The 112,377-nt window shown below is 59.6% G+C and carries 108 protein-coding genes, 4 tRNA genes and 1 pseudogene (2 of these 113 running past the window's edge); 41 read left to right on the forward strand and 72 right to left on the reverse strand.

The features are described from left to right. A protein-coding gene (locus EXW71_RS04325; protein WP_134657699.1) for a helix-turn-helix domain-containing protein crosses the window boundary here: on the reverse strand, window positions 1-221 show its start. The gene continues 343 nt to the left of window position 1, outside the view; only the first 221 of its 564 coding nucleotides appear in the window; it begins with the start codon at window positions 219-221; the stop codon falls past the left edge of the window. Between the two features lie 92 nt (window positions 222-313). Here EXW71_RS04325 and EXW71_RS04330 point away from each other — a divergent pair, with 92 nt between their 5' ends. From EXW71_RS04330 to EXW71_RS04360, 7 genes are all read left to right on the forward strand, one after another. Next, window positions 314-1,246: a DMT family transporter gene (locus EXW71_RS04330; protein ID WP_123717828.1), complete on the forward strand. Its 933-nt coding sequence runs from the start codon at window positions 314-316 to the stop codon at window positions 1,244-1,246. A gap of 187 nt (window positions 1,247-1,433) precedes the next feature. Then, window positions 1,434-4,355 carry a monovalent cation/H+ antiporter subunit A gene (locus EXW71_RS04335; protein WP_134657700.1) on the forward strand — a complete coding sequence of 974 codons (2,922 nt, stop codon included), beginning with the start codon at window positions 1,434-1,436 and terminating at the stop codon, window positions 4,353-4,355. Beyond that, window positions 4,355-4,699: a Na+/H+ antiporter subunit C gene (locus tag EXW71_RS04340; RefSeq protein WP_003192163.1), complete on the forward strand. Its 345-nt coding sequence runs from the start codon at window positions 4,355-4,357 to the stop codon at window positions 4,697-4,699. Before EXW71_RS04335 ends, EXW71_RS04340 begins: the two co-directional genes overlap by 1 nt. Further along, window positions 4,696-6,378: a monovalent cation/H+ antiporter subunit D gene (locus tag EXW71_RS04345; protein ID WP_123717830.1), complete on the forward strand. Its 1,683-nt coding sequence runs from the start codon at window positions 4,696-4,698 to the stop codon at window positions 6,376-6,378. Before EXW71_RS04340 ends, EXW71_RS04345 begins: the two co-directional genes overlap by 4 nt. Beyond that, a complete protein-coding gene (locus EXW71_RS04350) occupies window positions 6,375-6,863 on the forward strand; it encodes a Na+/H+ antiporter subunit E (RefSeq protein WP_123717831.1) in 489 nt (162 codons plus the stop codon). Before EXW71_RS04345 ends, EXW71_RS04350 begins: the two co-directional genes overlap by 4 nt. After that, the gene (locus EXW71_RS04355; RefSeq protein WP_123717832.1) at window positions 6,860-7,138 is read left to right on the forward strand and encodes a K+/H+ antiporter subunit F; all 279 of its coding nucleotides are present in this window, start codon (window positions 6,860-6,862) and stop codon (window positions 7,136-7,138) included. The genes EXW71_RS04350 and EXW71_RS04355 overlap by 4 nt, the downstream gene beginning before the upstream one ends. Beyond that, window positions 7,135-7,473: a Na+/H+ antiporter subunit G gene (locus EXW71_RS04360; RefSeq protein WP_134657701.1), complete on the forward strand. Its 339-nt coding sequence runs from the start codon at window positions 7,135-7,137 to the stop codon at window positions 7,471-7,473. Before EXW71_RS04355 ends, EXW71_RS04360 begins: the two co-directional genes overlap by 4 nt. Window positions 7,474-7,605: 132 nt before the next feature. Here EXW71_RS04360 and EXW71_RS04365 read toward each other — a convergent pair whose 3' ends face one another. Further along, window positions 7,606-8,064, reverse strand: coding sequence for an HIT family protein (locus EXW71_RS04365; RefSeq protein ID WP_123718725.1), 459 nt, complete (start codon window positions 8,062-8,064; stop codon window positions 7,606-7,608). Between EXW71_RS04365 and EXW71_RS28725 the strand changes: the two genes are divergently transcribed. Both EXW71_RS28725 and EXW71_RS04370 read left to right on the forward strand, forming a co-directional pair. Continuing rightward, on the forward strand, window positions 7,993-8,277 hold the full coding sequence (locus EXW71_RS28725; RefSeq protein WP_167659620.1) for a hypothetical protein: 285 nt from the start codon (window positions 7,993-7,995) through the stop codon (window positions 8,275-8,277). The genes EXW71_RS04365 and EXW71_RS28725 overlap by 72 nt on opposite strands. A 176-nt stretch (window positions 8,278-8,453) precedes the next feature. Continuing rightward, a complete protein-coding gene (locus EXW71_RS04370) occupies window positions 8,454-8,894 on the forward strand; it encodes a DUF6252 family protein (RefSeq protein ID WP_134657702.1) in 441 nt (146 codons plus the stop codon). 44 nt (window positions 8,895-8,938) lie between these two features. Here the strand turns inward: EXW71_RS04370 and EXW71_RS29350 are convergent. Beyond that, window positions 8,939-9,064, reverse strand: a pseudogene (locus EXW71_RS29350) (DALR domain-containing protein); the annotation flags it as partial. An 81-nt stretch (window positions 9,065-9,145) separates the two neighbouring features. Continuing rightward, window positions 9,146-9,814, reverse strand: coding sequence for a signal peptidase I (gene lepB, locus EXW71_RS04380; RefSeq protein ID WP_134657704.1), 669 nt, complete (start codon window positions 9,812-9,814; stop codon window positions 9,146-9,148). 136 nt (window positions 9,815-9,950) lie between these two features. On the opposite strand from lepB, the gene EXW71_RS04385 reads away from it, so the two are divergent. From EXW71_RS04385 to EXW71_RS04395, 3 genes are all read left to right on the forward strand, one after another. Beyond that, window positions 9,951-10,502: a dihydrofolate reductase family protein gene (locus tag EXW71_RS04385; RefSeq protein WP_134657705.1), complete on the forward strand. Its 552-nt coding sequence runs from the start codon at window positions 9,951-9,953 to the stop codon at window positions 10,500-10,502. A 299-nt stretch (window positions 10,503-10,801) separates the two neighbouring features. Beyond that, window positions 10,802-11,119: a DUF6124 family protein gene (locus tag EXW71_RS04390; protein ID WP_134657706.1), complete on the forward strand. Its 318-nt coding sequence runs from the start codon at window positions 10,802-10,804 to the stop codon at window positions 11,117-11,119. Window positions 11,120-11,446: 327 nt separating this feature from the next. Next, window positions 11,447-12,808, forward strand: coding sequence for a toxin-antitoxin system YwqK family antitoxin (locus EXW71_RS04395; protein WP_134657707.1), 1,362 nt, complete (start codon window positions 11,447-11,449; stop codon window positions 12,806-12,808). Window positions 12,809-12,913: 105 nt separating this feature from the next. Here the strand turns inward: EXW71_RS04395 and cysS are convergent, their stop codons facing one another. Together cysS and EXW71_RS04405 are read right to left on the reverse strand one after the other, a co-directional pair. Continuing rightward, entirely contained in the window at window positions 12,914-14,302 is a 1,389-nt protein-coding gene (gene cysS, locus EXW71_RS04400; RefSeq protein ID WP_134657708.1) for a cysteine--tRNA ligase, read from the reverse strand. 21 nt (window positions 14,303-14,323) lie between these two features. Continuing rightward, window positions 14,324-16,024 carry a glutamine--tRNA ligase/YqeY domain fusion protein gene (locus tag EXW71_RS04405; RefSeq protein WP_134657709.1) on the reverse strand — a complete coding sequence of 567 codons (1,701 nt, stop codon included), beginning with the start codon at window positions 16,022-16,024 and terminating at the stop codon, window positions 14,324-14,326. Window positions 16,025-16,284: 260 nt separating this feature from the next. On the opposite strand from EXW71_RS04405, the gene EXW71_RS04410 reads away from it, so the two are divergent. Both EXW71_RS04410 and lpxH read left to right on the forward strand, forming a co-directional pair. Beyond that, a complete protein-coding gene (locus EXW71_RS04410) occupies window positions 16,285-16,785 on the forward strand; it encodes a peptidylprolyl isomerase (RefSeq protein ID WP_123717841.1) in 501 nt (166 codons plus the stop codon). 2 nt (window positions 16,786-16,787) lie between these two features. After that, window positions 16,788-17,537, forward strand: a complete 750-nt coding sequence (lpxH, locus tag EXW71_RS04415; RefSeq protein ID WP_134657710.1) for a UDP-2,3-diacylglucosamine diphosphatase — start codon at window positions 16,788-16,790, stop codon at window positions 17,535-17,537. Window positions 17,538-17,691: 154 nt separating this feature from the next. On the opposite strand, the gene EXW71_RS04420 is transcribed toward lpxH, so the two are convergent. The 7 genes from EXW71_RS04420 to EXW71_RS04450 form a co-directional block, all read right to left on the reverse strand. Then, window positions 17,692-19,221, reverse strand: coding sequence for a DHA2 family efflux MFS transporter permease subunit (locus EXW71_RS04420; RefSeq protein WP_134657711.1), 1,530 nt, complete (start codon window positions 19,219-19,221; stop codon window positions 17,692-17,694). Further along, window positions 19,221-20,420 (reverse strand): efflux RND transporter periplasmic adaptor subunit, encoded by a 1,200-nt coding sequence (locus tag EXW71_RS04425; protein WP_134657712.1) that lies wholly within the window; start codon window positions 20,418-20,420, stop codon window positions 19,221-19,223. Before EXW71_RS04425 ends, EXW71_RS04420 begins: the two co-directional genes overlap by 1 nt. A 15-nt stretch (window positions 20,421-20,435) precedes the next feature. After that, window positions 20,436-21,887 carry an efflux transporter outer membrane subunit gene (locus EXW71_RS04430; protein WP_134657713.1) on the reverse strand — a complete coding sequence of 484 codons (1,452 nt, stop codon included), beginning with the start codon at window positions 21,885-21,887 and terminating at the stop codon, window positions 20,436-20,438. Next, entirely contained in the window at window positions 21,884-22,357 is a 474-nt protein-coding gene (locus tag EXW71_RS04435; protein ID WP_123717845.1) for a MarR family winged helix-turn-helix transcriptional regulator, read from the reverse strand. The genes EXW71_RS04430 and EXW71_RS04435 overlap by 4 nt, the downstream gene beginning before the upstream one ends. 344 nt (window positions 22,358-22,701) lie before the next feature. After that, a complete protein-coding gene (locus EXW71_RS04440; RefSeq protein WP_134657714.1) occupies window positions 22,702-26,373 on the reverse strand; it encodes a translocation/assembly module TamB domain-containing protein in 3,672 nt (1,223 codons plus the stop codon). Further along, a complete protein-coding gene (locus EXW71_RS04445) occupies window positions 26,373-28,100 on the reverse strand; it encodes an autotransporter assembly complex family protein (RefSeq protein ID WP_123717848.1) in 1,728 nt (575 codons plus the stop codon). The genes EXW71_RS04440 and EXW71_RS04445 overlap by 1 nt, the downstream gene beginning before the upstream one ends. A gap of 64 nt (window positions 28,101-28,164) precedes the next feature. Further along, complete coding sequence (locus tag EXW71_RS04450; protein WP_134657715.1) at window positions 28,165-28,806, reverse strand: N-acetyltransferase; 642 nt, start codon at window positions 28,804-28,806, stop codon at window positions 28,165-28,167. A gap of 167 nt (window positions 28,807-28,973) precedes the next feature. Here EXW71_RS04450 and xthA point away from each other — a divergent pair, with 167 nt between their 5' ends. Then, complete coding sequence (xthA, locus tag EXW71_RS04455; protein WP_134657716.1) at window positions 28,974-29,786, forward strand: exodeoxyribonuclease III; 813 nt, start codon at window positions 28,974-28,976, stop codon at window positions 29,784-29,786. A gap of 117 nt (window positions 29,787-29,903) precedes the next feature. Then, window positions 29,904-31,235 carry a substrate-binding domain-containing protein gene (locus EXW71_RS04460; protein WP_134657717.1) on the forward strand — a complete coding sequence of 444 codons (1,332 nt, stop codon included), beginning with the start codon at window positions 29,904-29,906 and terminating at the stop codon, window positions 31,233-31,235. 125 nt (window positions 31,236-31,360) lie between these two features. Here the strand turns inward: EXW71_RS04460 and EXW71_RS04465 are convergent, their stop codons facing one another. Then, window positions 31,361-32,590 (reverse strand): acyl-CoA dehydrogenase, encoded by a 1,230-nt coding sequence (locus EXW71_RS04465; protein WP_123717852.1) that lies wholly within the window; start codon window positions 32,588-32,590, stop codon window positions 31,361-31,363. 151 nt (window positions 32,591-32,741) lie between these two features. Here EXW71_RS04465 and EXW71_RS04470 point away from each other — a divergent pair, with 151 nt between their 5' ends. From EXW71_RS04470 to EXW71_RS04480, 3 genes are all read left to right on the forward strand, one after another. Next, window positions 32,742-33,677 (forward strand): LysR family transcriptional regulator, encoded by a 936-nt coding sequence (locus tag EXW71_RS04470; protein WP_134657718.1) that lies wholly within the window; start codon window positions 32,742-32,744, stop codon window positions 33,675-33,677. A gap of 120 nt (window positions 33,678-33,797) precedes the next feature. Next, entirely contained in the window at window positions 33,798-34,190 is a 393-nt protein-coding gene (locus EXW71_RS04475; RefSeq protein ID WP_060756723.1) for a MerR family DNA-binding transcriptional regulator, read from the forward strand. Window positions 34,191-34,206: 16 nt separating this feature from the next. Next, window positions 34,207-35,106 carry a hydroxymethylglutaryl-CoA lyase gene (locus EXW71_RS04480; RefSeq protein ID WP_134657719.1) on the forward strand — a complete coding sequence of 300 codons (900 nt, stop codon included), beginning with the start codon at window positions 34,207-34,209 and terminating at the stop codon, window positions 35,104-35,106. 544 nt (window positions 35,107-35,650) lie between these two features. Here the strand turns inward: EXW71_RS04480 and EXW71_RS04485 are convergent. After that, window positions 35,651-37,288: an AMP-binding protein gene (locus EXW71_RS04485; RefSeq protein ID WP_134657720.1), complete on the reverse strand. Its 1,638-nt coding sequence runs from the start codon at window positions 37,286-37,288 to the stop codon at window positions 35,651-35,653. 150 nt (window positions 37,289-37,438) lie between these two features. Between EXW71_RS04485 and EXW71_RS04490 the strand changes: the two genes are divergently transcribed. The 4 genes from EXW71_RS04490 to EXW71_RS04505 all read left to right on the forward strand — a co-directional run bounded on the left by EXW71_RS04490 (window position 37,439) and on the right by EXW71_RS04505 (window position 43,041). Next, on the forward strand, window positions 37,439-38,602 hold the full coding sequence (locus EXW71_RS04490; RefSeq protein WP_134657721.1) for an isovaleryl-CoA dehydrogenase: 1,164 nt from the start codon (window positions 37,439-37,441) through the stop codon (window positions 38,600-38,602). A gap of 90 nt (window positions 38,603-38,692) precedes the next feature. Further along, complete coding sequence (locus tag EXW71_RS04495) at window positions 38,693-40,297, forward strand: carboxyl transferase domain-containing protein (RefSeq protein ID WP_134657722.1); 1,605 nt, start codon at window positions 38,693-38,695, stop codon at window positions 40,295-40,297. 15 nt (window positions 40,298-40,312) lie between these two features. Then, window positions 40,313-41,119 (forward strand): gamma-carboxygeranoyl-CoA hydratase, encoded by an 807-nt coding sequence (locus tag EXW71_RS04500; RefSeq protein ID WP_134657723.1) that lies wholly within the window; start codon window positions 40,313-40,315, stop codon window positions 41,117-41,119. Next, window positions 41,116-43,041: an acetyl/propionyl/methylcrotonyl-CoA carboxylase subunit alpha gene (locus EXW71_RS04505; protein WP_134657724.1), complete on the forward strand. Its 1,926-nt coding sequence runs from the start codon at window positions 41,116-41,118 to the stop codon at window positions 43,039-43,041. Before EXW71_RS04500 ends, EXW71_RS04505 begins: the two co-directional genes overlap by 4 nt. On the opposite strand, the gene EXW71_RS04510 is transcribed toward EXW71_RS04505, so the two are convergent. Beyond that, window positions 43,038-43,676 carry a LexA family transcriptional regulator gene (locus EXW71_RS04510; protein WP_134657725.1) on the reverse strand — a complete coding sequence of 213 codons (639 nt, stop codon included), beginning with the start codon at window positions 43,674-43,676 and terminating at the stop codon, window positions 43,038-43,040. The two genes, EXW71_RS04505 and EXW71_RS04510, sit on opposite strands and share 4 nt — an antisense overlap. A gap of 131 nt (window positions 43,677-43,807) precedes the next feature. Here EXW71_RS04510 and EXW71_RS04515 point away from each other — a divergent pair, with 131 nt between their 5' ends. Both EXW71_RS04515 and EXW71_RS04520 read left to right on the forward strand, forming a co-directional pair. Then, window positions 43,808-44,158: a DUF6124 family protein gene (locus EXW71_RS04515; protein WP_134657726.1), complete on the forward strand. Its 351-nt coding sequence runs from the start codon at window positions 43,808-43,810 to the stop codon at window positions 44,156-44,158. Window positions 44,159-44,622: 464 nt separating this feature from the next. Then, on the forward strand, window positions 44,623-45,774 hold the full coding sequence (locus tag EXW71_RS04520) for a M14-type cytosolic carboxypeptidase (protein ID WP_134657727.1): 1,152 nt from the start codon (window positions 44,623-44,625) through the stop codon (window positions 45,772-45,774). 17 nt (window positions 45,775-45,791) lie between these two features. On the opposite strand, the gene EXW71_RS04525 is transcribed toward EXW71_RS04520, so the two are convergent. Further along, window positions 45,792-46,331, reverse strand: coding sequence for a cytochrome b (locus tag EXW71_RS04525; protein WP_134657728.1), 540 nt, complete (start codon window positions 46,329-46,331; stop codon window positions 45,792-45,794). Further along, window positions 46,328-47,410 carry a catalase family peroxidase gene (locus EXW71_RS04530; RefSeq protein WP_134657729.1) on the reverse strand — a complete coding sequence of 361 codons (1,083 nt, stop codon included), beginning with the start codon at window positions 47,408-47,410 and terminating at the stop codon, window positions 46,328-46,330. Before EXW71_RS04530 ends, EXW71_RS04525 begins: the two co-directional genes overlap by 4 nt. Window positions 47,411-47,577: 167 nt before the next feature. On the opposite strand from EXW71_RS04530, the gene EXW71_RS04535 reads away from it, so the two are divergent. Then, a complete protein-coding gene (locus tag EXW71_RS04535) occupies window positions 47,578-48,084 on the forward strand; it encodes an RNA polymerase sigma factor (protein ID WP_134657908.1) in 507 nt (168 codons plus the stop codon). Continuing rightward, window positions 48,081-48,818, forward strand: a complete 738-nt coding sequence (locus tag EXW71_RS04540) for an anti-sigma factor (protein WP_123717864.1) — start codon at window positions 48,081-48,083, stop codon at window positions 48,816-48,818. Before EXW71_RS04535 ends, EXW71_RS04540 begins: the two co-directional genes overlap by 4 nt. Here EXW71_RS04540 and EXW71_RS04545 read toward each other — a convergent pair. The 7 genes from EXW71_RS04545 to EXW71_RS04575 are packed head-to-tail and all read right to left on the reverse strand — an operon-like array spanning window position 48,815 to window position 55,146. Further along, entirely contained in the window at window positions 48,815-49,771 is a 957-nt protein-coding gene (locus EXW71_RS04545) for a spore coat U domain-containing protein (RefSeq protein WP_134657909.1), read from the reverse strand. The two genes, EXW71_RS04540 and EXW71_RS04545, sit on opposite strands and share 4 nt — an antisense overlap. Window positions 49,772-49,811: 40 nt before the next feature. Further along, window positions 49,812-52,208, reverse strand: coding sequence for a fimbria/pilus outer membrane usher protein (locus tag EXW71_RS04550; protein WP_134657730.1), 2,397 nt, complete (start codon window positions 52,206-52,208; stop codon window positions 49,812-49,814). A gap of 41 nt (window positions 52,209-52,249) precedes the next feature. Next, window positions 52,250-53,035: a molecular chaperone gene (locus EXW71_RS04555; RefSeq protein WP_134657731.1), complete on the reverse strand. Its 786-nt coding sequence runs from the start codon at window positions 53,033-53,035 to the stop codon at window positions 52,250-52,252. A gap of 26 nt (window positions 53,036-53,061) precedes the next feature. Then, the gene (locus EXW71_RS04560) at window positions 53,062-53,562 is read right to left on the reverse strand and encodes a spore coat U domain-containing protein (RefSeq protein WP_123717868.1); all 501 of its coding nucleotides are present in this window, start codon (window positions 53,560-53,562) and stop codon (window positions 53,062-53,064) included. A 4-nt stretch (window positions 53,563-53,566) separates the two neighbouring features. Beyond that, entirely contained in the window at window positions 53,567-54,100 is a 534-nt protein-coding gene (locus EXW71_RS04565; protein WP_123718727.1) for a spore coat U domain-containing protein, read from the reverse strand. 18 nt (window positions 54,101-54,118) lie between these two features. Further along, window positions 54,119-54,661 (reverse strand): spore coat protein U domain-containing protein, encoded by a 543-nt coding sequence (locus EXW71_RS04570; RefSeq protein WP_134657732.1) that lies wholly within the window; start codon window positions 54,659-54,661, stop codon window positions 54,119-54,121. Continuing rightward, complete coding sequence (locus tag EXW71_RS04575; RefSeq protein WP_177421577.1) at window positions 54,655-55,146, reverse strand: spore coat U domain-containing protein; 492 nt, start codon at window positions 55,144-55,146, stop codon at window positions 54,655-54,657. Before EXW71_RS04575 ends, EXW71_RS04570 begins: the two co-directional genes overlap by 7 nt. 224 nt (window positions 55,147-55,370) lie before the next feature. On the opposite strand from EXW71_RS04575, the gene zapE reads away from it, so the two are divergent. Further along, window positions 55,371-56,465 carry a cell division protein ZapE gene (gene zapE / locus EXW71_RS04580; RefSeq protein ID WP_134657733.1) on the forward strand — a complete coding sequence of 365 codons (1,095 nt, stop codon included), beginning with the start codon at window positions 55,371-55,373 and terminating at the stop codon, window positions 56,463-56,465. Between the two features lie 40 nt (window positions 56,466-56,505). Next, window positions 56,506-57,807, forward strand: coding sequence for a protein kinase (locus tag EXW71_RS04585; RefSeq protein WP_134657734.1), 1,302 nt, complete (start codon window positions 56,506-56,508; stop codon window positions 57,805-57,807). Window positions 57,808-57,855: 48 nt separating this feature from the next. Here EXW71_RS04585 and EXW71_RS04590 read toward each other — a convergent pair whose 3' ends face one another. Continuing rightward, entirely contained in the window at window positions 57,856-58,563 is a 708-nt protein-coding gene (locus tag EXW71_RS04590) for a YebC/PmpR family DNA-binding transcriptional regulator (protein WP_123717872.1), read from the reverse strand. A gap of 100 nt (window positions 58,564-58,663) precedes the next feature. Beyond that, window positions 58,664-59,521: a LysR substrate-binding domain-containing protein gene (locus EXW71_RS04595; RefSeq protein WP_134657735.1), complete on the reverse strand. Its 858-nt coding sequence runs from the start codon at window positions 59,519-59,521 to the stop codon at window positions 58,664-58,666. A gap of 111 nt (window positions 59,522-59,632) precedes the next feature. Between EXW71_RS04595 and EXW71_RS04600 the strand changes: the two genes are divergently transcribed. Continuing rightward, window positions 59,633-60,754: a 2-aminoethylphosphonate--pyruvate transaminase gene (locus EXW71_RS04600; RefSeq protein WP_134657736.1), complete on the forward strand. Its 1,122-nt coding sequence runs from the start codon at window positions 59,633-59,635 to the stop codon at window positions 60,752-60,754. Beyond that, complete coding sequence (gene phnX, locus EXW71_RS04605; protein WP_134657737.1) at window positions 60,751-61,578, forward strand: phosphonoacetaldehyde hydrolase; 828 nt, start codon at window positions 60,751-60,753, stop codon at window positions 61,576-61,578. The genes EXW71_RS04600 and phnX overlap by 4 nt, the downstream gene beginning before the upstream one ends. 67 nt (window positions 61,579-61,645) lie before the next feature. On the opposite strand, the gene EXW71_RS04610 is transcribed toward phnX, so the two are convergent. Both EXW71_RS04610 and EXW71_RS04615 read right to left on the reverse strand, forming a co-directional pair. After that, window positions 61,646-62,224 (reverse strand): hypothetical protein, encoded by a 579-nt coding sequence (locus EXW71_RS04610; RefSeq protein WP_134657738.1) that lies wholly within the window; start codon window positions 62,222-62,224, stop codon window positions 61,646-61,648. A 36-nt stretch (window positions 62,225-62,260) separates the two neighbouring features. Continuing rightward, complete coding sequence (locus EXW71_RS04615; protein ID WP_134657739.1) at window positions 62,261-62,575, reverse strand: hypothetical protein; 315 nt, start codon at window positions 62,573-62,575, stop codon at window positions 62,261-62,263. 385 nt (window positions 62,576-62,960) lie between these two features. Here EXW71_RS04615 and EXW71_RS04620 point away from each other — a divergent pair, with 385 nt between their 5' ends. Continuing rightward, entirely contained in the window at window positions 62,961-63,518 is a 558-nt protein-coding gene (locus EXW71_RS04620) for a cytochrome b (RefSeq protein ID WP_134657740.1), read from the forward strand. Here EXW71_RS04620 and EXW71_RS04625 read toward each other — a convergent pair. Further along, a complete protein-coding gene (locus EXW71_RS04625; RefSeq protein ID WP_134657741.1) occupies window positions 63,508-64,398 on the reverse strand; it encodes a 1-aminocyclopropane-1-carboxylate deaminase/D-cysteine desulfhydrase in 891 nt (296 codons plus the stop codon). The two genes, EXW71_RS04620 and EXW71_RS04625, sit on opposite strands and share 11 nt — an antisense overlap. A 55-nt stretch (window positions 64,399-64,453) precedes the next feature. Beyond that, window positions 64,454-66,493: an NADPH-dependent 2,4-dienoyl-CoA reductase gene (locus tag EXW71_RS04630; RefSeq protein WP_134657742.1), complete on the reverse strand. Its 2,040-nt coding sequence runs from the start codon at window positions 66,491-66,493 to the stop codon at window positions 64,454-64,456. A gap of 211 nt (window positions 66,494-66,704) precedes the next feature. Here EXW71_RS04630 and EXW71_RS04635 point away from each other — a divergent pair, with 211 nt between their 5' ends. Together EXW71_RS04635 and EXW71_RS04640 are read left to right on the forward strand one after the other, a co-directional pair. After that, a complete protein-coding gene (locus EXW71_RS04635; RefSeq protein WP_134657743.1) occupies window positions 66,705-67,835 on the forward strand; it encodes a carbon-nitrogen hydrolase family protein in 1,131 nt (376 codons plus the stop codon). A 4-nt stretch (window positions 67,836-67,839) separates the two neighbouring features. Continuing rightward, the gene (locus EXW71_RS04640; RefSeq protein ID WP_123717880.1) at window positions 67,840-68,868 is read left to right on the forward strand and encodes an AraC family transcriptional regulator; all 1,029 of its coding nucleotides are present in this window, start codon (window positions 67,840-67,842) and stop codon (window positions 68,866-68,868) included. 352 nt (window positions 68,869-69,220) lie between these two features. Here the strand turns inward: EXW71_RS04640 and EXW71_RS04645 are convergent, their stop codons facing one another. Together EXW71_RS04645 and EXW71_RS04650 are read right to left on the reverse strand one after the other, a co-directional pair. After that, the gene (locus EXW71_RS04645) at window positions 69,221-70,039 is read right to left on the reverse strand and encodes a DUF2242 domain-containing protein (RefSeq protein ID WP_134657744.1); all 819 of its coding nucleotides are present in this window, start codon (window positions 70,037-70,039) and stop codon (window positions 69,221-69,223) included. An 89-nt stretch (window positions 70,040-70,128) separates the two neighbouring features. After that, window positions 70,129-71,028, reverse strand: coding sequence for a LysR family transcriptional regulator (locus EXW71_RS04650; protein WP_123717882.1), 900 nt, complete (start codon window positions 71,026-71,028; stop codon window positions 70,129-70,131). A gap of 116 nt (window positions 71,029-71,144) precedes the next feature. Between EXW71_RS04650 and EXW71_RS04655 the strand changes: the two genes are divergently transcribed. After that, window positions 71,145-72,347 (forward strand): MFS transporter, encoded by a 1,203-nt coding sequence (locus tag EXW71_RS04655; protein WP_134657745.1) that lies wholly within the window; start codon window positions 71,145-71,147, stop codon window positions 72,345-72,347. A 199-nt stretch (window positions 72,348-72,546) separates the two neighbouring features. Here EXW71_RS04655 and EXW71_RS04660 read toward each other — a convergent pair whose 3' ends face one another. The 10 genes from EXW71_RS04660 to EXW71_RS04705 all read right to left on the reverse strand — a co-directional run bounded on the left by EXW71_RS04660 (window position 72,547) and on the right by EXW71_RS04705 (window position 81,966). Further along, a complete protein-coding gene (locus EXW71_RS04660) occupies window positions 72,547-74,421 on the reverse strand; it encodes a SurA N-terminal domain-containing protein (protein ID WP_134657746.1) in 1,875 nt (624 codons plus the stop codon). A gap of 230 nt (window positions 74,422-74,651) precedes the next feature. Further along, window positions 74,652-74,924, reverse strand: coding sequence for an HU family DNA-binding protein (locus EXW71_RS04665; protein ID WP_003174819.1), 273 nt, complete (start codon window positions 74,922-74,924; stop codon window positions 74,652-74,654). 148 nt (window positions 74,925-75,072) lie between these two features. Then, window positions 75,073-77,469: an endopeptidase La gene (lon, locus tag EXW71_RS04670; RefSeq protein WP_134657747.1), complete on the reverse strand. Its 2,397-nt coding sequence runs from the start codon at window positions 77,467-77,469 to the stop codon at window positions 75,073-75,075. A gap of 189 nt (window positions 77,470-77,658) precedes the next feature. After that, a complete protein-coding gene (gene clpX / locus EXW71_RS04675; protein WP_003238279.1) occupies window positions 77,659-78,942 on the reverse strand; it encodes an ATP-dependent Clp protease ATP-binding subunit ClpX in 1,284 nt (427 codons plus the stop codon). A gap of 112 nt (window positions 78,943-79,054) precedes the next feature. Next, window positions 79,055-79,690, reverse strand: coding sequence for an ATP-dependent Clp endopeptidase proteolytic subunit ClpP (gene clpP / locus EXW71_RS04680; RefSeq protein ID WP_016974096.1), 636 nt, complete (start codon window positions 79,688-79,690; stop codon window positions 79,055-79,057). A 91-nt stretch (window positions 79,691-79,781) separates the two neighbouring features. Further along, window positions 79,782-81,092, reverse strand: coding sequence for a trigger factor (gene tig / locus EXW71_RS04685; protein WP_134657748.1), 1,311 nt, complete (start codon window positions 81,090-81,092; stop codon window positions 79,782-79,784). A 392-nt stretch (window positions 81,093-81,484) separates the two neighbouring features. Beyond that, window positions 81,485-81,560: transfer RNA gene (locus EXW71_RS04690), tRNA-His, on the reverse strand. 79 nt (window positions 81,561-81,639) lie between these two features. Continuing rightward, a tRNA-Leu gene (locus EXW71_RS04695) sits at window positions 81,640-81,724 on the reverse strand. A gap of 57 nt (window positions 81,725-81,781) precedes the next feature. Continuing rightward, a tRNA-His gene (locus tag EXW71_RS04700) sits at window positions 81,782-81,857 on the reverse strand. Between the two features lie 32 nt (window positions 81,858-81,889). Next, window positions 81,890-81,966, reverse strand: a tRNA-Arg gene (locus EXW71_RS04705). Between the two features lie 275 nt (window positions 81,967-82,241). Here EXW71_RS04705 and folD point away from each other — a divergent pair. From folD to EXW71_RS04720, 3 genes are all read left to right on the forward strand, one after another. Continuing rightward, on the forward strand, window positions 82,242-83,096 hold the full coding sequence (gene folD, locus EXW71_RS04710) for a bifunctional methylenetetrahydrofolate dehydrogenase/methenyltetrahydrofolate cyclohydrolase FolD (RefSeq protein WP_123717885.1): 855 nt from the start codon (window positions 82,242-82,244) through the stop codon (window positions 83,094-83,096). Between the two features lie 352 nt (window positions 83,097-83,448). Beyond that, complete coding sequence (locus tag EXW71_RS04715) at window positions 83,449-83,658, forward strand: hypothetical protein (RefSeq protein ID WP_134657749.1); 210 nt, start codon at window positions 83,449-83,451, stop codon at window positions 83,656-83,658. 95 nt (window positions 83,659-83,753) lie between these two features. Beyond that, the gene (locus EXW71_RS04720; protein ID WP_134657750.1) at window positions 83,754-84,116 is read left to right on the forward strand and encodes a hypothetical protein; all 363 of its coding nucleotides are present in this window, start codon (window positions 83,754-83,756) and stop codon (window positions 84,114-84,116) included. 32 nt (window positions 84,117-84,148) lie between these two features. Here EXW71_RS04720 and umuC read toward each other — a convergent pair whose 3' ends face one another. The 3 genes from umuC to EXW71_RS04735 all read right to left on the reverse strand — a co-directional run bounded on the left by umuC (window position 84,149) and on the right by EXW71_RS04735 (window position 86,147). Then, window positions 84,149-85,423: a translesion error-prone DNA polymerase V subunit UmuC gene (gene umuC, locus EXW71_RS04725; protein ID WP_134657751.1), complete on the reverse strand. Its 1,275-nt coding sequence runs from the start codon at window positions 85,421-85,423 to the stop codon at window positions 84,149-84,151. Continuing rightward, on the reverse strand, window positions 85,416-85,841 hold the full coding sequence (locus EXW71_RS04730) for a LexA family transcriptional regulator (protein WP_134657752.1): 426 nt from the start codon (window positions 85,839-85,841) through the stop codon (window positions 85,416-85,418). Before EXW71_RS04730 ends, umuC begins: the two co-directional genes overlap by 8 nt. Before the next feature lie 96 nt (window positions 85,842-85,937). After that, window positions 85,938-86,147 (reverse strand): hypothetical protein, encoded by a 210-nt coding sequence (locus EXW71_RS04735; protein ID WP_134657753.1) that lies wholly within the window; start codon window positions 86,145-86,147, stop codon window positions 85,938-85,940. Window positions 86,148-86,230: 83 nt separating this feature from the next. Here EXW71_RS04735 and EXW71_RS04740 point away from each other — a divergent pair, with 83 nt between their 5' ends. Then, a complete protein-coding gene (locus EXW71_RS04740; protein ID WP_134657754.1) occupies window positions 86,231-86,917 on the forward strand; it encodes an SOS response-associated peptidase family protein in 687 nt (228 codons plus the stop codon). On the opposite strand, the gene EXW71_RS04745 is transcribed toward EXW71_RS04740, so the two are convergent. The 26 genes from EXW71_RS04745 to EXW71_RS04880 form a co-directional block, all read right to left on the reverse strand. Then, the gene (locus EXW71_RS04745) at window positions 86,904-87,419 is read right to left on the reverse strand and encodes a lysis system i-spanin subunit Rz (protein ID WP_134657755.1); all 516 of its coding nucleotides are present in this window, start codon (window positions 87,417-87,419) and stop codon (window positions 86,904-86,906) included. The genes EXW71_RS04740 and EXW71_RS04745 overlap by 14 nt on opposite strands. Then, the gene (locus EXW71_RS04750) at window positions 87,416-87,841 is read right to left on the reverse strand and encodes a structural protein (RefSeq protein WP_134657756.1); all 426 of its coding nucleotides are present in this window, start codon (window positions 87,839-87,841) and stop codon (window positions 87,416-87,418) included. Before EXW71_RS04750 ends, EXW71_RS04745 begins: the two co-directional genes overlap by 4 nt. Before the next feature lie 61 nt (window positions 87,842-87,902). Beyond that, complete coding sequence (locus EXW71_RS04755; protein ID WP_134657757.1) at window positions 87,903-88,139, reverse strand: hypothetical protein; 237 nt, start codon at window positions 88,137-88,139, stop codon at window positions 87,903-87,905. After that, window positions 88,136-88,468 (reverse strand): hypothetical protein, encoded by a 333-nt coding sequence (locus tag EXW71_RS04760; protein ID WP_256657076.1) that lies wholly within the window; start codon window positions 88,466-88,468, stop codon window positions 88,136-88,138. The genes EXW71_RS04755 and EXW71_RS04760 overlap by 4 nt, the downstream gene beginning before the upstream one ends. Before the next feature lie 1,471 nt (window positions 88,469-89,939). After that, a complete protein-coding gene (locus EXW71_RS04775; RefSeq protein ID WP_134657760.1) occupies window positions 89,940-93,665 on the reverse strand; it encodes a phage tail protein in 3,726 nt (1,241 codons plus the stop codon). A 415-nt stretch (window positions 93,666-94,080) separates the two neighbouring features. Next, window positions 94,081-94,674 carry a tail assembly protein gene (locus EXW71_RS04780; RefSeq protein ID WP_134657761.1) on the reverse strand — a complete coding sequence of 198 codons (594 nt, stop codon included), beginning with the start codon at window positions 94,672-94,674 and terminating at the stop codon, window positions 94,081-94,083. Between the two features lie 55 nt (window positions 94,675-94,729). Beyond that, window positions 94,730-95,152, reverse strand: coding sequence for a hypothetical protein (locus tag EXW71_RS04785; protein ID WP_134657762.1), 423 nt, complete (start codon window positions 95,150-95,152; stop codon window positions 94,730-94,732). Window positions 95,153-95,184: 32 nt separating this feature from the next. Further along, on the reverse strand, window positions 95,185-95,940 hold the full coding sequence (locus EXW71_RS04790; RefSeq protein WP_134657763.1) for a C40 family peptidase: 756 nt from the start codon (window positions 95,938-95,940) through the stop codon (window positions 95,185-95,187). 764 nt (window positions 95,941-96,704) lie between these two features. Next, complete coding sequence (locus EXW71_RS04795; RefSeq protein ID WP_134657764.1) at window positions 96,705-97,457, reverse strand: phage minor tail protein L; 753 nt, start codon at window positions 97,455-97,457, stop codon at window positions 96,705-96,707. 11 nt (window positions 97,458-97,468) lie between these two features. Further along, the gene (locus tag EXW71_RS04800) at window positions 97,469-97,807 is read right to left on the reverse strand and encodes a phage tail protein (protein WP_134657765.1); all 339 of its coding nucleotides are present in this window, start codon (window positions 97,805-97,807) and stop codon (window positions 97,469-97,471) included. Window positions 97,808-97,810: 3 nt separating this feature from the next. Continuing rightward, a complete protein-coding gene (locus EXW71_RS04805; protein WP_134657766.1) occupies window positions 97,811-100,846 on the reverse strand; it encodes a phage tail tape measure protein in 3,036 nt (1,011 codons plus the stop codon). A gap of 27 nt (window positions 100,847-100,873) precedes the next feature. Next, entirely contained in the window at window positions 100,874-101,179 is a 306-nt protein-coding gene (locus EXW71_RS04810) for a DUF1799 domain-containing protein (protein WP_134657767.1), read from the reverse strand. Between the two features lie 17 nt (window positions 101,180-101,196). Beyond that, a complete protein-coding gene (locus EXW71_RS04815) occupies window positions 101,197-101,577 on the reverse strand; it encodes a phage tail assembly chaperone (RefSeq protein WP_134657768.1) in 381 nt (126 codons plus the stop codon). Window positions 101,578-101,586: 9 nt separating this feature from the next. After that, the gene (locus EXW71_RS04820; RefSeq protein WP_134657769.1) at window positions 101,587-102,246 is read right to left on the reverse strand and encodes a phage tail protein; all 660 of its coding nucleotides are present in this window, start codon (window positions 102,244-102,246) and stop codon (window positions 101,587-101,589) included. 39 nt (window positions 102,247-102,285) lie between these two features. Next, window positions 102,286-102,714: a phage tail terminator-like protein gene (locus tag EXW71_RS04825; protein ID WP_134657770.1), complete on the reverse strand. Its 429-nt coding sequence runs from the start codon at window positions 102,712-102,714 to the stop codon at window positions 102,286-102,288. Then, entirely contained in the window at window positions 102,711-103,307 is a 597-nt protein-coding gene (locus tag EXW71_RS04830) for a hypothetical protein (protein WP_134657771.1), read from the reverse strand. Before EXW71_RS04830 ends, EXW71_RS04825 begins: the two co-directional genes overlap by 4 nt. Next, a complete protein-coding gene (locus EXW71_RS04835; protein ID WP_134657772.1) occupies window positions 103,304-103,675 on the reverse strand; it encodes a hypothetical protein in 372 nt (123 codons plus the stop codon). The genes EXW71_RS04830 and EXW71_RS04835 overlap by 4 nt, the downstream gene beginning before the upstream one ends. A gap of 17 nt (window positions 103,676-103,692) precedes the next feature. Further along, entirely contained in the window at window positions 103,693-104,196 is a 504-nt protein-coding gene (locus EXW71_RS04840) for a DnaT-like ssDNA-binding protein (protein WP_134657773.1), read from the reverse strand. Between the two features lie 59 nt (window positions 104,197-104,255). Next, window positions 104,256-104,846 carry a hypothetical protein gene (locus EXW71_RS04845; RefSeq protein ID WP_134657774.1) on the reverse strand — a complete coding sequence of 197 codons (591 nt, stop codon included), beginning with the start codon at window positions 104,844-104,846 and terminating at the stop codon, window positions 104,256-104,258. A gap of 46 nt (window positions 104,847-104,892) precedes the next feature. Continuing rightward, window positions 104,893-105,855 (reverse strand): major capsid protein, encoded by a 963-nt coding sequence (locus EXW71_RS04850; RefSeq protein ID WP_134657775.1) that lies wholly within the window; start codon window positions 105,853-105,855, stop codon window positions 104,893-104,895. A gap of 12 nt (window positions 105,856-105,867) precedes the next feature. Beyond that, complete coding sequence (locus tag EXW71_RS04855; protein WP_134657776.1) at window positions 105,868-106,596, reverse strand: hypothetical protein; 729 nt, start codon at window positions 106,594-106,596, stop codon at window positions 105,868-105,870. A gap of 82 nt (window positions 106,597-106,678) precedes the next feature. Next, a complete protein-coding gene (locus EXW71_RS04860; protein ID WP_134657777.1) occupies window positions 106,679-107,764 on the reverse strand; it encodes a minor capsid protein in 1,086 nt (361 codons plus the stop codon). Beyond that, window positions 107,739-109,157, reverse strand: coding sequence for a DUF4055 domain-containing protein (locus tag EXW71_RS04865; protein WP_134657778.1), 1,419 nt, complete (start codon window positions 109,155-109,157; stop codon window positions 107,739-107,741). Before EXW71_RS04865 ends, EXW71_RS04860 begins: the two co-directional genes overlap by 26 nt. Further along, window positions 109,154-110,476 (reverse strand): terminase, encoded by a 1,323-nt coding sequence (locus EXW71_RS04870; RefSeq protein WP_134657779.1) that lies wholly within the window; start codon window positions 110,474-110,476, stop codon window positions 109,154-109,156. The genes EXW71_RS04865 and EXW71_RS04870 overlap by 4 nt, the downstream gene beginning before the upstream one ends. Beyond that, window positions 110,451-110,927, reverse strand: a complete 477-nt coding sequence (locus EXW71_RS04875; protein ID WP_134657780.1) for a DUF2280 domain-containing protein — start codon at window positions 110,925-110,927, stop codon at window positions 110,451-110,453. Before EXW71_RS04875 ends, EXW71_RS04870 begins: the two co-directional genes overlap by 26 nt. A gap of 32 nt (window positions 110,928-110,959) precedes the next feature. Further along, window positions 110,960-111,583, reverse strand: coding sequence for a putative metallopeptidase (locus tag EXW71_RS04880; RefSeq protein WP_134657781.1), 624 nt, complete (start codon window positions 111,581-111,583; stop codon window positions 110,960-110,962). 104 nt (window positions 111,584-111,687) lie between these two features. On the opposite strand from EXW71_RS04880, the gene EXW71_RS28980 reads away from it, so the two are divergent. Then, the gene (locus EXW71_RS28980; RefSeq protein ID WP_134657782.1) at window positions 111,688-111,942 is read left to right on the forward strand and encodes a helix-hairpin-helix domain-containing protein; all 255 of its coding nucleotides are present in this window, start codon (window positions 111,688-111,690) and stop codon (window positions 111,940-111,942) included. 117 nt (window positions 111,943-112,059) lie between these two features. Beyond that, window positions 112,060-112,377, forward strand: partial view of a hypothetical protein gene (locus EXW71_RS04890; protein ID WP_134657783.1) — the 5' portion only. It continues 105 nt past the right edge of the window; 318 of the gene's 423 nt are visible here — the first part of the coding sequence; the start codon lies at window positions 112,060-112,062; the stop codon falls past the right edge of the window.

A 112,377-nucleotide genomic window follows, 5' to 3' on the forward strand; every position in this document is an offset into this window, starting at 1 on the left:
ATCAGGTCGCTGAACGCCACTTCCAGCGCTTCGGCCACGCGGTCCAGGGTCGACAGGCTGACGTTCTTCTCGCCCGCCTCGATGGCCACCAGCATGCGCCGGCTGACCCCGGACTTTTCCGAGAGCGCGGTTTGGCTCAGGTCGGCGGCGTGGCGCAGGCGACGGACGTTTTGGCTGACGTGCTGCAGGACCGAAGCCCTTTGCGGATTTTCTTTGTGCACTATATTGCTCATAGAGTGGGTGTGCGCAGTATACTGCCCAGCGTGCGGCGCATTGTGCGGTCCGTGCCTTTCCCTTGCAAGACCGAGCCGCCATGACCTCCTCGAACGTTTCCCCACGTTTCAACCGTTTCAGCAAAGCCGAATGCATCCTGGTGATGATCACCATGATCTGGGGCGGCACCTTCTTGCTGGTGCAACATGCGATGACGGTCAGCGGGCCGATGTTTTTCGTGGGTCTGCGATTTGCGGCGGCGGCGATCGTGGTAGGTTTTTTCTCATTACGTACGCTGCGCGACCTGACCCTGTTCGAATTGAGGGCCGGCGCCTTCATCGGCACGTCGATCATGTTCGGCTATGGCATGCAGACCATCGGCTTGCAGACGATCCCCAGCAGCCAGTCAGCATTCATCACGGCGTTGTATGTTCCGTGCGTGCCGCTGTTGCAGTGGCTGGTGCTCGGCCGTCGCCCAGGGCTGATGCCGAGCATTGGCATCATGCTGGCGTTTACCGGGTTGATGCTGCTCACAGGCCCGACCGGTGCCTCTCTGAACTTCAGCCCCGGCGAGATCGCCACGCTGATCTGCGCAATCGCGGTCGCGGCGGAGATCATCCTCATCGGCGCCTATGCCGGTCAGGTGGATGTGCGCCGCGTCACCGTGGTGCAACTCGCGACGGCGTCGCTGTTGTCGTTCCTGATGGTAGTGCCGATGGGTGAGGCGCTGCCCCAGTTCTCGTGGCTGCTGCTGTTCAGCGCAGTCGGCCTGGGCCTGACCAGTGCGATCATCCAGGTGGCGATGAACTGGGCGCAGCAGAGTGTTTCACCAACCCGCGCCACCTTGATCTATGCCGGTGAACCGGTATGGGCAGGCGTGATCGGGCGAATCGCCGGGGAGCGCTTCCCGCCGATTGCAATGCTGGGGGCGGCGTTGATTGTGGTGGCGGTGATCGTCAGTGAGATGAAGAGGAGCAGCTCGAAAGTTGGCGATGCTGAAGAAAGCACAGTTGAACCCGAAAACCTGGGTTGATGCTTTGAGCTACAGGCTACAGGCTACAAGCTACAAGAAGTACGCGTGCGGCTATTCTCTTGCACTTGCAGCTTGCCGCTTGTAGCTGTTTCCCACTGCTTCTGTAGGATCCTGCCACACCTTGCCGTTTGGTGATCGTGAAAGCGGCACGTATGATGCATCCCAAACTCCCGCAGATTAGAAGCCTATGTCCCTGATAGTTCTACTGCTTCTGCCATTCATTGGCAGCTGTCTGGCGGCCTTGCTGCCGCACAATGCACGTAATACCGAATCTCTGCTGGCCGGCCTCGTGGCCTTGGTCGGCACTGTTCAAGTGGCCCTGCTCTACCCCGCAATCGCCCATGGCGGCGTGATCCGTGAAGAATTCATGTGGTTGCCCAGCCTCGGGCTGAACTTTGTATTGCGCATGGACGGGTTTGCCTGGCTGTTCTCGATGCTGGTGCTGGGCATCGGCACGCTGGTGTCGCTGTATGCGCGCTACTACATGTCGCCGGATGACCCGGTGCCGCGCTTCTTCGCGTTTTTCCTGGCGTTCATGGGCGCCATGCTCGGGCTGGTGATCTCCGGCAACCTGATCCAGATCGTGTTTTTCTGGGAACTGACCAGCCTGTTCTCGTTTCTGTTGATCGGCTACTGGCACCACCGTGCAGACGCGCGTCGTGGTGCCTATATGGCGTTGATGGTCACCGGCGCGGGCGGCTTGTGCCTGTTGGCGGGCGTGATGTTGCTGGGGCATATCGTCGGCAGCTATGACCTGGACCAGGTGCTGGCGGCGGGCGATCAGATTCGCGCGCATTCGCTGTACCCGGTCATGCTGGTGCTGGTGCTGATCGGCGCGTTGAGCAAAAGCGCGCAATTCCCCTTCCATTTCTGGCTGCCCCACGCAATGGCAGCCCCCACGCCGGTATCGGCCTACCTGCACTCGGCGACGATGGTGAAGGCCGGCGTGTTCCTGCTGGCCCGCCTGTGGCCGTCGCTGTCCGGCAGCGAAGAATGGTTCTGGATCGTCGGCGGTGCCGGCGCGCTCACCCTCCTCCTAGGCGCGTACTGCGCCATGTTCCAGAATGACCTCAAGGGCCTGCTGGCCTATTCCACCATCAGCCACCTCGGGCTGATCACCTTGCTGCTGGGACTCAACAGCCCGTTGGCCGCCGTCGCCGCGGTGTTCCATATCCTCAACCATGCGACGTTCAAGGCTTCGCTGTTCATGGCGGCAGGGATCATTGACCACGAGAGCGGCACCCGTGACATTCGCAAGCTCAGTGGTTTGGTCCGCCTGATCCCGTTTACCGCAACCCTGGCGATGGTGGCCAGTGCCTCCATGGCCGGCGTGCCGTTGCTTAATGGCTTCCTGTCCAAAGAAATGTTCTTCGCCGAAACGGTATTTATCTCGGCGACCCAATGGGTGGAAATCGCCCTGCCCTTGATCGCGACCATTGCCGGCACCTTCAGCGTGGCCTACGCCCTGCGCTTTACCGTCGATGTGTTCTTCGGCCCGCCCGCCACAGACCTGCCTCACACGCCCCACGAGCCACCGCGCTGGATGCGTGCGCCGGTTGAACTGCTGGTGTTTACCTGCCTGCTGGTGGGGATTTTCCCGGCTCAGGTGGTAGGTTCGATCCTTGCCGCTGCCGCCTTGCCTGTTGTAGGCGGCGAGCTGCCGCAGTACAGCCTGGCGATCTGGCACGGCTGGAACACGCCGATGATCATGAGCCTGGTCGCCATGTCCGGCGGCGTGGTGCTGTACCTGCTGCTGCGCAAGCAGCTCAAGCGCGGCCGCTTCAAGTACCCGCCGATCATCAGCTACTTCAACGGCAAGCGCATGTTCGAACGCTGCCTGGTGGTGATGATGCGCAGCGTGCGCAAGATCGAGAAACGCATCAGCACCAAGCGTCTGCAGACCCAGTTGTTCCTGTTGGTGCTGGTGGCGGTGATCGGCGGCATGATCCCGATGCTCAACAGTGGCCTCAGTTGGGGCGACCGGCCGAAGATCCCCGGTTCCATCGTGTTCGTTACCCTGTGGCTGCTGGCGATCGCCTGCGCCCTGGGCGCCGCCTGGCAAGCCAAGTACCACCGGTTGGCGGCCCTGACGATGGTCAGCGTGTGCGGCATGGTGACGTGCATCACCTTCGTGTGGTTCTCGGCGCCGGACCTGGCGCTGACGCAACTGGTCGTCGAGGTGGTCACCACCGTGCTGATCCTGCTGGGCCTGCGCTGGCTGCCGCGGCGGATCGAAGAAGTCTCGCCCCTGCCCAGCTCGCTGCGCAAGGCACGCATCCGCCGCCTGCGGGACTTCCTGCTGTCCACCGTGGTCGGTGGCGGCATGGCACTGCTGTCCTACGCCATGTTGACCCGCCAGACGCCCAACGATATTTCCTCGTTCTACCTCAGTCGCGCACTGCCCGAAGGCGGCGGCAGCAATGTGGTGAACGTGATGCTCGTCGATTTCCGCGGCTTCGACACCCTCGGTGAAATCACCGTGCTCGGCGCCGTGGCATTGACGGTGTACGCCCTGCTGCGCCGTTTCCGGCCTTCGAAAGAAAGCATGGAGTTGCCACCGCAACAACGCCAACTGGCACCGGACGTGGCCACCGACCTGGTCAACCCACGCCAGGCCAGCGACACCGCCCTGGGCTTCATGATGGTGCCGGCGGTGCTGGTGCGCCTGCTGTTGCCGATTGCGCTGGTGGTGTCGTTCTACCTGTTCATGCGCGGTCACAACCAGCCGGGTGGTGGCTTTGTCGCCGGCCTGGTGATGTCGGTGGCGTTCATTCTGCAATACATGGTGGCCGGCACCCAGTGGGTCGAGGCGCAGATGAGCCTGCGGCCGATGCGCTGGATGGGCTTCGGCCTGCTCTCGGCGACACTGACCGGGCTCGGTGCCCTGTTTGCCGGTTACCCGTTCCTCACCACCCATACCTGGCATTTCAGCCTGCCGCTGCTGGGCGATATTCACGTGGCCAGCGCGTTGTTCTTCGACGTCGGCGTGTACGCCATGGTCGTCGGTTCCACGCTGCTGATGCTCACCGCCCTCGGCCACCAGTCGGTGCGCGCGCATAAACCGAGCAACCAGGCCAAAGTGGTTGCCGCAACTGAAGGAGCCGCCTGATGGAAGAAGTCATCGCAATTGCCATTGGGGTCCTGGCGGCCTCCGGTGTGTGGTTGATCCTGCGACCCCGGACGTTCCAGGTGGTGATGGGCCTGTGCCTGTTGTCCTACGGGGTGAACCTGTTCATTTTCAGCATGGGCAGCCTGTTTATCGGCAAGGAGCCGATCATCAAGGACGGCGTACCGCAAGACCTGCTCAACTACACCGATCCCCTGCCCCAGGCGCTGGTGCTGACGGCGATCGTGATCAGCTTCGCCATGACTGCGTTGTTCCTGGTGGTGCTGCTGGCTTCCCGGGGCCTGACCGGAACCGACCATGTGGACGGCCGGGAGCCCAAGGAATGATGTGGATGAACCAACTGATCATCGCACCGATCCTGCTGCCATTACTGACCGCCGCGCTGATGCTGATGCTCGGCGAAAAACGCCGTCCTCTCAAAGCCAGGATCAATCTGGTCTCCAGCATGGTCGGCCTGGGCATCGCGATCCTGCTGCTGTACTGGACACAAAAAGGCGGCCCCGGCTCGATTGGCGTATACCTGCCGGGCAACTGGCAGGTGCCGTTCGGTATCGTGCTGGTGGTGGATCAATTGTCGGCGTTGATGCTGGTGCTTACCGGAATCATCGGCGTCAGTGCACTGCTGTTCGCGATGGCCCGCTGGGACCGTGCGGGCACCAGTTTCCATGCGTTGTTCCAGATCCAGATGATGGGCCTCTATGGCGCCTTCCTGACCGCCGACCTGTTTAACCTGTTCGTGTTTTTCGAGGTGCTGCTGGCGGCTTCCTACGGCTTGATGCTGCACGGCTCGGGTCGTGCGCGGGTCTCGGCGGGGCTGCATTACATCTCTATCAACCTGTTGGCGTCGTCGCTGTTCCTGATCGGCGCGGCGATGATCTACGGCGTTACCGGCACCCTGAATTTTGCTGACCTGGCGCTGAAGATCCCGCTGGTGCCCGAGGCCGATCGCGGACTGTTGCATGCCGGCGCGGCGATCCTCGCCACGGCATTCCTGGCCAAGGCCGGCATGTGGCCGCTGAATTTCTGGCTGGCGCCCGCCTACTCCTCGGCCAGTGCGCCGGTGGCGGCAATGTTTGCGATCATGACCAAGGTCGGTGTGTACACCGTGCTACGCCTGTGGACACTGCTGTTTTCCGGCCAGGCCGGTGCCTCGGCGTTGTTTGGTGGAGACTGGCTGGTATATGGCGGCATGGCCACCATCCTCTGCGCGGCACTGGCGATGCTGGCCGCACAGCGGCTGGAGCGCATGGCGAGCTTGAGCATTCTGGTGTCGGCGGGGATTTTGCTGTCTGCGGTCGGTTTTGCTCAGCCGAGCCTGACCGCGGGTGCGCTGTTCTACCTGATCAGCTCGACGCTGGCGTTGAGCGCGCTGTTCCTGCTGGCTGAATTGATCGAGCGTTCACGCTCAGCCAACGATCTGCCGCTGGATGAAGAAATTGATGCGCTGCCCAAACCCATGGAGTCCCTGCACCCACGTCCCGGCGTAAACCTCGACGATGAACAACAGGCGGTGGTCGGCCAGGTGATCCCCTGGACCATGGCGTTCCTCGGCCTCAGCTTTATTGCCTGCGCCCTGTTGATCATCGGCATGCCGCCGCTGTCCGGGTTTATCGGTAAGCTCAGTTTGCTCAGTGCGCTGGTCAACCCGCTCGGATTGGGCGTCAGCGTAGACGAACCGATCCGCCCGGCGGCCTGGGGCCTCGTAGCGCTGCTGATCCTCTCCGGCCTGGCGTCGTTGATCGCCTTCGCACGCTTGGGCATCCAACGCTTCTGGACCCCGGAAGAGCGCCCCTCGCCGCTTCTGCGTCGCTACGAGTGCATACCGATCTTCCTGCTGCTCGGCTTGAGCATCCTGTTGACCTTCAAGGCCGAACCGTTGATGCGCTACACCCAGGACACTGCCGTCAGCCTGAACAACCCGGAGCACTACGTGATGGCGGTGATGGCGACGCGTCCGGTGCCGAGCCCTGAAGCCAAGGCTGCCGCCCTGGAGGTGCAACCATGAAGCGCCTGCTCCCTGCCCCGTGGTTGTCGCTGGCACTGTGGCTGTTGTGGCTGGTGCTGAACCTGTCGATCAGCCCCGGCAACCTGCTGCTGGGCGCTCTACTGGGCTTCCTTGCACCGTTGATGATGGCGCCCCTGCGCCCACTGCCGATCCGTATCCGCCGTCCCGGGGTGATCATTCGCCTGTTCTTCCTGGTAGGTCGCGATGTAATCATCTCCAACCTGCAAGTAGCCTGGGGCGTGCTGACCTGCGGCTCACGCCCACCGCGCTCACGCTTCATCAAGATCCCCCTGGACCTGCGCGACCCCAACGGCCTCGCCGCGCTGTCGATGATCACCACGGTGGTGCCCGGCACCATCTGGTCGGAGCTGGCACTGGACCGCAGCGTGCTGCTGTTGCATGTGTTCGACCTGGAGGATGAAGCGCCATTTATCGAGCACTTCAAGACCACCTACGAACGGCCTTTGATGGAGATCTTCGAATGAGCGCCCTGCTCTCCAATGCGATCCTGTGCAGCCTGTTCCTGTTCTCGCTGGCCATGGTGCTGACCCTGGTGCGCCTGTTCAAAGGCCCCTCGGCCCAGGACCGGGTGCTGGCGCTAGACTACCTGTATATCCTGGCGATGCTGATGATGCTGGTGCTGGGTATTCGTTATGCCAGTGATACTTACTTTGAAGCAGCGCTGCTGATCGCGCTGTTCGGCTTCGTCGGTTCGTTTGCCCTGGCGAAATTCCTGCTGCGTGGGGAGGTGATTGAATGATGCCGCTATGGACAGAAATCGTCGTCGCAGCGCTGCTGGTGCTCAGCAGTGTGTTTGCGCTGATTGGCGCGATCGGGTTGTTGCGGTTGAAGGACTTTTTCCAACGCATGCACCCACCGGCATTGGCTTCGACGCTGGGGGCATGGTGTGTGGCGCTGGCGTCGATTATCTATTTTTCGGTGCTCAAATCCGGGCCGGTGTTGCATGGCTGGTTGATCCCGATCCTGCTGTCGATCACCGTGCCGGTGACCACGCTGCTAATCGCCCGCACGGCCCTGTTCCGCAAGCGCATGGCCGGTGATGACGTACCGGCCGAAGTCAGCAGCCGTCGCTGAAAGCTGACTTTTTTGCAGGCGCGAGCTTGCTTGCGAAAAACTCATAGGCGCCGCGTTCATTCAGGAAGCCCGCGTTATCGTTGAGGTTTTTCGCGAGCAAGCTCGCTCCTACAGACGGCGATCTGGATGGGGCTAGGCGAAGGAGCGAATGTGTGCCGCCAACGCCGCCAACTCGGCGTCATCCGCCCGCACGTGATCATGGGACGAAATATAGCCTTCATAGGCGTCGAAGAACTTATCCACCTTGGAGCTGATCGGCTTGAAGGTACTGTCACCCCCCGTCCCATGCATGGGAAACAACTTCGCATGCAGATGATCCACCCCGTACCCTTCCAGCATCATCCCCGTACGCGCCACATCCGCAAACGCCCGGTCGATCTGCAGCGCGGTCCTTTTCGCCGCCACCGCAAGCGCCGCCAGCACCTCATCCGACTGCGCGAAGGCATAACTGCCGTAATGCTGCTTGGGGATCACCACACTGAAACCCGGCGTATTGGGGAAAATCGAAAGGAAGGCCATATGCTGATCGTCTTCCCACAGGATGTGCGCCGGAGAGGTCTTTTGAACAATGCTGCAGAAAATACAATCCATGTGAATCACCGCCGGTGTGGTCTTGGTTTGGGTGTATCGACCCTCCGAAGCTACGATGTGGGCGGCCTGAATACAAATGACAAATTTACGAAATACCCAGGCGTATGCGATGAGCAAGACCTGCACGTCCGCCATCGGCGCAGCGGATTTAGCGGCAGAGCCTGCCCAATTGCAACGTATGTGCTGTTCGCAAAACAGGGCGCGTGGGCCTGAGCTGGCGGATTGAAAGGGAGATGACTGCATAGAGGCTTTCGCGATGAACACGCCTCGCGATGCGCCATACCGTACTATTGGACTGTCAAATATGACAGTTACCAAAACCTGAGCCACTCCTTACTGTTGGCCGTACTGCCCAGCCTGGTGCAGCCAGCGAATAAGGAACTCGAGCCATGAATGATTCAGTCGCTACCTCCACAGTCGTGGTGGAGAACGAAGTCCACGCCGACCTCTCGGTGAACGGCGAACACTCCATCTTCGTTTCAAACTCAACGACCACCACCACCTCCGGGACGCGGCTGGTCGTGCGGGCCTACCAGCACATGTTCAACCCTTTCCGGATCGTGCAAATCAGCTTCGGCATCCCGCTCGGAACGTTGGCCGGCACTTATCGATTGGGCGACCCCAGCAACGGGATCGTCGCGCAACTGCTCCCGCCCAATACCGCGCCGCTCGACTCTTACAACGCCATCCAGGGCAGCATCACGTTTGTAAACGCGCCGACGCTGGAATACGTTCACGGGACTTTTCATTTCAAGGCGCGAAAATTCAATGAGGAGGAAACTGCAATTGCGGAAGTTACTCGCGGGACGCTGGCCATCGGCTCGAAATAGTCTGCCCTTGGTGCAGCTCCGCTCTCACTTTCCGATGACAGCCCTTCACCTGATTGAACAGAGAGGCCTGCCGCTGCGTCGAGATCACGCTCACGAAGGCGATTGATCTCACGCTCCCTCTCGAACCACGCAGCGCAGGCGCCTGGGGAGCCAAAGTCGCCTTTCATCACTCGCTTCGCCTCCGGCAAGACGCCACAGCAGGCAAGCCAGCGCCCACAGGTGTCTCGGGATGCCGATGGAGGCGCTCGTTGTTACAAAATCGGCGCGCCGAACCTGCGTAACCGAGGCATCCAATGATCGAGAATTTCAGCTGACGCCAGCACATGGTGCGCTCGCCCGATCAACAGCCGACGCGGTACGAAGCCGATATACCGGGAGTCGTCGCTGTTATCGCGGTTGTCCCCCAGCATGAAATAGCTGTCGGCCGGCACTACCACAGGCCCGAAATCGCGCAACGCCCGCACCGTCGGCATGAACTGCACCGTGCGCTGACGGTTGGCTGCCAGCTCGTTCAACTTGATCCCCGGCACTGTGTGACCTGGGACGATGGGCTCACTGATGTCCTGGGCATCACTGTAGGTGGCCGGCACGCCGTTGACCCACAGCACCTCATCTTTCATTTCCAGCGTGTCACCGGGAATACCGACGATCCGCTTGATCAAGCGCATGCCATCCTTGGGCGACGAAAACGTCACCACATCGCCGCGCTGGGGGTTATCGAGCTTAGCCAGGGTAATATCCGTGAGCGGCACCTTGAGGTCATACGCCACGCGATTGACCAGCACCACGTCCCCCTCCAGCAATGTCGGGCGCATGGAGCCGGACGGAATGGGGTTCCAATCGGCCAGGGACGTACGGAAAATGCCGAAGCACAGCCAGAAAATGATTGCATAACGGTAACGGCTCAACCAACGGCGCATACATCCTCGCACTGCAGAAAGGGGCGTTGGCACTCCGCCAGACACCCAGTTGTTTTGGCTACGCTCGGTTGTTACACGTAAAGATTAAATGACCATTAGCACTTTTACCCCGACCGCACAAAAGGAATGCAATGCCATGGAGATCAAATGTTCTGTCTTTATCGCCGCCAGCATCGACGGGTTTATCGCACGACCCGATGGCGATATCGAATGGCTTCTTCGGCCGGAATATGAATGCGCGGCCTTGAACGGTATGACGTTTGAAAGCTATATCGCCAGCGTTGATGCGCTGGTGATGGGCCGCAACACCCTGGAGAAAGTAGCGTCCTTCCCCAAATGGTTTTATGAGGGCACGCCGGTCATCGCGCTTTCGCATCGACCGTTTGAGCTGCCCGCCCACTTGGAGGGCAAGGTAGAGATCATGGCCGCCGATGCGCCCGCCGTGGTGGGCCAATTGGCCAAGCGCGGCATGAAACATCTGTATATCGACGGCGGCCAGACGATCCAGGCGTTTCTTGAGGCCGGCCTGATTGACGAGCTGATCATCACCCGTATCCCGGTTCTGCTGGGGCAAGGCATTCCACTGTTCAGCCAGGTTGGCCGTGAGCACGAACTTCACCACGTCAGCACGCATGTGTCGGACAATGGTTTTGTGCAGAGTCGGTATGAGGTGAGTAGCAAGCTCTGAGCTCAGCAGAAGTTTCCGACAGCTTTTTAGGGTTGTCGCTCGGAAGATGGCTGCCTAATCTTCGGCGGTCGCTGCAAATTCAGCGACCGGGTTTCGCAGCCCGGTTAAACTCTAGACGCACAGCGTCCACCACAAGATAGCGGGCGCTTTTTTATGCCTTATGTTATGGCGGCTGTGCGCGGGATACCTTCGGGTATGCCGGGTGCCTAGAGTCCCGGTCTGCGAACCCGCGCACAGCTGCCACCTGGGTATCGTTTCGCAGCGATGGGTGGTGGCTCCAATACTCTAGGAGCTTCGTCATGATCAAAGACAGTCCGAATCCACCGTCGGTTTCGACCTCGCTTCACACTGCCGCTCATCGAGCAATAAACCACTATCTAAACCCCTCTGAGAAACCAGAGCCATCTGCTGAGAACCATGGCCTGTTTACCATATGCGAAGGACTAGACATCGAGACGCTGCTGGTAAACGCGTCGGAGGATCTAGCCTCAGTTCATGCACTGGCAAGCCATTTGGCCTTTGAGATCGACGGCAATCCCCGCAGCGTGGCCTTGGGGATTTGTCGGATGCTAGAGGGGATTCAGTTGATGGTGGACAGAGCAGCAACCCTAAATTGAACGGTGTTCAAAGGTAGAAGTGATGAGGGGTGCCGCTATGTTGGTACAAGTAGACCCGCCCCCTTTTACCGTCAGCTATTGAACACCCGCCAGCACGAACAACGTAAAGCACCGTGGCATATTTTCCAAAGAAACATCCTACGTCCGCGCCAGAAACCCTCGCTTCTTTGTAGTCAACGATTGACCCATAGTCTTCTCTTTGGTGCCCGATACTCCATTGAGCGCTTCTAGCGGGCATACCTTCCACTCAAACGTAAATCGAAGTCACGCACAGCCGCCACCCAAAACTTTGCCCTCTCTATACAAGTCAATTAATGGACAATCAGGATGCAATTCGAATATAGGAAATTCTTAGTGACACTAGCACTCATCTCGAATGCAATATACGCTCAAGCCGAACAGACTCACCTATCGACAATCCTAAATATAAAAATGAATGCAACCTATCTCGACATAGATCCAGAAACCACGGACTCTTTCGGCGTAAAGTTCATGGCGGCAGTGCGTCTGACGCTTTCAACAGAACATAGTTGTGGCACTTCACAACTGCATATCACACCGGACTCCATCGGCGTTCCTGTCGAAAGTTTCCTAGCAGAAGTTAAGAAAATCAAAAAATACGCTGATGATGGAGTCGCACTATTTATCACACATCAGGATTGTGATCGAAAAATACCGATGGCAACCAAATTCGCTACCTGCTCGGGTGAAATATGCAGATCACTCACAGATGTAACAATTGATGGAAAAATGTACTTAGACAAAAACTACCGACCCGCTCCAGCTGCGCGCAGTCTTTTTTTCATAGAGCAACCCCAAACTTATGACCAAAAACTAAAAGCCTGGAAAGTCTATATCTACGATAAAAAAACCAAGAAGATTGCGGCCGATGGATTCATCGACAATGAAGACTATGCTGCGAGCAAATTCATCCATAAATTCCGCACCTTTCATAGTAACGGCATGGTTTCGAGTTCTATTGAAATGAGCGCGCAGGGGCAACGTGAAGGAAAAAGCATTGTTCGCCACAAAAACGGAAAAATTGAAAAATCCATAAACTACAATAACGGAATAATCACTGACGGCGAGTACATAACTTACGACCCGACAGGAAAAATCAAGATCCGTGAGCATTATGTAAATGGAGTGCTAAATGGCCCAAGAGTCAAACTGTACGCTAACGGAAATCCTGAATCCATGGAAAAATACATAGATGGCAGTCGCTCAGGAATATCAAATTATTACTATGAAGACGGCACACTAAAAAACATACAAGATTATGACCGCGGACAGTTGGATGGCTGGGACGTCAAATACTTCGCAAACGGCGAGACCGAATCACAAACACTATATACGAATCAGCGCATAAGAATGAGCCACGAATGGAACATTGACGGTATAAAAGTCAGTCAATGGGAACAAGACGAAAATCATAACCGCCAAGGCGACGACATAAAATGGTATGACAACGGACAAAAAAGAAAGCACTCAGTCTATAAAGATGGAAAACTACATGGAAAGATGCAAGGTTGGTCTGAGGATGGAACTCAACTTTATTCTATCGAATACGCACACGGCGAGAGAAACGGACAATCACGGCAGTGGGGCCGAGACGGGACGTTGATAGAAGACTGCCAATACCAAGCAGGAAAAATTTCAGAGCCGTGTTCCGTGAGACCTCCGCTCTGACTATGCAGGTCTTGGACACGAATAGAGGTTTGATTCGAAAAACTTAGCAATATGCAAAAAAACGCCCAGAACCAGTCGGGGCGTTTTTCATTCAGCGTTTAACGATCACGCCTGATCAGCCAACCGCCACGTCGTCCCACCTTTCCCGTCTTCCAACACCACCCCCATCGCGGTCAGTTGGTCACGGATACGGTCGGATTCCGCCCAGTCCTTGTTGGTACGCGCGGTCAGACGCGCCTGGATCAGCGCATCCACTTCAGCGGCGTCCACACGCCCTTCAGCGCCGGCTTGCAGGAACTCCTCAGGCTTCATTTGCAGAACCCCGAGCACACTCGCCAGCTCTTTCAAGCGCGCCGCCAGGCCCGCCGCTGCGTCCAGATCGCTCTCACGCAGGCGGTTGATCTCACGCACCATCTCGAACAATACGGCGCAAGCTTCCGGGGTGCCGAAGTCGTCGTTCATCACCTCGGTAAACCGTGCCACGAACGCTTCGCCGCCGGCAGGCGCCACGGCAGGCAAGCCTTTCAACGCGTGGTAGAACCGCTCCAGGGCGCCTTTGGCGTCCTTGAGGTTGTCTTCCGAGTAGTTGATCGCACTGCGATAGTGGCTGGACACCAGCAGGTAACGCACCACTTCCGGGTGGTACTTTGCCAGCACGTCGCGGATGGTGAAGAAGTTGTTCAAGGACTTGGACATCTTCTCGCCATTGATGCGGATCATGCCGCAGTGCATCCAGGCATTGGCGTAGGTCTTGCCGGTGGCGGCTTCGCTCTGGGCGATTTCGTTTTCGTGGTGCGGGAACTCGAGGTCACTGCCGCCGCCATGAATGTCGAAGGTCTCGCCCAGGCAGCAGGTGGACATCACCGAGCATTCAATGTGCCAGCCTGGTCGGCCTGGCCCCCAAGGCGACTCCCAGCTCGGCTCGCCCGGCTTGGTGCCTTTCCACAGCACGAAATCGAGCGGGTCTTGCTTGGCTTCGTCGACTTCGATACGCGCGCCGATGCGCAGGTCTTCGATTTTCTTGCGCGACAGCTTGCCGTAGCCCATGAACTTGGCGACGCGGTAGTACACGTCGCCGTTGCCTGGGGCATAGGCGTAGCCCTTGTCGATCAAGGTCTGGATCATCGCGTGCATGCCAGGGATATGGTCCGTGGCACGGGGCTCCATGTCCGGCTTGAGGATGTTGAGGCGCGCCTCGTCCTCATGCATGGCGGCAATCATGCGCTCGGTCAGCGCGTCGAACGACTCGCCGTTTTCGTTGGCGCGGTTGATGATCTTGTCGTCGATGTCGGTGATGTTGCGCACATAGGTCAGGTCATACCCGCTGAAACGCAGCCAGCGGGTGACCAGGTCGAAGGCAACCATGCTGCGGCCATGGCCAATGTGGCAGTAGTCGTACACGGTCATGCCGCACACGTACATGCGCACCTTGTTGCCATCCAGCGGCTTGAAGACTTCTTTGGTCTTGCTGAGTGTGTTGTAGATCGTTAGCACGATGAATCCCTTAAGACTTGATCACTGGCCCCACGAATCGCGCAAGGTCACGGTACGGTTGAATACCGGAGCACCTGGTTTCGAGTCCTTGATATCCGCGCAAAAGTAACCTTCGCGCTCGAACTGGAAACGGTCTTCCGGCTGTGCTTCGCCCAAAGAGGGTTCGGCACGACAACCAGTAAGTACTTGCAGGGAATCAGGGTTGATGTTGTCGAGGAAACTGGCGCTGTCTTCGGCCTTTTCAGGGTTCGGCGAGCGGAACAGGCGGTCGTACAGGCGCACTTCGCACTCGATGCTGGCCGCGGCCGGCACCCAGTGGATCACGCCCTTGACCTTGCGGCCTTCAGGGTTCTTGCCCAGGGTGTCCGGGTCATACGAGCAACGCAGCTCGACGATATTGCCCTCGGCGTCCTTGATCGCTTCGTCAGCACGGATCACATAGCTGCCGCGCAGGCGCACTTCGCCGTTCGGTTCCAGGCGCTTGTAGCCCTTCGGCGGCTCTTCCATGAAGTCATCGCGGTCGATGTAGATTTCACGGGCGAACGGCAGCTTGCGCACACCGAGTTCTTCTTTCTGCGGATGACGCGGCAGTTCAAGGTTATCGACCTTGTCTTGCGGGTAGTTGGTGATAACGACCTTCAGCGGACGCAACACGCACATGGCGCGCGGGGCGTTGGCGTCGAGGTCCTGGCGGATGCTGAATTCAAGCATGCCGTAGTCGACCACGCCGTCGGAACGGTTGGTGCCGACCATTTCGCAGAAGTTACGGATCGAAGCCGGCGTGTAGCCACGGCGACGGAAGCCCGACAGCGTCGACATACGCGGGTCGTCCCAGCCGTTGACGTGCTTTTCGTCCACCAGTTGCTTGAGCTTGCGCTTGCTGGTGATGGTGTAGTTCAGGTTCAGGCGGCTGAACTCGTACTGGCGCGGGTGCGCCGGTACCGGCAGGCTGTCGAGGAACCATTCGTACAGCGGGCGATGGCTTTCGAACTCCAGGGTGCAGATGGAGTGGGTGATGCCTTCGATGGCGTCCGACTGACCGTGGGTGAAGTCGTAGTTCGGGTAGATGCACCACTTGTCACCGGTCTGGTGGTGGTGGGCATGGCGGATGCGGTACATGATCGGGTCGCGCAGGTTCATGTTCGGCGAGGCCATGTCGATCTTGGCACGCAGTACACGGGCGCCGTCCGGGAATTCGCCGGCGCGCATACGGGCGAACCAGTCCAGGTTCTCTTCCACCGAACGGTCGCGGAACGGGCTGTTCTTGCCGGGCTCGGTCAGGCTGCCACGGTATTCCTTGGCCTGCTCGGGGGTCAGGTCGTCGACGTAGGCCTTGCCGGCCTTGATCAGCTCGACGGCCCAGTCGTGCAACTGGTCGAAGTATTGCGAGGCATAGCGCACTTCACCGGACCATTCGAAACCCAGCCACTTCACGTCGCTTTCGATGGCGTCGATGTATTCCTGGTCTTCCTTGGCCGGGTTGGTGTCGTCGAAACGCAGGTGCGTGACGCCACCGAACTCCTGGGCCAGGCCGAAGTTCACACAGATCGACTTGGCGTGACCGATGTGCAGGTAGCCGTTGGGCTCTGGCGGGAAGCGGGTGACGATCTGCGTGTGCTTGCCCGAATCCAGGTCCGCCTGGATGATCGGGCGCAGGAAATTGACCGGGACGGCAGGTCCGGCCTTGGAGTTCGAGGTAGGGTCGACAGTGGGCTTGCTCATAGGATCCTTGAACAGACAGGTACGTGGCCGGTTGGGGCCAGATAAAACAAAGCCGTTATCATAGCTGATGCTGTCAAGACACTGACAGGCTGGGACCAAAAACTGCTGTTTAATTACTCTTTTAATGACCAGGGCGATAAAAAACCACCTCGAAATTCCTGCCGGGCACGCTAAACTGCGCGCCTTGGCCGCAGTTTCGCCATACCGGTCGTGGTGCCCAGGCACCCAAACCCACGAATTCCCTGAAAAGAGTAGTGAACATGACTCAAGTCAAACTGACCACCAACCACGGTGACATCGTCATCGAGCTGAACGCCGAGAAAGCGCCGATCACCGTCGCCAACTTCATCGAGTACGTGAACGCCGGCCACTACGAAAACACCGTTTTCCACCGTGTCATCGGCAACTTCATGATCCAGGGCGGCGGTTTCGAGCCTGGCATGAAGGAAAAGAAAGACAAGCGCCCAAGCATCCAGAACGAAGCGGACAACGGCCTTTCCAACGACAAGTACACCGTCGCCATGGCCCGTACCATGGAGCCGCATTCGGCCTCCGCGCAGTTCTTCATCAACGTCGCCGACAACGCCTTCCTGAACCACAGCGGCAAGAACGTACAGGGCTGGGGCTACGCGGTATTCGGTAAAGTGACCGAAGGCCAGGACGTCGTCGACAAGATCAAAGGCGTGCAGACCACCGGTAAAGCCGGTCACCAGGACGTTCCGGTAGAAGACGTTATCGTCGAGAAAGCCGAGATCATCTAAGCGTGATAGTGCTTATTTCAGACTTGCATCTGGAAGAGGAACGCCCGGACATTACCCGGGCGTTTCTGGATCTGCTCCAAGGCCGCGCCCGTGGCGCCCAGGCGTTGTACATTCTGGGGGACTTCTTCGAAGCCTGGATTGGCGACGATGGCATGACCCCTTTCCAGCGTTCCATCTGCGAAGCTCTGCGCGAACTGAGCGACAGCGGCACCCCGATTTTCATCATGCACGGCAATCGCGATTTCCTGATCGGCAAGGCGTTCTGCAAAGCCGCAGGCGCCACCTTGCTCAAGGACCCGAGTGTCGTGCAGTTTTACGGCGAGCCGGTGCTCTTGATGCACGGCGACAGCCTCTGCACCCGCGATGTCGGCTACATGAAGCTGCGGCGCATCCTGCGTAACCCGATTGTGCTGTTTATCCTGCGCCACCTGCCCCTGAGCACCCGGCACAAGCTGGCGCGCAAGCTGCGCAGCGAAAGCCGTGCGCAAACGCGCATGAAGGCCAACGACATTGTCGATGTCACCCCCGAAGAAGTACCGCGGGTGATGCAGCATTTCGGTGTGCGCACCCTGGTCCATGGCCACACGCACCGTCCCGCCATTCACAAGCTGCAGATCGGCGATCAGGCGGCCAAGCGCATTGTGCTGGGGGACTGGGATAAACAAGGGTGGGCGTTGCAGGTCGATGAGCAAGGGTTTCAACTGGCGGCGTTTGACTTCGTCAATCCGCAATTGGCGTTGCCTGGGGCGTGAGCCTCGGACACCCCGAATCCCTTTTTGAACAAAGATCCAAATGTGCGAGCGGCTTGCTCGCGAAGACAGTGCGCCAGTCAGCTCGTTGATCGACTGAACCACCGCCTTCGCGAGCAAGCCCGCTCGCACTTTTTTTGACCGCAAACACCGGGTATCAGTGGCCGGAGGCCTCGGGCCCCGCCTTCGCCCCAAACGGCGGCTTGGCCAGCCACACCAGCAAAATCAGGCCCATGAACATCCACCCCAACAACGTGAAGTAATCCACGGTGGACATCATGTACGCCTGGCTGGTCAGGATCTGGTCCAACTGGGTGTAGGCCTTTTGCCCTGCCCCACCCAGCGCATTCAAGGCGTCGCGGGTGGCCGAGTCGTAGGTGGTCATGTTCTCGCTCATGTACGCGTGGTGCTGGTCCGCCCGGCGAATCCAGATCCAGGTGGTCAGCGATGCCGCGAAGCTGCCGCCCAGGGTACGCAGGAAAGTCGCCAGCCCCGCGCCGTCGGCAATCTGTTGCGGCGGCAGGTCGGACATCAGGATGCTCAAGGTCGGCATAAAGAACAGCGCCACACCGATGCCCATGAACAATTGCACCAGGGCGACGTGCTGGAAGTCCACTTGGTTGGTGAACCCTGCGCGCATGAAGCAACTCAAGCCAATCGCCAGGAATGCCAGGCCCGCCAGCAGGCGCAGGTCGAACTTGTGTGCGTACTTGCCTACGAATGGCGACATCAGCACCGGCAAAATACCGATCGGCGCCACCGCCAGCCCGGCCCAGGTTGCGGTGTAGCCCATCTGGGTCTGCAACCATTGCGGCAGGATGAGGTTGATGCCGAAGAAACCCGCGTATCCCAGGATCAACACGATGGTGCCGATCCGGAAGTTGCGGTAGGCGAACAGCCGCAGGTTGACCACCGGGTGCTTGTCAGTCATTTCCCAGATCACGAACACCGCCAGGGCAATGGCCGAGATGACGGCGCCTATGATGATGAAGTTGGATTCGAACCAGTCCAGGTCGTTGCCCTTGTCGAGGATGATCTGCAAGGCGCCGACCCCGACGATCAGGCTCAACAGCCCGACATAGTCCATCGGCTGATGGCTGGTGACCACCGGGCGTTTCTTCAGCTGCGAACGCACCACCATCACCGCAAAGATACCGATGGGCACGTTGATAAAGAAGATCCACGGCCAGCTGTAGCTGTCGGTGATCCAGCCGCCGAGGATAGGCCCGGCGATCGGCGCCACCACCGTGACCATCGCCAGCAGCGCCAGGGCCATACCCCGTTTTGCCGGCGGATACACCGCGATCAGCAACGTCTGGGTCATCGGGTACAACGGCCCCGCCACCAAGCCTTGCAGCACGCGAAAGCCGATCAACTCGGGCATCGAGGTGGACACACCGCACAGAAACGATGCCAGCACGAACAGGATCGTCGCCCATAAAAACAGCTTCACCTCGCCGAAGCGCCGGCTCAACCAGCCGGTGAGCGGCAACGCAATTGCGTTGCTCACCGCAAACGAGGTGATGACCCAGGTGCCCTGCTCCGAACTCACGCCCAGGTTGCCGGAAATGGTCGGCAACGCCACGTTGGCGATGGTGGTGTCGAGCACCTGCATAAAGGTCGCCAGCGACAGGCCAATAGTGGCCATCAACAGGCTGGGTGGCGTGAAGGAGGCGTTATTGCTCATCAGCGTTGCACAGCCTTGGGGGCGACGACGCTGTTGTCATGGATCAACTGGGTGATCATGGCGTCGGCTTCGGCCAATTGACGGTCATACACATTGGTGGTGAACGAGGCCTTTTGTGGTGCCTGTTGCGCCAGTACCGGGCCGCTTTGGTCGTGCAGGTCTACATTGACCAGGGTGCTCAGGCCCACCCGCAACGGGTTCTTGGCCAGTTCTTCGGCGTTGATGTGAATGCGCACCGGTACCCGCTGCACGATCTTGATCCAGTTACCGGTGGCGTTCTGCGCCGGCAGCAGGGCAAATGCGCTGCCGGTACCGGCGCCGAGGCTGTCGACAGTACCGCTGAATTTCACGTCGCTGCCGTAGATATCCGCTTCAATGTCCACCGGCTGGCCGATGCGCATATTGCGCAGCTGGGTTTCCTTGAAATTGGCGTCGATCCACAGCTGGTCCAGCGGGATCACGGCCATCAAGGCGGTGCCCGGCTGCACGCGTTGGCCCAGTTGCACGGTGCGCTTGGCCACATAACCGGTAACCGGCGCGATCAACGTGCTGCGGGCGTTGGTCAGGTAAGCCTGACGCAGTTGCGCGGCGGCGGCTTGTACGTCGGGATGAGAGCTGATCACGGTGTCGTCCACCAGCGCGTTGCTGGTCTTGAGTTGCTGCTCAAGGTTGGTCAGCGCGTTCTTCGCGGCGGTCAGGCTGTCACGGGCATGGGACAGTTCTTCCTGGGAAATCGCCCCGCCCTGGGCAAGGGTCTTACGACGGTTGTAGTTATCCTGGGCTGTCTGCACATCAGCTTTCTGGGCATTGACCTGGGCTTTCATACCGTCGACGTTGCTGTACAAACCGCGCACCTGGCGCACGGTGCGCGCGAGGTTGGCCTGGGCACTTTGCAAGCCGACGGCGGCATCATTCGGGTCGAAGTTGACCAGCACCTGGCCTTCGTGGACCAGGTCGCCATCGTCGGCGCCGATGCTGACCACGGTGCCGGTGACCAGCGGGGTGATTTCCACCACGTTGCCGTTCACATAAGCGTCGTCGGTGCTTTCGCTGAAGCGACCGTAAAACTCATACCAGCCCCACACGCCCACGGCACCGAGGATGACGATCAGCGCCAGGAGCAGCAGCATCACCTTGCGTTTGCGAGGGTTGCTGTCGTTGGTTTGTTCGTTTGCGTTGTTGCTGTCGGCAGTGGCCATGACAAATACCTCAAATTATTCCGTGCGTGTGGCTGGGGTGGTTGCGGCCACGTTATTGGCGTTGAACCCGCCACCCAGGGCCTGCATCAGTTGAATCGACAAATCGATCTGTGCCGCATTCAGGGTCGCCAGCTGACGCTGGGCCTGCAGCAATTGCTGCTCGATGCTGAGCACATCCAGGTAGCTACCGATCCCGGAGCTGTAGCGTTGCATACCGGTGTCAAAAGACTGCTTGGCAATGTCCGCGGCGTGCTGCTGGGCCTGAATCTGCCGTGCGGTGTCGCGCAGCTGGGAAAGGGTGGTACCGATATCGCCCAAGGCTTGAACCAGGGTTTTGTTGTACTGAGCGACCGCCAGGTCGTAATCGGCGTCGCGAGCATCGAGGTCGGCACGCAGGCGGCCACCATCGAAGATCGGCAAGGAAATCGTCGGCGCAATGCTGAAGAAACGGCTGGCCGACCCGAACATTGCATCCCCCAGCAACGACTCGGCACCGGCGCTCGCGCTCAGGTTGAGGTTGGGGTAAAAGCGGGTTTTGCTTGCGTCGATATTTTTGCTCGCCGCCTCTACACGCCAGCGCGCTGCAATCAGGTCCGGGCGCCGGCCCAGCAGCTCGGCCGGCAGCACCGACGGCACCGCCACGGCGCTGGCTTTCAACACACTCGGGCGGGCCAGTTCGTTGCCACGATCGGGGCCTTTACCGAGCAATACGGCGAGGGCGATCTTGGCGCTTTGCAGTTGTTTTTCCGCATCGATCAGTTGCGATTCGGAGCTGGCTTCCAGGCTTTCGGTCTGTTGGTACTGGTACTCGCTGTCGATACCCGAACTCAGGCGGCGCTTGCTCAGGTCGAGCATTTGGCGAGTGCGCTTGAGGTCATCATCGGCCAGGTCACGCACGATGTGCGCCTGGCCCAGGTCGCTGTAGGCCTTGGCCACGTTGGCGGCCAGGGTCAGGCGCGCGGCCTGCTGGTCGACTTCGGCGGCGCGGGCCTGGCCTAACGCGGCTTCCCAGGCGGCGCGCTGGCCACCCCAGAGGTCGAAGTTGTAATTGAAGCCGGCACTGATGTTACGCACGGTGGCGTAGGCATCGCCCTGCCCTCGCGGGTCCTGATCCTTGGCCAACCGCGAGCGGCTGACACCGGCGCTGGCATCCAGGGTTGGCAGGCGTGCGGCGTCGGCGGCAAAGGCAGCGGCTTCGGCCTGATGAGCGCGGGCACTGGCCACTTGCATATCGGGGCTGTTTTGCAGGGCCTCGCGGATCAGGCCGTCGAGTTGCGGGTCGCCCAGGCTTTTCCACCAATCGGCGGTGGGCCAGGCGGCCGTCGAGAGGGTCACGCCGCTGAGAGATTTGCCGGCTTGCAGTGTGTTCGCGTCGAGGCGTTTGCCTTGGGTGTCGAGGCCGCTGTAATTAGCGCAACCGGCTAGGGTCATCGCCACCAGCACCAGGCTGAGTGTGCGTGTGTTCATTGATCACCTACCCGCTGGATGACGATAGCGTCACCGGCAGCTACCAGAATTTTCTTGAGAATGCGTTCGAGGGTCTGCAACTCGCCGGGCTCCAGGGCACCGGCCAGTTCATTCATCGACTGGGCGCCGATATAAGGCAGCATGTCCGCCAGGCGCTGGCCGTCCTCCGTGAGCACCAGTTGCACCTGGCGCCGGTCCTGCTCGGAACGCTTGCGCGCCAGCAGGCCCTTCTGTTCCAGGCGGTCGAGCATGCGCGTCATGGAGCCGCTGTCCAGGGACAGGTTGCGACACAGCTCGGCCGGGGTGTCGACGTCGAATTGGGCAATGATGATCAACACCTTGAACTGCGCGGCAGTCACGCCGTGAGGTTCCATATGGGTGTCGATAATGCGGTCCTTGAGCAACGCGGCTCGGCCCAACAGGAGACCGAGGTGACAGTTGCGGAAACTGTCAGGGGTGAAGTGGGCCATCGGAAGTCACCTTATTACTGCCTAGGCAGTGAATGTATGACAAGATGTTACTGCTTAGGCAGCGAATGTCAAATGGAATTATTAGCTTGCTTGGTAATGTGAAAGGGGGGCTTGCTCCCGATAGCAATGAATCAGCCAGCTTATCTGTGACTGATGCACCGCTATCGGCAGCAAGCCCCCCCTGAAAAATGCCGTCTGTAGGCGCGAGCTTGCTCGCGAAAAACGTCAACGATAACGCGCGTTGCCTGAATCAACGCGGCGCCTGTGAGTTCTTCGCGAGCAAGCTCGTCCCTACAAAAAGCCTTGGCTGGCATCAGCCAGCCTATTTCTTGAGCGAGTAAGACTTAGAAATCCCTTTTGTAGAAAATATCCAACGAACTGGCCACACCACTGGCCACTTCCAGATACACCTTCTTGCTGAGCAGATAGCGCAGCGCGATGGTGTTGGCCGGTTCGAACACCCCTACCCCGTAACGCAGGCTGAGCTTCTCGGTGATCTTGCCGCTGGCCACCACGGCGGTGGTGTTGCCACTGCCCTGGGTGTCGAGTTCGAAGTCCTGAATACCCAGGTTCTTGGCGATGTCCGAGGTCACCCCGGCGCTGCCCATCAGACCCAGGCCCAATGCCGCTTGGGCGAGCACGTTGTTGTCTTCGCCAGTGGTACTCAGCGGACGCCCCAGCACCAGGTAGGACAGCGCCTGCTCCTGGCTCATGGCCGGCTCCGAGAAGATTTGCGTGGTGGGCTGCTCGGCGCTGCCGCTCAGACGGATACCGGCGGTGACGTCACCGGTCTTGCGAATGGCTTCGATGTCCAGGTAAGGCTGGTCGAGCGGCCCGGCAAACAATAGCCGAGCACGGCGCACATCGAGTTTCTGACCATAGGCACGGTAGCGACCGTCGTTGAGCCACAGCTCGCCTCGGGTGTCCATGTTGTCGCCGATATGCACCTGGCCCTGCACTTTGGCGGTAAGACCGAAGCCGGCGAAATTGAGCTGATCTTCGCCCACCACCACGTCGATATCCATGGCCATCGCCATCGGCGGTTTGCCTTCTTCGGTCTGGCTGCCGACGATGACCGTGTCATCCGAGACCTTGACGGTCGACGGCGGCAATTCACGTACGGTGATATCGCCGCGCGGGATGTGCACCTTGCCGGCGATGGCCAGCTTGTCGCCCTTGAGGCTGATCTTCAGGTCGGGCGCCACTTCCAGCACGGCGTATGGCTCCACCGTCACCGGCAGTTGCGCCCCCTGCAAATTGAGGTCCACCGCCAGGGCCTGGCCCCAACCGATATGGCCCTTGAGGCTACCCTGGCCAGCCTTGCCGCTGCGCCAAGCGCCGTTGAGCTGTACGTTCTCACCGGCGATCAGCGCCTGCACATTCAGGTTCTCCAGGCTCACCGGCAATTCAGGCCCGGAAATCTCGCCGCCCACCAGGTCCACGTTGCCGTTGACCTGCGGCGCGAGCAAGCCACCGGAGATGCGGCCGCTGCCATTGAGCTTGCCGTTGAGCTTTTCCACCATCGGCACAAAGGGTCGCGCCACCGCAAGGTCCAGACCGGTCAAGCTGAAATTGCCGGTGATCGGCTTGTTCTTCGGCAACGGGTTGATCTGCGCTTGTAACAGCAACTCGCCGAGCTTGCCGCCACGGAAGTTGAGCTGGGTGTCGATGCGCTTGGGGTTGAGGGTGGTTTCCAGTTTCAGGGTGTCGTAGGGGAAATCCAGCCACTGGTTCTTGTCCTTGACGCGCAACGTACCGCCACTGGCATCCACCGCGACCACGCCCTTAGGGCCGCTGGCGGGCAGGTCGAGCTGCACGTCGGCGTTGAGCTTGCCCTGCCAGGCAAAGTCTTTCGGCAAGAATGCCGCCAGGCTGTCAATCGGGAATTGCTTGAGGTGGTAACGCAACTTGGGTTCGGGCATCAGGCGTTGATCTTCACCGCACAGGCTGGCGGCGCCGGACACCCAGCAATGCGCCGCGAAGGTCAGTTTGCCGTCCGCCAGGCGTTCGATCTTTGCCGGGGCTTGCAGCTTCCAGTCCTGGCCACCGGCTTGCACATCGCCACTGGCCAGGCGCCCGCGCCAGTTGCCTTTGTCGAGATTGCCGTCCAGGGCCAGGGCCAGCTTGACCAACGGGCCGACCAGATCCAGTTGGACTTTCTGGTTCTTGATATCGCCTTGAGCGCTGGCGGTCAGGCTGCCGACCTGAGTTTCGCCGGCCTGGATGCCGCTGCCCTTGAGGTCGACTTTGGCGCGCTGGGCGCTGTCCAGCGTGGCATCGAGGTTCAGGCTTTGCAGGTGGTTGTCGGCGAATGCCAGTTGCTGGCCTTTGAGGTCGAGCTTACCTTGGGGCGACTTCAGGCTGCCGGCGACGTTGATCCGCCCATCGATCTGACCGCGCAATTGCGGCCACAACTGGGCCAGGCGCGCCAGCTTGATATCGATCTGCCCGGCCAGGCGTTGTTGCAGGCTGCCACTGCCGTTGATGCGGTTGTCGCCCAGGCGGATATCCAGGTTGGCCAGGGTCCATTGTTCGCCCACGCCTTCGGCCTTGGCCGCCAGCACGGCGGTTTGCCCACGCAGGCGGCCCTTGAGGTCCAGGTCGGCGTTCAGTTTGAGCTGTTCGTTTTTGAACTCGCCCTTGCTGCGCAGTGGGCCTGCCAGGGTCCCCGGCAATTCAGCGACCCAATACGCCGGGTTCAGCGCCGACAGGTCCAACGCCGTGTCCCAGGCGATGCCGTCGGCAAATTGCAGGTTCAGGTGGCCCTCGGCCTTGCCTTGGCCGGCGGTCAGTTTCAGCTCAGGCAGGAAGATTTGCTTGAGGTCACCGCTGAACGGCGTGACCACATTGAACGTACCGGCCGGGCCATCGAGGTCGGCCTTGAGGTTGCCGAGGTAGTTGCCGTCTTTGTAGGAGACTTCACCCTTGAAGGTACGCACTGCAACCTGCGGCTCTTCGATCACGGGGTAGAGGCGATGCCACGGGAAATCCAGCCAGTCGACCTTGGCGTCGGCGCTGAAGCCCTGTTGCCAGTCCAGATTGGCGCTGAGCTTGAGGCTTTGCTTGTCGCCGGCAGTCAGGTCCAGCCCGGCAATCTGCGCGCCCTTGGCGTCGACCTTGCCTTGCAGCAACAGGTCCACCGGAGCTTTTTCCGCCGGCAACACAGCCTTGCCCAGCAATTGGTAACCGTTGTGCAAATCACCCTTGGCGGTGAGGTCCAGTTGATTGAGTTGCAGGGTGTCGGGCAGGTCGGCGCTGGCTTTGAAGCTGTCGGCGGTGATATGCAATTGCGCGGGGAGGTTTTCCACCAGGGGTTGCAGTTCGCCGCTGAGCTTGGCGGGCAGGTAGCCGCTGCTGTCGGCGTCGAGCTTGAGAGTCTTGAGCAAGTCGCCATCGACCTTGAGCGCAACCTTCCACGGCGCGCCGCCCGGGGCGTACGGCAGGCTCAGGTTACCGGTGGCGGTCAAAGGCCAGTCGCCCACAGGTTGCAGCAGGCCATTGAGGTCCAGCACCAGACCGTCGCGCTGCAGGTGCACCGAATCGATCTGCAGGCCGGCCGCCGTCCAATGCGCCGCCAATTGCAGGCCCTTGAGTTCTTCGCTGCCATTAAATAACAGGCTACCGACGCGAACCTCGCCCAATTGGATGGCAAGCGGCAACTTCAACTCAGGCAATTGGATCGGCCCGCTGCTTTCTTGCGTACTGGGGGGAAATTGCAGGCTGACCTGCTCCACGTCCAGCTGATTGATACACACGGTCATGCGCAACAGGCAGGCCGGCGACCAATCGAATTTCGGCGCATTGAGCTCGACGCGGCTGGTGCCCTGTTGCCACAGCAGGTGATCGGCACTCCACTGGCCACCCAAATGGCCCTGGAAATTCTCGACGCTCAAACCCGGCACCTGGCCCAGCGCCCAACGACTGCCCGCCTGGGTGCCGAGCAGCGTCCACGACGCCAGTAACACTAAAGCGAGGACCGCCGCCACGGCCAGCCCCGCTATTTTCAAACCACGCATCACAGCTCAGGCCCCATGGAAAAGTGCAATCGAATGCCGCCCGGATCTTCGAGGGCATGGGCCAGGTCGAGGCGGATCGGCCCCACCGGCGAGACCCAGCGGATACCGACGCCGACACCGGTTTTCAGGCTGGGCATGTCCAGGGTGTTGAACGAGTTGCCCTGGTCGATAAAGGTCGCGATCCGCCATTTCTCGGCGATAGAATATTGATACTCAGCGCTCAGGGCCACCATGTAGCGGCCGCCGATACGGTCGCCAAGGTCGTTCTCTGGCGACAAGGTCTGGTACTCGTAGCCGCGCACGCTCTGATCACCACCGGCAAAGAAGCGCAGCGAGGGCGGCACGGATTTGTAGCCGTTGGTGGCACTGCCGCCGAACTGTGCACGGCCCAGGAAGCGATGGTTGTCCCATAGCGTGGTCAAGCCTTTGATGGTCGCCGTGCCGTAAAGCAGGTTGGTGTCGGAACCGAAGCCTTCCTTGGCGACTTTGGTATCGAACATCAAGCGGTAGCCGTTATGGGGGTCGATACGGTTGTCGCTGCGCAGGTAGGAATAACTGATGCCCGGCATCACCAGGTTACTCAAGCCGGAATCATTGCCCAGGCGATATTCTTCGCGCTGGTACTTGAGCGAGATGATACGGGTCCAGCCGCTGGGCAACTTGCTGTGCCATTCGGGACCGACGGTGAGCAATTTACTCAAGGTGTCGGTGCCGGCCAGTTCTTCGTTCTGGTAGCCGCCGGCAAAGCGCAACTTGTCGGTCAGCGGCGGGTCGAGCGGCACGTCGTACCACAGGCCGACGTTCTGGCGCGGCGCCGATAATTCAGCTTCCCAGCCGTAGCTATGGCCTTGGGGGTTGACCCAGTGACGGGTCCAGTTGGCCTTGCCGCGCGGGCCGACGTCGGTCGAGTAACCAAGGCCCAGGCCCATGGTGCGGGGCTTGCGGGTTTCCAGTTGCACGGCCACCGGGATCACGTCGTCGGTAGCGGCAGCAGGCGCGGCGTCGACGCGCACGCCTTCGAAGAACCCGCTTGCCTGCAGGTTCTGGTTGAGTTCGGCGATCAATTCGGAGTCGTAGGGAGTGCCGCTTTTGAACGGCACCATGCGTTGCAGCAGGTCGGCATCGAACGGCGTGTCGCCGGTGAAGTTGACCTTGCCCATGCTGTAGCGGTTGCCGCTGTCGTAAATGAGTTCGATATCGGCCACGCCCGCCTTGGGGTCCACCGACAGTTTCTGGCTGGTAAAGCGCCCGCTGAAAAAGCCGTAGCGTGAAGCCTGGTTCTGGATCAGACGCTTGGCGTCTTCGTAATGGCCATGGTTGAGCGCCGCGCCGGGCTTGAGGTCGTCGCCGGTCGGCACGCGAAACGCCTTGAGGCTCGCGGCCGGGCCGTCGACCCGAATGGTCACGTTGCGCAAATGCACCGGTTCGCCGGGGTCGATGGTGAGGATCAGGCGCGGATTCTTGCCGCCCTTCACATCGCTGGCGATCTGTGGCTGATAGAAACCCAAAGCCTGCGCCGCTTTGCGCGCCTGCTCCTCGGCGCCACGGCTGAACCGCAGCAACGCTTCTTCATCACGGTCGCCAACCCCGCCGATATAGCCTTCGATGTTGGCTTTCAACGCGTCGTTTGAGGGGTTGACCCGCACGTCCAATTCGCTTTGCGCCAACGCGCCGCAGCTTGTGAACAGCAGAACCAAGCCGCTGGTAAATCTTCCTGGAAACTTCATAGGCGCGGATGCTACACGAGCTGGGGAGACACTTTGAACTCGGAATTGTCTGAATAATTCTGTCTTAAGCCGTTGCAGCATGTAACGCCTGGGGATTGGGGTGAAAAAACACATGCTCCAGCACCGGTCCCACGGCGACTTCACCAATTTCCTCATAGCCCTGGCGTTTGTAGAACTCCAGGTAGCGGGAGTTGCCGGTGTCGAGCACCACGCCCGAAGAGTGCGGGTCTTCGGCGCACCAGTTGTGCACCGCCTCAAGCAGCTGCTCGCCGTAGTGTTTGCCCTGGAATTGCGGGTGAATACCCAACAGTGGCAACACGTGCACCGCATCCCCCGGCAGGCATGCCAGCACCGCGTGATGGTATTCCAGATAACGGCGCGTACCGCGCACGCCGGTGCTCAGCCACATGCGCAATTGCCAGGCCCAGCTTTCGGTGATCCCCAGGCGCCGTTGCGGTGGCGCGATCAGGGCGATGCCGATCAAGCGGTCGTTCACCAATAAGCCGATGGCGGGCAAGCTCTGGAAGAAATGCTGCTTGACCAGCTCGCGCACGGTGGCCCGCACACGTTGCTCGTAGCCCGGGCGCTCGGCTTCGAAGATGTAGGCAAAGGTCGGTTCATGGCGATAGGCCTGGTACAACAATGAACGGGCTTCGCGGGAATAACCGCTGTCGAGCAGATGAATCTGGGCCATGGTGTCAGGCATACGTTCAATCTCCCTGGGCGCCATTGAAAGATGGCGTTCTTATGGGTACGAACTTGTACGGCGCGAGTCGTTCCCAGACATTAGCAGTGCATCCACCCTGCCGCCACGCTGGCCCCCGTCCGACTTGTCGGCTAGCATCGCCGTTTTGCCAGACTGGACTGCCGACCATGAAAATCGTCTCCTTCAATATCAACGGGCTGCGCGCCCGCCCTCATCAGCTGGCGGCGTTGATCGAGAAACACCAACCCGACGTGATCGGCCTGCAGGAAACCAAAGTCCACGATGACCAGTTCCCCTTGGCCGAAGTACAAGCCTTGGGCTATCACGTTTACTACCACGGGCAAAAAGGCCATTACGGCGTGGCGCTGCTTTCCCGCAAGGAAGCCCTGAGCGTGCACAAAGGCTTTGCCACGGATGAAGAAGACGCCCAGCGCCGTTTTATCTGGGGCACCTTCGCCGATGAAAATGGCCAACCGGTCACCATCATGAACGGCTATTTCCCCCAGGGCGAAAGCCGCGACCACCCGACCAAGTTCCCGGCCAAGCAGCGCTTCTACGAAGACCTGCAACAGTTGCTGGAAAGCCAGTTCAGCAATGAACAAGCGCTGGTGGTAATGGGCGACGTGAACATTTCCCCGGAAGATTGCGATATTGGCATCGGTGCCGACAACGCCAAGCGCTGGCTGAAAACCGGCAAGTGCAGCTTCCTGCCGGAAGAACGCGAGTGGATGGCGCGCCTGAAGAACTGGGGCCTGGTGGACAGTTTCCGTCATCTGAACCCGGACGTGGCCGACCGTTTCAGTTGGTTCGATTATCGCAGCCGCGGTTTTGAAGACGAGCCCAAGCGTGGGTTGCGCATCGACGTGATCCTGGCGTCCAACGGCTTGCTATCGCGGGTCAAGGATGCGGGCGTGGATTACGAGCTGCGCGGTTTGGAAAAACCATCGGATCATGCGCCGATCTGGCTCGAATTGAGCTGATCAACCCTGTGGGAGGGGGCAACCCCCTCCACCTTTGCCCATCGCTTACCCGTCATATTTATGCAACCTGCCTGACTTAATCTCGCGGCACTCCCTTTGGCTTGAGAAGGTGCCGGCATGAGGCTGCGCGTTCTGTTCCTGTTGACCCTCTTCCCCTTCTTCGCTGTTGCCGCTGCCCTGCCCGTTCCTGACCAAGGCCCTGCGTTGCGCATTCAGGGTTCCAACACCATTGGTGCAGCACTGGGGCCGGCACTGGTCAAAGGCTTGATGGTGCAACAGGGCCTGCAGGGGGTACACAGCGAACCGGCTGAAGGCGCCAATGAACAGCGCATACTCGGCAGTACTCGCCAAGGTAAAACGGTGACTATCGAGGTGGCGGCACACGGCTCCAGCACCGGGTTTGCCGCGCTGAAAAGGGCCAATGCCGACGTGGCGGCGTCTTCGCGCCCAATCAAGGACAGCGAATTGGTCGACCTTGAGCCCCTGGGCGACCTGAAAAGCCCTGACGCCGAGCAAGTGATCGCCATCGATGGCCTGGCTATCATCCTCAACCCGCGCAACCCGCTCAATACCTTGAACACCGAGCAGTTGGCGCAGGTTTTCAACGGGGAAATCAGCACCTGGGAAGCACTGGGCGGGGTCGGTGGCACTATTCATTTGTATGCGCGGGATGATCAGTCCGGCACCTATGACACGTTCAAGGAGCTGGTATTGAGCCGGCGCGGCAAGCCCCTGGCTCCTAGCGCCCAGCGCTTCGAGTCCAGCGAAGCACTGTCGGATGCAGTGAGCCATGATCCCCAAGGCATCGGTTTTATCGGCCTGCCCTATGTGCGCCAGGCCAAGGCCGTGGCGATTGTCGACGGCGACTCCCAACCCATGTTGCCGCTGGCCAGCCTGATTGCTACCGAAGACTACCCATTGTCTCGCCGGCTGTTCTTTTACCTGCCGCCGTCCAACCGCAACCCGTGGGCCAAAGCCCTGGTGGACTTTACCCAGAGCGGCAAAGGCCAGGCGATGGTGGCGGCCAACGGGTTTATTGCCCAGCAGGTGCAGGCGATCGGAGTGGAGCCACGCCCATCGATGCCCGAGGACTATCAAGCCATCGCGCGGGACGCCCAGCGCCTGACCGTAAACTTCCGCTTCGAGGAAGGCAGCGCCAGCCTGGACAGCAAGGCGCGCCAGGATTTGCAGCGGGTGGTGGCGTACCTGAAAGGCCACGGCAAGCTCGACAAGAAGGTCATGCTGGTGGGGTTCGGCGATATGAAGAACGATCCGCAACGGGCAGCGCTGCTGTCGAAGCTGCGGGCGATGGCTGTGCGGCGGGAACTGGTCAAGAGCGGCGTGGTACTGCGCGATATCCGTGGCTTCGGCGCGCAGATGCCGGTGGCGACGAATTCCGCGGATGAAGGCAGGATCAAAAACCGGCGGGTGGAGGTGTGGGTGTACTGAACCCCTGGGACTGGCGCCGTTGATGCAGGCCTCATACCGGGCAAGCCCCTTCCCATCCACGTCTACAGAAGCAACGCAGGCCAATGGTGGGAGCGGGCTTGTTCCCGATTGCAGGCGACGCGGTTTTATTGCCCGCTGCGCATCAGCTCCCGAGGTACATACTTGCCGATCTCGAACTTGCCGATCGCCGCACGGTGCACTTCATCCGGGCCGTCGGCCAGGCGCAGGGTGCGTTGCATGGCGTACATATAGGCCAACGGGAAGTCGTTGGACACACCCGCGCCACCATGGATCTGGATCGCCCGATCAATGACCTTCAGCGCCACGTTCGGCGCCACCACCTTGATCTGGGCAATTTCGCTTTTCGCCACTTTATTGCCCACGGTGTCCATCATGTACGCCGCTTTCAAGGTCAGCAGGCGCGCCATGTCGATTTCCATGCGCGAGTCGGCGATCTTGTCGATATTGCCGCCCAAACGGGCCAGCGGTTTGCCGAATGCGGTACGGCTGACGGAGCGTTTGCACATCAATTCCAATGCGCGCTCGGCCATACCGATTGAGCGCATGCAGTGGTGAATACGGCCTGGACCCAGGCGCCCCTGGGCAATTTCAAAGCCGCGGCCTTCGCCGAGCAGCACGTTTTCGTAGGGCACCCGTACGTTATCGAACAGCACTTCGGCGTGGCCGTGGGGTGCATCGTCGTAGCCGAATACCGGCAGTGGGCGCAGGATTTTCACGCCGGGCGTATCCACCGGCACCAGGATCATCGAATGCTGCTGGTGGCGCGGCGCGTCCGGATTGCTCAGGCCCATGAAAATCAGGATCTTGCAGCGCGGATCGCACGCGCCGGAAGTCCACCACTTTTTACCGTTGATCACCCATTCGTCACCCTGGCGCTCGGCGCGGGCGGCCATGTTGGTGGCGTCTGAAGACGCCACGTCCGGTTCGGTCATGGCGAAGGCGGAGCGGATTTCGCCACGCAGCAACGGTTCGAGCCAGCGCTGCTTCTGCTCGCTGTTGGCGTAGCGCACCAGCACTTCCATATTCCCGGTATCGGGGGCCGAGCAGTTGAACGGCTCCGGGCCGAGCAAGGAGCGGCCCATGATTTCGGCCAGCGGCGCATATTCGAGGTTGGTCAAGCCGGCGCCCAGTTCGGATTCGGGCAGGAACAGGTTCCACAGCCCCTCGGCTTTGGCCTTGGCCTTCAACTCTTCCATGATGGCTGTTGGCTGCCAGCGATCGCCTTCGCTGACCTGGCGTTCAAATACCGGCTCGGCCGGGTAGACATAAGCGTCCATGAACGCGGTGACGCGTTCACGCAGTTCCTGAACCTTGGGCGAATAGGCGAAATCCATGGGCAGCTCCCTTCTTTGAGAGGTTGTTTAGGGCATGGAATTGATGCTAGAACAGCGCTGATAATTTACCTAGCCTATTCTCGGCGTGTATTAACATTCATCACCGATATATGATCGGCGCATGGACACCTAACAATAAGAGCGCAACGAAATGAATCTGAGCAAGGTCGATCTCAACCTGTTTATCGTCTTTGACGCGATCTACACCGAAGCCAACCTGACCCGCGCCGGGCAGATTGTCGGCATTACCCAGCCGGCGGTGTCCAACGCATTAGCGCGCCTGCGCGAAACCTTCAACGACCCGCTGTTCGTGCGCACCGCCCAAGGCATGGTGCCCACGCCCATGGCACAGAACATCATTGGCCCGGTGCGCAATGCGTTGTCGTTGCTGCGCGTGTCGGTGCAGGAAAGCCGGATTTTCAACCCGCAGCAGGCGGCCAAGACCTACCGCATCAGCATGACCGACCTCACCGAGGCGGTGATCCTGCCACTGCTGTTCCAACGCCTGCGCCGCCTGGCGCCCACAGTGGCGATCGAGAGCTTCCTGTCCAAACGTCGCGAGACCACTAAAGAGCTGGCGGCCGGGCGCCTGGACTTTGCCGTGGATGCGCCGCTGAACACCGACCCGCAGGTGCGCCATGTCAAGTTGATGGAGGACCGCTACGTGTGTGCGATGCGCAAGGGCCATCCGCTGGCGGGCAAGGACAAATTCAGCCTGGATGACTACCTGTCGCTGACCCATATTCATATCTCAAGCCGTCGTAACGGCCTGGGCCATGTCGACCTGGCCCTCGGCAAGATGGGCATCCAGCGCAAGATCGCCCTGCGCTCCCAGCATTACCTGATGGCCTCACAGGTGTTGCAGCAGACCGACATGGTGATGACCGTGCCCGAACGCTTCGCCCGCCGCCACGAACTGCACTGGTTCAACCTGCCGGTCAACGACGTGCCGCCGGTGGAAACCCATTTGTACTGGCATGAGAGCACCGACCAGGACCCGGCGAACCGCTGGATGCGTGAGCAAATGATTGAGTTGTGCCAACAGGTCATGGCCCAGGAAAAGAAACTCGACGGCAAACAGGCGTGACCGGTGATAGACGGGCCTGCCCGCGCCGGGCTGCGCAACAGGCCCGATAATCGACGCACCTTGACGTTAACGTCAAGCAACCATTAGCTTAGCGCCCATGACTTTTTCCTGGGTACTCCCATGAGCACGACCTACAGCATTTCCGATCTCGCCCGCGAGCTCGACATCACCACCCGCGCCATTCGCTTCTACGAAGAACAAGGCCTGCTGGCCCCTGAACGCCGGGGCCAGGAGCGCATCTACTCGGCGCGGGACAAGGTCAGCCTCAAGTTGATCCTGCGTGGCAAGCGCATCGGTTTCTCCCTGGCCGAGTGCCGCGAATTGATCGAACTCTACGACCCCACCAGCGGTAACCACGTCCAACTCAACAGCATGCTGGCCAAGATCGCCGAGCGCCGTGCGCAGCTTGAGCAACAGTTGCTGGATATCGAACAGATGAAGCTGGAACTGGACACCGCCGAAGAGCGCTGCACCCAGGCCCTGGCGCACACCATGAGCCAGGCTGGCCATTGATCAGAAGGTAACTGCCATGTCCCTCCCCTCCCATGTCCGCCTGGTCGAAGTCGGCCCACGCGATGGTTTGCAGAACGAAGCCCAGCCCATCAGCGTGGCCGATAAGGTCCAATTGGTGGACGCGCTCAGCGCTGCGGGCGTGAGTTATATCGAAGTCGGCAGCTTTGTCTCACCCAAGTGGGTGCCGCAGATGGCCGGGTCGGCTGAGGTTTTTGCGCAGATCCAACGCAAGCCCGGGGTGACCTACGCTGCACTGGCGCCGAACCTGCGCGGGTTTGAAGATGCGTTGGCCGCGGGCGTGAAGGAGGTGGCGGTATTTGCGGCGGCGTCGCAGGCGTTTTCCCAACGCAATATCAACTGCTCCATCAGCGAAAGCCTGGAGCGCTTCGCGCCGATCATGAGCGCCGCCAAGCAGCATGGCGTCAGCGTGCGCGGCTATGTGTCCTGTGTGCTGGGTTGCCCTTATGAAGGCGAAATCGCACCGCAACAAGTGGCGGCTGTCGCGCGGGAGTTGTATGCCATGGGCTGCTATGAGGTGTCCCTGGGCGACACCATCGGCACCGGCACCGCAGGCGCCACGCGGCGATTGTTCGAGGTGGTGGGAGCCCAGGTGCCCCGCGACAAGTTGGCAGGCCACTTTCACGACACCTATGGCCAGGCGATCGCCAATATCTACGCCAGCCTGCTGGAAGGGATCAGCGTGTTCGACAGCTCTATTGCGGGCCTCGGCGGCTGCCCCTATGCCAAGGGTGCCAGCGGTAACGTCGCCAGCGAAGACGTGCTGTACCTGCTCAACGGCCTGGGGATCGAGACCGGTATCGACCTGGACGCATTGATACGTGCGGGCCAACAGATCAGCACGGTGCTGGGTCGTCCCAGCGGTGCGCGTGTAGCCAAGGCGCGTAACGCCAAGTGAGTAGCGCGGCCGTGACAATGTGTTACCGCACAGCTACATATCGAGTAACACGGGAACATGTTTTGTCGTATTTGTCGTAGGCGGTTTCCGACAAAAAAATCAAACCATTGATTTTAAAGGCTTTTTAAAAGTTGGCACGGCTTCTGCTATCTCTATGGCATAACAAGAATAAAAAGCGCCAAACCTAATAAAAATAAGACGAAACGACTCTGACATAACAAAAACAACACGGCAGAGACGCAGCTAACAGATTTTTTTGGAGAAGATGTGCTTCGCAGGGTACGGCATGCCGAAACCCGCAACCGGCTAGAGAAAAATAAAACTACCTTCAGGTAGCTACCCACTGGTTGGATCGTAGACGAAGAAGCAGATCAGCGTTCAAAAAAATACGTTTGCTCTTGACCCCGGATGGGGGTTGCAAAAAAACAGCGGTAAAGGGTAACGGTTGCCAAAAACAACAATAGACCGCCCCTCAATAATAAAAAAAGAGCACGCAACGACAAATTAAAGGGGACCTTCGGGTCCCCTTTGTGCTTTCCAGCGTTTAATCCCGCCCTTTGCGCAACGCTTCGAGCGAAATCTCACGCATGCGGAATTTCTGGACTTTGCCCGTCACTGTCATCGGAAACTCATCCACGAACTTGAAATACCGGGGTGTCTTGAAGTGGGCGATACGGCCCTTGCACCAGGTTTGCAGTTCCAGCTCATTGACACCATGGCCGGGATGGAACTTGACCCAGGCGACGATCTCTTCACCGTAGCGCTCGTCCGGGATGCCGATGATCTGCACGTCCGCGATCGCCGGGTGGGTGAAGAAAAACTCCTCCAGCTCACGCGGGTACACATTCTCGCCACCGCGGATGATCATGTCCTTGTTGCGTCCGGCAATGCACACATACCCTTGCTCATCCATGCTCGCCAGGTCGCCGGTATGCATCCAGCCGGCATCGTCAATGGCCTCGCGGGTGGCCTGCGGGTTGTTCCAGTAGCCGAGCATCACGCTATAGCCACGGGTGCACAGTTCGCCAATCTCGCCCCGGGCGACGGTGTTACCGGCGGCGTCGATGATCTTGTTTTCCAGCTGCGGCTGGGTGCGGCCAACGGTGGTGACGCGGCGTTCCAGGTCATCATCCGGGCCAGTCTGCAACGACACCGGGCTGGTTTCGGTCATGCCGTAGGCGATCTGCACTTCCCCCATGTGCAGTTCGCCGATCACCCGGCGCATCACTTCGATGGGACATGTGGCGCCGGCCATGATGCCGGTGCGCAAGGTCGATAGATCGAATTCGCTGCGACGGGGGTGGTCCAGAACCGCGATAAACATGGTAGGCACACCGTACAGGCCGGTCGCACGCTCTTCGGCGACGGCGCTGAGGGTCAGCAGCGGATCGAAACCGTCATTTGGATAAATCATGGTGGTGCCGTGGGTGATGCAGCCCAGATTGCCCATGACCATGCCAAAACAGTGATACAGCGGCACCGGGATCACCAGCCGATCCTGCGCCGTCAGCCCCAGGCTCTCGCCGACCATGTAACCGTTATTGAGGATGTTGTGATGGCTGAGGGTGGCACCCTTGGGAAAGCCGGTAGTGCCTGAGGTGTACTGGATGTTGACGGCTTGATCGAAGTGCAGGCTGGCTTGACGGGTGTGCAGGTGCTCGGGCGGGACGCCTGCACCGAGCGCCGCCAGTTGCGCCCAGGGCAAGAACCCCGCAGGCGGGGCGGGGTCGAGGCTGATGATACCGCGCAGGTCGGGTTTCAATTCCAGGAGCATGGCGTGGTAATCGGAGGTCTTGAACGACCCGGCACACACCAGCCACTGGCAGCCGGCCTGCTTGAGCACATACTCCAACTCGCTGCTGCGATACGCCGGGTTGATGTTGACCAGAATCGCGCCGATCTTGGCGCTGGCGATCTGACTGATGCACCACTGGGCGCAGTTGGGCGCCCAGATCCCCAGGCGGTCGCCGGTTTGCATGCCCAGCGCCAGGAATGCACGGGCGTGCAGCTCCACCGCCTCGGACAACTGCCTCCAGGTGTAGCGACGTTGCTGGTGGCGCACCACCAGGGCTTCGCCATCCGGATGCTGCGCCACGGTGCGATCGAAAGCCTGGCCTATGGTCATGGCCAGCAAGGTCTTGTCCTGGGAGCCACGGCTGTAGCTCTGGTGCGATTGATCCATAACGACCCCTGTTGTCTTTTTTGTAGGTTGACGTAAACGTAAACTACGATTGACAGCGTCGCAAGGCAAGCTTACGTTAACGTAAAGGTCAGCGCCCTCCCCTGGCACTCGCCCCACACAAAAACAAAGCTCACATTAAGGTGCCTGTCCATGAGTTACCCGTCCCTGAACTTCGCCCTCGGCGAAACCATCGACATGCTGCGCGACCAAGTGCAGTCCTTCGTGGCCAAGGAACTGGCACCCCGTGCGGCACAGATCGACAGCGATAACCTGTTCCCCGTCGACATGTGGCGCAAGTTCGGTGACATGGGCCTGCTGGGCATCACCGTCGCGGAAGAATATGGCGGCGCCGGCCTGGGCTATCTGGCCCATGTGGTGGCCATTGAAGAAATCAGCCGCGGTTCGGCTTCGGTCGGCTTGTCCTACGGCGCCCACTCCAATCTCTGCGTCAACCAGATCAACCGCAACGGCAACCACGAACAGAAACTCAAGTACCTGCCCAAGTTGATCAGCGGCGAACACATCGGCGCCCTGGCCATGAGCGAACCGAATGCCGGCTCCGACGTGGTCTCGATGAAGCTGCGCGCCGATAAACGCGGCGATCACTACATCCTTAACGGCAGCAAGACCTGGATCACCAACGGCCCGGACGCCCACACCTACGTGATCTATGCCAAGACCGAGCTGGAAAAAGGCCCGCATGGCATCACCGCGTTTATTGTCGAACGCGACTGGAAAGGCTTCAGCCGCAGCACCAAGTTCGACAAATTGGGCATGCGCGGCTCCAACACCTGCGAGCTGTTCTTCGACGACGTCGCGGTGCCCGAAGAGAATATCCTCGGCACACTCAACGGCGGGGTCAAAGTGCTGATGAGCGGCCTGGACTACGAGCGAGTGGTACTGGCCGGCGGCCCCATCGGCATCATGCAAGCCTGCATGGACCTGATCGTGCCCTATATCCACGACCGCAAGCAGTTCGGCCAGAGCATCGGCGAGTTCCAGCTGATCCAGGGCAAGGTCGCCGACATGTACACCCAACTCAATGCCTGCCGCGCGTATCTGTATGCGGTCGCCCAGGCCTGCGAGCGTGGCGAGACCACGCGCAAGGATGCCGCCGGGGTGATCCTGTTCAGTTCCGAACGCGCTACACAGATGGCACTCGACGCCATCCAGATTCTCGGCGGCAACGGCTACATCAATGAGTTCCCCGCCGGGCGCCTGCTGCGTGACGCCAAGCTGTATGAAATCGGCGCCGGCACCAGCGAAATTCGCCGGATGCTGATTGGTCGTGAACTCTTCAATGAGACGAAATGAATTTCGCAGCGGCAAGGTTCAAGCTACAAGCAAGCGCAGCGTTGTCTTGCAGCTTATAGCTTGAAGCTTGCCGCGCTTAGGGAGTAAGCCATGCTTTTACACACTCAGCTCAACCCGCGCTCGGCGGAGTTCGTCGCCAACAGTGCGGCGATGCGCGAACAGGTCGACGCTCTGCACACCTTGCTGGCTCAAGTACAGCAAGGCGGTGGCGCCAAGGCCCAGGAGCGGCACACCTCACGCGGCAAACTGCTGCCCCGCGAGCGCATCAACCGCCTGCTTGACCCCGGCTCGCCGTTCCTCGAACTCAGCCAACTGGCCGCGCACCAGGTGTACGGCGAAGACGTGCCTGCCGCTGGGGTGATTGCAGGCATCGGTCGCGTAGAAGGCGTCGAGTGCATGATTGTCGCCAATGACGCCACGGTGAAAGGTGGCTCCTACTACCCGCTCACCGTAAAAAAACACCTGCGTGCCCAGACCATCGCCGAGCAGAACCGCCTGCCGTGCATCTACCTGGTGGACTCCGGTGGTGCCAACCTGCCGCGCCAGGATGAAGTGTTCCCTGACCGTGAGCATTTCGGGCGGATTTTCTTCAACCAGGCGAACATGAGCGCCCAGGGCATCCCGCAGATCGCCGTGGTCATGGGCTCCTGCACCGCCGGTGGTGCCTATGTGCCAGCCATGGCGGACGAAGCGATCATGGTGCGCCAGCAAGCCACCATTTTCCTCGCCGGCCCACCGCTGGTGAAAGCCGCTACCGGCGAAGTGGTCAGTGCCGAAGACCTGGGCGGCGCAGATGTGCACTGCAAAGTCTCCGGCGTGGCCGACCACTATGCCGACAGCGATGAACACGCCCTGGCACTGGCCCGCCGCAGTGTGGCCAACCTCAACTGGCGCAAACAGGGTGAGTTGCGGCAACGCCCGCCCGTGCCGCCGTTGTACAGCGGCGAAGAACTCTACGGTGTGATCCCGGCCGACCCCAAGCAGCCGTTCGATGTACGCGAAGTGATCGCGCGGCTGGTGGACGGCTCGGTGTTCGATGAGTTCAAAGCACTGTTCGGCACCACTCTGGTGTGCGGTTTTGCGCACCTGCATGGCTACCCGGTTGCGATCCTGGCCAACAACGGCATTTTGTTCGCCGAAGCCGCGCAAAAAGGCGCGCACTTTATCGAACTGGCCTGCCAGCGCGGGATTCCTCTGGTGTTCCTGCAGAACATCACCGGGTTCATGGTCGGCCAGAAGTATGAAGCCGGTGGTATCGCCAAACATGGCGCCAAGCTGGTTACAGCGGTGGCCTGCGCCAAGGTGCCGAAGTTCACGGTGATCATCGGCGGCAGTTTTGGCGCGGGTAACTACGGCATGTGCGGCCGTGCCTACGACCCACGCTTTTTGTGGATGTGGCCGAACGCGCGCATTGGCGTGATGGGTGCCGAACAGGCGGCCGGCGTGCTGGTGCAGGTCAAGCGCGAACAAGCCGAACGTGCGGGCAGCGGGTTCAGCGCCGAGGAAGAAGCGGCGATCAAGCAGCCGATCCTCGACCAGTACGAGACCCAGGGCCATCCCTATTATTCCAGCGCGCGCCTGTGGGACGACGGTGTCATCGACCCGTTGCAGACCCGTGACGTGCTGGCCCTGGCCTTGTCCGCCGCACTGAATGCCCCCATCGAGCCGAGCCGCTTCGGCGTGTTCCGCATGTAAATGGAGCTGAACCCCATGAGCGATTTCAACACCCTCGAACTGGTCACCGACCCACGTGGTTTTGCCACCCTGTGGCTCAGTCGTGAAACCAAGAACAACGCGTTCAATGCCGAGATGATCCGCGAACTGATCATCGCCCTCGACCAGGTACAAGGCGACCCTTCCCTGCGCTTTCTGGTATTGCGCGGGCGCGGCAAACACTTCAGCGCCGGTGCCGATCTGGCCTGGATGCAACAATCGGCCGAACTGGATTACCACACCAACCTGGACGATGCCCGCGAACTGGCCGAGTTGATGTACAACCTGGCCAAGCTGAAGATCCCGACCCTGGCGGTGGTACAGGGCGCGGCTTATGGCGGCGCATTGGGCCTGATCAGTTGCTGCGACATGGCAATTGGCGCCGATGACGCGCAGTTCTGCTTGTCGGAAGTGCGCATTGGCCTGGCCCCGGCCGTGATCAGCCCGTTTGTGGTGCAAGCCATCGGCGAACGTGCGACGCGGCGTTATGCCTTGACTGCCGAGCGTTTCGACGGCCGGCGCGCATGCGATATCGGCTTGTTGGCGGAAAGCTACCCCGCCGGCGAACTCGACCGACAGGTCGAACAGTGGGTCGCCAACCTGCTGCAAAACAGCCCGGCCGCGATGCGTGCCAGCAAGGACTTGCTTCGCGAAGTGGGCAACGGTGCTCTCACTCCGGCCCTGCGCCGCTATTGCGAAAATGCCATCGCGCGGATTCGCGTCAGCGCCGAGGGCCAGGAAGGCTTGCGATCTTTCCTGCAAAAACGCTCACCCAGCTGGCAGGCGCAGGAGTCACGTTCATGAGCAACCTGACCACCCTATTGGTCGCCAACCGTGGCGAAATCGCCTGTCGCGTGATGCGTACGGCCAAGGCCATGGGGTTGACCACCGTGGCCGTGCACAGCGCTATCGATCGCGATGCGCGCCATACGCGCGAGGCGGATATTCGCGTTGACCTGGGCGGCAGCAAAGCGACCGACAGCTACCTGCAAATCGACAAATTGATCGCCGCCGCCCAGGCCAGCGGCGCCCAGGCGATTCATCCGGGTTACGGCTTTCTCTCGGAAAACGCCGACTTCGCCCGTGCGATTGAAGCGGCCGGTTTGATCTTCCTCGGCCCCCCCGCCTCGGCCATCGACGCCATGGGCAGCAAATCGGCGGCCAAGGCACTGATGGAAACCGCTGGCGTACCGCTGGTGCCGGGTTATCACGGCGAAGCGCAGGACCTGGAAACCTTCCGCAGCGCCTGTGAACGCATCGGCTACCCGGTGCTGCTCAAGGCCACGGCCGGCGGCGGCGGCAAGGGCATGAAGGTGGTCGAGGACGTCAGCCAACTGGCCGAAGCCCTGGCCTCCGCCCAGCGCGAGGCGCTGTCGTCATTCGGCAATGGGCAAATGCTGGTGGAAAAATACCTGCTCAAGCCACGGCATGTGGAAATCCAGGTATTTGCCGATCAGCAGGGTCACTGCCTGTACCTTAATGAGCGCGACTGCTCGATTCAGCGTCGCCATCAAAAAGTCGTGGAAGAAGCGCCGGCACCCGGCTTGAGTGTGGAACAACGCAAAGCCATGGGCGAAGCCGCCGTGCGCGCAGCGCAGGCCATCGGTTATGTGGGTGCGGGCACAGTGGAATTCCTGCTGGACGCGCGCGGCGAGTTTTTTTTCATGGAGATGAACACACGGCTGCAGGTGGAACACCCGGTCACTGAGGCGATTACCGGCCTCGACCTGGTGGCCTGGCAGATCCGTGTCGCCCAAGGCGAGCCGCTGCCGATCACCCAGGAGCAGGTGCCGCTGATCGGGCATGCAATTGAAGTGCGCCTGTATGCCGAAGACCCAGCCAATGATTTTCTGCCGGCCACCGGGAATCTGGCGCTGTACCGCGAGTCCGCGCCTGGCCCCGGGCGCCGCGTCGACAGCGGCGTTGCCCAAGGGGACAGTGTCTCGCCATTCTACGACCCGATGCTGGGCAAGCTGATTGCCTGGGGCGAAGACCGCGAGCAGGCGCGGCTGCGGTTGTTGAGCATGCTCGATGAGTTCGCCGTTGGCGGGCTCAAGACCAACCTGGGCTTTTTGCGACGAATCATCGGGCATCCGGCGTTTGCGGCCGCCGAGTTGGATACCGGGTTTATTCCACGTTATCAGGATGAGCTGTTGCCGCCATCCGGAGACTTGAGCGACGCGTTCTGGCAGACGGCAGGCGTGGCCTTCATGCAGAGTTTGCCGACAGCCGATGGCCCTTGGGCGGACAGACGCGGGTTTCGCGTCGGGTTGCCAGCCGAAGTGTCCCTGCATTTGAGCAGTGGCGGCCAGGACCGGCTGGTGACGCTGGCAGACAACACGTCGCAATGGTGCGCTGAGCAGTTGCTCACCGAGCAACAGGGCGTGCGCCGCTCCCATCTGGCAGTGCGCAACGGGGCGGTGCTGTACCTGCGCTGGGACGGCGAAATGCAAGCGGTCAGCCTGTTCGACCCGATTGCGGCGGTCGAGGCCAACCAGTCACATCAAGGCGGCCTCACGGCGCCGATGAACGGCAGCATTGTTCGAGTGCTGGTGGAGGTTGGACAGGCCGTGGAAGCCGGCGCCCAGTTGGTGGTGCTGGAAGCGATGAAGATGGAGCACAGCATCCGCGCCCCTCAGGCCGGGGTGGTCAAGGCGTTGTTTTGCCAGGAAGGCGAAATGGTGGCCGAAGGCAGTGCCTTGGTAGAGCTGGAAACGGCGGACTAAAACTTCGCGGTGGCCTGCACCACGACGCCGAGGATTCGGCAGCCGTCGCTGAACACCTGTTTGGGGTAGGTCGGATTGAGCGGTACCAGGTAAAGCTGGCCGCTCTCTTCCTGCAGTTGGCGAAAGGTCGCCTGAGCGCTGTCGGCCCATTGGGCAAGCACCAGCTTGCCAGGTGCGGCGTCAATGGCCGGGTCCACCAGGATCATCATGCCGGCGCTGATGCTCAGACCGCTGGGCGCTGTCATGGCGTCCCCCATCACGGGTAGCCAGAATGCCTCGCCCTGGGCGTGATAGTCAGTCAGCTCGAAGCGCGCCGTCGCGTAAGTGCCGCGTTCTTCGCGCATTTCGCACACGCCTTTCCAATCGCTGACCGGGTAGCGAAAGTACGGGTTGTAGTGCTTCTCGTGGGGCACCGCCACCGCATCGATTCGCTCGCGAATCTCCAGCACGACTTCCAGATACCCCAGGCCGAGCTCCTCGAGCACCCGATTCATGTCCGCCAGGCTCGGCACACGGCGTTTATTCAGCCAATGGCCAACGCCTCCCTGGGACATGCCCAGGCGCTCCGCCAGCTGATCCTGCGTGATCTTGCGATCTTTCATGTTGGCTCTGACCAACGCTATCCAGTTATCCATGGTGCCTGACAATACGTTGCGTATTTTCCAGGGCAATAAACAGTTTGTAGTAATCCATAAAACGACATAAATACGATACGTACTATCATCGGACATAAGGTTTTCGACACCCACCCAGAGTAGCGCCCCTTATGATGACGAGCCCATCTTTACTGCCCGAAACGCTTGAATACGATGAACTGCATGGCATGCGCAGCAGCGGTGCCGCCCAGCGCGCGTTGGACTTCTACTTGAAAGAAGATATGTCTGCGTCGGTCCCGGAAGGGGCCTTATTCGCCATCAACCCGGGCCTCAGCCAGGAGGAAGCCCTGGTACACGCCTCGGACCTGTTGCGCAGTGCTGCGGCCACGGCCTACGAATCGGCGAGCAACCATCAGGGCAACCAGCGGGACCTGGCATTTTCAGTGGTGTATTTGATTGATATGGCGAAAGCGATGGTGGAGCGATCGTTGCAAGCGTCAGTGCCTCAGTCACAGGCATGACGGGCACAAGAGAAAAATATTTCTATCCCACGGATAAAAACATTTGACTTGCAAATGATAATGATTATTATTGGACTCAGCTGATCGCGAGATCAGTCGATAGACCAAGGGACCTTAGGTCGGACTCTTGGAATATCTCCTCATCAGGCTAATCACGGTTTTTGACCCGGCTCTTTGGCCGGGTCTTTTTTTTGCCAGTTACCCTGGCATGGCTTCAGGCTAATGAAGACTGTGTGTTGCTTGATGGCGCGCATGGTAGCAAAAGAGCATCAAGCAAAGAAAGTCGAACGAACGCTCTAGCCCTTATCTTTGAGAAATAGCGCTTGAGAATCAATCTCATAGATTCTAAGCTGCCAAAGCGTCAAGGATGACGCCCCCTCCCCCTTCAACAATTTTGCATCCAGATTTTTCCCTGCTCCTGTGTAAGATATCCGCCACAACACTCATAATCAGGCAGCCAGACTATGACCGTGGCCTTGACCTCCATCAAGATCAGCAGCAACTTCGACAGCGGCAACATCCAGGTCCTGGATGCAAGCGATGCTTATCAATTGTTGCTGGCGATCAAACCCGACACCCACAGCCCACATTTCCAATGGTTCCACTTCAAGGCCGAAGGCATGCACGTGGGCCACACCCACACCTTCCGCCTGAGCAACGCAGGGCGCTCTTCTTACAAACATGCCTGGAGCGGCTACAACGCCGTGGCTTCGTACGACCATATCAACTGGTTCCGCGTGCCCACGCGCTTTGATGGCGAAATCCTGCACATCAGTCTTGAAACACGGGAAAAACAGGCGTGGCTGGCCTACTTCGAACCCTACAGCCGTGAACGGCATGACTGGCTGATCGATCAGGCCCTGAATCGCGCCGGCACCGAACTGCTCGCCACCGGCAAGAGTGCCGAGGGCCGTGATATCCAATTGCTGCGTCGCGGCAAAGGCGGCGATGGTCGGCGCAAGGTCTGGATCATCGCCCAGCAACACCCCGGCGAGCACATGGCCGAATGGTTTATGGAAGGCATCATCGAGCGCCTGCAGCAAGACGGCGATACCGAACTGAAAAAACTCCTGTCCGTCGCCGACCTGTACCTGATACCGAACATGAACCCCGACGGCGCCTACCACGGTCATTTGCGCACCAACGCCATGGGCCAGGACCTCAACCGTGCCTGGCAGAGCGCCAACCCGGAAACCAGCCCTGAAGTGTTGTTCACCCAGCAGCAGATGGAAAAGTACGGCGTCGACCTGTTCATCGATGTACACGGCGACGAGGAAATCCCCTACGTCTTCACCGCAGCCTGCGAAGGCAACCCCGGTTACACCCCGCGCATCGAGAAACTCGAAAAACACTTCCGCCGCCACTTGAGTGGCCTGACCCGCGATTTCCAGACCACCCACGGCTACACCCGCGACCTGCCGGGCGAAGCCAATATGACGCTGGCCTGCAACGCCGTCGGAGAGAAATACGACTGTCTCTCGCTGACCCTGGAGATGCCCTTCAAGGACAACGACGACGCCCCCAACCCGAAAACCGGCTGGTCAGGTGAACGCTCCAAGCAACTGGGCAAGGACGTCTTGAGCACCGTGGCCGATATCGTCACGGCACTGCGCTAACCCCCCTGCCCCCGGCATCAGTCCTTGGTGCCGGTCATGCTCTGCAGTACGCCGTCACGCCGGATCAGCCCGTGGAACAATGCCGCGGCCAGGTGCAACAACACCGTCAGGAACAACAGGTAGGCGAGATAGCCGTGGGCTTTGCGCAACAGCGCAAACAACGGCGCGTTCGCCCCCACCAACGCCGGCAGTTGCACCGAACTGCTGAGCATCACCGGATCGCCGGCCGCCGAAATCATCGCCCACCCCAATAGCGGCAACACCAGCATCAACGCGTACAACACCAGATGGGACGCCTTGGCCGCCAACACTTGCCACAGTGGCAAATCGACAGGTAACGGCGGTTGCCGGGTGCAGAAGCGCACCACCAAGCGCACGATCACCAGCGCCAGAATCGCGATACCCAGTGGCTTATGCAGGTGAATCAGCCACTCATGACGCTCCGACACGGATGCCACCATCCCCGCACCGATAAACAACATGGCGATGATCATCAGTGCCATCAGCCAATGCAGCAGGCGCGCCAGCGGCGCGAAAAACCTGGGTTGAGCATTCATGGCTTCGACTCCTGTGGGGTGCTGTGCAGGGGGCTGACTTCACCCGCTCGGCGCAGGTATGAACTGGAATAAGCGGCCGAACGCGCGGCCAGCAATGGGTCACTGGAGGCTTCGATGCCACTGGGCAGAACCAACGGGTCGAAGTTGATATCGCGGCAATCACCGTCCGCTTGGGGCTGGCTGCTTTGCAGCACCAGGGTGCCGGCGTTGAGCACCTTGTGTTCACCGGTCCAGGGCTTGCTGGCGTCGTCCACTGGGTCACCGGGGTTGGCCAGGGTCATGTTCAACTGCCAACGCAGCGGCCCGGCAGCCAAGCGCTGCACCAGGTCTTTTTCCAGAAAGTCGCTGCCCGGCGGCGCGCTGTCACCCGTTGCGTCCTGGCCCTGCGGCACAACGCCCCAACGTACGGCCTGGCGCTTGCCATCATTGCCCACCAGGTAAAACGCATTGATGCCGTTATAGGTTTCGGTGGCATAGCTGGCCGACGGCTTGGCTGTCTTGACCCACGCCAGGAACGGTGCCGTCTCCGGGTGCGCGGCAAAAAAAGCCGGCATGTTCGCAGGGTTCGGCTTGCCGGTGACCGGGTCCGGCGCGCCAGCCTTGAGCATCTGGTAGAACGCCTCGGGCGTGCCCACCGGGAACACCGGCATGCTGTTCATCCCCGTGCGCCATTGCTGGCCATTGGCCTGGCTGAACTGCACGGCAAAACTGCGGATGGGCACACTGCTGTCCGGCGCATAAGGGTTACCACTGGGCAAGGCAAATCGGCCCACCACCGGGGTTTTCGCCGCACTGAATACCTGGGCGGTGGAGTATGCACGCGCCTCGGGGCTGCTCTCGAAATAACCGGCTACACACACGCCCTTGGCATGATTGCGCCGGAAGCCCGGGTGCAGGCCATTATTGGTTTCCAGTGCGTTGACAAGGGTCTTGGGGCGTAGACGCTGTGGGTCCAGGGTGCCATTAACGTAGGCAAAAGCACCGGCAACGACAGCAACCACGACGCCGATACCGGCGAGCCGTGCGATCAGGCTCGCCGTGCTCAACGGAGGACGGGGCGGTGATGAGTGATCTACCATGAAGTGACTCCAGGGCCAGAGGCCTAAGGGTGAAACATAAGGTCGGAGCATTAAGACGAACGCCGATACCCTCTATTCCCTCGCCTCGGATTTATTTCTCAGGACAGGGAATAACCTTCAACGCCGGACGTCTCTCTAGTCCCAGCGTAGTAACCAGCCAGATGCCCATGCATGAACTCGACGAACAGTTACGTGAACTCATCCCCAGGTTGCGGCGTTTTGCCGTGTCCCTGACGCGTAACACCAGCAGTGCCGACGACCTGGTGCAAACCACCCTGGAACGGGCAATCACCCGCTGGGGCGACAAACGCGCCGAAGGCGACCTGCGCGCATGGCTGTTTTCGATTCTCTACCGGCAGTTCCTCGACGCCCACCGCCGCAGCCGTCGGTACACACGCATGCTCGAATTCTTCACCGGCCGCGACGACACATACCCCTCGGTAGAACGTACGGTGATGGCCCAATCGACCCTGCAAGCCTTCGATCAGCTCAACACCGAACAACGCGCCCTGCTGCTCTGGGTCAGCGTCGAAGGCTTGAGTTACAAGGAAGTCGCCGAGATTCTCGACGTACCTGTCGGCACGGTGATGTCGCGCCTGTCCCGGGCACGCCAAGCGTTGCGTCAACTCAGTGATGGCGAAATTGCCAGCCCTTCCCTGCGGATACTCAAATGATCAGCCTGCCCCCCAGTGAACGCGATTTGCATGCCTACGTTGACCACCAGTTGTCGGAGAGCGACCGCCGCGTGCTCGAAACCTGGCTGGCCGCCCACCCCGACGTCACGGCTCAAGTGGAAGCATGGCAACGGGATGCGCAGTTGCTGCGCGCGTCCCTGAGCGGCGCCTTGCAATCCCCGGCCAACCCCGAACTGGACCCGGCGCTGATTCGCCGACGCCTCAAGCATCAAACGCGCCGCCACTTCGCCAGCGCCGCCGTGCTGTTGATCGCCGTCAGCCTCGGCGGCCTGGGCGGCTGGCATGCCCGCGAAGCCACGCAAACGCCTCTTTTACCGATGGCCGATGCGATGCAAGCGTTCCGCCTGTTCGCCCAGGACGGCATCATGCCGGCCGATTACCAAACCCAGGACGGCGCTGCGATGCAGGCTTGGTTGGACCGCTATTTCAACCGGGCCCATCGCCTGCCCGACCTGAGCCCGGCGGGCTTCAAACCGGTCAGCGGACGCCTGCTCACCACTGAGCAAGGCGCGGCCGCCATGGTGCTGTACGAAGATGCACAAGGTCACCGCCTCAGCTTCTACATCCGGCCACCCGGCCCGAACAACGGGTTCCTGCCCCGTGGCAGCCGCAGCGCCGACGGTTTAGAGGCGCAGTACTGGTCCGGCGGCGGGTACAACTACGCCATGGTCAGCCCGGCGGATCAGCCGGGCACACCGCTGCTGAAGTTCTAGAACCCCACATCCAGCACCACGTTATCGAGGTAGGTTCCGCCCGGTGGCGTGGTCTGATCCGTGTAGATCCTGGCGTTGTAGTTGAACACCTGGCTGCCGGTGCCCAGGCCGTTGCCGGGGTTGATTTCCGCCGAGGAACTGGCGCGGCGTGTTGCGCCCACGCTCCCCCAACGGGTGCTGCCGGCGCCTTGGAAGATGTCGTAGGCCAAAAAATAGCTGCCGGAGATCATCTGCCGCCGCCCGCCCACACTCACCGGGTTCTGCCCGTCGCCGAGGCCGACGGTATAAGCGCTGCCCTTGGTGCAGGCCACACTGGCCTGGCCGGTGACGGTAGTGAAGGCACTGACCACCGGCGCGCTGCCGAACGCGATTGCCGGCGTGGTGATCTGGCAGTCATTGGCCACGGTCATACTGACGTTCAGCGTCGTGGTGCCGCTGCCGGTATCCCGCCCCGCACAGATGCCGCCAATGCCAATGCCCGCGCAATAGTTCCAGTTCCATAAAATGCTCAATGTCTCGCTGTACAAGCCCGCCGCCACGTTACTGCCAACGGTGGTAGCGAAGTACAGTGGCAAGGTTTTTGTACCGGGGCCGAACACCAGTCCCAGGTTCGCGGCAATGCCGCCACTGCCGCCGAAGTCAAACGCCGTGCCCCGCGTTATCGGAAACGACGCGGTGTTGTTGGCGTAGAGCGTATAGCTGATGACATCACCTGTCGGCCCGACCATGCCGCCTTGCGCCGAACCGGTAATGGTTGCGTAGAAGTGATCACCGGAAGTCAGTACTGACAGCAACGCCGGGGTGCAGCTGATACCGCTATTGGTGGTCGAACTGGGTTGGGACGTGGTGCGTACCGTCATCGAGCTTACCGTCGTACCGAAGCTGGCCGGCACCGAGGCCACCGCCGAGCAGGCTGCCTGCACCTGCAACGACACGCCCACGCTCGCCATCATCCATAGCCATTGCTTGCCCCGCACTTGCACACTCCTTATGTCATTGGCACACCAGTGGCCCAATCAATGGCACTTGCTGCTCCTGCGTGATATCCAGCTCGAACGTGGCCTGGCACGTCTGGCCGTCACCCAGGGTGACTTGCAAAGTGTTATGGGCCGCCAGGTTTTCCAGGTAGACCAAGCCATCCCAGCCCACCACCGCCAAGGCACCGCTTTGCTCGTGGCGTACCTGGCTGCCCAGAGGCAGTTCCTCATGCCGGGCATCGACCAGCGTGACGCTCGCCGAGAGCACCCGACGCATCGGAAACTCCAGCAGATAGCCGCTGCCTCGGCGCACGGCCACGCGTTGCTCGACGTTGGGCACCTGCACGTTGGCCGGCAGGTTCAGCGGGTCAATTTCATATTTGGCGCGGTAATAGGCGCTGGTCCACGGCACCAGCAGGTGCCCGCTGCGGTCGGTCTCACCCACTACCTGGTTTTCGTAGCGCACTGGTACGCCGCTGAAGCCCTCGGTGCTCACCACCACAAACGCATCGTTGACGCGGTTGGCGGCGAACACTTGACTGTCCATCCACACCAGCGAACCGCTGGCGTCCGCCCAACGGGTTTCGGCGTCGCTGCTGCCATACACGCCCGCCTGCAACTGCACCGACTGCAAGCGCCAGGTCAGGTCGGCCTGGCGATACGCCGGCCCATCACCACTGGCGTAACCCAAGTCAAAGCCCACCCCACCTTCGGCCGGTACGGCGCGGCTGTAATTGACGCGCTGCAGGCTTTGCCCGGTTTTGCTGCGTTCGCTGCCGACGCTGAGGCTGCCGTAGACATCGAAAGGAATAACCACCTGCGCTTGCACTGCCCAATTGCTGTCGCCAACCTCACGGTTGGCCGACAGGTAAAAACTGCTGTTGCGCCACAGCGGTTTGCTCCAGGTCAGGTTCACCAGGCGCGTACGTGAATCATCGGCCGCCTGCACATCAAAATAACCGACGCCCAGGCTGCCGAAATCGTTGAGGTTCAGGCTCAAGGTCGCCTGCTGGCTTCGTTTGCTCAGGCTGGCATAAGGCGTGTCGATCAGGCTCAGGTCGGCGTATTGATCACGACGCTCTACCCGCTGGTACGACAGGCTGTAGAACGGGTTGCTGTATTGGTAACCCAGGCTGAATTGCTGGCCGGTCCGGCCGTCGTACCGGCTTTGGCTGATAGCCGTGTTGAGCACACCGAAGGTGCCCATTCGCAAGTTGCCACCGACGCCGCCCAGGTTCAGGTCGTTGGAGGCTTCGGCGTGACTTTCCAAAGTGAACGCATCCGACAGCCCATAGCGAAACGTACCGCTGACCAGCCCGGGGCCATAACCGAAATCACGCACGGTGTAATCACGACGCAGATTACCCGCCGCCACCGAAAAGTCCGACAAACCCTGTTGCAACAGCGTACTGGTGACATAGAACGGCACCGTGGTCGACACCTGCCGGCCCAGGGTATCGGTGGTCACCACCACCGCTTCCCCCGCACCGTTGATAAACGGGACGTTGGTCAGGGTGTAGGGACCAGGCTGCAGATCGGCACTGCTGGATTTATAGCCGTTGATAAACAGGTCCACCGACGACGGCACCGCAGCCTCGCCGGCGAACTGCGGCAATGGGTAGGTCACCAGGTCCGGGCGTACCGCGAAGTCCCGCGACACCTGCACCCCGCCCAGGCGCACCGAGGTGCTCCAGGGCAGCGCGCCGCTGATCACATCCCCCGCTTCGTAGGTCAGCAGGCGTTCGTCATCGGAAAACCGCCAGGTGCTGTCATACCGTCGGTAAGCATTGTCCAGGGTGCTGCCGGCAGTCTCGCGGCCAATGGTGGTGCGGTACTGCCCGGTGTTGGAGAAGGTTCCCCAGGTATCGAACAGCCGCACTTCGTTAAAGATGCCGAGGTAGGTGCCCGCGTCATCGGTGTTGTTCAGATAGGCATCGTAGTTGAGCATCGCGCCAAAGCTGGTCAACGCGGGAGTGCGCGGGTAGTTGTTGCGATTGCCGATAAACTGCTCCGGCAACCACGCGGGCGGCACCGTGAGCATCAGGCGCTGGGCCTGGCTGTCGTAGTCGCTGTGCAGGCCCGGCAGGTTATCCAGCGCGATTTCGCTGCCGACGTCCCCGGGCAGTTTCATACCCACCTCTTGTAGCACCGACGCCGGCAGGAACAATTGCCCGGCGCGCTGATTGACCGCGACCACACGGTCGGTGTCCCGCTGGTTGACCACCAATTCCAGGAACAACTGTGCATCGGCAACAGCCTCCATGCTGCTGGGCGGCGGCGGCAACGGTGCGGCCACGCCCAGCGGCGCAAGCACCAGGCCGGACAGGCCACTCACCACCCGCACCGTTCGCCATAGACATCGAGCCCGATCCGGGCTCACCAAGGCTTTGTGTCCATCAATGGACATCTCCATCCGTTAACACCTGGGGCTGTTCCATGCCCTACCGCATTGCTCTACCGCCCCGGCGCAAGGCTCTCCAATTGCGTCGCGCCATTGATGCGTACCTGTAGCGGTTGATCGGCGGGTAACCCATCCGGTGCCGGCCAGCGCATGGTCGCACCCGGCAACACGTAGCCCAACAACCCCTCCACAAGCGGCCTGGACTGGCCGCCCTGCTTGAACGCGGCATCGGTCAATCGCGCATGCACGGCGCCCTTGTTGCGCATTTCGACGTAGCTGCGCCCCCCCACCGTGACTTTCTTCCAACTCAAGTCAGGTTTGCCTGCGCTCTTCGGGTCGCGATCACGGGTACCGTCGTCCTTACTCCACAAGCCTGGGCCATAGGCGAACAAGGGCACCGAATAACGCATCTGGAAGCGGATCGCGGCAGCGGTCTTGCCATCGGCAGGCGTAACAATAGGCGTGGCCGATGGGATTTCATCGATGATGATGCGATACGCCAGTTCCTGGCCCGGCGGCACCGCCTTAGTACGGGTCAGACGCACCAGTTGCTTCTGCCCCGGCTCGATCTTCGCCACGGGCGGACTACCGATGACGTCGCGCTGATTCTGGTACTGCTCGTCAAAGCCACTCTGGGTCCAGCCAAACACACGGACCTGCAGGTTGGCCGTCTCGGTGCCACGGTTCTCCAGCCACAGCGCGCTGGCCTGTTGATCGGCCTCCAGCACCGGGTCGATCGGCCAGATCAATACCGAACTGGCGGCCTGCACATGCCCAACGCCCGCGATCATCAAGCCGATAACACCCGCGATCCATCCTCGCCGGGAAGCTGCATACATAAATCCCACTCCTTGTGCCGATCGCTTTACCACGACAGCTGCACCTGCAGCGTGTCGCTGTACGTCCCCCCAGGCTGATTACCCGGTAACTGCACTCGCCCATAAATCGGCAAGGTGATGCTGTTGGCGTTGCTATAGGTCACGCTGACACTCTGGCTGATCCCCAGGCTCTGGCTGAAGGCTGCGTCCCGAAACAACTGGTAAGCCACTTGGGCAGTGCCGCTATTGAGCTGCATCCGCCGACCGCTGTTGTTATGCAAACCGCCATCGACGCTCATGCTCAGCGCGACCCCCGGCGTGCATTGCAGGGTCACGCCGCCGGTGAGCGCGACGGATGCCGTGCTGGTCGCCAACGCTGAATAGGTGCCGAACGCCAGGCTGCCGTAATCCGTACCGCCGCCAACCACCAGGCACCCCGGGGTGATCGTCGCACTGACCTGGAACGACTGGCTGGTCACGGCCAACAGCGACACCGGCATGCCCCAGCCCAGGCAAACCGCCAACGCCGCCCACCCAACGCGGTTCATGCGTTTAGAAGGTCAGGGTCACGGCAACGGTGTCTGTATAGGTGCCGGCCGGCAGCCCCGCCTTGCCGCTAGCCTTACCGTAGATATTCACGGCCTGGGCGACCCCCGTGCTCGGCGCCAGGTTGATCACCCCACCGATGGCCAGCAGGTTCGAATGGCCACTGTCGGTGTAGAGGTCGTAAGGCACGTAATTGGCCACGCCGTCGTACAGAGCACGTCCACCACCGGCGGACTTGCCATCGTTGGCGCCTGCGGACACCGTCAACGAGGGTGAGGTACCCGCCGAACACAAGATCGACAACGCCCCGCCGCCACCACCCAGCACCTGGCCGGTAGCTTGGGTAAACAGGCTATTGGCGGTGCCGAAGTTCAACGTACCGAAACTCATCCCGCCGGTCGCCGCCGCACCGTTGACCAGGCAACTGCTGGTCAACACCAGGGTGGAAGTCACCGTGCCGGCCACCGTGGCCGCCTGCGCACCCGACACCCACGCCAGTGCCATCAAGGGAAAAACTGCTTTGGAGACAAGTGCATGCATGATATTCATCCTCATGGTTTACCAATCCAGAGTCACCGTCAGGGTGTCTGTGTAGATGCCGGCCGGTAAGGCCTTGGTATTCGCCACCACCGAGCCGAATAACAGGATCGGTACTCGTGTGCCCTCGGTCATGACGAAATGGTGTTGCTTACCGATGCTGTAGGAGATTCTCCCCAGCGGATCGGCCGACAACTGATACGGAATGCTCTGACGACCATTGCTCAGGCGCCGCGTAGTTCCGTCACCATTGGTGCCACCGTCGATGGTCACTTTAAAACTGCTCACCACCGAAGGGTTGCAGGACACCGACAGCGGTGCCTTGGTGACGTTAGTAACGACCGCGCCTACAGGGTTGGTCCAGGTTGGGCCCTTGCTGCCGAAATCGAGCATTGCGGTGCCGCCTGTCGAGCTGAGCGGCGTCGTCACGCCGCCTGTACTCACCTCGCAACTGGCAATGATCACCAGACGCGCCTGAACCTGCCCGCTGACCGCCGCTTCGGCGTCATCGGCCAGCAGCAACAAGCTGCCCATGGCCACAAGGGCCCAACCCCGGCTTACCATGTGACGGTGACCTTGAGCAGGTCGGAATAGCGGCCGACGGCGGGGATATCCTTCAACGGTTCGATACGGCCATACAGCGGCAGGTCGATGCTGCCGGACTCCGGCACGCGCCCGCTCAACGGCTCATTCACGGGCAAGGGGATACGTCGCGCGGCGTCAGCGTACAGGCGATAGGGAATGGGTCGGGACGAAGGTGCAGCCGTGGTGAGGTAACGCACTTCACCGATACCACCATGCAAGCCGCCATCCACGCGCACTTGGTAGGGTGTATCGGGGTTACATTCCAGGCGCGGTTGGCGCTGACTGATCAGGGCGGCGCTCAAGGGGCCGGCCGGGTCGTCCAGACGCGGGCCACTGCCGAAGTCCAGCACCCCCAGCTGTTCGATACCGGCACTGCGGGTGGCGCCCACCAACTGGCAGCCACGCTGCACGTTGATCTGCACCACCACCTGCAATTGCGCGCCGTAAACCGTACTGCCGAGCATGGCACCCATGACTGCCAATACTGTGTGTCCCTTCACAGCCCCAATTCCTTATACAGGGATACAAACTTTGTATGAGGTTAGACATTTAAAGAGAATCCGCCAGTTTGAGCGGCGCCACGCACGCGCCATGCCTTTTTGAGATAACGGTGGGCACCCTTCTCTATTGGTCAAATCGCGCCCGGCCGCCTAAAGTAGGCGACCACCGAAACACAGAGCGATTCGCATTGGCCGTGCCTTCCCTGATCCAACGCCTGCTGGGTAAAAAAACCGACGTCTCGGACACCTCGCCTATCACGACGTTTTTTCAACAAAAAGCCGCGCAACAGGGCTATACCCTCAGTGACGGCCAGACCCAGGCGATTGCCGCCCTGGCCCGTGAAACCGGGCACCTGCTCACCGGTCAACGCACACGCAGCCTGTACCTGCATGGCCCGGTGGGGCGTGGTAAAAGCTGGCTGCTCGATGGTTTTTTCCAGGCGCTGCCGATAGTCGAGAAGCAGCGCGTGCACTTCCACGATTTTTTCGCCCGCCTGCACCAGGGCATGTTCCAGCACCGCGAACACACCGACGCCCTGGCCGTCACCCTCGATGAGCTGCTGGCGGGCTGTCGCGTACTGTGTTTCGACGAGTTCCATGTGCACGACATCGGCGATGCCATGCTCATCAGCCGCTTGTTCAAGGCGCTGTTCCAGCGTGGCGTATGGGTGCTGGCGACCTCCAATTACCCACCCGATGGGTTGCTGCCCAACCCTCTTTACCACGAACGTTTCAAGCCGGTGATCGACCTGATCGCCACGCGCATGGACGTAATGGAGGTCAGTTCGCCGCAGGATTTCCGCAGCCTGCCCCAAGCCCACACCGAGCAACGTTTTACCGAAGGGCAATACGTGTGGCCCGGCACCGCGCAACAGCGCCAAGACCTCGGGTTGCCCGTCGCCGACTCCCCGCCCCACCGCTTGAGCGTCGGCACCCGACAGTTGACGTACCGCCAGCGGCAGGCGCGCACCATCGCCTTTACCTTCAACGACCTGTGCGAGCAACTCACGGCGGTGATGGATTACCTGCTGCTGTGCCAGGACTACGATCACTGGATCATCGACGGCCTGCCCCAACTGGCAGAGTGCCCAATTGCCGTGCAACAGCGTTTTATCAACCTGGTAGACGTGCTCTACGACCGCGATAAGCGCCTGACCCTGATCGGCCACCAAGCGCTGTCGCACGCCCTGGAAGGTCAGGCCATCGACCTTGCCCGCACGGCGAGCCGCCTGAGCCAATTACAGACGGTCTGCCCGCAACGGGCATCCGACCCGGTATCATGAGCGCCATTTACGCCTACCTTGCCGAGTGATCGCGTCGTTCATGAATACCCTCGCCCAACTCAAGGCCGGCCAATTGGCCGGCGCCCAACGCCTGGACCTGTCCTGCGGGCTGACCGAATTCCCGCCGGAAATCTTTGAACTGGCCGATTCCCTGGAGATCCTCAACCTCACCGGCAATGCCCTGAGCAGCCTGCCCGACGATCTTCACCGCCTGACCCACTTGCGCATCCTGTTCTGCTCGAACAATGCCTTTACCGAGTTGCCGGAATGCCTGGGCCAGTGCGCCGAGCTGAGCATGATCGGCTTCAAGTCCAACCAGATCAGCCACGTGCCCGCCGCCGCCCTGCCGCCGCTGTTGCGCTGGCTGATCCTCACCGACAACTGCATCCGCCAATTGCCCGACGAACTGGGTGAACGGCCGTTGCTGCAAAAGCTGATGCTGGCCGGTAATCAACTGGAGCACTTGCCGCAAAGCCTGACCCATTGCCACAACCTGGAGTTGATCCGCATCGCCTCCAACCGCTTCACGCAACTGCCCGAATGGCTGCTGAACCTGCCCAGCCTGACCTGGCTGGCCTATGCCGGCAACCCGGTGGAAACAGCGACGGTGGTGGCCGATGACCCCACCACAGCGAATATTCCCTGGCCCGAACTGGAACTGGCCGAAGTGCTCGGAGAAGGCGCTTCCGGAATCATCCGCAAAGCCCTGTGGAAGCCGTTGGCCAAACCTGTCGCCGTCAAACTGTACAAAGGCACCATCACCAGCGACGGCTCGCCCTTGCACGAAATGCAAGCCTGTATCGCCGCGGGCCTGCACCCGAACCTGATCAAAGTGGAAGGCCGCGTGGTCGGCCACCCCGACGACCAGGCCGCGCTGGTCATGGATCTGATCGACCCGAGTTACCGCAACCTGGCAGCCCTGCCCAGCCTGGACTCTTGCACCCGGGATATCTACGAAGCCGGTACTCGCTTCAGCCCTGAGGTGGCGTTACGCATGATCCGGGGCGTAGCGTCGGTGGCGGCGCACCTGCACCGCCAGGGCATCACCCATGGCGACCTGTACGCCCACAACATCTTGTGGAACGCCGTGGGCGATTGCCTGCTGGGAGATTTTGGCGCGGCCTCGTTCCATGCGACGACGGACACCCTGGAAACCAGGGCATTGCAACGTATTGAGGTGCGAGCGTTCGGGGTGCTGCTGGGGGAGTTGTTGGAGCGAATTGACGGTTCGATCGATGAAAGGCTGGTGGCGCTGCAGCAAATCTGCTGCCAGCCCGATGTGTCGAAGCGGCCAGGCTTCCAGGAGATCGAAGCGCTGCTGCAGTCTATTCAACAGCGCTGAACACATGTGGGAGGGGCTGGTCGAATCGTCGCCCGCCCCTCTCACACCTCAGCCGGCCAGACCGACGAACATATCCTGCACGTCATCATGGTTGTCCAGGCCTTCCAGAAAGGCTTCGACTTCGGCCATCTGCTCATCGGTCAAACCGCTGACCGGGTTCTTCGAGATATAGCCCAGTTTGGCTGACAGCACGGTGAACCCCTGCTCAGGCAGGGCTTTCTGCACAGCGTCGAGGTCGGTGGTTTCGGTGATGAACAGGGTGGTGCCTTCTTCCTCGCCCTCTTCGAAATCCTGGGCACCGGCTTCAATGGCGGCCATTTCCGGATCGGCGTCCGGCGTATCCGGCGACGCCTCAATCAGGCCGACGTGATTGAAGTCCCAGGCTACGGAGCCCGAGGCCCCCAGTTGGCCCTTGCGGAACGCCACGCGGATTTCCGCCACGGTGCGGTTGATGTTGTCGGTCACGCATTCGACGATCAACGGTACCTGGTGCGGGGCGAACCCTTCATAGGTCACGCGGTGGTACTGCACGGTTTCACCCAGCAGGCCGGCGCCTTTCTTGATGGCGCGGTCGAGGGTTTCCTTGGGCATCGAAGCCTTTTTGGCCTGCTCCACCACCAGACGCAGGTGGGCATTGGTCGCGGTGTCGGCACCGTTACGGGCGGCAATGGTGATTTCTTTCACCAGCTTGCCGAAGATCTTGCCCTTGGCATTGGCTGCCGCTTCTTTATGTTTGACTTTCCACTGTGCGCCCATGACTCACTCTCTTCTCGTCCATCGCACCGAAACGTCTACTGGCCGGCGCTTTGGGGGCAGAGTTTATAGGGCAAAAACGCTCCAATCCACCAAAAAACCGTCAAGAGGCCAACTCGAAAAACGCCTGGATCAGGCGTAATGAGCGACGCCGCTCCACGCAACCGAGCATGTGCCGGTTGACCAGCCCATCACCTCGCAAGGCAATCGCCTGCACTCGAGGGTCGGGGCTGACCTCCATTGACGACACAACGCCCACGCCCAATTCAGCGGCGACCGCTTCGGTTACCGCTTCGCGGCTATCCAGCTCCAGCAGCACTTTGGGCTGTACACCCCGCGCCTGGCAGGCGTCATCGAAGGTACGCCGGGTGATGGAACCGGGCTCACGCAGCACCATGATCACCTCATTGAGCTGCTCCAGGGCGATCCCCCCGGACTGCCTGGCCCAGGCATGGCCCGAAGGCACCAGCGCGCAGATTCGCGACTCACTCAAGGGGTGCAAATGCAGGCCATGGCGCGGTTCCACCTCGGTCAGCACCGCCACATCCGCATGTTCGGACAGCAACGCCGCCAGGGTTTCCTGAGCATTGCCCAGGCGCAGGTTGACGGTGATGCCCGGGTAACGCGCACGCAGGCTGGCAATCATCGGCATCACCAGGTGCGGGCCATCCGCCGCCACTTCCAAGCGCCCGCTCAGCAGTTGCCGGTTGGCTTCCAGCAGCGCCTGCGCTTCATCCACCAGGCCGAAGATCGCCCGGGTGATGGCGGCCAGGCGCGTCCCCTCCTCAGTCAGTTCCACCCGCCGTGCCGTACGACGCAGCAGCGGGATCTGGTAGTGCTCCTCCAGCGCCTTGATATGCCCGGTCACTGCCGGCTGGCTGATAAACAATCGTGCCGCCGCCCGGGTAAAGCTGCCCTCGCGGGCCACGGCATCGAATGCGCGCAGTTGGAATAAATTCATAGCTATCGGCCTCACTGATAGCTCGCATAACAACAAACAATTTGATTGATGACAACCCAAACTGCAATTTAGGGGCCGTAGATTGACTCGACCGCTTCATGAGGAGCTGCAATGACCCCGCCGATTCTGCTGACGCCCGGCCCGCTGACCACTTCCGCTCGCACCCGTCAGGCGATGAGGGAGGATTGGGGCTCATGGGATGAGCGTTTCAACCAACTTACCGCGGGTGTCTGCGAGCAGTTACTGGCGATCATCAACGGCGCCGCCAGCCATCATTGCGTACCGTTGCAAGGCAGCGGCACCTTTGCCGTCGAGGCCGCCATCGGTACCCTGGTACCACGCAACGGCAACGTGCTGGTGTTGATCAACGGCGCCTACGGCAAGCGCCTGGCGACGATCTGCGAAGTGCTCGGCCGTTCATTCACCGCCTTTGAAACCGCCGAAAACGAACCGATCACCGCCGCTGACGTGGACCGCCTGCTCCAGGCGGACGAAAGCATCACCCACGTCGCATTGATTCACTGCGAAACCAGCACTGGCATTCTCAACTCGCTGGCGTCGATCGCCCAGGTGGTGAAAAACCACGGTAAGCGCCTGATCATCGACGCCATGAGTTCGTTCGGCGCCATTGCGATCGATGCCTGCGAGGTGCCTTTCGATGCCCTGATCGCCGCCTCGGGCAAGTGCCTGGAAGGTGTGCCGGGCATGGGTTTCGTTTTCGCGGAAAAACACGCACTGGCCGCCTCTCAAGGCAATTGTCATTCCCTGGCGCTGGACCTGTTCGATCAACACAGCTACATGGCCAGGACCGGCCAATGGCGCTTCACTCCGCCGACCCATGTGGTCGCTGCCCTGCACGAAGCGCTGGTGCAATACGCCGAGGAAGGCGGGCAGCCGTCGCGCCATCAACGCTACGCCAACAATTGCCAGGCGCTGCTGGAGGGCATGGCCGAACTGGGCTTGCGCAGCTTTCTGCCGGCCGCAATCCAGGCGCCGATCATCGTCACGTTCCACGCTCCGCAAGACCCGCATTACCAATTCAAGGCGTTTTATGAACGGGTCAAGGCCAAGGGTTTCATCCTGTATCCCGGCAAATTGACCAAGGTGGAAACCTTCCGCATCGGCTGCATCGGTCATATCGACGCCACTGACATCCGCGCCGCCGTCACCGCCATCGCCGAAGCGCTGCACGCCATGCACATCAACCTTTCTTTGCCTGGATCACCCGTATGAACTATCAGAACCCTACTACCCTGCAGGCCGTGATCCTCGATTGGGCCGGCACCGTGGTCGATTTCGGCTCCTTCGCGCCCACGCAGATCTTTGTCGAAGCCTTCGCCGAATTCGGAGTGCAAGTCTCCATCGAAGAAGCCCGTGGCCCGATGGGCATGGGTAAATGGGAGCATATCCGCACCCTGTGCGATCAGCCGCAGGTGGCCGAACGTTATCGCAAGGTGTTCGGCCGCACGCCGACCGACGATGACGTCACCGCCATCTACCAGCGCTTCATGCCGCTACAGATCGAGAAGATCGGCGAGCACTCGGCGCTGATCCCCGGCGCCCTCGACACCATTGCCCGTCTGCGTGTGCAGGGCATCAAGATCGGCTCCTGCTCAGGCTACCCCAAGCAGGTGATGGACAAGGTGGTTGCCCTGGCTGCCACCAATGGCTACATCGCCGACCATGTGGTTGCCACCGACGAAGTGCCCAACGGCCGACCATGGCCGGCCCAGGCCCTGGCCAACGTGATCGCACTGGGCATCGACGATGTAGCGGCCTGCGTGAAGGTCGACGACACCGTGCCGGGCATCCTTGAAGGCCGCCGTGCCGGTATGTGGACCGTGGCCCTGACCTGTTCCGGCAATGCCCTTGGCCTGACCTACGAACAGTTCCGCGCCTTGGACGAACCGACCCTGGCCGGCGAACGCACGCGCATCGAAAAACTGTTCAACGCCTCGCGTCCGCATTACCTGATCGACACCATCAGCGACTTGCCCGCGGTGATTACCGCAATCAACCAGCGTATGGCTAACGGGGAGATGCCCCAAAGCAGTTGAACAGGTCGAGTACCGACCAGATGCAGCCCTCACCTCGGCATGCGTGGTGAGGGCCGACGCGAACTTTTCAGGTCAACTCGAGCGCATCGCAAGGATAGGGTTCCGTAGGCCCCCCCTTCGTACGGATAATCGTGATCCCAGAACGTCGACTGCAGCAGTCTACGTTGCCGTCATAGCCGAATTGAACGCCTCCCGGCGCAAATACCACACCTTTCCCCCCTGAGGCGCGCAGCTCCGGCCAAGTGGTACGCCGAACATAAGCCTCCAGGCCCAGTCGTTTAAAACCGTTGCCTACATCCTTGCCACTCTGCACAACGTCGAGGGCGTGATCGAAGCTGTCCAGGCCTGTTTCGAGTTGGACCCGCTTGATACTGGCGGCATGCATGAAGTTGACATCCATGGCCATATCGGGGTGCGAGGGCGACCATATGCCGGTCCTTTTTTGTGACTTTTCGATCTCTTGTGGAGATAGCGTAAGTTTAAAACCGTCACGCATTTCAATGTGATAACCATCATCATGATTTTCTATAGCGGAGTAAATTCCCAGAGGACTCTGGCCATACTTCATCATCGCCGCTTTAATCGCAGATTCATTATCGGTGTATCTTTTATCACGATTAAGTTCGACCCACACGTCGGTGGGCATCTCGCCCTTTTTCGTCGAGGAAATATGCGCAAGCTTCTATGGCTCGGATTGTATGGAAACTTCATGACTCTGTTTTTTTATTGCCGCCGGTGCGACTGTCTGTGGCATCACCGGTTGTTCATTCACGACCTCTTTGCGACTGAAAAGCCGATTAAACATCTGGATAAGCATGGCCAAGGCTTGCATTAACGCCGCGATTTCATTGGAGGAAGGAGCAGGAGGGGTTGACGACGCAGTTACAGAATCGGCGAGTGCCATCTGCTGTTGCCCGGCATTTTTAACCACACGGGGTTCAAACTGATCGCCCTTATAATATATAGCGTTTGAGTTAGCCGAAAAACCATTAATCATACAACAGCCTTATCCGTTAATTGAGTTTTCATAGGGGTAAAAACAGAAACAACCCTGAAGCACACGCATCCTGCCAGCCCACGCCCGACAACTACAAGCAGCAACTTCGAACAACTTATGTCCATTACTTTATTTATCTTAAGCCAACTTTCCGACGCACTCGCAAATAGCCATCCCACTCAATCTATATATATGCCACACATCCGAGCGGCCTCTGTCCTACAAAGCAGAACGACGAGCGCCTGCCCAGGCACGGCCCCACAACAACTGATAGAGATCAAAACAACCGCACTTACACCGGGCAAAACCCTCAAAACAGGCTTACAGTTAAAGTACTCCGTCACCAAAGAACGGAGGTTTGCCCTGATGAGTGAGGAACCCAGCGATGCCGTGGAAAAATTCCGATACGCGTTACAGCACCATGTCAATTGCGCTGCATTGGTTGATGGTGGTGCTGCTGGCGGTGGTTTACGCCTGCATTGAGTTTCGTGGGGTCTTTCCCAAAGGCAGTGGCGGTCGGGCATTGATTGTGGAAATGCACTTCATGTTCGGCCTGACCGTGTTTGTACTGGTTTGGCTGCGTCTGTTCGCACGCGCATTGGGCGTCGCGCCGAAAATCCTCCCGGCACCGCCGCCCTGGCAGGCGGCACTGGCGACACTGATGCATGTGGCGCTGTACGTATTCATGATCGGCACGCCGATTCTGGGCTGGCTGATCGTCAGTGCCCAAGGGCATTCCGTGATGTTCTACGGGATAGAGTTGCCGCCCTTGATCGGCGAAAACAAAGACTTGGCCAAGCAGATCAAGGAGTGGCATGAACTGAGCGGCACCGTCGGATATTGGCTGATCGGGCTGCATGCATTGGCGGGGATCTACCACCACTACATCGTGCGCGATAACACGGCGCTGCGCATGATGCCGGGCAAGCGCGCTACCCCGTGAACCCTCGGCGGCCTTGCAGGCCGCCGGTATGGATGAAGATCAACCGGGTGCCAGGCGTGAAGCGCCCGGCCTCGATCCGCTGTTTCAACGCAAGCAATGCTTTACCCGTGTAGAGCGGCTCCAGCGGCAAGCCACAGGCCTGCTCGGTGGCCTCGATAAAGTCGAGCAACACCGGGTCGACCTTGGCGAAACCGCCCCGGCTGGCGTCCAGCAGTTCATAACCGCCCTGCACGATAGCTTCGACGTTCTGCGCAACACCGTGGTCATCCGGCACGGCCATGGCGCCGTACACCGGATGCGCCCCCCCTTCAGCCATCACCAGCCCCGCCAGCGTCGTACCGGTACCCACCGCCAACCACCAACCGTCATAACCCGACCAGCCCAACGTGGGCAATTGTGCGCGAGCCTGCTCCACCAGTCCCCCACAGCCCGTTGCGCCGGCCCTTCCGCCACCGCCTTCGGGCACCGGATGCAGGTGCGGGTATTGCTCGCGCCAGGCTAACCAGAAGTCCGGCGCATGCCGCGCACGGTAGCCGCCATAGCCCAGCCAATGCAGCTGCATGCCGAAGGCTTTGAGGTCGAGGACGGTAGGCGTGTCTTGAGGGTGGCCGCGCAACAGGCCAACGGTGGGGAACCCCAGACGTTGCCCGGCCGCCGCCAAGGCATGCAAATGGTTGGAGTAAGCGCCGCCCAGGCTAATGATGCCGCTGGCGGCCAGCGCTTGCGCCTGTGCCAGATGCCCGGTGAGCTTGAACCACTTGTTGCCGCTGATCAGCGGGTCGATACGATCCAGGCGCAATACCGCCAACTCGACGCCCTTCAACCAGCCCAGGTGCAAGGGTTCAAGGGGAGCGTGGGGAAGCCAGTCGAAGGGACCCATCGGGGGATCTGCATGAAAAACGGGGCGGTAGTCTAACACCGCCCCGCTTGGGACCTTACAGCTCTGCAGCGAGACGGGAGCCCTGGTTGATCGCACGCTTGGCATCCAGCTCGGCCGCCACATCGGCGCCGCCGATCAGGTGCACGTTCTGGCCCGCCGCGACCAGGCCGTCGTGCAATTCGCGTAGCGGGTCCTGGCCCGCGCAGATCACAATATTATCCACCGCCAGCACCTGAGGCTCGCCCTCGGCGCCGATGCGGATATGCAAGCCCTCATCGTCGATCTTCAAATACTCGACACTGTTAAGCATCTGTACCTGTTTGTTCTTCAAACCGGTGCGATGAATCCAGCCGGTGGTCTTGCCCAAACCGTCACCGACCTTGGAGGTCTTGCGTTGCAGCAGGAACACTTCACGTGCCGGCGCATGGGGCTGGGGCTTGATCCCGGCCACGCCGCCACGGGCTTGCAGGTGAGTGTCGATGCCCCACTCCTTCCAGAACGCTTCACGGTCCAGGCTGGTGGACACACCCTGGTGCACGAGGAACTCCGAGACGTCGAAACCGATACCGCCGGCGCCAATCACCGCCACACGCTTGCCCACCGGCTTGCGCTCCAGGATCACGTCCAGGTAACTGAGCACCTTGGCATTATCAATACCCGGGATCGCCGGGGTGCGCGGTGCAATGCCAGTGGCCAGGATGATCTCGTCATAACCGCCTGCCGCCAGTTGCGCCACATCCACACGGCTGTTGAGGCACAACTCGACATGGGTGGTCTGCAGTTTGCGCTTGAAGTAGCGCAGGGTTTCATAAAATTCTTCCTTGCCCGGCACGCGCTTGGCGATGTTGAACTGGCCGCCGATTTCACTGGCCGAATCGAACAGCGTCACTTGATGGCCGCGCTCGGCAGCCACCGTTGCCGCCGCCAAGCCGGCCGGGCCGGCGCCGACCACGGCGATTTTCTTGATCTGTTTGACCGGCAGGTAGTTGAGCTCGGTCTCGTAGCACGCTCGAGGGTTGACCAGGCAGGTAGTCAGTTTGCCGCCGAAGGTGTGGTCCAGGCAGGCCTGGTTGCAGCCGATGCAGGTGTTGATTTCATCGGCACGCCCGGCTGCAGCTTTGTTGACGAACTCCGGATCGGCGAGAAACGGCCGCGCCATCGAGACCATGTCGGCATCGCCTTCGGCGAGAATCTGCTCGGCGATTTCCGGCGTGTTGATGCGGTTGGTGGTGATGAGCGGGATCTGCACCGCACCGCGCAGCTTGGCGGTGACTTTGCTGAATGCGCCACGCGGTACCTTGGTGGCGATCGTCGGGATACGCGCTTCGTGCCAGCCGATACCGGTGTTGATAAGGGTCGCACCGGCTTGCTCGATAGCCTTGGCCAACTGCACGATCTCTTCCCAGGTACTGCCGCCTTCCACCAGGTCAAGCATCGACAGGCGGAAGATGATGATGAAGTTCGGTCCGACGGCATCGCGCACACGGCGCACGATTTCTACCGCCAGGCGCATGCGGTTTTCGTAGCTGCCGCCCCAACGGTCGGTACGGTGGTTGGTGTGGGCCGCGAGGAACTGGTTAATGAAGTAACCTTCGGAGCCCATGATTTCCACGCCGTCGTATTCGGCGACCTGAGCCAGCAATGAACAGGTAACGAAATCCTGAATCTGTTTTTCGATGCCCTCTTCGTCCAGCTCTTTGGGCTTGAACGGGTTGATCGGCGCTTGAATCGCGCTCGGCGCCACCTGCTTGGGGCTGTAGGCATAACGGCCGGCATGGAGGATCTGCATGCAGATCTTGCCGCCCGCTTCGTGCACCGCCTTGGTCACGACCCTGTGCTTCTGCGCCTCTGCGTCGGTGGTCAGCTTGGCCGCACCGGCGTACACCCCACCCTCATCATTCGGGCCAATGCCGCCGGTGACCATCAGGCCTACACCGCCACGGGCGCGCTCGGCAAAATAAGCCGCCATGCGCTCGAATCCGCCGGGTTTTTCTTCCAGGCCGGTGTGCATCGAGCCCATCAGGGTACGGTTGCGCAAGGTGGTAAAACCCAGGTCCAACGGGGCCAGCAGATGCGGGTAGGCAGCAGCGGTCATGGTCAAGCTCCACAACAGATCATCACGGGACGTGGGGCATTCGTATGACACCCCATCGGTTTATGTCCCACAGACTAAGAGCCGGTGGACCAGCGCTCAATGACTGAAACTGACAAGTTATTGATCCAAATGTACAGCGCCCCTTGGCAAGGCGCCCCCTGGGCCCTACCCTAGTCGCGAACCCTCCACCCGGTCTGTTGTCTGTTGCCCCATGCGTAAACTTTTAGCCTTCACCGTCACCCTGGCCCTGGTTGCCGCCGTCGCCGCGTATCTGGTCTGGACCCAGGAGCGCCCCGTGGCGCATTACCTGTCGGACCTGCGCATCACCCTGGCCGTCAACGAAGGTGTGCCAGCAGATCGCGGCAACCTGTTGGGCATCCAGCCGGAGCTGTTCCCCGCCGACTACCAGAGCTCGGAACGCCTGCACCTGAAACTCGCGGCCTACCTGCAAAAGGCCCGGGACCAGGGGTTGATCAACAGCAAGACTATCGTGGTGCTGCCGGAACATATCGGTACCTGGCTGATGTTGGGTGGCGAGAAAAACGAGCTGTACCAGGCCATCCACCTCAAGGACGCGATGAACTGGCTGTCGGCCAGTAACCCATTCCTGTTTGCCCGCGCCTGGCTCGGCGCCACCGGCGAGAATCGCATGGACGACGCCTACCTGCGCATGAAAGCGCCAGCGATGGCCCGCGACTATCAAGCACTTTTCGGCGGCCTGGCCAAAGAGTTCGGCGTCACCTTGGTGGCCGGCTCCATCGCCCTGCCCGATCCGAACGTGAGCCAGGGGCAACTGCACATAGGCCATGGCGCGCTGTACAACGCCAGCCTGGTGTTCGGCGCCGACGGTTCGCCCTTGGGCCAGCCCCAGCGCCAGCTCTATCCCATTTATGACGAGCGCGGTTTTATCCAACCGGGCGCTGAAGACCTCGTCAGTGTGGTCGACACGCCGGCCGGACGCCTGGGCATCCTGATCGGCAGCGACAGTTGGTACCCGGACAACTACCGCAAGCTCAACGAACAAGGCGCGCAACTGGTCGCGGTGCCGGCCTTTGTAATCGGCCGCGACACGTGGGACCGACCGTGGCGCGGTTTCAAAAGCGTGTCTACACCGTCCGAAATCAGCCTCAAGCCCGAAGAACTCAGCGAAGGCGAAGCCTGGCGCCGCCTCACCCTGATCAGCCAGCAGCCCATCAGCCAGGCCACGGCGGGCATGAGCGTGTTTCTGCGTGGGCAGTTCTGGGACCTGGGTACCGCCGGGCACAGCTTTTTGAGCAACAACGGGCAGATCACCGCCGACAGCGACGCCCGTGGCGCACGCCTGTTGAATATCTGGCTGTAGCCCCTTGAAGCCAGTGCGCCTTGGGGATCTGTCGGTGGGTTTCGTGCACACCCTGGCCGACGCCGTCCACAGCCACGGCCTTGACCCGCAACCGCTGCTGCTGCAATACGGCCTGGACCCGGCACGCCTGGCCGAGGCTGGCGCACGCCTGTCGATCCCGCGCTATATGCGCCTGGGCCACGCAGCTATCCAGCTGACCGGAGACCCAAGCCTGGGCCTGCGTATGGGCGAGCTCAGCCGCTTGAGCCAGGCCGGGCTGGCAGGCGTCACCGCCGCCCAGGCGCCCAACGTGCGCGAAGCCGCACGTACGCTGACGCGCTTCGAAGCCTTGTACGGCTCCAACTATCGCGGGCAGTCGAGCTTTCATGAGGATGCCGAAGGCGCCTGGCTGCGGTTCTACTCCATCAGCCCCTACAACGCTTACAACCGTTTTGTGGTGGACTCGATCATCGCTGGCTGGCTGCACCAATTGTCGAGCCTGGCCCAGCAACCCGTGCGTGCGCAGCGTATCGACATCGAGTTCGAAGCGCCCGAATACAGCGAACACTACAGTGCGCTCGGAGACATTCACTTCGGCGCCGACGCCAACCAACTGCGTCTGGGCCAGGAAACCCTGGCCCTGCGCAACCCACAGCACTGCCCGAGCACGTGGCATCTGTTGCTGCAGTTGTGTGAAAGGGAGTTGGAACAGCTGACCCGCACCCGCAGCCTGCGCGAGCGCATTACCCGTTTGCTCGGGCCGATGCTCAATGGCGGCCGGGAACCCGACCTGGAAGAAGTGGCGGCGCGCTTGAAGCTGCCCACCTGGACACTGCGCCGCAAACTGGCCGAAGAAGGCACTCAGTTTCGCGCGATTCTCAACGATACCCGCCGCGACTTGGCCATGACCTACATTCGCGACACGGAACTGGCGTTCGGCGAAATCGCCTACTTGCTCGGTTTTGCCTCAGCCCAGGCGTTTCAGCGGGCGTTCAGGCGGTGGAACAACCAGACCCCAGGGGAATTTCGCCGCAGCCAGCGGCATTCCGCCTGAAGTCGGGGTTACAGCTCGGTAGCGTCGTCAACCGGATCCAGCGGGTCCAATTCAAACGCCTGGTACTCCAGCAGTTCTTCCTGGTAATCGTCCATGGTCAATCCTCACTGTGTTTAATGTCGTTGCAAATAAATGACCTGCATAGACAGCCTAAAGTGCCGTGATGACGAAAAAATGTCTGCGTCATGATGTTCCTGCACTCAAGCGTTAAACGTTATTGACCAATCAATCGACGAAAACTGCCCGCATCCCGCGGCCCCGAAGGCGCGGAAGATGAAGGGTGCGAGGCGGCAAGCAGGCTCAGGTGCAACTGACGGGCAGTGGCTCAAGCCTGCGCGGGGTGCAGCCTGATTTACTGCGCAGGCGTCGGCAGGGGCGGGATCGCCTCTGTCGGCGGCGGCAGATCGGTGCGCGTGGCTGCCGGTGCGGGTTCCGCTTGCGGCACAATCGGCGCGGCCTCGGCGGGCGGCGTGACTGGCTGTGAAACGGCTGGCTGTGAAACGGCAGGCGTCGAAACGGCTGGCGACGAAGCGGCTGGCACGTCCTTCGGTGGTTCAACCTTCTCCGCAGCGGGTGCAGCTTTAGGCTCCGGGATCCCTAGCTCAGCTTTAGGCTGCTCGGGGGCCTGCTCGGCCGGCTTGGCTTCCTGCGGCAGGAACACATCCACCAGCGCGAAGTAACGCTCGTAGAACTTCGGTGCCGATACGGTCTCACTCGCCACCTTCACCATCGAGTCGTCGGTGGAACCGATGGGCATCGACACGGAGCCCAGTACGCCCACACCCAGGCTCGCGGAATTGTTGACCTTCTTCAGCGCATACCGATCCTGCAAGGCGTTGGCAAACATCGTCGAATGATTGTTGCCCTTGCCATCATTGGCGCACACCACATTGAAACTGATCTGCATGTGGGTTTCGCCGGTTTGCTGGAAGCTCTTGTTACCCACGACCAGTTTAGGATCGCTGCTGGTGATGATGTAGCCCTGGCTCAGCAGTGCTCGACGCGCCGCCTCGCAGGACGCAGTAGCGCTGACCGGATAATCACGGGAAAACGTACCGGAATCGTCGAAGTTCTCATGTTCATAAATAGCGGTCTTGGGCGACGAGCAGCCCGCGGCGCCCGCCAACACAAGCGCCAACCCGAGGCTACGCACGTGAAATGATGTCGACATCGAAAATCCTGAGGAAAACAGTCAGGGCGGTATTGTGCAACAGAACGAGACCTTGGCGCGCGTATTCCTGTCGGTAAAACGTCACAGATCTACGGAGCAGTCCCCACAGGGAAAAGCCCGGCGCACATGTGGTCGATAAATACACGCAGTTTGGCTGACGCATGACGGCTTGATGGCCATAACAACCAGAAACTGCCGCGGTGTTCGAGGTGGTCGTCGAGCACCCGTCGCAAACGTCCTTGCCGCACCGCGTCATTGACCATGAAGTCCGGCAGGCAGGCGATGCCCAAGCCTTCGAGAACCACATGCTTGAGAGATTCGATGGTGGTGCTCACCAGAGGCGTGCGCAATGTGGGCTCGGCGACGCCCGCAACCGGGCGCAACGGCCAGGGCTCCAGTTTTCCGGTGGCACAGAACTTATGGCGCAGGCACGCGTGGTGGTTCAAGTCCTGCGGACTTTGCGGGGTGCCGAATTGATCGAAGTATCCAGGCGTGCCGACCAGCACCAGTTGGTAATGCCCCAAATGGCGCGCCATCAAGCGAGAGTCTTCCGGCTTGCCGGTGCGGATCACCGCGTCAAAGCCTTCCTCGATCACATCCACCATGCGATCGGAAAAGTCCACATCCAACTCGATATCCTGATAGGCACGCATAAAGTCGCTGAGCACCGGCATCATCAGGCCACGCACTTGCGGCAAGCTGATGCGCAGCTTGCCGCGCGGAGTGGCACTGGCCGAGGTCAACTCCTGCTCGGCAGCCTCCACCTCCGCAAGAATCCTGCGCGAACGCTCCAGGAACAGCGCCCCTTCACTGGTCAACGTGATGCTACGGGTGCTGCGATGAAACAAGCGCACGCCCAGCCGCTCCTCGGTGCGTGCGATGCTCTTGCCCACGGCGGAAGACGAAATCCCCAACAGGCGGCCCGCAGCGGTGAAACTGCGGGTTTCCGCGACCTGCACAAACACTGAAAGGCTGCCCAGACTGTCCATCGCCGCACCCGGAAGATTACGGACACTATCGTCCGATAAGTTCGGAACCTTAGCCTGTTTTTCCGCAGCTGGCAGCCCCCTACTCTGCATCCTTGCCCTTTGCATGGAGACGGATCATGAGCGACTGCCCTTCAACTGCCACCCATCAAGGTGATGCGTTACCCCTTACGGGGTTGCTGGTCCTGGCCTGCGCCGGGTTTATCACCATCCTCACCGAAGCCATGCCCGCCGGGCTGCTACTGCAGATGAGCGAAGGGCTTGGCGTCTCGCCAGCCCTGGTCGGCCAACTGGTAACCTTGTATGCGCTGGGTTCGTTACTGGCCGCTATTCCGCTGACGTTCTGGACCCGTGGTTGGCGACGTCGGCCATTGCTGCTGGTAGCCATCGGCGGTTTTGCCCTGGTCAACAGCGTCACCGCGTTTTCCAGCCATTATGGGCTGACCCTGATAGCGCGTTTTTTCGCCGGGGTGTTCGCCGGATTGCTCTGGGCGCTGCTGGCCGGTTACGCAAGCCGGATGGTTGCACCGCACCTGCAAGGCCGGGCGATTGCCGTGGCCATGCTCGGAGCGCCCTTGGCGTTGTCCCTCGGTGTACCCGCAGGCACGTTCCTCGGCACCGCAGTTGGCTGGCGCCTGAGCTTTGTGATCATGACCGGCCTGACGCTGTTGCTCCTGGGGTGGGCACGCTGGCAACTGCCGGACTTCGCTGGCGAACCCGCGGGTAAACGCCTGGGGTTACGCCAAGTGCTCAGTTTGCCGGGTATTCGTCCGGTGCTCTGGGTGACTTTTACCTACGTGCTGGCCCACAACATTCTCTATACCTACATCGCTCCCCTGCTGGTGCCTGCGGGGCTGATGGCCGACATCGACCAAGTGCTGTTGGTGTTCGGTCTCGCAGCACTGATGAGCATCTGGCTGACAGGCGTGTTGATTGATCGCTGGCTACACAGGCTGCTGGTGCTCAGTTGCGCGCTGTTCGGCTTGATCGCCGTGGCACTGGCGTTCTGGATCCGCTCACCGACGGTGATCTACCTCGCGGTCGCCTTATGGGGCCTGTCGTTCGGTGGGCTGCCGGCGCTATTACAGACTGCGCTGGCCAAGTCAGCCGGAGCATCGGCGGATGCCGCGCAATCGATGCTGGTAACCGTGTGGAACCTGGGAATAGCCGGAGGTGGGTTGGCCGGTGGCGTGCTGCTTGAAGGCTGGGGAGTCATGGCGTTTCCGTGGGCAGTGGTTCTGTTGATGCTGCTGGCGCTGGCCGGTGCCGCACAGACTGCGCCCCAACAGCTGCCCCGGCCAGCCGTCCACGTCAAAAACTGAGGTGCGCTCATCTGCTCAGCCCCCCTGAAAACGCACCTGCACGAACCCACCCCATGGGAAACCACACCTCGTCGAATATCAGTAATACCGCGGGAGCGTCCACCCTATTCGCAGGCCACATTACCTACCCGTGGGTTTCCTGGCGCACATAAAAAACCCCCGGTCTTTTCAGGCCGGGGGCTTCTCATTCAGACCGCCATCAGAACTTCTTGATGTCAGCCTTGGCTTCCAACTGCTTGCGGTACGCCGCGAAGTCTTGCTGGCCAACACGCGAAGCGAGGAAGCGGCGGTATTGCGCCTTTTCTTCGTCCGACGGGGCAGCCGCTTCGTTGACGCCGTTCAAGCGCACCAGCATCAGGCTGCCATCAGCCAGAGTCACGGTGGTGAACGTCGGCTTGTCCTTGCTTGCGGGCTTGGGCATACGGAACACAGCTTGCAGCACCGCTGGATCAATCGCTTCCGCGTTACGGGTAGCTGCTTCAGTAACCTTCCAGGCCTGGCCGTCGACCGGCTGGTTCAACGAGGTCTTGCCGTCACGCAAACTGGCGATCAGCTCGTCAGCATGAGCCTTGGCAGCCGCGATGGCGCGCTCCTTGGTCATCTGGGTACGGATCGCTGCAGAGACCTTTTCCAGCGGCAGTTGCGCAGGCTTGAGGTGCTCTTTGGCACGCAACACGACGATGGTTTCCGGGTCCAGTTCGATGGCGGTACTGTTGGCGCCCTCATCCAGCACTTCCGGGCTGAACGCAGCAGTGACCACGGCGCGGTTGGCCGCGATACCTTCACCACCTTCACGGCCAAACGGCGCGGAGGTATGCACGGTCAGCTTCAGGTCAGACGCCGGCTGGGCCAGGTCGGAGGCTTCGAAAGCCGCATCTTCCAATTGCTTGGTGGCTTCGACAAAGCGCTGCTCAACCTGTTGGGTCTTGAGCTCGCGAGTCAGCTTGTCTTTCAGGCTGGCAAACGATGGCACCTGCGGTGCTTCAACGCCCAACAATTTGATCAAGTGCCAACCGAAGGTAGTGCGCACCGGTGCCGACACCTGGTCCTTGTTCAAGGCATACAGGGCGGTTTCGAAATCCGGATCGTAGACGCCAGGACCGGCGAAACCGAGGTCACCGCCATTGTTGGCCGAACCCGGATCCTGGGAGAACTCCTTGGCCAGGGCTTCGAACTTCTCACCCTTGGCCAGGCGTGCCTGGATCTCTTCGATCTTGGCCTTGGCTTGCGCGTCGGTAGTCTTGTCGTTGACTTCAATCAGGATATGCGCGGCACGACGCTGTTCAGCGAGGTTGGCGGTTTCTTTCTGATAGGCAGCCTGCAGTTCATCGTCCTTGACGGTGACCTGGTCGAAGAAGGAAGACTTCTTCAGTTCCAGATAGTCGATGACGACCTGGTCCGGGGTCATGAACTCTTTGGCGTGCTGGTCGTAGTAAGCCTTGACCTCGTCGTCGGTGAGCTTCACCGCCGCAGGGTCGGCCTTGATATTGACGGTAGCGAAATCGCGGGTCTGTTTTTCCAGACGGGCAAATGCAAGCACTTCAGCGTCGGTGACGAAACCGCTGCCGGCAATACCTGCGCGAACCTGGCCGATCAACATTTCCTGGGTCAGCATCTGCCGGAACTGCATACGGCTGTAGCCCAGTTGGCGGATTACCTGATCAAAACGTTCGGCACTGAACTTGCCGTCCACCTGGAATTCCGGCGTCTGCAGGATCACTTGGTCCAAGGCCGCGTCGGAGAAACCGAACTTGGAATCCGCAGCGCCTTGCAGCAGCAGCTTACGATCGATCAGCCCTTTGAGGGCTGCGTCGCGCAGCAATTTCTCGTCCAGCAGGGAAGCATCGAAATCCTTGCCCAGCTGTTGCATCAGCTGGCGACGTTGCATATCGACGGCCTGGCTCAATTCGGCCTGGGTGATTTCTTCACCGTTGACCTTGGCCACGTCCTGCTTGTTGTTGGTCGAAGCCTGAAAAATGGCCTCGATACCGGTGAACGCCATCAATGCGACGATGATCCCGATAATGGTCTTGGCAATCCAGCCTTGTGAATTGTCCCTGATATTTTGCAGCATGCGTCCCCCAGAAACGGTTGAACTTCAAGATTAGGCAACCGTGGAGCGTGGGTAGAGTCCGGATAGAAGAAAGGCGCATCCGAGGATGCGCCTTCTCGTAACTGGCGGAGCGGACGGGGGTTTGAACCCACACCCCCGGCGTGGCGACCCGTTGGATACTTGGGTCAGCTGCCGCTCCGCTGCCAGGTCAGACCTGCGTCTGGCCCGGGTAGGTAAGGCTTGAGCGAAGCTTAGTTAACGGCTTCTTTCAGGGCTTTACCGGCTTTGAAACCTGGTTTCTTGGCAGCAGCGATTTGCAGTGCTTTGCCGGTCTGTGGGTTACGGCCAGTGCGAGCTGGGCGGTCAGTCACAGAGAAAGTACCGAAGCCTACCAGTACCACGGAGTCGCCGGCCTTCAGAGCGCCAGTGACGGATTCGATTACTGCGTCCAGCGCACGGCCAGCAGCAGCTTTCGGGATATCAGCGGATGCAGCGATAGCATCAATCAGTTCCGACTTGTTCACTCTAAGTCCCCTTATATATCTATTGAGTATGATTCTAAGTTTTTTGGTGAAAGCAAAAACCAGTGCTGAATGGCCTACAGACACTTAAGAGCCGCTTTATAACAAGGGCTCTAAAAAGCTGTCAAGGAAGCCCCCAGGCTTAATCGCGTTAATGCGTGCTAATTCTTTCCTTGGAATCAGACTCGCGCTTTTCATCCTTAGCGACGATCTCCGGAGCCACATCCGGCAAGGGCTCCGGCGCGTATTGCAGCGCAATTTGCAGGACCTCGTCAATCCATTTAACCGGTTTAATCTGAAGATCCTGCTTGATATTGTCAGGAATTTCCTTCAAGTCGCGAACATTCTCTTCAGGAATGATGACTGTCTTGATACCGCCTCGGTGCGCGGCCAGCAACTTCTCTTTCAAACCACCGATGGCCAATACCTGACCACGCAGGGTAATTTCTCCGGTCATGGCCACATCCGCTCGCACAGGAATGCCGGTCAATGCCGAGACCAACGCCGTGCACATGCCTACGCCGGCGCTAGGGCCGTCTTTCGGGGTCGCCCCTTCCGGCATGTGGATATGAGTGTCGTGCTTCTCATGGAAGTCCAGGGGGATGCCCAGGCTCTTGGCGCGGCTGCGCACCACGGTTTGCGCGGCGGTGATCGACTCGAGCATCACATCACCCAGCGAGCCGGTCTTGATCAACTGGCCTTTGCCGGGGATTACCACCGCTTCGATGGTCAGCAATTCGCCGCCCACCTGGGTCCACGCCAGGCCAGTCACCTGCCCTACCTGGTCCTGCTGCTCAGCCAGGCCGTAACGGAATTTACGCACGCCCAGGAAGTGTTCCAGGGAGTCCGGAGTCACCTTCACGGAGAAGCGTTTTTCCAGCGCATGTTCCTTCACGGCTTTGCGGCAGATCTTCGCAATCTGGCGCTCAAGCCCCCGCACACCGGCCTCGCGGGTGTAATAGCGGACGATGTCGCGGATCGTCTCGACCTCAAATTCGATCTCACCCTTTTTCAGGCCGTTGGCCGAAATCTGCTTGGGCGCGAGGTATTTGACAGCGATGTTGATCTTCTCGTCTTCGGTGTAGCCCGGCAGACGAATCACTTCCATCCGGTCCAGCAAGGCCGGCGGGATGTTCATGGAGTTGGAGGTGCACAGGAACATTACATCGGAGAGGTCGTAATCGACTTCCAGGTAATGGTCGTTGAAATTATGGTTCTGCTCAGGGTCGAGCACTTCCAGCAAAGCCGACGCCGGATCGCCACGCATGTCGCTGCCCATTTTGTCGATTTCATCGAGCAGGAACAGCGGGTTGCGCACACCCACCTTTGTCATCTTTTGAATCAATCTTCCTGGCATCGAACCGATGTAAGTCCGACGATGACCACGGATCTCCGCTTCATCACGCACACCGCCGAGGGCCATGCGTACGAATTTACGGTTGGTGGCATTGGCGATGGACTCGGCCAGGGAGGTTTTACCCACGCCAGGAGGGCCGACCAGGCATAACACCGGACCCCGAATCTTCTTCACGCGCTTTTGCACGGCGAGGTATTCAAGGATGCGTTCTTTGACTTCTTCGAGGCCGTAGTGGTCGGCGTCGAGGATATCTTCAGCACGTGCCAGGTCCAGGCGCACCTTGGTCTGGGCCTTCCACGGCACTTGCACCAGCCAATCGATGTAAGAGCGAACCACGGTGGCTTCGGCCGACATCGGCGACATTTGCTTGAGCTTGTTCAGCTCGGCGGTGGCTTTGGCCAGGGCGTCTTTAGGCAGACCGGCGGCATCGATGCGCTTTTTCAGCTCTTCGATTTCGTTGTGGCCTTCCTCGCTGTCGCCAAGCTCCTTCTGAATGGCCTTCATCTGCTCATTCAGATAGTACTCGCGCTGACTGCGCTCCATTTGTTTCTTCACGCGCCCACGGATGCGCTTCTCAACCTGCAACAGGTCGATTTCGCCATCCAGCAGTGCCAGTACATGTTCAACACGGGCCGGCAGGTCGATGATTTCTAGAATGTCCTGCTTCTGCTCGATTTTCAGCGCCATGTGCGCAGCCATGGTGTCGACCAGGCGGCTTGGCTCATCAATGCTGTTGAGAGAGGACAAGACTTCAGCCGGGACTTTCTTGCCCAACTGCACATACTGCTCGAACTGGGAGAGCAGGCTGCGAACAAAGACTTCGGATTCGCGTTCAGGCGCTTCGACTTCGTCGATCAACGCGACTTCGGCACGCAGGTGGCCGTCCACCTCCATGAAACGCTCGACAGCACCACGCTGTTCGCCCTCCACCAGCACCTTGACGGTGCCATCAGGCAGCTTGAGCAATTGCAGCACGGTAGCAACAGTACCGACGCGATACAGGGCATCTTCGCCTGGATCATCATCAGCAGGATTCTTCTGGGCCAACAGCAGGATCTGCTTGTCGCCCGTCATCGCAGCCTCGAGGGCTTCGATAGACTTCTCGCGCCCCACGAACAGCGGGATAACCATGTGCGGATAGACGACGACATCACGCAACGGCAGGAGAGGCAATTCGATGGTTGTCTTCATGATTTCGCCTCTATGACAGTTGAAAAATAAGCTTGAAGCCAAGATGGGGGCTGCTTGCAAAAAAAACAAGCTCAATGCCTGCAGTTAAACGCATGAATAGACATGAATTTAAAAGCCGTCCTGAAAAACCACCCCAAAAAACAAAGGGGCCCCGAAAGGCCCCTTGCTTGTACTGCAACTGCAAAACGCTTACGCGTCCGGCGCAGCCTTGGCAGTCGGCTCACTGTTTTCGTAGATATACAGTGGCTTGGACTTGCCTTCGATAACGCTTTCGTCGATCACCACTTTACTCACCTCGGACTGCGAGGGGATTTCGTACATGGTGTCGAGCAACACGCCCTCAAGGATCGAACGCAGACCACGTGCACCGGTCTTGCGCTCCAACGCGCGCTTGGCCACTGATTTGAGCGCGTCGGTACGGAACTCGAGGTCCACACCTTCCATCTCGAACAGCTTGGCGTATTGCTTGGTCAGGGCGTTTTTCGGCTCGGTGAGGATCTGAATCAGAGCCGCCTCATCCAACTCGTCCAACGTGGCCAGGACCGGCAGACGGCCAACGAATTCCGGGATCAGACCGAACTTGACCAAATCGTCAGGTTCGACTTCACGCAGGGACTCGCCCACCTTCTTGCCTTCTTCCTTGCTGCGCACTTCGGCACTGAAGCCGATGCCACCACGGGTGGAGCGCTGCTGGATAACTTTCTCCAGACCGGAGAACGCACCGCCACAGATGAACAGGATATTGCGCGTATCAACCTGAAGGAATTCCTGCTGCGGATGCTTGCGACCACCTTGGGGCGGAACGGAAGCAACCGTGCCTTCGATCAGTTTCAACAGGGCCTGCTGCACGCCTTCACCGGAAACATCCCGGGTGATGGAGGGGTTGTCCGACTTACGCGAAATCTTGTCGATTTCGTCGATGTAGACAATACCCATCTGGGCCTTCTCTACGTCGTAGTCGCACTTCTGCAGCAACTTTTGAATGATGTTCTCGACGTCTTCGCCCACGTAGCCAGCCTCGGTGAGGGTGGTGGCGTCAGCGATGGTGAACGGAACGTTCAGCAGGCGAGCGAGGGTTTCTGCAAGCAGGGTTTTACCCGAGCCTGTAGGGCCGATCAGCAAGATGTTGCTCTTGCCGAGTTCAACTTCGTCACCTTTCTTGTCACGCTGGTTCAAGCGCTTGTAGTGGTTGTACACCGCTACGGCCAGAACCTTCTTTGCACGCTCTTGACCAATCACGTACTGGTCAAGGATGCCGCTGATTTCTTTAGGCGAAGGCAATTTATGCGCACTGCTCTCGGCCTGGGCTTCCTGCACCTCCTCGCGGATGATGTCATTGCACAGGTCGACGCACTCGTCGCAGATAAACACCGAGGGGCCGGCAATCAATTTGCGTACTTCATGCTGGCTTTTGCCACAGAAGGAGCAATAGAGCAGCTTGCCGTTGTCCTCGCCGTTGCGGGTGTCAGTCATTCGTTCGATCCAAATCCGATAGGCTTGCAACACAAGATGAAGGCTTATGCGGGCTTTTTCAAGCCCGCCGGTGGTCGGACATGCCGACCAGCCCTATTTTGAGCGGCTTATATTAAGCGGGGCGCTTGTCGATCACTGCATCGATCAGCCCGTATTCACGCGCGGCCTCGGCACTCATGAAGTTGTCGCGATTGGTATCGCGCTCGATTTCTTCCAGGGTGCGCCCGCTGTGCTTGGCCATCAGCGTGTTGAGACGCTCACGAATAAACAGGATTTCCTTGGCGTGGATTTCGATGTCCGACGCCTGGCCCTGGAAGCCGCCCAGCGGCTGGTGAATCATCACGCGGGAGTTAGGCAGGCAGAAACGCTTGCCCTCGGCACCGGCTGTCAGCAGGAATGCGCCCATGCTGCACGCCTGGCCGATGCACGTGGTCGACACGTTCGGCTTGATGAACTGCATGGTGTCGTAGATCGACATACCCGCCGTCACCGAACCGCCTGGAGAGTTGATGTAGAGATGGATGTCCTTGTCCGGGTTTTCCGCTTCAAGGAACAGCAGTTGCGCACAGATCAGGTTGGCCATGTAGTCCTCTACGGGACCAACCAGAAAGATCACTCGCTCTTTGAGCAGGCGCGAGTAGATGTCGTAGGCGCGTTCGCCACGAGCAGATTGCTCGACAACCATCGGGACCAGGCCGCCAGCGGCCTGGATATCAGAGTTCTGCTGAATATAGGAATTACGGAACATGCTCTGCAGTTACTCCCAAATAGTCATGTCTTGAAAACGCATAAGCCAGCGCGAGGCTGGCTTATGGTTGTATTTCCAACGAGTTGGACAATCAGTCGGCTTGTGCTGCTTCCGCCGGCTTGACTGCTTCTTCGTAAGAGACCGCTTTATCGGTCACCTTAGCCTTCTGCAGAACAGTATCCACAACTTGTTCTTCCAGCACAACCGAACGTACTTCGTTCAGTTGCTGGTCGTTCTTGTAGTACCAAGCCACGACCTGCTCAGGCTCCTGATAGGCCGAAGCCATTTCCTGGATCATTTCGCGAACGCGATCTTCGTCAGGCTTGAGGTCGTGCTGCTTGACCACTTCAGCCACGACCAGACCCAGTACAACGCGGCGCTTGGCTTGCTCTTCGAACAGTTCGGCCGGCAGTTGGTCAGGCTTGATGTTGCCACCGAACTGCTGAACCGCTTGAACGCGCAGGCGATCCACTTCGTTGGACAGCAGCGCCTTGGGCACTTCGATCGGGTTGGCAGCCAGCAGACCGTCCATGACCTGGTTCTTGACCTTGGACTTGATGGCCTGACGCAGCTCGCGCTCCATGTTCTTGCGAACTTCGGTGCGGAAGCCTTCGATACCGGTTTCCTTGATGCCGAATTGAGCGAAGAACTCTTCGTTCAGCTCTGGCAGCTTAGGCTCGGATACGGTGTTGACGGTAACGGTGAACTCGGCGGCTTTACCGGCCAGGTCCAGGTTCTGGTAGTCAGCAGGGAAAGTCAGGTTCAGAACGCGCTCTTCGCCGGCTTTTGCGCCAACCAGGCCGTCTTCGAAACCAGGGATCATGCGGTTGGAGCCCAGCACCAACTGAGTACCCTTGGCGGAGCCGCCGGCGAAAGCTTCGCCGTCAACCTTGCCCACGAAATCGATATTCAACTGGTCTTCGTTCTGGGCGGCACGGTCGGCCACTTCGAAACGGGTGTTCTGCTTGCGCAGGATTTCCAGCATGTTGTCCAGGTCGGAATCAGCTACGTCAGCGCTCAGGCGCTCAACGGCGATATCTTCAAAGCCGGCAACGGTGAATTCTGGGAACACTTCGAATACGGCAACGTATTCCAGGTCCTTGCCAGCTTCCAGGGACTTAGGCTCGATCGATGGCGAGCCAGCCGGGTTCAGCTTGTGCTCAACCACTGCTTCGTAGAAAGAAGCCTGGATCACGTCACCCACAGCCTCCTGACGCGCATCAGCACCAAAACGACGCTTGATTTCGCTCATTGGCACTTTGCCTGGACGGAAACCAGCGATCTTGGCCTTTTGGGCAGTCTGCTGCAGACGCTTGTTGACCGCAGTCTCGATACGCTCAGCCGGCACGGTGATGCTCAGGCGACGCTCGATAGCAGTAGTATTTTCAACAGAAACTTGCATGGATATTCCTCGTTGCACAGACGTTAGCCGGCCATTTCCGACCCCAATCAAGGGCATGCATTCTAGTGGGTCAAACTCAAGAAGTCACCCTACTGGAAATACGCCCGAAAACAGCCGGCAATTTATCGGCACGAAGGCACTGAACGACCTCGCCCCGGTGACAAATTCATCCCATCACGCCAAGGCCCTGCGCCAACCCTTCTATATATAGAAGTGGCAGTTCATCGCCCTGACGGCCGACCCTCAAGGCCGACAGGCAGTGCGGCATCATCGAGATACATAAATACGACGAAACGCCCTGCCGTTGCGACCCACTACCTGCAGCCAGTGAATATTCGAAGCGCTAAAACCAAAAAAGGCGCCAGACTGTTAAATCTGGCGCCTTTCGAATATGGGGTGGACGAAGGGGATCGAACCCTCGACAACGGGAGTCACAATCCCGTGCTCTACCAACTGAGCTACGCCCACCATATTGCATCAACAAAGAACTCGAACATCTTCTTTGTTTAACCTCACCTCGCCTTGCGGCAGGGCGACGCCTGGAAATTGGTGCGGATGAAGAGACTCGAACTCTTACGCCTCTCGGCGCTGGAACCTAAATCCAGTGTGTCTACCAATTCCACCACATCCGCGCTTGAAGCTCTTAAAGCAAAGGCGCCAGACGATTAATCTGGCGCCTTTTCTAAATATGGGGTGGACGAAGGGGATCGAACCCTCGACAACGGGAGTCACAATCCCGTGCTCTACCAACTGAGCTACGCCCACCATATCGCGCTACTTGTGCCAAAGCTGCCTAATGGCGCACCCGGCAGGACTCGAACCTGCGACCATCCGCTTAGAAGGCGGATGCTCTATCCAGCTGAGCTACGGGCGCCTTATTAATCTGTACTCTTGGAGGATTACAAACTAAGTGCTTCCAGCCTTGCAGAACAACTATTCTGCTTGACCTTCTTAACCAGTGCTAGGCTGTGCCCGACAAGTGCGACGAATAGTATAGAGGCGCCGAAAACCCGTCAAATCTTTTTTGAAAAAAATTCATTTTATTTAAGGAGTTAGGGCAATTTGCAGACCAAGCGCCTTTGCCCTCACGCCCTGGCGTGCGAGAATGCGCGCACTTTTCTTCCCCCTCTCGATGGTTAATCACGCGTAATGACTGCACAACTTATCGACGGCAAATCAATCGCCGCCAGCCTGCGCCAGCAGATCGCCAAACGCGTCAGCGAGCGTAGCCAGCAAGGCCTGCGCACGCCGGGCCTTGCGGTGATCCTGGTCGGCAGCGATCCTGCCTCTCAGGTTTATGTCTCGCACAAGCGTAAAGACTGTGAAGAGGTCGGCTTTATTTCCAAGGCCTACGACTTACCTTCCGACACCACCCAGCAGGCCCTTACCGACCTGATCGACAGCCTCAACGATGACTCGTGCATCGACGGCATCCTGCTGCAACTGCCGCTGCCCGAGCACCTGGACGCCTCCAAATTGCTCGAACGCATCCGCCCGGACAAAGACGTCGACGGTTTCCACCCTTATAACGTCGGCCGCCTGGCCCAGCGTATCCCGCTGCTGCGCCCCTGCACTCCGAAAGGCATCATGACCCTGTTGGAAAGCACCGGCGTCGACTTGTATGGCCTCGACGCCGTGGTCGTCGGCGCCTCCAACATCGTCGGCCGCCCGATGGCCATGGAACTGCTGCTGGCCGGCTGCACCGTGACCGTCACCCATCGCTTCACCAAGGACCTCGCCGGCCACGTCGGCCGCGCCGACCTGGTAGTCGTCGCTGCCGGCAAGCCCGGCCTGGTCAAGGGTGAATGGATCAAGGAAGGCGCCATCGTGATCGACGTGGGCATCAACCGTCAGGAAGATGGCAAGCTGGTAGGTGACGTGGTCTACGAGACCGCCCTGCCCCGTGCCGGCTGGATCACCCCGGTGCCGGGCGGCGTCGGTCCGATGACACGGGCCTGCCTGCTGGAAAATACGCTGTACGCAGCCGAAACCCTGCATGGCTAATAACCTGCCGCACTGAAAAAGCCCCGCCTTATCGCGGGGCTTTTTAATGCACGTAATAAAACCTTTTATTGTTTGTTTTTAAGCACTTTCGTCCGGTTTCAGAAGAACATTCGACAGTTCTTCATCCATACTCCTAATATTAATTTTGAGTATCGCAAGGTTGTGCAAAGTGGCAATCCCCAGCAAAACCGGGGGTTTGCCTACTTTGTGATACTCGCCGCTCGATAGCAAAACGCGGTCATTGGTACAAAAATTGGTACGAGATTCCTACCCTCCCCCGGCGTCCTGCCGACGAACACAAACCAACCCAAAGCACCGCTGCTAAGCTGTTCACTCCACCAGAGGAACGCCGATGCCCAACTCAGACCTACTCCCCTCCCTGCTCTCAAAGCTCTACGAAAACCAACAGGCCCTTGAGGCTTCCATCATGGAGCTATCGAACTGGGTCGAGCAGCGTGGCTCCGCCGACGTAGCTGAAAACGTACGCGGCGCTCTGCATACCATCGACGAGAACGAAGAGTTCATAAAGCTGACCCTGGCCGTCCTCATGACTCCTGAGTGAGTAGTCCATCCGGAAACCACACCTCCCGTCGCCTCAAATCGCACAACGCTCAAACCTCGATTACTGTACACACATACAGTATTTGAGTTACCCAAATGAACAACATCGACGAAGACACCTCGACGTGGCTTGGATGCCCTACACCCCTGGAAATGTACAAGCACCAATGCGCGCTGCTCGAGGATGAGCTGACGACCGCCTATCGCCTGCTGAGCAAGGCACGGGCAAACGTCGCCGGCCTCGTCCAGATGAACGACCTGCTCGCCACAGGAAAAGCAGCTGCGGAAGCCGAGGCGACGAAGCTGCGGCAACAGGTGGGTACCTTAAATTTTGAGAGTTCACAAAAAGTGAATCAGATTTACGAACTTAAGATGATCGCATCGCAGAACGATTTACTATTTCGTGAGAACCAGCGGCTGCTTCTGGAACTGAACGTTCTGAGGGGGCCACGGCCCTGATATGTGGCGTCCTGCAGACTGAATAAATTCCCCTACTTGCAAGCGACCGACCAGAGCTGATCAAGCTTCGTGGTATAGCTCTGGCTCATCATCTCTCGGCGCATACCCCAGCCTGGGTTCGTGGGCACACTTGCCGAACGCAACGTCCCCCTTCCCCACCTGTCATTGATCTGGTCCAGCACACTCATCACTCTGGTGGCTTCTGTCGGCTGAGACACCGCGAATAGATCATCCGTGTATTCGCCTGGCTGGCAAAGGTTGAGCAACATCACCTCAGCCTTGCTGTATTTGAAGCCTGGTCGAAAAATTCGATCCAGGGCGTCCACCGCCGCCTTGGTCAGCAATCGCACGTCGTCAGTGGGATACGGCATATCCACCACCACGCCATTGGCATACTTCGCCTCCTCCGGGTTGAACATCCCGGTGCGGATGCAGACACGGACCTTTTTGCACAGCGAGTTCTGCGCGCGCAGCTTTTCCGAAGCCCGCATCATGTAGGTGGCCACGGCCTCCTTGATCGGTGCCAGTTCCGTCAGCCGCATGCCGAACATCCGGCTGCAGCAGATTTCCTGCTTTGGAGGATCTGGCTCGTCCAACTCCAGGCAAGAGGTGCCGGCCAGCTCCCGCGCTGTTTTCTCGATCACCACGCTGAATTTTTTGCGCAACGTCCAGGGATCGGCTTTGGCAAGGTCCATCGCTGATTTGATGCCCATGGCGTCCAGGTGAAGTTTCATTTTCCGTCCTACGCCCCACACCTCGCACACGTCAGTGTTGCGCAGCACCCAATCGCGCTTGACGGGATCGGTGATGTTTACAACGCCCCCAGTTTGGGCCTGCAGGCGCTTCGCTGTGTGGTTTGCCAACTTGGCCAAGGTCTTTGTCCCAGCAATACCAACACCGACTGTAATACCAGTGCTGCGTAGCACCTGAGCGCGAATGTTCCTGCCCAGGGGATCCAGATCCCTGATTCCTGTCAGATCCGCAAAAGCCTCGTCAATCGAATACACCTCAACAGCTGGAACCAGCGATTCAATTACGCTCATGACTCGCTGGCTCATGTCGCCGTACAACGCGTAATTAGAAGAGAAGGCGACAATCCCGTGCTGTCTAAGCTTGTGCCTGATCTGAAAATACGGTTCGCCCATTTTGACGAAGGGAGAGGCTTCATAGCTGCGCGCAATGACACAGCCATCGTTATTGCTCAAGACGACAATCGGAGTGCGAGCCAGATCCGGGCGAAAGACGCGCTCACAGCTTGCATAGAAACGGTTGCAGTCGACGAGTGCGAACACCGGCGGATTAGACATGACTGCGCACTGTGCTGGTGATAACGCCCCAGATCGACAGTTCGTCACCCTCTAAAATATACCGCGCCGGGTACTTCGGGTTCTCCGATAAAAGAATGACTTCTTTCCCGCGCTTGCAAAGCCGCTTGCACATTGGATCGTTGTTGAGCAATGCCACGACGATATGGCCGTGGGCAGGCTCAATGGATCGATCCACCACTGCGAGATCTCCCTCGAAAATCCCGGCCCCCTGCATGCTTTCACCGGTAATGGCGATCAGATAAACGTGCGGCGCCCGAATATTTAAGACCTCATCCAATGAGATGTGCTGCTCGATATGGTCAGCCGCGGGCGATGGAAATCCCGCAGGTACTCGAAACGAGCAGAAAGGCAGCTTCGTGCCACCCTCGGCGATAGGACCTAAAATTGCGAAGCTCATGACGCAGCCTTCTACAGATACTGTACGAATGTACAGTTAATATTGCAGGCGACTTTGGGTCAATTTGATGTAAGAGATATCTGACAAGCGGGCGAGTCAACCCACCTCATCTGAATAGCCAGCGGCCGCCTCTTCGACCAGCTCCTGCCATTCCTTGCCGTCTATTGCGCCGTAGGCTTTCAGATCATCGGCCAGGGCGAGGCGGATTTCATAGCGATCCTCCGGCGTCGTTGATATGAAGGCGGGGTCGCCGCGCAGCGCGAACCAGGCTTGCACTGCGTTAGCCCGCTCAATGTTGATCGTCATGACGAATACCCAAGGCCAATGTCTACAGTGTAGAGATTGGCCGGACTCCGGCTGTTCATCGGTACCGACGAGCGGAGAAGACAATGTGTGGACGCCTTTCACAGTACAGCGGCATTCATGACTTCGTCGCGGCTCTGAGCATGCCCAACGCCCTGGCGAACTCGGTTGGCGATCAACCGATTGAGCGCTACAACATCGCCCGGACAGACCGGGTTGCGTTGTTGCACATTCAGGATGACCTGCTGCGCGTCGATTCCGTGCCTTGGGGGTGGCGACCTCATTGGGCCAAAGACAGGGCCGCGCCGATCAACGCCCGCGCTGAGAGGGTCGCGCACGGCCCCTTCTTCCGGGCGATCTGGCCGCACCGGGTAATCGCGCCAATTGATAACTGGTTTGAGTGGGTGGATGAAGGCGGACCGAAGAAACAGCCCTACCTGATCCGCCGCCGGGACCGTGCCCCGGTTTTGTGCGCCTCAATTGGCCAACTGCCAGACGTCGATGAAGGCCAGGGCGAGCATGACGGCTTTGTGATCATCACCGCCGACAGTGCCGGCGGCATGGTGGACATTCACGACCGGCGGCCCGTGGTGCTGACGCCTGAACTGGCCCGGGAATGGCTGGACCCGGCCACACCCAAGGAGCGAGCCGAGCAGATGGTGTTGCGCCAAGGCGAGCCATCGGAGGTGTTCGAATGGTTCAAGGTCGATAAAGCCGTGGGCAACGTACGCAACAAAGGGCCTGAGCTGATCAGGCCTGTCAGTGAGCAATAGCTCTGACATACGCCTGGCACGCCCGCAGCGATATCACGGCGTTATCCCCGTCGTCGGTGATGGCGATAATTCTTTGAGCATGCGCTGGGTCAAGTTGGGCTCGACGGGTTGCATGAACCACGCCTGCGGCGCCGGGGGTGGTAGGCACGTTGCCGCTACTGGCTGAGTCCTCGGCAAGGAGGACTGACAGCCGCACATCAGCAGTAGCAAGGCGGTCACGCAGCATAGCCTGGTTGCGCTGGGCATCGGATAATTCCTTGGTATGTTGTTGGTCTGCGGTGGCGACGCGCTGCTCTAGGGCCAAGCGCTTATCCTGTTCGGCCTTTTGTTGCCGCCAGGCCTCGTCGGTTATCGCGTCCAAAGCTTTCTGGTGCGCCGCACCCTGCTCTGCTAACTGCTCGGCGAGCTTCTCGCCCATTCGCCACTCCTGCACCTGCCAGGCAGCGCCGAAACTCACGAGCATGGCCAGGAGTACCAGCGCAAGCTTCTGAACGGACGTCATACCAGCGCCCGCCGCACGCCTTCCGCCAGCACGGCATCAGGGTAGGCATACCCAGCGTTCTCGTGATGGATGATCGCCTTGATGAATCCAGTCATAACTTTCGGTGTGGTCAAATCGATCTCAGCGCCAGGCTGGGTACCGGTACTCATCTCAACGGCCCGCACATAGGCGGCCGTGTCGTTCTCTGCCGAGGGTGCCCACCGGCTAATGATTGCCTTCACGGTCTTGAGCCCGTACTTGCGCTGGTAGGTCAGCAGGGTTTTACCAAGGGCGCGGATACCGTTCTCGGGCGAATCGAACCTAGCGAATCGTTTCTCGACCGATGGGTCGGGCTTGAGCTGGCCCTGCCATTGGTTGGCCGGGTTGTAGTCGATGTTGCCGGGGTTACGGTTGCGCACCCCACGGGTTTCAGTGATCGGCATACTTTTCTCCAGGCAAAAAAATACCCGCTCAGGGCGGGTGATGGCGGATCGTACAAAGCGGTTAACCAGGCACGGGCGGTAGCGGGTATCGTTCCTTGATGGCTGTCACCGATTCGACCCAAGGGCCAAAGTCCGGAGCAACGCCCTTCAAGAGAGCGTCGTATGCGATCTCCAATCGAATCGGGTCCGACTCAACTTGATATGCGGCACGACGTCGCGAGCGCGCCGTTTCAAGAGCGGTTCGGTATTCCTCGGCTCTTTTCTTCTCTACTGTCACGACTTGGCTGAAATCGATCATTCCATCACCTCTTGGCTAGGCCTTGGATCAAGATCGGTGGGCAACGCTACACGTCCATCTGGCGGGTTAATTATGTCGTCCGGGTACCAAGATTTTTGCCCAGCACCTGGCCCGACGGGCATCGTGACTGTTACCACGAGATTACCGTCAACTCTCTCGACAGCATCGTTTATCCATTGGCAACCGATCGCTTGCGCAGGCAGCGTTGCGCCATCCGGCAGTGGGCCAAAGTCCAGAACAACACCATTTATTGTAAGAACGTCACCAAACTTAATAATCTCAAGATTATCATCGGACCTAGTCGAAACCAGCTTAATGATCATTTCCATTTACCTATTGCCATATAGTTGCACGTATAACTACGAGCAGCTAAAGATGAAGTAGATAGTATCAAAGGAACTCCAATACCGGCAGTTGATCCGCCGCTACCATCCCACGTAATGACACCCGAGGAAAACGACTGGCAAACAAATGCGGGAGCCTCAAGAAACCCAGCGGAAAAAGTAATACTATTTGCATACCCATAGAACAGCGACCCTAAAGCATTGGTAGCAGCGCAAGACCTTGCGACAACTCCAAAACAAATTTGGGTTCCGTCTGCATATCGAATATATCTACCATTTGCATTGGTCCCAGTCTCAAACACTGCACCGCCACTTGCGCTTCCCACGAGTGCCGCGTAGGCAGTAGGAGTAAGGTTGTCGGTGCGAGCGTATAACTCAGTCGTCATAACATTTATCTTGGCTCCAGTGCTCCGCGTAGTGTCTCCACCGGCACCTGTAGGCGCAGTTCCTAGATTTATTTCTTGTCTTGCCATGTTGCCTCCACTAACTTATTTGTTTTGCAAACAACACAGGCAGAAACAAATTATTCCCGTTGAAATCACCAATGTTTTGTAGCAAGACATTCACCGTGTTCGTTTGGTAATTGAACGTGCATGTAAGCTTGGAAAAGGTGTCTCCCCCCGGGATATCCTGGGCAATGTTGTTTATCAACATGTAGTCGCCGTTGCTAAGCGGAGATGGAGCAGACCAATAGAACGACCACCGGCCCGGTGAGTTATTGACGGAGCCATTGAACGTCCACGCGGTGATAACGGTGGTGAACTGAGCGCAAGGCGTACCGCTATCAAAAAGCAGCTTTGAGCTGCCACCCCATATCCGCATCCCGTAAGTATCCGTAGGCTTTGACTCATAAGCCGCCAGGAAGTAAGAGCCGGGGACGCCCGCCGAAGACGAGTTAGACCATCCGGTCCAATTACCCGGGCTACCGGCAATTCGCACCCATTGGAAGTTGGCGCTTGAATCGGGCCTGGCAAATATAAGCGGGGGCTCCTGAGAGGTGACTGGTGATGGAAATATAGCCCCTCCTCCCGAGTACCTTCCCGAGTAAATTATGACAAGCCTAGAGAATTCGGAGTCGAGGGTTACGACGCCTGAAGAGTTTAGGAACGTGAGACCGTAGGCCATTATCTATATCTCAAAACAAGTAATCTTTGTGTTGAAACCGCAACTGCTCCTTGTGGGTAATTCCTGTTCCTTGAGCGGACAATAACGCCACCATCGAGAACTTGCACATCGTACTGAGCGACGTTGGCGTCTTGGCTCGTTGAACTACCATTCCATGAACTGGTATTCGGCACGCAAAATGCCGTGCAGGTTGCCGGTGTAACTCCGGGTATCTGTATAACAGACCCGGTGCTTGAAAGTGGTATGAGTGCTGAATAAACAATCCTCACTGTAAACGAGTTCTCGTCAAGCTGAAGGGCGCCATTAGCGCCCCATATCTTTATTCCGCTACTCACTCGGTAAGATCTCCAATTTGAACTCGCTTAACTCCGTTTACGTCCCAGAAGCGCAAAGAACGGTTGGTCATCATGGATCGCCCCTGACCAGGTACAACTCCGTTAATCTCGAATGTCCCATCAAAGAAAAGCTTCCATCCCGACTGGCCTGCAACGTAGTTGTTGGACTGGATGTAGTTGCCGATCTTGGCGTTCGTGATCGTGCCGTCCTGGATGAATGCGGCGTTGATGAAGGTCTGCCCACCAGTTACTGCAAACGGCACCGTTCCAGCCTGACCGATGGCGAAACGGTCGGCATCGATGATGAACTGCGACTGCAATCCGCCTGGGCCGTTTTCCAGACCCAGCCCGATACCTGCGTACTTGTAGAGCCCAGTAGCGGTTTCGTACTGCATCCGCACCGACCAGCTACCCGTGACCTTGCCGTCAACCGTTTGGATGGCTGAGGTGTTGGTCTGGATCGCCAAGGTATTGCCATTTACAGCAGTCTTGACCGTTTCAATGCTGGTAGATAACGCACCCTCTGCAGTGAGCCGGGCGGTTTGCTCGGTAGCGATGGCGGCCGCGTTGTTTGCCACCTTAACCTCAACTGCTTCCGTCTTTTGGCCCTGAACCAGGTCGCCCTCGATCAGAGCGGACTGGGTAGACCAGACACCAACGTAGGCTGTCTCTGACCCCATCAGCGCGCTGCTATCGCCCTGAAGCGGCGGGTTTACCTGCAAGTAAATGCCTTCTACCCGCTCCGCCGTGGTGTTGACTTTGCCGTCGAGCGTGGTCACCGATGCCTTGAGGGTGCTAAGCCCGCTGGCCGTAGCCGTCACACCGGTGACAGGATCGTTCACCGTGGCCTTCACCGCATTGAGCTGCGAAGCCTGGGCGGTGATGTCTTGGCCGTGCTGGTTGATCGTCGCCGAGTTCTGCTGAACTTGCGTGACCAGCGCGTTCACCGTCTGCGTTACCGTGCCGATATCGACCCAGTAAGTGGCGTTCGGCGGCGAATTGCCAGCGGGCACCGCCCCAATTGCTTGATAGAGGTGCTGCCCTACTCGCACGATATCGTTCAGCGCGTACGCCTTGGCCGGGTCGTATTCAAGCGCGTCAACGATCTGGTCAATCAGCCCTTCCAACTCGTCCTTGGCAGCGTCGATGCGGCTATTCACCGAGCCAGGCCCATTACCGTCGATGAGGTTGATGCGATCCTTCAGCAGCTGGCCAAGGGACGACTCATCGATTTGCCCCTTGATCTGCTCAAGAATCGGCCCGGCATCCGAGCTGGCCTGGCCCATCACGCCGTTTACCACCGGGTAGAACGGCCCGATGTTGCCGGTACGGTCCACCAGGCGCGCCCAGAAGAACAGAGTTGCGCCCGCCAGCAGTTGCTGCATGCGGTAGTCGGCCTGCGGATAAGCCAGGTCGGCCAGTTTGGTCGCCGCCTGCAGGTTGTTTGCCGGGCCATACCACAGCTCGGTACGCTGGGTGTCTTCGGCGCCAGCAGGGAATCCCCACTTGATGCCGATGCCGAAAAGCTCGCTGGTGGTTGTGAGGAACGACACCGCCGGCGGCAGGCCGACCTTCCCTTCCAGGTTGGTCAGGTTTGAGCTTTTCCAAATCGACGAGATCTCGAAGGCGCTCACAGCACGCACTCGGGCCAGGTAAGCGCCTGAGTAGATGCCGGTGACGTCCACGCTGGTCGAGCCGGTGCGCTGCACCTTGATCCAGTTGCCGTTGTCCTTGCGCCACTCCACGTCATAGGCGACTGCGCCGGTCACGGCAGGCCACGAGATATTCATGGTGCTGATCGCTATGCCCTGGTTCACGGCGTAGCTGGATGTCAGTGTGACGGTGGCCGGTGGCGGAACCACAGTGATCGGGATGACGCTGATCGGGCGCTCTTCCAACCGCGCGCCAGTGTCGATGTGAGCAAACTTGCTCGGGTCGTACTGAATCGCCGAGATCTCGAACACGCCAGGCTCTGGCCTGGCCACGCTGACCACGCGGTACAACGGGATGGCCAGGTCGTCAGCGTCGAGCGCCCAGACCAACTCAGGCTCGGGTGCGACCGAATAAGCAACGGTGACGGTCACCTGCCGACCACTGACGAGTTGCACGGTGCGGCCTTCGCACTTACCGTCGGGCAAGTTGAGGATCAGCCTATCGCCAGGCTTGGCTTGGGTGTCGCGGTCCAGGGTGATGACCTTGCCGTTCACCGACGAGATACGCCCGCCCACGGGCCGACCGGCCAGCAGTTCGTCGGCGATCGGGATTACGTAGCCAGGCAACGGAATACGCCCGTCCAAGCCAACTTTGAAGGTAACGGCCCGGTCCTTGGAGTTGGTCAGCAGCGCCCACTTCCCGCGGCGCTGGGCCTCAGATTCACGCGTGCAGCCGATAGCACTGATCTCCAGCGGATTGTCGCCGTAGCGCCGCTGTAGCTTTTGGTCAGTCACGGCCGTGACGTCAGTGTCGTAGTTGTTCAGCGGGTTGTCGTAGCTGATCAGCGCACGCGTGTACCGGGTTCGCTCCGACGCACTGGAGTACGTGAACTTACCATCGAGGACGTTGGCCCGTGTGTAGGCAAAATCGAAGTCAGTGGCCCGCGGCATATCCGACAGGGTGAACACTTGACCCTGGGCCCAATAGGTCATCCCCCGGTAGATCGCCGAGATATCGCGCAGCAGCGACCAAGCATCAGCCTTACTCTGCAGATTCATGTTGCAGATGAAGCGCGGCTCCTGCCCGCCCTTCCCGTCCGGCACCAACTGGTCGCAGTACTGCGAGATGCGGTACAGCTCCCACTTGTCCACCATCCAAGGCTTGATGCGGCGGCCCAGGCCGAAGCGGTCCGCAGTGGTGATGTCGTAAGTCATCCAGACCGCGTTATCGGTCCACGCCTGCTTGAAGGTCCCATCCCAGACGCCACTGTATGAGCGCGAAACTGGGTCATAGTTGCTCGGCACCTGCATCTTCTTCAGCTTAGTCTCGACGGTTACTGCCGGGATGCTGCGGAACTGTTCGGCTGAAAACTCGATGTATAGCAGCGCAGTATTTGGGTAGCGGATCTTCGCGTCGATCACCTCGGTGAAGCCGGCAATCTGCATCGTGTCGGAGATTTTGTTGTTGTTCTGGTTGGGCGTCAGACGAGTGATGCGCATCAGCCAGCCGGTGGTTGCCTTAGGCAAATCGATTCGGCGGGTGCGCTCGTAAAGACTGGTGGTCTTTCCAGACACGGCCTCATTCAGAACCTCCTGATAAGCGCCGCCATCAGTAGCCAGCTCGACCTTGTAGCCGATCGCGTAACCGTTAATGTTGCCACCGGCATCTACCGACTGGAGCGCCGGCCAGGCGAAACGCACGCGCACAGCCGAAAGCTGGGTATTGGTGATGGCCCGAACCCATGGTGTGCCGCTACGCAGCTCGGTACTGATGGTGGTTTCGTTCTCGATTGAGGGAATGCCCTGGATATACGACTGATCTACCGCCCCGGTGCGCCACTCCCACTTCACGTTCGGGAAGTTCATGTTGCCCTGAGGGTCTTGCAGCGGGGTGTTGTCGAGGTAGATGTCCTTAGCCGTGGGCGTGCCTTCAAACTCGCCCTCCCCGACCGCAATCAGCATCTTGGCTATAGCGACAGAACGCAGACTATCCGGCGCCTCGGTTGGCGTTTTTGGCTTATCGGAGCCGCCCTTGGCGCCGTAGATTTCGAGCTTCTGTGCTGCGCCCATGCTTTTCTCCAGGCAAAAAAAACCGCCTCGTGGGCGGCTTGGTGGCGTTTCGTATGACGGTATCGATATTGGACTTTGCAAGAGAAGCCCTTACCATGGGGCGCTCCTCTCAGCCTTCAAGGAAGTACCTGCTGATGAATAAAGCCCCTACCTGGCTACGCACAACCCTGTCGATACCGCTTTACGCAGTGTCAGTCGGGTTTTGGATTTCCTCCGTGTATCTGTTCGTTACCACAGTGAAAATGCTTTTCGCATTTATGACGCCAGAACTCATCGGAGCACGACTTTTCGACTTCTTAATGGTTGCCATATCAGCGGCTATCGGTGCCGGACTATGGAAGCTCGCTAGATACATTCGAACATCTAACTTTAGAAAACAGGCGAGGCCCACCACAGCCGGTCTTCCGTAACCTTCCTACATCTGGTCTTCGGCATAAATGGCGGCACTGATGATCGCACCGCCCACGCGCCGCTTGCCGTAGCAGAGCGGTACCGGGTTACCGGATGCAGTGGTGTTCTTGGCGCTGCCAAAGGCGTATCCAGGGGTGTTCTCTGGCGCAGCGCTGGTTTTCAGGCCGCCGGCCTGTGGGCTGAGCATTTGGATCACGCCGCCGGCGACAAGGCCGATGCCTGCCCCAATTAACGGGGTACCGAACGGAGTCGCCGAGAAAATAACCCCCACGACAATCAAGATCGCGCCGACGATTGTCTGAAGAATACCGCCGCGCTTGCTGCCTACGACCACGGGCGCAATGCGGATGTCTCCGGCACCGTTGTAGCTCAGCTCCCTCTCCCCGATATTGCGCTTATCGCGAAACACCGCGAACTCAAGGCCGCGCGACTTGGCGTTAGACAGGAACCGCTCGAACCCAGGGATCTGCACGCATAGTGCCTTGATCGCCTCGGCCGGCGAGTTTACCGCGAGCCTGAAGGACTTCCCGAACTGCCGGAGTTGCCCATGCAGACGAATGGTGGTCATGGGTTGATAGTTGATCGCTGATGCCTGCATCACTTTCTCCGGACAATAAAAAACCGCCCGTAGGCGGTTTCATGGCTTTCTTGGTTCAGTTGTAGTCGACATAGGGGCCAATGTAGAACCCGGCCATATCGCCGCTAATGCGGTATAGGCTTTCTTTACCGGACTGCACCGTCGCTGCGATGGTGCGGATTGCAGCCCCGGCACACAGGCCTGAACCGGCGAGACCGGCGCCGATATTCGGGGAGCCTGGTGGCAGGTAGAAGGTAGCTCGCTGGCCTGTACCTATTTTCGCGGCCTTGCGTCCATCCACGTAGACGACGATATCGCAGCCTGAACCGACCGCGCCGGAGTCACGGACAACCGTGATCTTCCCGCTTTCGCCGGACGGCTTGGACTGGAAGGCGTACAGCTCATCTGACGGCACCGGTTTCGCATCCCTTACCGAAATCGCCGATGAGGCACACCCCGCCAGCATTGCTACCACCGCCGCAGCTATCAAAATCCGCATGATCGATCCTCGTCCTGAAAGTGGCGACTGTATCACCGAGCGTCACGATGACGAAGAATCAGGCGCGTCCGGTCATGCCAGGGGCCGCCAAAGATGATGATTTCCGATGGCCTGCCGTACAGGTGGTGCAGCAGGAAGGGGCCCGGACCGAACACACCTGAATCCTCACCAGGCAGCGACGGATCAGTGCCGAGGTATATGCCAGCGTGGTTCGGGTGAGCCGTCCGGCCAACCTGCATAACGATCATGTCACCGCGCTGCGGTTGGTCAACGCGAACGAAACCGGCCGCCTCGTAGTGTTGCTCGTACAGGCTCGCGTTCTCCGCACTCTCCCACCAACCATCGGCGCGCTGGAAGGTTTCGAATTCCAGGCCCCACTCGCGGGAATACCAGTCAGCGCAGACCTGCCAGCAGTCCCAAGCACCGTGCACGAACGGGCGCTTGAGAAGCGGCGTGCTGCCCGTCGGCGTGATCGTGCGCAGGTCGCCCTCGGGCCAGCTCAAAATATGCCAGGGCAAGGCCGTGGCCTCGCACATTGCCAGGTCGTGCGGTGACGGCCTGCTGGTGGCGTCCGGGTGCGAGTGAACGATGCCGATCACTTCGCCCAAGTCTTCCGCCGCAGCATAATCCTCGGGATCGAGTTGGAACTCTTCGTTCGGCTCCGTGGCGATATTCCGGCACGGGAAGTACTTCTGCTTGCGACCGATGGCGAGCAGCAGGCCGCACGACTCGGCGGGATAACACTCCTCTGCATGAATTTGAATGGCTTTTAACAAATGTTTGCGCATAAAAAAACCCACATTTCTGTGGGCTCCTTTTCATTCGGCGGTTCTGCTTCGCCTTGGCTCTGGCGGCGTATTTACCGCGGCAGTGTGAGTCCAACCCTTCCGGACCCTGGCTCGTATAGTTACTTTTTTGATCCCGGTAAGCTCTGCCCACTCCGATATGCACCGAGTTTCCCCGTTAGCTGTCAGCATGTGATTGCTGCTTTTATTTCTTTGCTGTTGCTTGTCCGTGGCCCATCGACAGTTGCCGGGCTCATAGTTTCCACCCGAATCTTTCCTGTCGAGAGTGGTGCCCTCTGGCCTTAGCCCCATGTCTTCGAAAAAATTGGCAAAATCTCTCCACCGCTCATTAACCAAGATCCCAGAGCCGCCATAGTTGGCAAAGTTCGGTGCTTCGGGATTTGTACAGCGAGCGATCATGCTATTCCAAGAGCGATACGTTGGAGTGCCATACATACCGTGCTTTTTCTTTACTTCGGCATCGAGACATCCGCATGATTGTGTCACGCCTTTGCGGAGCGCCTGAGCCGCATATGCTTTCTCGTTGCCGCAATCGCACAGGCAATACCATCTTGCCGACGTACTCTTAAATTGAGATTTATCTGTAGATTTCGTGACCACGGTAAGTCGGCCAAACCGCTCGCCCGTCAAATCAATAAGCTTTGGCATTTCACACCCCTAAAGCGTGAGACCTAACTGGAAAGGAGTGGCAGGTCGGTTAGGTGCCGACTTTTCGGGTTGCATGCCCTAGCCACAAGGACATTCTACTACGATCTGGACACGAGGCTCACTGCAGGAAATCCCCCGAATCCCAATTCTTCGTTCTCACCGAACCGCAACTTGCAGGACGACAGACAGCCCTTGCACTGGTCAAGCGCCGGGTCATCCGTGGGGTTGTCCTCGTCGTCGAACATGGCCGGGCCGGTGTAGCCGCAGTCCGGCCCGCGGTACCCATTGGTCATGGCCCAGTGGCAAAACGTCGTCATTTGCCGGCCGGGCAGCCCGTGGTTATCGATCTCGCCAGGGGAGGACAGCTCCCAGACCACCGCTTCGCCGTCCTCGCTGGTTTTCTGGTCGATGTACCAGATCTCCAGAGCCTCCTGGGTCGGATCTGCACTCGGGTTACCCTCGGGGAAGTTCGCCGCGTCCAGGTACTGGGCCAACGTCTCGCGAACTGTGAGCTTGAACTTCAGAAGGTCCTCAAACGCCAGGCAGAGCGCGGTGACGCGGCCGTTGATGTTGCCGGCAGCGAACGTTGGCCGGGTGGCTGTACCGTCACTGCTGGAGCCGATTCCTTCGATCTGCACCGGCCAGGCCGCGTACTCCTCGCCCTGCCAGATGATGGACTTGGCGGGCAGTTCCTGTTCTGAGCCTTCATAGGCCAGCAATTCCTCGGGCGTGTGCGGGATGGCGTGACCGTGGAAGCGAAGGTAATCCGCGCCGTACTCAGTCCCGTCAATTTCAAACAGGCGAATTTCGCCGCCGGGCTCCAGTTTCTGGATGTCCGTGATCAGTGCCATGGGCGGTTATCTCAGGGGTGAAAGGTTTGTTGGAAGGTTGCGGTGATGGCGTAGACCTGCCCGCCACGGTGCACGGGCTTGTAGCCGTTGCACTTGTAGAGGCCAAGCACGCCTAAGGGTGGTGTCCAGAGAAAGGCTTTCGCCCCCTTGTGTCTGTCGAGGAACGCCCGGATCTCCATGATCTTTGACGCCAAGCCAGTGAAGGTCACCGGCCAGGATTCAGACTGATTGTTTATCCCGTCCTCGACCGACTGGGCGTATCCATCGCCAAACTGCTTTGTGCGGACGCGCTGGGTGATTTCGCCCTCCGCGCCCTTCTCTGTTGCCCAAGTGAATCGCTCAATCGCCATGAATCACCCCTTCACGTTGCGGCGGCTTACACCACCCTGACGCCAAGACTTGGCGATTTCTTCGACTGCAACCTGCCGTGTGCGCGCCTCCATATTGCGTTGGAAGGTCTCGGCGTCGAACTCAGCACCATCTGGCCGACCAGCTTCCTGATCGCTCAGGATGATCGGCATGCTGAGGCTGAGATTTACCCCGCCACCGCCGCCTCCGACCGCAGAAACACCCAACTTGCCGTTGGCTGTGCGAGTGAGCGGCATGATTGCCTCATCGCCCGCCTCCCCCATGACTCCTGTCTTGCCCCCGGCCATGCCGAACGCAGTTGGTTTGCTGACGATTGAGTTGGTGAAAGCGCCACCATCGGCGAACATCTGCACACCGCCCGACCAGGCGCCGCCCTTGGCCTGAATGCTGCCGGGGGTGAAGTTGGATAGGTCGGCTCCGGTGTAGCCGACCTGACTTGCCCCACCAGAACCACCGCCGCCGCCGAAGTAGCTCAGCCCCGCGCCAAACAAGCTGCTGAGTAGCTGCGAGCTCGCTTGTCGAGTGGCAATTCTCGCCATGTCGGCCAGAATCGACTTGGTGAAGTCAGCAAAAGACAGCTTCCCAGTGATCGCAAAATTGGCAACCGCATCCTCCATGGTGCTGAAGGCATTACCGAAAAGACTCTTTGTCTGGCCGGCGATGTTTTGTGCCGAATCCAGGTAGTTAGCCCAGGCCGCTGTTGCGCCCTTCGTCCAGTCGCCCTGGGCGGCCTCAACATCCGCGTAGTTCTGCCGGATCTGGTCCGTCGCGGCCTTGTTCGCGTCTGCGAGCGCCTGCGATTTACGCTTGAACTCCTCCTCCGACATATTGCGCGACGGATCCGACTTCTGGTTGGCCAACTCCAGCGACTGCTGAGCAAACCGGTCTTGCTGGCTGTTCAGTTCGCCGTTGAGTGCGTTCTGGCGGTCCCCCTGGCCCACGCCAATTACTGCGCGTTGGCCGGCAAGTTCCAGGGCTCGTTGCTGCTGAGCCAGGGCCTGCACATAGGTGATGATTGACCGCTCCTGCTTGACCAGGCGTCCGGTTTCGTTGGTGGCCAAAACCTCAAGCTGGCTGTCGGCCTCTTTCTGCGCCTTGACCATCCCTGCGCGTGCGTCAGCGATCTTCTGGTCCAGCTGGATGCTCTGGGCGGCAGTCGTGGACTTCTTGCCTTTGACGGCCTCCAGCGCGGCAATCTCGGCCTCATAGGCTGCGTTCACCTCGTCGCGCTGATTGCCGATCAGGGCTTCACGCTTCAGCGCGTATTCGGCCTGAGAAATCAGCCCGGCCTTCTCCGCGGCGTCCAGTCGCTTCTGGGTGTTTTTGTACTCATCAACGATCGCTGCAAGGTTGTTCTTGGCATCATTGAAGCCCGTCATGTCAACCTGAGTGCCGGCTGTTTTCGGGTCCTTGAACTTGTCGTTGATATTGGAAATATTCTTGTCGATCGCCGACGGATCGAGCCGCGAATCCTTCGGGTCAACCTTGCGGATATCGTCGAGCTGCCGCCTGTACTCCTTGATCGCCTCGGTGCGCTTCTGCTCGTTCGTCCACGACGATTTAGTTAGAGCATCGATCTTGGCCATCGACGAAACAGCATCGCCCTGCGCCTTGGCCTGCTCGCCCTCCCACTTGGCGATGTCAGCCTGGGCCGCCTTTTCGTCCTCAAGCATGTTTAGGCGATTCTGCCGGAACTCAATCAGGGCATCCTTTGATTTTTGGTTTTGAAACAACCCATCCATATTCTGGGCTTCGAGCAATCCGGCCTTCGCGTCCTCAATGTCCGAATTAATGTCACGACGTCCGGCGTTTTTCAGTCCATCTGCCGCTTTGGCAACTGCGTTATACGCCCGCTCCCAGAAGCTCAGGTTTTCCAGAATCTTTGGCGTGCGCTCGTTGATTGCATCGGCATACGACTCGGTCGCCAGCTTCACGGCGCCGGCGTGATCGCCCTGCTGCTCCAGTGCCGCAATTTGCGAATAAACCGAGGCCGTCAGGTAGTGGTACTGTTCGTTCAGCGCAGCAGAGGTCTTTACCGGATCGTCTGCCAGCTTGGAGAACTCTGCGACCGTCTCGCTAACCGCCTTGCCGGTGGCTTCCTGCATCGACACGGCAGCCTGGGTGATGCCGGTGAAGCTGTCCCCGGCGATCTTGCCGTTGTCAGCCAGCAGCGCCAGCACAGCGGTGGCCTGACCGGTGGTGCCGACTGTTGCGCTCACCTGACGCGCCATATCGCCCAGTTGCCCGGCACTCACCCCCGCGTAGTTGCCGGTGAGGACCAGCGATTTGTTGTAACTGTCCTGCTCCTCGCTGCCCTTGTAGTAGGCGTATGCGAGGCCGCCAACAGCAGCCGTTGCAAGCGCCAGCGGGCCCAGGATGGCGAGCAACCCGGCAGCACCTGCGCCAGCCCCGGCGCCCAACTGAGCAACAGCACGCACGCCGCTGCCCCAGTCACCCGAGGAAAGAGCATTACCCAGCTGCACGACGTTTTCCTGCGCCTGGCGGGTACCGAGGCGCAGCTTGTCGAAACCGGTATTGGTTTTTTCGAGCTTTGCGTAATCCTTATCGATATTGCTCAGGGCTTTGTTGTAATCCTCCTGGCTCAAGCGCCCAGCATCCAGATGTTTGCCCAGCTGCTCTACCTGGGTATCCAGCTTGGCCATGGCGGCGCGAGCCGGGTCGATGGCACCCAACAGGCTATTCAGAGCCTTTTGCTCGTCCATAGCAGACTTGGCCAGGGCCACCTGCTGTTTGTCGAGCTGCGCGGAGATCTTCGCCGCCTCGGCTTCACCGTAGGCGCCGGTCTTCGTCAGCTTGGCAAGTGCGTCACGCTGCTTCGCCAGGTCCTGGGTAGATTTAGCGCTGGTGGACAGCGACTTTTCCAGGGCCTGCATTTCGTTCATCAGCGAGACGGCGGACTGCTCGGCCCGGCCGCCAGCCTTCGCCATTTCATCCAGGCTCGTTTTCGCCTGGATTGCATCGGCCGAGTCGATCTTGACGCCGAGTTCTGCAATGTTCATCGACTCACCTTGAATAAGTGCCCGTGGTTACGGGCTGTTTTCCCTTTCCTCCGCCATAACGCGCAGGGCTTCGCCTTCCAGCACTTGGAGGTCCGGGAAGATTTCAGCGAGTTTCTTTTTCTTGATGCCGAGGAAGCTGGCCACGTCGCGAATGCTGCTGTAATCGAGACCGACTGCACCGCCAGTGCCAACTCGCCATTGGGTGGACATGCGGTTGAACAAGAGAAAGGCCGGCCAGTTACAGGGCCAAACTTCCACATCTTCCTCATCGAGGTCGGCAGCCGTAAGCCCGAGAGCAGCCAACTGCTCAGCAGATTGACCGCTTGCATACATCGCGCTGGCTGCCGCCCTCAGTTTCCCAAGCGAGCCTGGCTGAACGCGCTCTGATAAGCGTTAACAACCGCTTCGGCGGTTCCATGACAGGACTTAACAAGGGCCTGGATGCCCTTATCGTCGAACTTGTCATCGAAGCCCCAGCCAACGACCAGATCCTTGATCTGCTGCACTTGAAGCTCGGTCTCGGCCGCGACGACATCGGACAATGTGGTGTCGACTCCAAAACTGGCGCGCATCTCCTTTCCCTTTGCGCTCCAATCATCGAACAGCGCGGCGAGCCCTGGGCGATCCCGGTACTTGAAGGTGAACTCGATTTTCTCGGGCTCCTCCCCAACAATCGGGATCAATACAAATGCCTTGAATGTTGGGTTCTGGGCAATCCTGATCTTTGCCATGGGAGCTCCTTATGCGCCAGCCAAGTAGCGGAGCGAGCGAGCCGAAAGCCCAATGCTGATGGTGCGCGTCATCACGTTGTTTCGCTCCATGGTCGGATCCGGAGTGATACTCACGTAACCCGGGTAGAGGATCTGATCGCCGTTACGCAGCTTCATGCGGACCACAGCCAGTTCCTTGGTATCGTCATAGCCTTCGACGGTTTCGACGTACTGCGCCGCTGGCTGATCCTCTACCACGATGGTGATCGTGGTCGGGTTGCGGTTGGTTGGAAACTGCTTGTCGTCGTCATCCTCCAGGTAGCCGACAGTTTGATACTGCTGCTCGCCGCCGGAGGATGTGAAAGATGTGACCTTCGAGATTTGCGTCCAGCCGGAAACAGGGATCACCGAGCCAGCCCCAGCACCGACTGTGTACTTGTCGGTGTTCGTGGTATTTAGGCCGGCCAGAGAAAAAGCGTCAGCGGTGATGCTAGATGCCTTTACTGCGCGATCATTGATCAAAGCCCAGCCGGAATTGATCAGCAGGACATCACCGTTTTCGATGCTATGGCCGACAGATGCGGCGACTGGCGGCTTGGCATTTGTCAGGGCAGTGAACGGTACGGCAGATCCCAAAACGCTGGCGATCTCCAGCACAGCGCCGTTCGGCAGCGGGAAGCGTGCGGCCATGATGTATTTCCTCTTGAGTGCCCGCCTGACGGCGGTAGGTTATGCCCCAGCGGGCAGTTGGTCTGCGACACCCAGATAGGTGAAGCTGGCCGGGACCGTGTAGGTCGCCGACTCTGTGATAGTTGGTCCCTGGTCTACTGGTTCGGTGATCAAGCCTTCGAACCCGTTGCGTGCTAGTGGCGTATCGACGCGAAACAGCCAGGTCAGTTCGTCTATAAGTGACTCGGCTATGGCCATGGCTTGGGCAGAGGGGCACACGATGCTGATCTGGTACACACCTGAGTACTCGTAGGCATCCCCGCCGAGATAGCGGCAGGTGGTGCTGGCCGGCAACTGGAAAGCCCGTAGATAGGTTTCAGACGAATTCGGTGTGAACGGCTGATTTGGATAGGCCACTCGTATTGGGCGCGCAGCCGCCCATGCGGCCAGCTTCGTTTCTATGGCCTGACGAGCGCGTGCGTGACTCATACCTGGTTGTTCCTAATGGCCTCCAGCACTATTTGCTGAAAGCGAGCCACGGTTACCCGAACCATACCGCCGGGCGCTTGGGTGGAATGGCCGAACTCCAGCGGGATGGAATAGGGCAAATTGTTGATGATGTAGGCCATCTGGCCGGCGGTGAAGTCGCTCATAGCTGCGACCAGCGCCGCAGTGGTTTCGGCGCCGCTGGGGTCTACTTCGTCAAACGTGACGTTCTCGACCACGCCGAGCGATATGTGCCAGTTCGCGCGGAACCGGCCGCCGACGTAGCCTTCAGGCGCCTTGATGTCCATGCCATCGTTGAGCTTGCGGCCTTTCTTGAGCCTGCCGCCCTTGGTGAGGTTGGCCGGGTCGCTGCGCAGCGCGCTGTTGTGGTCGTCGACGGCCTTGTTGTACTGGGTTGCCACTGCGTTCTGCGCCCAGATCTCTGGGTTACCCACGGGAGACATGCGAATCAGGCTGCTGCCGACCTCGATGATAATTTCACGCACGCTGGCATCGATGGCTTCACCCGTCTGAGCGGCGAACTCGGCCAGGCTCAGGGCGAAGCTACCGGACTGGCCGGCACCTGCCCGGCTCAAGACCGCACCTGCAGTTCATACAGGACCGGCGTGCCGGCCGGATTGATCTCTTTCAGCGGCGGTACGATTGACCAGGTGCGCCCCTGGGCGACCACTTTGTCGAGCAGACCAGGCACCCAGGCCAAGCCTTGCGCGGCAATCTTGAGCTTCTTGTCGCCCTGCCGGATGAGACTGTTGGTTTGAAATTCTTGGCCGGTGAAGTCGAGCAGGATGCCTTGGGCGATTTGCTCGACAATTGTGCCTGGCGCTTCGCCGCCGATATCCGGGTCGTACTCGCCCGGCTCCGTCTTGCTGATGGTCACAGGCTGGCCGAACTCTGTGATCATATCCAGAGCCATCACGGCCATTTCGTCGTAGAAGGTGGCCATGGTGGTCTCCGTTTCTGCTATGCGCGTATTGCGAACAGCCCGCGCTTTTGTAGGTAGTCGGCGAACTGCGTAGCGCTCGGCCGGTCCGGTGCCGCCGGCAACAGCCTGTTGCTGGTGGTGGGGATCGCTGCGTACTGCCGCGTCACAGCCCCCTCAACGCGATCCAGCAACACAGCGCCTTTGCGCTTTTCCACTGGATCGATGTCGTCCTGATGAATCTCACCAGCCAGCGCCATTTGACCGTACTGGATTCGCGCCGGCAGGTAGTTGTTCGGCTTGACCTCGTGATCCAGCAGCACTTCCCGGCGCGGCCAGGACAGTGCCTGCTCGCTGTTCGTCTTTCGCCCCCTCCAGGTCATGCCATCCATTGCCAAGGCGGCCCGGCGCAGCAGCGCTTCCTGCTCGGGAACGCCTGCGGGGATGACCGTGCCGAACTTCACGGCATACATGGCCAGCTCCTCGGCGCTCGCGTAGCTTTCGGCGTCAGGCTTGCCGGTACCGTCCTCGATGATGAGTGTCATGCGTCAACTCGCTGGAATGGTTTGTAGATTGGTCGCCGGATCACCGACAGCCAGCAGTATTACCCCTTGGGCAACTCAGCGACGAGTTTGTCCAGGGAGTCTTTGGAGGCGTTGGCCCGATACTGGACCTTGGCTTCGTCAAGCGTTGCTTTCAGCGCCGCGATTTCACCGGCCTCATCAGCCGGTGGCATGAGGGCAGACTTCTTCAGCGCCTCAACCTCGGCGCGCAGCGCGTCGACAGTCAAGGCCAGACCGTCACGTTCAGTGGTCAACTCACCAACCGAAGCATGGGTGGCTCCCAACACTTCAAACAAGCGCAACGCCAGCTCGCCGGACTCTGGACGATGGATTTTGCCAGCCTCCAAACCTTCGATCAGCAGAACCATTGCGCTGCTCTCGGACTGCAGATCGGCAAGCAGCCTGGACAGCTCGTCAGATGCGACCGCCAGAGTGCCGACAACAACAGCCTCTGGCAACTCAACCACTTCAACATCAACTCCAGCATCTTCGTATGCCGTGACGATTTCGGGATAGTCGCCCACCACTGTTACCACAGTTGCTTCACGCTCAACGTTACGGAACAGGCCGGGCACGCGGTAACGCTTGCCAGGCTCAAAGCCGTCAAGCTGGTTTGTATAAACGAGTTCCATCGGAATCTCCGTGGCGGCCATCGCTGGCCGCTTCCTGGGGTGGTTATCAGCCGCCGACTGGTGGCGTGGTGGTGAGGTTGATCATCACGCCGGCGGTGACCTTGTTGCTGTCCGAGTGCTTGACCCAGTTCGCCGCGGAGCCGACGGCCGCCAGGGTTGGGTTGGTGCCGCCGGTGGTTTCCTTCCAGCTGTAACCCAACACATCGATGTTGACGGTACCCTCGGCGCGGTAACCGATAGCCAGGTTTTCCTCGTCGTTCACGTCGTACGAACGAAAACCCGGGGCCTGGGATTCGGTGATCACCACGGCATTCGGCAGCAGGCCGAAGATCGCATCCACTGGCGCCTTGTCGGTCACCAGCACCGGTTTGCCCAGAGTGCCAGGCAGACCGCCGTAGATCACGACGCCCGCTTCTTCGTAGACCTTGTTCGCGATCGCTTCATCAACGATGTCGAAGTAGGCCGACGAGTGCATGACCCACAGCGCGATACGACCGAACTTGTCGCCAAATTTGCGCATGCCACGGGTCAGGGTCTTCTTGCCGTCGGTTTCGATGTTGGCGGACACCACCATTGCGGCGTTCGAACCGATAGCAGCCTTCAGAGCGCCGGTGGCGTACTCGATGAAGCCTTCGATTGTGGCATCAGCCACGTCGGCGCCGATGATTTGGGAGAACTCTTCTACGGCACGACCACGACGCTTGAACGCCTCTTCGGTCGTCTGGTACGGCCCATATTTCCAAGGGGCCTTGACGCCTACAGCTTCGCCAGCGCCGATTTTCTTGGCGGTGACCTTGCCGTCGGAGTTGACATCGCGATGCTCCAGGCCGCCGCCGAGCTTGTAGAAAGCACGCTTGCGGAAGTCGCCCTGAATCAGTTCGTTGTCCAGAACGATTGCGCCGTTGGACGATGCGTTAAACACGTCCAGGTTGTCCTGGATGCGTTCCAGGTATGCAGTTTGCGCCTCATCGTTATAGATGATCAGGTCGCTGTTTACGGTTGTAGCCATGGGTTTGTCCCCTTACTTGGGCAATGCGAGGAATGCGGTTTGGCCGTGCTTGCGCTGGTAGTCGCGCTTTTGCTCGGAGGTCATTTCGGAGCGCTTGAATGCAGCCTGGCCGCCACCCCCGCCCGGGGCTTGTGTCCCTGAAGCCCTTGGCCACAGGTGGGGTGCGCTTTCGCGCAGAGACTCGGCCCATTCGAGCGGAGTCAGAGGGGTCTTGCCGTCTTTGCCGAGGATGGTCTGGCCATTCTCGTCAACAGCGACGGCTTCTCCCTCCTCGTTCAGTGAGAACACGCCTTTGGCGCGCAAGATGATGTCGTCGGTTGCTTCCGGCAATGCACCAGCTTTCAGTGCTGCACCGCGTACCGAGTCGCCCAGGACTTTGCCCTGGAACTTCGCGGCGAAGGCTTCAGCCTTCTCAGCGCGACCGGCGAGCGTCTTCAGTTGCTTGTCGTGCTCGCCACGCAGGCGCTCGGTGCGCTTATTGAACACCTCGTCCACCTTGCCCTCGGTCAGCAGTTTGGTTTCTTCATCCTGCCCGGCGCGGCTGAGCAGGCCTTTGACTGCGTCGATGTCGATGCCTTCAAACTGTGTTTCAAACTGGGTCAGCTTGCCGGAGGTTTCCTTCAGCTTGCCCAGCAGTTCCGAGTTCTTGGTTTTCAAGCCGGAAACAGATGCTTCAACGGCAGTCGCGATAGCGGCCTTGATTGCCGGGTTTTCCAGGTCGATTACGTTTTCTTCTGCCACGTTGATGCACCCCTTGGGTATGTTTCGCCCGCTTTGCAGGCAATAAAAAACCGCCCGGAGGCGGCTGATTGAATGTGTTCGGTTAGATCCCGGCCCGCTCAAATGCCAGCGGCTCTAATCCTTTCATCTGCGCCAGAGTGAGCGGCGCGAAATTGCGATCAAGCTGCAGCTCGGTGAAGCGCTCAACGGTCAAGCCACCCTCACGGAACAGCTTTGCCCGGACTGGGCCGATGGCGACGTCCTGGAACGACGCCGGCTGCTGCTGAAGCCAGTGGTAGTAATCGAGGTCAGCACTCACCTGCTGCCCCCCATTAGCACCCACCGAGGCACGCGTTGCGCCCTTGGCGAACATCGCGCTGAGCTTGGTCAACAGAATGAAGGTGGTGCGGCAGTTAGGGTGGAAAGGCGGCCTTGGGCCGGAATCCACCGGAAACTTGCGCTTATCCATCGAGCGGCACAACTGGCTGGTCTTGCTGTCCAGCGTGGCCACCATCTGGATCTCTTCCACGATATCCGTGTTCGCCTTGGCCACCTCCATGCGCGCCTGGGACGACACATGCTGAATCGCGGTGTGCACGACCGTGCTGGCATTGCGGTTGGTAGTGGCCAGGATGCCGTCTTTGTACCCTGCCGCCTTGGTGCCGCGAATGTTCCGAATGATCTGGAAGTTCGTCTGCCCTTCGAAGAAGCCCTGCCGGATAGTGCCGGTAACGCGTTCACGCTCTGCACTGGTCCAACCCTTGATAAAGGCCTTCAGCAACTTGCCGCCGCCGGTACCGCGCACGCTGAGTGGGTTGGTCAGTACTGCGGTACGGATTGCAGCTGCGCTCGTCGCGACCACATCCAGCGAAACGCCAACCGGCGCCGACCTGGCAAGGCTGGTCGCCTCAAACTCTGCCTCGTAATTGGCGATGTCCACCAGGTCAAGGTTCAGTTGTGCGCTGTAGCGGTCGAAGATGTCCAGCAGCAGGCTATCTACTTCCTTCAGCAGCGCTTCAAGACGTTTGACGTTGTACTCGGTCAGGTCCGACCGTGTGAGACGGTCCCGGATAGAACGGTCAATCTCCTTGAGGAAGGGGGCGAACTTGCCCGCCTCCCCAGCCTTGAGCTTTTCGAGAAAGACAGCGTGCCGGATGGTTGCGTCAAGGATTGCTTGGTTCGCCGCCATCTACTTTGTCCTCGTCGTCCAGGCCCAGGCCATCGCCCTGCTCTTCTAGCTCACCGTCGATCTGCTCGTCAGTTCGCTCTGGCGCGATCAGCCCCAACTTGCGCAAATACGCTCGAAGATCCGCCTTCGCGAACCCGCCGTTCTGCCACAAGCCAACCAAGGCCGTGATCATCTGCGGATCGGCCGTCAGCTCGACGAACTCCTGATTCACCTGGTAGGCGACCTTCTTGTCAGCGATGCCCATGTAGGCGCAGCACCACATGATTGCCCGGGTGTAGGCCTCGCTGACGTTGGCTACGCATCCAGCAAGAACCGATGTAGATGCTGATTGATCGCCACGAGACTCGGTTGCGGTCTTGGTGGCAAGTGACGCCACCACCATCCGCGCACCCAGTTCGATCATCATCTGGTTCTTGTCAGCCATGGCCTCCTTGACCAGCGTATTCGGTGCAGGCTGGGCGTAGCCGAAAGCGCCTCCGACCGGCAACATCATCGGGGCTCTGGAACCGACATAGATGCCGTTCTTCTCCATCCAGTCGCGCCAGGACTCGTCGAGCCCACTGATCCACGGCTGAGCCTGCCCGCACCAGAACACACTGTCTTCATAGTCGGCGCTGTTCCGGAAGTGGCCCAGGTTGATCATGGCGATGTCGTACAGCGGCGACTCGTCGATGCTTGGGTCGTTGTTCTGCGCGCCGACGAAAGTGAACGGGATCTCCTTGAGACGCCCGGTGACGCCTTTCGGCTTGAACTCTCCGATGACCGCCAGCGGCCCACCACCTTTCGGACCGGACCGGCGCCAAACACGACAAACGAAACCGTCATCCTCAAGCGCCAGCTCCCGGTACTGCTCAGCCGTCTTGTAGCCGAAGCCGTCAGGAATCTCCGGAGACTCGCGCAGCACCACCAGCGTCAGCACGCTGTGACCGTTCACCATGCCCGTGCGCCAGTTGATGATGTCTTCAGCGCAATAAGACAGGATCACCGAGTGACCACCGATGCCGTCGTCCTGGTGATAGTCGACGTACAGGCCGTGGCGGCCAGCTTCGAGCACCTTCTCCAACGTTCCTTGGGAGTGCTGGTAAATGCTCACCCCGGAGCCGTTGGCGTTGTCCTGCAGGTACTCCAGCTTCTTGGGCACCGTGAGTGTCGGGTCTTTATGGAAGGCCAAGCCCAGCAGCCCGTTACGGGTGTGCCCGGTGGCATTCTTGAACACCGCCCGCTCGCGGTAAGCCCGGTTCCGATCTTCGTTCTCCGGCGACTTGTCGTGCGCGTTGATGTACGGCAGCCGATCGACTACCCGGTGCTGGCCCGCGCAGACGTCGCGAACAGTTGCCCAGCGATCCAGCACTGCCGTGTATTCCGCCCGCTTGAAGGAGACGTCGTTGCTCATCGGGCGTATCCCATTTTGATAGAAGTGACGATCGCTTTGATCGGATAGCGCTTGGCGATGAAGTAGCCGGCGGCGTCGTTCATATGGTCATGACCCTTTTTGGGATCTTTGTCCGGCTCGCCCTTGTCGGTGTAGGTCTGTCGCTCCAGGCACAAGGTGAGCTGAGGGCACTGGTCGATGTTGACCTTCAGTCGTCGCTCGCCGTAGGCATTCAGGAACATGGCGTTCACCGAGTTCACGCGGTCTTTCACGCCTGGGTTTGTGGAGTCGACGATCACCGTGAATTTTGCTTTCTTCAACAGCGACAAGTCGGACTCGCTCGCGTTTTTGCTGCTGGTGTTCTGCCCGCTGGCGTCGGGGTATACCGCCACCGAGTGACCAGGGAACCGTGTCTGGATCTTCTCGATCATCTCCGGCGTGTCACGCACACCGTGAAACTCATCCAGTGCCATCGGCAGGTCGTCGCGAACGACATAGACCACAGCAGCCATCTTCATGACGTTGAAGTCCATACCGATGTGCAACGCCTCGCCCGGCTTGATTCGCTCGCTGGTTCGGCACTCTTCACGGCTGAACGTGTAGTAAACAACGCCCGAATAATTCTCAAACCCCGCCTCGTACTCTTGGCGGAAAGTACGCGGATCCATCTTGCGCTTTGCCGCATCAAGCTCTTCTGGTGGGACATTTCCACCTTGAAGCGACGTGTACTGCCAACTCTTGTGATCCGGCTCGCCGCCTGGCTTGCCGTCCAGATAAGTGTCGTAGCAGTGGTTGAAGCCCTTCGGAGTGCCAATGCGCAGCGCGTGGCCGCCCTTGCGGACTCCCACGCCGGGAATCGTGTACTGGCAGGTCGAAAGCATCGGGCGCAGCACTTCTTCCCAGGCTGCGTATTTGCAGTCTGCCCATTCATCCACCAGGACAAAGAACAGGCCCGACCCGCGCAGGTCGTCGTAGTTCTCAAGACCCACGCACCGGATCAAGTGACCGCTCTTAAGCGTTATCAGCATGTCGGTTTCGTTTGGCTTGCTCTCGCGCCACTTTGGCGGGATGGCCTGCTTCAGCCTGCGCCAGAAGACGCGTCGGGCCTGTTTCTGTGTAGGAGCCGCGTACCAAATCTCATCCTCGACGCTCACGCCCCACTCAGCAGCCAGTCGCGCAGCTCGGCGCATCTCAGCCTTGCCGAGGAAAGTCTTACCAAACCGGCGCCCACACACAGCATCGCGAAAGCGCGCATCGGGCTGGAATCCCCAGACGTAAATATTGGCCTGCTTCTTCGTCAGGTGAACCGGGGCATCATAGGTACGGGGTAGTCGGGACATTCTCGTCTGGCTCCAGCGTGTATTCAGCAACGGCGTGCTGCTGGTCCGCGTGGGAGCCAAGTGGTTTTTCAGGTTCGAGGCGGCGATTCACGTACACGTCGCCCACCTCTTTGGCGGCCTGCTCGTAAAGCTGTGCAGTCAGCGCCAGGTTGCGCATGTTCTCGGCCTTCTCTGCCATCCGCCCCAGGCCGCGAAGCCTGAATGCACGATTGGCTATTGGGATCTCGGCCGTGTCCTCGCGAAAACGCTTACGGGTATCTTCAAACACGGTTCTCCACTTCACACCGAGATCGCGTCCGGCGTACTTCGTGGGGTCATACAGCTCGCACTGCTGACGCGTCACTTCGAGGCCGTACGTTTCCTTGACGGCCAGTACAACTTGGGAGGGCGTATCGAAACAGGCAAGGGCCTGCACAATGAAGCGCTTAACCTCATCTTTCAGGGCTGCCATATGGGTTTATTCCGTCAAGGTCCTGTCAAGGATCAGGCCAACTTGAGCAGACAGGTTCCGCAGGCCCTCGATATGTTCAATTTCCCCACCTCAGCAGGACTGTTTGCAGCATCCACCAACGCTTGAACGTCGGGGCTCGCACCGTAGCGGCGAACGACACCGACGAACTCTTCGACGTCGTGGCCCTGCAGCTTGATCTTTGGTGCACCGTCTTGGGTGAATGCTGGTTGACCGTACTTGTCGGTCGCGTGAGCCAGGTGATACAGCTCGTGTTCCAGTAGCGCGCAGAACTCAAGGTCGCTGCACTGGGCGCAGTAGTCGGCAGCCAGCGTGATGATGAAGGCCGGCACGTCGCCGAACCAATCACGCATCTGTTGTTCCATCCGGGCTTTCTGCCAACCGCCGGCGCGGAACGCTACCTGTTCGGCTTGGCCCAGGACTGTGCGGCCCTGCTTCTCGAAACAAGACGAAGCCCACATGACACGGATGTCTGCATCCAGAAGATGGGCATGGTCTTCGTTGTGAATACTGCCGGTGTCGGCAAGGATCTCGGCCTGAAGCCACTCCCACACCTCTGGCGCTGAAGTCAGGCGCATACCGAAGTCGGAAAGCTCAGACAGCTCAAGCAGTGATGCCGGCGGCACAGGTCTGTTCATAGGCCCTCCTTGGAGATTCTCAAAACGAGCACACCGGGCTATTGAGGCACCCTCTAGCGTCGTGCACACTTCCGTGGACTCATCGCCAAAAAAAGGAATTTACGATGCCGTTTTCATCAGATGAAAGAACCGCTTTGCTCGCGCTCAAAGGCGTAGGGCCAACCGTCATTACTCGGCTTGAGCAAATGGGTATCGAATCGCTCGCAGAACTCCGAAAATCAGATGTTGGCGACATCCTGACTCAAGCATCCGCGGCATTAGGCTCGACTTGCTGGAAGAACAGCCCTCAGGCCAGAGCGGCCATCACCGCTGCAGTGGAGCTTGCGAAGAGCTCTGCAGAGCAAATCCCGGCCCGGTAGGCGCGTTCGATTGCCTCCCAATCGGGTTGCTTGGTTGTCATAGGATTTCTCTAAGACTTGAAATGGTGATTTGTTAACGGTATCAACGATAGCTTTTCCCAATACCAAGGAATCAGTATGTCCGCATCTAATATCGAGAGATTTGATCAACTGGCAGGAAGAATATTCGCGGATCTATATGAAGCATTCCCGCTACCAAAAACGCTGTCCGACATATCTCACGGCGAGAAGGGCCTGGACCCAGTTTTCAATGCTGAATTCTTCTTCGTCGCGACCGTACGCTGGCTTGCATCAAGCGGATATGTGACCCATGGCAAACAGGACAATCGATTCGTCTTCGAAGACTGCGTACTGACAGCAAAGGGGCTTGAGGTTCTCAAGGCCACTCCAGATAGCCTGACGGAATCCAGTATTGGCTCTCAACTGCAAGATGCG

This window comes from Pseudomonas sp. BCA17 (assembly GCF_004519405.1).
Lineage (GTDB): Bacteria > Pseudomonadota > Gammaproteobacteria > Pseudomonadales > Pseudomonadaceae > Aquipseudomonas.

Excerpts from the sequence above, each read along its gene's own strand:
- EXW71_RS04330 (WP_123717828.1), top strand. The coding sequence starts at position 314 with ATGACCTCCTCGAACGTTTCCCCACGTTTCAACCGTTTCAGCAAAGCC.
- EXW71_RS04335 (WP_134657700.1), top strand. The coding sequence starts at position 1,434 with ATGTCCCTGATAGTTCTACTGCTTCTGCCATTCATTGGCAGCTGTCTG.
- EXW71_RS04340 (WP_003192163.1), top strand. The coding sequence starts at position 4,355 with ATGGAAGAAGTCATCGCAATTGCCATTGGGGTCCTGGCGGCCTCCGGT.
- EXW71_RS04345 (WP_123717830.1), top strand. The coding sequence starts at position 4,696 with ATGATGTGGATGAACCAACTGATCATCGCACCGATCCTGCTGCCATTA.
- EXW71_RS04350 (WP_123717831.1), top strand. The coding sequence starts at position 6,375 with ATGAAGCGCCTGCTCCCTGCCCCGTGGTTGTCGCTGGCACTGTGGCTG.
- EXW71_RS04355 (WP_123717832.1), top strand. The coding sequence starts at position 6,860 with ATGAGCGCCCTGCTCTCCAATGCGATCCTGTGCAGCCTGTTCCTGTTC.
- EXW71_RS04360 (WP_134657701.1), top strand. The coding sequence starts at position 7,135 with ATGATGCCGCTATGGACAGAAATCGTCGTCGCAGCGCTGCTGGTGCTC.
- EXW71_RS28725 (WP_167659620.1), top strand. The coding sequence starts at position 7,993 with ATGCTGATCGTCTTCCCACAGGATGTGCGCCGGAGAGGTCTTTTGAAC.
- EXW71_RS04365 (WP_123718725.1), bottom strand. The coding sequence starts at position 8,064 with ATGGATTGTATTTTCTGCAGCATTGTTCAAAAGACCTCTCCGGCGCAC.
- EXW71_RS04370 (WP_134657702.1), top strand. The coding sequence starts at position 8,454 with ATGAATGATTCAGTCGCTACCTCCACAGTCGTGGTGGAGAACGAAGTC.
- lepB (WP_134657704.1), bottom strand. The coding sequence starts at position 9,814 with ATGCGCCGTTGGTTGAGCCGTTACCGTTATGCAATCATTTTCTGGCTG.
- EXW71_RS04385 (WP_134657705.1), top strand. The coding sequence starts at position 9,951 with ATGGAGATCAAATGTTCTGTCTTTATCGCCGCCAGCATCGACGGGTTT.
- EXW71_RS04390 (WP_134657706.1), top strand. The coding sequence starts at position 10,802 with ATGATCAAAGACAGTCCGAATCCACCGTCGGTTTCGACCTCGCTTCAC.
- EXW71_RS04395 (WP_134657707.1), top strand. The coding sequence starts at position 11,447 with ATGCAATTCGAATATAGGAAATTCTTAGTGACACTAGCACTCATCTCG.
- EXW71_RS04405 (WP_134657709.1), bottom strand. The coding sequence starts at position 16,024 with ATGAGCAAGCCCACTGTCGACCCTACCTCGAACTCCAAGGCCGGACCT.
- EXW71_RS04410 (WP_123717841.1), top strand. The coding sequence starts at position 16,285 with ATGACTCAAGTCAAACTGACCACCAACCACGGTGACATCGTCATCGAG.
- EXW71_RS04420 (WP_134657711.1), bottom strand. The coding sequence starts at position 19,221 with ATGAGCAATAACGCCTCCTTCACGCCACCCAGCCTGTTGATGGCCACT.
- EXW71_RS04425 (WP_134657712.1), bottom strand. The coding sequence starts at position 20,420 with ATGGCCACTGCCGACAGCAACAACGCAAACGAACAAACCAACGACAGC.
- EXW71_RS04430 (WP_134657713.1), bottom strand. The coding sequence starts at position 21,887 with ATGAACACACGCACACTCAGCCTGGTGCTGGTGGCGATGACCCTAGCC.
- EXW71_RS04435 (WP_123717845.1), bottom strand. The coding sequence starts at position 22,357 with ATGGCCCACTTCACCCCTGACAGTTTCCGCAACTGTCACCTCGGTCTC.
- EXW71_RS04440 (WP_134657714.1), bottom strand. The coding sequence starts at position 26,373 with ATGCGTGGTTTGAAAATAGCGGGGCTGGCCGTGGCGGCGGTCCTCGCT.
- EXW71_RS04445 (WP_123717848.1), bottom strand. The coding sequence starts at position 28,100 with ATGAAGTTTCCAGGAAGATTTACCAGCGGCTTGGTTCTGCTGTTCACA.
- EXW71_RS04450 (WP_134657715.1), bottom strand. The coding sequence starts at position 28,806 with ATGCCTGACACCATGGCCCAGATTCATCTGCTCGACAGCGGTTATTCC.
- xthA (WP_134657716.1), top strand. The coding sequence starts at position 28,974 with ATGAAAATCGTCTCCTTCAATATCAACGGGCTGCGCGCCCGCCCTCAT.
- EXW71_RS04460 (WP_134657717.1), top strand. The coding sequence starts at position 29,904 with ATGAGGCTGCGCGTTCTGTTCCTGTTGACCCTCTTCCCCTTCTTCGCT.
- EXW71_RS04465 (WP_123717852.1), bottom strand. The coding sequence starts at position 32,590 with ATGGATTTCGCCTATTCGCCCAAGGTTCAGGAACTGCGTGAACGCGTC.
- EXW71_RS04470 (WP_134657718.1), top strand. The coding sequence starts at position 32,742 with ATGAATCTGAGCAAGGTCGATCTCAACCTGTTTATCGTCTTTGACGCG.
- EXW71_RS04475 (WP_060756723.1), top strand. The coding sequence starts at position 33,798 with ATGAGCACGACCTACAGCATTTCCGATCTCGCCCGCGAGCTCGACATC.
- EXW71_RS04480 (WP_134657719.1), top strand. The coding sequence starts at position 34,207 with ATGTCCCTCCCCTCCCATGTCCGCCTGGTCGAAGTCGGCCCACGCGAT.
- EXW71_RS04485 (WP_134657720.1), bottom strand. The coding sequence starts at position 37,288 with ATGGATCAATCGCACCAGAGCTACAGCCGTGGCTCCCAGGACAAGACC.
- EXW71_RS04490 (WP_134657721.1), top strand. The coding sequence starts at position 37,439 with ATGAGTTACCCGTCCCTGAACTTCGCCCTCGGCGAAACCATCGACATG.
- EXW71_RS04495 (WP_134657722.1), top strand. The coding sequence starts at position 38,693 with ATGCTTTTACACACTCAGCTCAACCCGCGCTCGGCGGAGTTCGTCGCC.
- EXW71_RS04500 (WP_134657723.1), top strand. The coding sequence starts at position 40,313 with ATGAGCGATTTCAACACCCTCGAACTGGTCACCGACCCACGTGGTTTT.
- EXW71_RS04505 (WP_134657724.1), top strand. The coding sequence starts at position 41,116 with ATGAGCAACCTGACCACCCTATTGGTCGCCAACCGTGGCGAAATCGCC.
- EXW71_RS04510 (WP_134657725.1), bottom strand. The coding sequence starts at position 43,676 with ATGGATAACTGGATAGCGTTGGTCAGAGCCAACATGAAAGATCGCAAG.
- EXW71_RS04515 (WP_134657726.1), top strand. The coding sequence starts at position 43,808 with ATGATGACGAGCCCATCTTTACTGCCCGAAACGCTTGAATACGATGAA.
- EXW71_RS04520 (WP_134657727.1), top strand. The coding sequence starts at position 44,623 with ATGACCGTGGCCTTGACCTCCATCAAGATCAGCAGCAACTTCGACAGC.
- EXW71_RS04525 (WP_134657728.1), bottom strand. The coding sequence starts at position 46,331 with ATGAATGCTCAACCCAGGTTTTTCGCGCCGCTGGCGCGCCTGCTGCAT.
- EXW71_RS04530 (WP_134657729.1), bottom strand. The coding sequence starts at position 47,410 with ATGGTAGATCACTCATCACCGCCCCGTCCTCCGTTGAGCACGGCGAGC.
- EXW71_RS04535 (WP_134657908.1), top strand. The coding sequence starts at position 47,578 with ATGCATGAACTCGACGAACAGTTACGTGAACTCATCCCCAGGTTGCGG.
- EXW71_RS04540 (WP_123717864.1), top strand. The coding sequence starts at position 48,081 with ATGATCAGCCTGCCCCCCAGTGAACGCGATTTGCATGCCTACGTTGAC.
- EXW71_RS04545 (WP_134657909.1), bottom strand. The coding sequence starts at position 49,771 with ATGATGGCGAGCGTGGGCGTGTCGTTGCAGGTGCAGGCAGCCTGCTCG.
- EXW71_RS04550 (WP_134657730.1), bottom strand. The coding sequence starts at position 52,208 with ATGGAGATGTCCATTGATGGACACAAAGCCTTGGTGAGCCCGGATCGG.
- EXW71_RS04555 (WP_134657731.1), bottom strand. The coding sequence starts at position 53,035 with ATGTATGCAGCTTCCCGGCGAGGATGGATCGCGGGTGTTATCGGCTTG.
- EXW71_RS04560 (WP_123717868.1), bottom strand. The coding sequence starts at position 53,562 with ATGAACCGCGTTGGGTGGGCGGCGTTGGCGGTTTGCCTGGGCTGGGGC.
- EXW71_RS04565 (WP_123718727.1), bottom strand. The coding sequence starts at position 54,100 with ATGCATGCACTTGTCTCCAAAGCAGTTTTTCCCTTGATGGCACTGGCG.
- EXW71_RS04570 (WP_134657732.1), bottom strand. The coding sequence starts at position 54,661 with ATGGTAAGCCGGGGTTGGGCCCTTGTGGCCATGGGCAGCTTGTTGCTG.
- EXW71_RS04575 (WP_177421577.1), bottom strand. The coding sequence starts at position 55,146 with ATGCTCGGCAGTACGGTTTACGGCGCGCAATTGCAGGTGGTGGTGCAG.
- EXW71_RS04585 (WP_134657734.1), top strand. The coding sequence starts at position 56,506 with ATGAATACCCTCGCCCAACTCAAGGCCGGCCAATTGGCCGGCGCCCAA.
- EXW71_RS04590 (WP_123717872.1), bottom strand. The coding sequence starts at position 58,563 with ATGGGCGCACAGTGGAAAGTCAAACATAAAGAAGCGGCAGCCAATGCC.
- EXW71_RS04595 (WP_134657735.1), bottom strand. The coding sequence starts at position 59,521 with ATGAATTTATTCCAACTGCGCGCATTCGATGCCGTGGCCCGCGAGGGC.
- EXW71_RS04600 (WP_134657736.1), top strand. The coding sequence starts at position 59,633 with ATGACCCCGCCGATTCTGCTGACGCCCGGCCCGCTGACCACTTCCGCT.
- phnX (WP_134657737.1), top strand. The coding sequence starts at position 60,751 with ATGAACTATCAGAACCCTACTACCCTGCAGGCCGTGATCCTCGATTGG.
- EXW71_RS04610 (WP_134657738.1), bottom strand. The coding sequence starts at position 62,224 with ATGCCCACCGACGTGTGGGTCGAACTTAATCGTGATAAAAGATACACC.
- EXW71_RS04615 (WP_134657739.1), bottom strand. The coding sequence starts at position 62,575 with ATGATTAATGGTTTTTCGGCTAACTCAAACGCTATATATTATAAGGGC.
- EXW71_RS04620 (WP_134657740.1), top strand. The coding sequence starts at position 62,961 with ATGCCGTGGAAAAATTCCGATACGCGTTACAGCACCATGTCAATTGCG.
- EXW71_RS04625 (WP_134657741.1), bottom strand. The coding sequence starts at position 64,398 with ATGGGTCCCTTCGACTGGCTTCCCCACGCTCCCCTTGAACCCTTGCAC.
- EXW71_RS04630 (WP_134657742.1), bottom strand. The coding sequence starts at position 66,493 with ATGACCGCTGCTGCCTACCCGCATCTGCTGGCCCCGTTGGACCTGGGT.
- EXW71_RS04635 (WP_134657743.1), top strand. The coding sequence starts at position 66,705 with ATGCGTAAACTTTTAGCCTTCACCGTCACCCTGGCCCTGGTTGCCGCC.
- EXW71_RS04645 (WP_134657744.1), bottom strand. The coding sequence starts at position 70,039 with ATGTCGACATCATTTCACGTGCGTAGCCTCGGGTTGGCGCTTGTGTTG.
- EXW71_RS04650 (WP_123717882.1), bottom strand. The coding sequence starts at position 71,028 with ATGGACAGTCTGGGCAGCCTTTCAGTGTTTGTGCAGGTCGCGGAAACC.
- EXW71_RS04655 (WP_134657745.1), top strand. The coding sequence starts at position 71,145 with ATGAGCGACTGCCCTTCAACTGCCACCCATCAAGGTGATGCGTTACCC.
- EXW71_RS04660 (WP_134657746.1), bottom strand. The coding sequence starts at position 74,421 with ATGCTGCAAAATATCAGGGACAATTCACAAGGCTGGATTGCCAAGACC.
- lon (WP_134657747.1), bottom strand. The coding sequence starts at position 77,469 with ATGAAGACAACCATCGAATTGCCTCTCCTGCCGTTGCGTGATGTCGTC.
- clpX (WP_003238279.1), bottom strand. The coding sequence starts at position 78,942 with ATGACTGACACCCGCAACGGCGAGGACAACGGCAAGCTGCTCTATTGC.
- clpP (WP_016974096.1), bottom strand. The coding sequence starts at position 79,690 with ATGTTCCGTAATTCCTATATTCAGCAGAACTCTGATATCCAGGCCGCT.
- tig (WP_134657748.1), bottom strand. The coding sequence starts at position 81,092 with ATGCAAGTTTCTGTTGAAAATACTACTGCTATCGAGCGTCGCCTGAGC.
- folD (WP_123717885.1), top strand. The coding sequence starts at position 82,242 with ATGACTGCACAACTTATCGACGGCAAATCAATCGCCGCCAGCCTGCGC.
- EXW71_RS04715 (WP_134657749.1), top strand. The coding sequence starts at position 83,449 with ATGCCCAACTCAGACCTACTCCCCTCCCTGCTCTCAAAGCTCTACGAA.
- EXW71_RS04720 (WP_134657750.1), top strand. The coding sequence starts at position 83,754 with ATGAACAACATCGACGAAGACACCTCGACGTGGCTTGGATGCCCTACA.
- umuC (WP_134657751.1), bottom strand. The coding sequence starts at position 85,423 with ATGTCTAATCCGCCGGTGTTCGCACTCGTCGACTGCAACCGTTTCTAT.
- EXW71_RS04730 (WP_134657752.1), bottom strand. The coding sequence starts at position 85,841 with ATGAGCTTCGCAATTTTAGGTCCTATCGCCGAGGGTGGCACGAAGCTG.
- EXW71_RS04735 (WP_134657753.1), bottom strand. The coding sequence starts at position 86,147 with ATGACGATCAACATTGAGCGGGCTAACGCAGTGCAAGCCTGGTTCGCG.
- EXW71_RS04740 (WP_134657754.1), top strand. The coding sequence starts at position 86,231 with ATGTGTGGACGCCTTTCACAGTACAGCGGCATTCATGACTTCGTCGCG.
- EXW71_RS04745 (WP_134657755.1), bottom strand. The coding sequence starts at position 87,419 with ATGACGTCCGTTCAGAAGCTTGCGCTGGTACTCCTGGCCATGCTCGTG.
- EXW71_RS04750 (WP_134657756.1), bottom strand. The coding sequence starts at position 87,841 with ATGCCGATCACTGAAACCCGTGGGGTGCGCAACCGTAACCCCGGCAAC.
- EXW71_RS04755 (WP_134657757.1), bottom strand. The coding sequence starts at position 88,139 with ATGATCGATTTCAGCCAAGTCGTGACAGTAGAGAAGAAAAGAGCCGAG.
- EXW71_RS04760 (WP_256657076.1), bottom strand. The coding sequence starts at position 88,468 with ATGGAAATGATCATTAAGCTGGTTTCGACTAGGTCCGATGATAATCTT.
- EXW71_RS04775 (WP_134657760.1), bottom strand. The coding sequence starts at position 93,665 with ATGGGCGCAGCACAGAAGCTCGAAATCTACGGCGCCAAGGGCGGCTCC.
- EXW71_RS04780 (WP_134657761.1), bottom strand. The coding sequence starts at position 94,674 with ATGCAGGCATCAGCGATCAACTATCAACCCATGACCACCATTCGTCTG.
- EXW71_RS04785 (WP_134657762.1), bottom strand. The coding sequence starts at position 95,152 with ATGCGGATTTTGATAGCTGCGGCGGTGGTAGCAATGCTGGCGGGGTGT.
- EXW71_RS04790 (WP_134657763.1), bottom strand. The coding sequence starts at position 95,940 with ATGCGCAAACATTTGTTAAAAGCCATTCAAATTCATGCAGAGGAGTGT.
- EXW71_RS04795 (WP_134657764.1), bottom strand. The coding sequence starts at position 97,457 with ATGGCACTGATCACGGACATCCAGAAACTGGAGCCCGGCGGCGAAATT.
- EXW71_RS04800 (WP_134657765.1), bottom strand. The coding sequence starts at position 97,807 with ATGGCGATTGAGCGATTCACTTGGGCAACAGAGAAGGGCGCGGAGGGC.
- EXW71_RS04805 (WP_134657766.1), bottom strand. The coding sequence starts at position 100,846 with ATGAACATTGCAGAACTCGGCGTCAAGATCGACTCGGCCGATGCAATC.
- EXW71_RS04810 (WP_134657767.1), bottom strand. The coding sequence starts at position 101,179 with ATGTATGCAAGCGGTCAATCTGCTGAGCAGTTGGCTGCTCTCGGGCTT.
- EXW71_RS04815 (WP_134657768.1), bottom strand. The coding sequence starts at position 101,577 with ATGGCAAAGATCAGGATTGCCCAGAACCCAACATTCAAGGCATTTGTA.
- EXW71_RS04820 (WP_134657769.1), bottom strand. The coding sequence starts at position 102,246 with ATGGCCGCACGCTTCCCGCTGCCGAACGGCGCTGTGCTGGAGATCGCC.
- EXW71_RS04825 (WP_134657770.1), bottom strand. The coding sequence starts at position 102,714 with ATGAGTCACGCACGCGCTCGTCAGGCCATAGAAACGAAGCTGGCCGCA.
- EXW71_RS04835 (WP_134657772.1), bottom strand. The coding sequence starts at position 103,675 with ATGGCCACCTTCTACGACGAAATGGCCGTGATGGCTCTGGATATGATC.
- EXW71_RS04840 (WP_134657773.1), bottom strand. The coding sequence starts at position 104,196 with ATGACACTCATCATCGAGGACGGTACCGGCAAGCCTGACGCCGAAAGC.
- EXW71_RS04845 (WP_134657774.1), bottom strand. The coding sequence starts at position 104,846 with ATGGAACTCGTTTATACAAACCAGCTTGACGGCTTTGAGCCTGGCAAG.
- EXW71_RS04850 (WP_134657775.1), bottom strand. The coding sequence starts at position 105,855 with ATGGCTACAACCGTAAACAGCGACCTGATCATCTATAACGATGAGGCG.
- EXW71_RS04860 (WP_134657777.1), bottom strand. The coding sequence starts at position 107,764 with ATGGCGGCGAACCAAGCAATCCTTGACGCAACCATCCGGCACGCTGTC.
- EXW71_RS04865 (WP_134657778.1), bottom strand. The coding sequence starts at position 109,157 with ATGAGCAACGACGTCTCCTTCAAGCGGGCGGAATACACGGCAGTGCTG.
- EXW71_RS04870 (WP_134657779.1), bottom strand. The coding sequence starts at position 110,476 with ATGTCCCGACTACCCCGTACCTATGATGCCCCGGTTCACCTGACGAAG.
- EXW71_RS04875 (WP_134657780.1), bottom strand. The coding sequence starts at position 110,927 with ATGGCAGCCCTGAAAGATGAGGTTAAGCGCTTCATTGTGCAGGCCCTT.
- EXW71_RS04880 (WP_134657781.1), bottom strand. The coding sequence starts at position 111,583 with ATGAACAGACCTGTGCCGCCGGCATCACTGCTTGAGCTGTCTGAGCTT.
- EXW71_RS28980 (WP_134657782.1), top strand. The coding sequence starts at position 111,688 with ATGCCGTTTTCATCAGATGAAAGAACCGCTTTGCTCGCGCTCAAAGGC.